The 115,071-nt window shown below is 63.5% G+C and carries 99 protein-coding genes and 2 pseudogenes (2 of these 101 only partly in view); 59 read left to right on the top strand and 42 right to left on the bottom strand.

Features of this window, described 5'->3' with window-relative positions:
- From LB524_RS02400 to LB524_RS02355, 10 genes are all read left to right on the top strand, one after another.
- Window positions 1-426 carry the 3' end of a sugar ABC transporter substrate-binding protein gene (locus LB524_RS02400; RefSeq protein WP_015317085.1) on the top strand. 600 nt of this gene lie to the left of the window's left edge, so only the last 426 of its 1,026 coding nucleotides appear in the window; its start codon lies beyond the left edge, outside the window; its stop codon occupies window positions 424-426.
- Window positions 427-516: 90 nt separating this feature from the next.
- Window positions 517-2,640 carry an ABC transporter permease gene (locus tag LB524_RS02395; protein ID WP_015317086.1) on the top strand — a complete coding sequence of 708 codons (2,124 nt, stop codon included), beginning with the start codon at window positions 517-519 and terminating at the stop codon, window positions 2,638-2,640.
- The gene (locus tag LB524_RS02390; RefSeq protein WP_224523455.1) at window positions 2,637-3,692 is read left to right on the top strand and encodes a hypothetical protein; all 1,056 of its coding nucleotides are present in this window, start codon (window positions 2,637-2,639) and stop codon (window positions 3,690-3,692) included. Before LB524_RS02395 ends, LB524_RS02390 begins: the two co-directional genes overlap by 4 nt.
- Entirely contained in the window at window positions 3,692-5,188 is a 1,497-nt protein-coding gene (locus LB524_RS02385; RefSeq protein WP_224523452.1) for a sugar ABC transporter ATP-binding protein, read from the top strand. Before LB524_RS02390 ends, LB524_RS02385 begins: the two co-directional genes overlap by 1 nt.
- A gap of 381 nt (window positions 5,189-5,569) precedes the next feature.
- Complete coding sequence (locus LB524_RS02380; RefSeq protein WP_140615468.1) at window positions 5,570-5,980, top strand: carboxymuconolactone decarboxylase family protein; 411 nt, start codon at window positions 5,570-5,572, stop codon at window positions 5,978-5,980.
- Window positions 5,981-6,118: 138 nt separating this feature from the next.
- Window positions 6,119-6,955: a metallophosphoesterase family protein gene (locus tag LB524_RS02375; RefSeq protein WP_224523450.1), complete on the top strand. Its 837-nt coding sequence runs from the start codon at window positions 6,119-6,121 to the stop codon at window positions 6,953-6,955.
- A complete protein-coding gene (locus LB524_RS02370) occupies window positions 6,952-8,109 on the top strand; it encodes an ABC transporter ATP-binding protein (RefSeq protein ID WP_224523449.1) in 1,158 nt (385 codons plus the stop codon). Before LB524_RS02375 ends, LB524_RS02370 begins: the two co-directional genes overlap by 4 nt.
- Window positions 8,102-9,025, top strand: coding sequence for a carbohydrate ABC transporter permease (locus LB524_RS02365; RefSeq protein ID WP_140714459.1), 924 nt, complete (start codon window positions 8,102-8,104; stop codon window positions 9,023-9,025). Before LB524_RS02370 ends, LB524_RS02365 begins: the two co-directional genes overlap by 8 nt.
- The gene (locus LB524_RS02360) at window positions 9,022-9,852 is read left to right on the top strand and encodes a carbohydrate ABC transporter permease (protein ID WP_140790348.1); all 831 of its coding nucleotides are present in this window, start codon (window positions 9,022-9,024) and stop codon (window positions 9,850-9,852) included. The genes LB524_RS02365 and LB524_RS02360 overlap by 4 nt, the downstream gene beginning before the upstream one ends.
- A 26-nt stretch (window positions 9,853-9,878) precedes the next feature.
- Entirely contained in the window at window positions 9,879-11,144 is a 1,266-nt protein-coding gene (locus LB524_RS02355; RefSeq protein ID WP_224523447.1) for an ABC transporter substrate-binding protein, read from the top strand.
- 50 nt (window positions 11,145-11,194) lie between these two features.
- On the opposite strand, the gene LB524_RS02350 is transcribed toward LB524_RS02355, so the two are convergent.
- From LB524_RS02350 to LB524_RS02300, 11 genes are all read right to left on the bottom strand, one after another.
- Window positions 11,195-12,082: an amidohydrolase family protein gene (locus LB524_RS02350; protein WP_224523444.1), complete on the bottom strand. Its 888-nt coding sequence runs from the start codon at window positions 12,080-12,082 to the stop codon at window positions 11,195-11,197.
- The gene (locus tag LB524_RS02345) at window positions 12,082-13,353 is read right to left on the bottom strand and encodes a vWA domain-containing protein (RefSeq protein WP_224523442.1); all 1,272 of its coding nucleotides are present in this window, start codon (window positions 13,351-13,353) and stop codon (window positions 12,082-12,084) included. The genes LB524_RS02350 and LB524_RS02345 overlap by 1 nt, the downstream gene beginning before the upstream one ends.
- Window positions 13,350-14,231 carry an AAA family ATPase gene (locus LB524_RS02340; protein ID WP_224523441.1) on the bottom strand — a complete coding sequence of 294 codons (882 nt, stop codon included), beginning with the start codon at window positions 14,229-14,231 and terminating at the stop codon, window positions 13,350-13,352. Before LB524_RS02340 ends, LB524_RS02345 begins: the two co-directional genes overlap by 4 nt.
- A gap of 8 nt (window positions 14,232-14,239) precedes the next feature.
- Window positions 14,240-15,244 (bottom strand): xanthine dehydrogenase family protein molybdopterin-binding subunit, encoded by a 1,005-nt coding sequence (locus tag LB524_RS28785; RefSeq protein WP_140714467.1) that lies wholly within the window; start codon window positions 15,242-15,244, stop codon window positions 14,240-14,242.
- Window position 15,245: 1 nt separating this feature from the next.
- Window positions 15,246-16,613, bottom strand: a complete 1,368-nt coding sequence (locus LB524_RS28780) for a xanthine dehydrogenase family protein molybdopterin-binding subunit (protein WP_140790340.1) — start codon at window positions 16,611-16,613, stop codon at window positions 15,246-15,248.
- 126 nt (window positions 16,614-16,739) lie between these two features.
- Window positions 16,740-17,222 carry a (2Fe-2S)-binding protein gene (locus tag LB524_RS02325; protein WP_140790338.1) on the bottom strand — a complete coding sequence of 161 codons (483 nt, stop codon included), beginning with the start codon at window positions 17,220-17,222 and terminating at the stop codon, window positions 16,740-16,742.
- Window positions 17,223-17,279: 57 nt separating this feature from the next.
- Complete coding sequence (locus LB524_RS02320; RefSeq protein WP_140873245.1) at window positions 17,280-18,077, bottom strand: FAD binding domain-containing protein; 798 nt, start codon at window positions 18,075-18,077, stop codon at window positions 17,280-17,282.
- A gap of 21 nt (window positions 18,078-18,098) precedes the next feature.
- Window positions 18,099-18,542, bottom strand: coding sequence for an SRPBCC family protein (locus LB524_RS02315; protein WP_140615488.1), 444 nt, complete (start codon window positions 18,540-18,542; stop codon window positions 18,099-18,101).
- A 114-nt stretch (window positions 18,543-18,656) separates the two neighbouring features.
- A complete protein-coding gene (locus LB524_RS02310; protein ID WP_224523439.1) occupies window positions 18,657-19,484 on the bottom strand; it encodes a helix-turn-helix domain-containing protein in 828 nt (275 codons plus the stop codon).
- A 178-nt stretch (window positions 19,485-19,662) separates the two neighbouring features.
- On the bottom strand, window positions 19,663-20,661 hold the full coding sequence (locus tag LB524_RS02305; protein WP_015317104.1) for an ABC transporter permease: 999 nt from the start codon (window positions 20,659-20,661) through the stop codon (window positions 19,663-19,665).
- A gap of 61 nt (window positions 20,662-20,722) precedes the next feature.
- Window positions 20,723-21,466, bottom strand: a complete 744-nt coding sequence (locus tag LB524_RS02300; protein WP_140615494.1) for an ATP-binding cassette domain-containing protein — start codon at window positions 21,464-21,466, stop codon at window positions 20,723-20,725.
- Between the two features lie 449 nt (window positions 21,467-21,915).
- Here LB524_RS02300 and LB524_RS02295 point away from each other — a divergent pair, with 449 nt between their 5' ends.
- Window positions 21,916-22,905 (top strand): sugar-binding protein, encoded by a 990-nt coding sequence (locus tag LB524_RS02295; protein ID WP_140615496.1) that lies wholly within the window; start codon window positions 21,916-21,918, stop codon window positions 22,903-22,905.
- A 187-nt stretch (window positions 22,906-23,092) separates the two neighbouring features.
- Entirely contained in the window at window positions 23,093-23,875 is a 783-nt protein-coding gene (locus tag LB524_RS02290) for a FadR/GntR family transcriptional regulator (RefSeq protein WP_224523435.1), read from the top strand.
- A gap of 21 nt (window positions 23,876-23,896) precedes the next feature.
- On the opposite strand, the gene LB524_RS02285 is transcribed toward LB524_RS02290, so the two are convergent.
- Entirely contained in the window at window positions 23,897-24,835 is a 939-nt protein-coding gene (locus LB524_RS02285; protein ID WP_140615500.1) for an NAD(P)-dependent oxidoreductase, read from the bottom strand.
- Window positions 24,836-24,955: 120 nt separating this feature from the next.
- Between LB524_RS02285 and LB524_RS02280 the strand changes: the two genes are divergently transcribed.
- The 3 genes from LB524_RS02280 to LB524_RS02270 all read left to right on the top strand — a co-directional run bounded on the left by LB524_RS02280 (window position 24,956) and on the right by LB524_RS02270 (window position 27,328).
- The gene (locus tag LB524_RS02280) at window positions 24,956-25,852 is read left to right on the top strand and encodes an NAD-dependent epimerase/dehydratase family protein (RefSeq protein WP_015317109.1); all 897 of its coding nucleotides are present in this window, start codon (window positions 24,956-24,958) and stop codon (window positions 25,850-25,852) included.
- Between the two features lie 101 nt (window positions 25,853-25,953).
- Window positions 25,954-26,730: a FadR/GntR family transcriptional regulator gene (locus tag LB524_RS02275; RefSeq protein WP_140665373.1), complete on the top strand. Its 777-nt coding sequence runs from the start codon at window positions 25,954-25,956 to the stop codon at window positions 26,728-26,730.
- Between the two features lie 154 nt (window positions 26,731-26,884).
- Window positions 26,885-27,328, top strand: coding sequence for an SRPBCC family protein (locus LB524_RS02270; RefSeq protein WP_023769571.1), 444 nt, complete (start codon window positions 26,885-26,887; stop codon window positions 27,326-27,328).
- A gap of 95 nt (window positions 27,329-27,423) precedes the next feature.
- Here LB524_RS02270 and LB524_RS02265 read toward each other — a convergent pair whose 3' ends face one another.
- Window positions 27,424-27,714, bottom strand: coding sequence for a DUF3175 domain-containing protein (locus LB524_RS02265; protein ID WP_140714481.1), 291 nt, complete (start codon window positions 27,712-27,714; stop codon window positions 27,424-27,426).
- Window positions 27,715-27,885: 171 nt separating this feature from the next.
- On the opposite strand from LB524_RS02265, the gene LB524_RS02260 reads away from it, so the two are divergent.
- The 7 genes from LB524_RS02260 to LB524_RS02230 all read left to right on the top strand — a co-directional run bounded on the left by LB524_RS02260 (window position 27,886) and on the right by LB524_RS02230 (window position 35,873).
- Window positions 27,886-29,115 (top strand): MFS transporter, encoded by a 1,230-nt coding sequence (locus tag LB524_RS02260; protein ID WP_224523432.1) that lies wholly within the window; start codon window positions 27,886-27,888, stop codon window positions 29,113-29,115.
- Between the two features lie 159 nt (window positions 29,116-29,274).
- Window positions 29,275-30,303: a LacI family DNA-binding transcriptional regulator gene (locus tag LB524_RS02255; protein WP_140665368.1), complete on the top strand. Its 1,029-nt coding sequence runs from the start codon at window positions 29,275-29,277 to the stop codon at window positions 30,301-30,303.
- Between the two features lie 307 nt (window positions 30,304-30,610).
- Window positions 30,611-31,738: a sugar ABC transporter substrate-binding protein gene (locus LB524_RS02250; RefSeq protein WP_015317115.1), complete on the top strand. Its 1,128-nt coding sequence runs from the start codon at window positions 30,611-30,613 to the stop codon at window positions 31,736-31,738.
- Window positions 31,739-31,814: 76 nt separating this feature from the next.
- On the top strand, window positions 31,815-33,362 hold the full coding sequence (locus LB524_RS02245; protein WP_224523431.1) for a sugar ABC transporter ATP-binding protein: 1,548 nt from the start codon (window positions 31,815-31,817) through the stop codon (window positions 33,360-33,362).
- Window positions 33,359-34,339, top strand: a complete 981-nt coding sequence (locus LB524_RS02240; protein WP_015317117.1) for an ABC transporter permease — start codon at window positions 33,359-33,361, stop codon at window positions 34,337-34,339. The genes LB524_RS02245 and LB524_RS02240 overlap by 4 nt, the downstream gene beginning before the upstream one ends.
- Window positions 34,336-35,322, top strand: a complete 987-nt coding sequence (locus LB524_RS02235; RefSeq protein WP_015317118.1) for an ABC transporter permease — start codon at window positions 34,336-34,338, stop codon at window positions 35,320-35,322. Before LB524_RS02240 ends, LB524_RS02235 begins: the two co-directional genes overlap by 4 nt.
- Window positions 35,323-35,324: 2 nt before the next feature.
- Window positions 35,325-35,873 (top strand): gluconokinase, encoded by a 549-nt coding sequence (locus LB524_RS02230; protein ID WP_140714487.1) that lies wholly within the window; start codon window positions 35,325-35,327, stop codon window positions 35,871-35,873.
- Here LB524_RS02230 and LB524_RS02225 read toward each other — a convergent pair.
- The 3 genes from LB524_RS02225 to LB524_RS02215 all read right to left on the bottom strand — a co-directional run bounded on the left by LB524_RS02225 (window position 35,868) and on the right by LB524_RS02215 (window position 38,714).
- Complete coding sequence (locus LB524_RS02225; RefSeq protein WP_224523429.1) at window positions 35,868-37,016, bottom strand: hypothetical protein; 1,149 nt, start codon at window positions 37,014-37,016, stop codon at window positions 35,868-35,870. The two genes, LB524_RS02230 and LB524_RS02225, sit on opposite strands and share 6 nt — an antisense overlap.
- Window positions 37,017-37,026: 10 nt before the next feature.
- On the bottom strand, window positions 37,027-37,476 hold the full coding sequence (locus LB524_RS02220; protein WP_023769580.1) for an RrF2 family transcriptional regulator: 450 nt from the start codon (window positions 37,474-37,476) through the stop codon (window positions 37,027-37,029).
- 251 nt (window positions 37,477-37,727) lie between these two features.
- Complete coding sequence (locus tag LB524_RS02215) at window positions 37,728-38,714, bottom strand: sulfate ABC transporter substrate-binding protein (protein WP_224523427.1); 987 nt, start codon at window positions 38,712-38,714, stop codon at window positions 37,728-37,730.
- Between the two features lie 245 nt (window positions 38,715-38,959).
- Between LB524_RS02215 and LB524_RS02210 the strand changes: the two genes are divergently transcribed.
- Together LB524_RS02210 and LB524_RS02205 are read left to right on the top strand one after the other, a co-directional pair.
- Complete coding sequence (locus LB524_RS02210) at window positions 38,960-39,241, top strand: DUF1778 domain-containing protein (RefSeq protein WP_140873259.1); 282 nt, start codon at window positions 38,960-38,962, stop codon at window positions 39,239-39,241.
- The gene (locus LB524_RS02205) at window positions 39,241-39,726 is read left to right on the top strand and encodes a GNAT family N-acetyltransferase (RefSeq protein ID WP_140665417.1); all 486 of its coding nucleotides are present in this window, start codon (window positions 39,241-39,243) and stop codon (window positions 39,724-39,726) included. Before LB524_RS02210 ends, LB524_RS02205 begins: the two co-directional genes overlap by 1 nt.
- Before the next feature lie 44 nt (window positions 39,727-39,770).
- Here LB524_RS02205 and LB524_RS02200 read toward each other — a convergent pair whose 3' ends face one another.
- From LB524_RS02200 to LB524_RS02170, 7 genes are all read right to left on the bottom strand, one after another.
- Complete coding sequence (locus tag LB524_RS02200; protein ID WP_140615518.1) at window positions 39,771-40,811, bottom strand: sulfate/molybdate ABC transporter ATP-binding protein; 1,041 nt, start codon at window positions 40,809-40,811, stop codon at window positions 39,771-39,773.
- Between the two features lie 12 nt (window positions 40,812-40,823).
- A complete protein-coding gene (gene cysW / locus LB524_RS02195) occupies window positions 40,824-41,708 on the bottom strand; it encodes a sulfate ABC transporter permease subunit CysW (RefSeq protein ID WP_224523421.1) in 885 nt (294 codons plus the stop codon).
- Window positions 41,701-42,552, bottom strand: a complete 852-nt coding sequence (gene cysT / locus LB524_RS02190; RefSeq protein ID WP_015317127.1) for a sulfate ABC transporter permease subunit CysT — start codon at window positions 42,550-42,552, stop codon at window positions 41,701-41,703. Before cysT ends, cysW begins: the two co-directional genes overlap by 8 nt.
- 21 nt (window positions 42,553-42,573) lie before the next feature.
- Window positions 42,574-43,602, bottom strand: coding sequence for a sulfate ABC transporter substrate-binding protein (locus tag LB524_RS02185; RefSeq protein WP_224523419.1), 1,029 nt, complete (start codon window positions 43,600-43,602; stop codon window positions 42,574-42,576).
- Window positions 43,603-43,812: 210 nt separating this feature from the next.
- On the bottom strand, window positions 43,813-44,535 hold the full coding sequence (locus LB524_RS02180; RefSeq protein ID WP_140725998.1) for a M15 family metallopeptidase: 723 nt from the start codon (window positions 44,533-44,535) through the stop codon (window positions 43,813-43,815).
- 18 nt (window positions 44,536-44,553) lie between these two features.
- Window positions 44,554-46,644: a penicillin-binding protein 1C gene (pbpC, locus tag LB524_RS02175; RefSeq protein WP_224523417.1), complete on the bottom strand. Its 2,091-nt coding sequence runs from the start codon at window positions 46,642-46,644 to the stop codon at window positions 44,554-44,556.
- Window positions 46,645-46,856: 212 nt separating this feature from the next.
- Window positions 46,857-52,337, bottom strand: coding sequence for an alpha-2-macroglobulin family protein (locus LB524_RS02170; protein ID WP_224523415.1), 5,481 nt, complete (start codon window positions 52,335-52,337; stop codon window positions 46,857-46,859).
- 280 nt (window positions 52,338-52,617) lie between these two features.
- On the opposite strand from LB524_RS02170, the gene LB524_RS02165 reads away from it, so the two are divergent.
- The 6 genes from LB524_RS02165 to LB524_RS02140 all read left to right on the top strand — a co-directional run bounded on the left by LB524_RS02165 (window position 52,618) and on the right by LB524_RS02140 (window position 67,240).
- Complete coding sequence (locus LB524_RS02165) at window positions 52,618-54,546, top strand: autotransporter assembly complex protein TamA (RefSeq protein ID WP_224523413.1); 1,929 nt, start codon at window positions 52,618-52,620, stop codon at window positions 54,544-54,546.
- 2 nt (window positions 54,547-54,548) lie between these two features.
- Window positions 54,549-60,605, top strand: a complete 6,057-nt coding sequence (locus LB524_RS02160) for a translocation/assembly module TamB domain-containing protein (protein ID WP_224523410.1) — start codon at window positions 54,549-54,551, stop codon at window positions 60,603-60,605.
- Between the two features lie 252 nt (window positions 60,606-60,857).
- Window positions 60,858-62,516, top strand: a complete 1,659-nt coding sequence (locus LB524_RS02155; RefSeq protein WP_015317134.1) for an ABC transporter substrate-binding protein — start codon at window positions 60,858-60,860, stop codon at window positions 62,514-62,516.
- Window positions 62,517-62,664: 148 nt separating this feature from the next.
- Window positions 62,665-63,699, top strand: a complete 1,035-nt coding sequence (locus tag LB524_RS02150) for an ABC transporter permease (protein ID WP_015317135.1) — start codon at window positions 62,665-62,667, stop codon at window positions 63,697-63,699.
- An 11-nt stretch (window positions 63,700-63,710) separates the two neighbouring features.
- The gene (locus LB524_RS02145) at window positions 63,711-64,868 is read left to right on the top strand and encodes an ABC transporter permease (protein WP_015317136.1); all 1,158 of its coding nucleotides are present in this window, start codon (window positions 63,711-63,713) and stop codon (window positions 64,866-64,868) included.
- 50 nt (window positions 64,869-64,918) lie between these two features.
- On the top strand, window positions 64,919-67,240 hold the full coding sequence (locus tag LB524_RS02140; protein ID WP_015317137.1) for an ABC transporter ATP-binding protein: 2,322 nt from the start codon (window positions 64,919-64,921) through the stop codon (window positions 67,238-67,240).
- Window positions 67,241-67,253: 13 nt separating this feature from the next.
- On the opposite strand, the gene LB524_RS02135 is transcribed toward LB524_RS02140, so the two are convergent.
- Window positions 67,254-67,844, bottom strand: a complete 591-nt coding sequence (locus LB524_RS02135) for a transglycosylase SLT domain-containing protein (RefSeq protein ID WP_224523407.1) — start codon at window positions 67,842-67,844, stop codon at window positions 67,254-67,256.
- A gap of 216 nt (window positions 67,845-68,060) precedes the next feature.
- Between LB524_RS02135 and LB524_RS02130 the strand changes: the two genes are divergently transcribed.
- Window positions 68,061-69,599, top strand: coding sequence for a trimethylamine methyltransferase family protein (locus tag LB524_RS02130; protein WP_224523406.1), 1,539 nt, complete (start codon window positions 68,061-68,063; stop codon window positions 69,597-69,599).
- 66 nt (window positions 69,600-69,665) lie between these two features.
- On the top strand, window positions 69,666-72,107 hold the full coding sequence (locus LB524_RS02125) for an FAD-dependent oxidoreductase (protein ID WP_224523404.1): 2,442 nt from the start codon (window positions 69,666-69,668) through the stop codon (window positions 72,105-72,107).
- 15 nt (window positions 72,108-72,122) lie between these two features.
- Here LB524_RS02125 and LB524_RS02120 read toward each other — a convergent pair whose 3' ends face one another.
- On the bottom strand, window positions 72,123-72,518 hold the full coding sequence (locus tag LB524_RS02120) for a DoxX family protein (protein WP_140665323.1): 396 nt from the start codon (window positions 72,516-72,518) through the stop codon (window positions 72,123-72,125).
- A gap of 207 nt (window positions 72,519-72,725) precedes the next feature.
- Here LB524_RS02120 and LB524_RS02115 point away from each other — a divergent pair, with 207 nt between their 5' ends.
- On the top strand, window positions 72,726-73,214 hold the full coding sequence (locus tag LB524_RS02115; RefSeq protein ID WP_140726016.1) for a hypothetical protein: 489 nt from the start codon (window positions 72,726-72,728) through the stop codon (window positions 73,212-73,214).
- A 42-nt stretch (window positions 73,215-73,256) separates the two neighbouring features.
- Here LB524_RS02115 and LB524_RS02110 read toward each other — a convergent pair whose 3' ends face one another.
- Window positions 73,257-74,033, bottom strand: a complete 777-nt coding sequence (locus tag LB524_RS02110) for a VOC family protein (RefSeq protein WP_224523402.1) — start codon at window positions 74,031-74,033, stop codon at window positions 73,257-73,259.
- Window positions 74,034-74,211: 178 nt separating this feature from the next.
- Here LB524_RS02110 and LB524_RS02105 point away from each other — a divergent pair, with 178 nt between their 5' ends.
- The 7 genes and pseudogenes from LB524_RS02105 (at window position 74,212) to LB524_RS02075 (ending at window position 80,148) form a co-directional block, all read left to right on the top strand.
- Window positions 74,212-74,937: a gamma-glutamylcyclotransferase gene (locus tag LB524_RS02105; RefSeq protein WP_224523400.1), complete on the top strand. Its 726-nt coding sequence runs from the start codon at window positions 74,212-74,214 to the stop codon at window positions 74,935-74,937.
- Window positions 74,938-75,058: 121 nt separating this feature from the next.
- On the top strand, window positions 75,059-76,414 hold the full coding sequence (locus LB524_RS02100; protein ID WP_015317145.1) for an NAD(P)-dependent oxidoreductase: 1,356 nt from the start codon (window positions 75,059-75,061) through the stop codon (window positions 76,412-76,414).
- Between the two features lie 5 nt (window positions 76,415-76,419).
- Complete coding sequence (locus tag LB524_RS02095) at window positions 76,420-77,262, top strand: class I SAM-dependent methyltransferase (RefSeq protein WP_140665315.1); 843 nt, start codon at window positions 76,420-76,422, stop codon at window positions 77,260-77,262.
- Between the two features lie 12 nt (window positions 77,263-77,274).
- Window positions 77,275-78,588 (top strand): NAD-dependent dihydropyrimidine dehydrogenase subunit PreA, encoded by a 1,314-nt coding sequence (preA, locus tag LB524_RS02090; RefSeq protein ID WP_140615544.1) that lies wholly within the window; start codon window positions 77,275-77,277, stop codon window positions 78,586-78,588.
- Window positions 78,589-78,693: 105 nt separating this feature from the next.
- Window positions 78,694-79,212: an RrF2 family transcriptional regulator gene (locus tag LB524_RS02085; protein WP_224523398.1), complete on the top strand. Its 519-nt coding sequence runs from the start codon at window positions 78,694-78,696 to the stop codon at window positions 79,210-79,212.
- A gap of 33 nt (window positions 79,213-79,245) precedes the next feature.
- Entirely contained in the window at window positions 79,246-79,704 is a 459-nt protein-coding gene (locus LB524_RS02080; RefSeq protein WP_224523396.1) for a carboxymuconolactone decarboxylase family protein, read from the top strand.
- 68 nt (window positions 79,705-79,772) lie between these two features.
- Window positions 79,773-80,148, top strand: a pseudogene (locus LB524_RS02075) (DoxX family protein).
- A gap of 12 nt (window positions 80,149-80,160) precedes the next feature.
- Here the strand turns inward: LB524_RS02075 and LB524_RS02070 are convergent.
- Together LB524_RS02070 and LB524_RS02065 are read right to left on the bottom strand one after the other, a co-directional pair.
- Window positions 80,161-80,883: an SDR family oxidoreductase gene (locus LB524_RS02070; protein WP_224523394.1), complete on the bottom strand. Its 723-nt coding sequence runs from the start codon at window positions 80,881-80,883 to the stop codon at window positions 80,161-80,163.
- On the bottom strand, window positions 80,880-81,719 hold the full coding sequence (locus tag LB524_RS02065) for an SDR family NAD(P)-dependent oxidoreductase (RefSeq protein WP_224523392.1): 840 nt from the start codon (window positions 81,717-81,719) through the stop codon (window positions 80,880-80,882). Before LB524_RS02065 ends, LB524_RS02070 begins: the two co-directional genes overlap by 4 nt.
- A 103-nt stretch (window positions 81,720-81,822) precedes the next feature.
- On the opposite strand from LB524_RS02065, the gene LB524_RS02060 reads away from it, so the two are divergent.
- Complete coding sequence (locus LB524_RS02060; protein WP_140714527.1) at window positions 81,823-82,704, top strand: helix-turn-helix transcriptional regulator; 882 nt, start codon at window positions 81,823-81,825, stop codon at window positions 82,702-82,704.
- Between the two features lie 250 nt (window positions 82,705-82,954).
- Here the strand turns inward: LB524_RS02060 and LB524_RS02055 are convergent, their stop codons facing one another.
- Window positions 82,955-83,578 carry a TetR family transcriptional regulator C-terminal domain-containing protein gene (locus LB524_RS02055; protein WP_224523390.1) on the bottom strand — a complete coding sequence of 208 codons (624 nt, stop codon included), beginning with the start codon at window positions 83,576-83,578 and terminating at the stop codon, window positions 82,955-82,957.
- 254 nt (window positions 83,579-83,832) lie between these two features.
- Here LB524_RS02055 and LB524_RS02050 point away from each other — a divergent pair, with 254 nt between their 5' ends.
- The 4 genes from LB524_RS02050 (at window position 83,833) to LB524_RS02035 (ending at window position 88,378) form a co-directional block, all read left to right on the top strand.
- The gene (locus tag LB524_RS02050; RefSeq protein ID WP_140822299.1) at window positions 83,833-85,161 is read left to right on the top strand and encodes an aspartate aminotransferase family protein; all 1,329 of its coding nucleotides are present in this window, start codon (window positions 83,833-83,835) and stop codon (window positions 85,159-85,161) included.
- 68 nt (window positions 85,162-85,229) lie between these two features.
- Window positions 85,230-86,480: a Zn-dependent hydrolase gene (locus tag LB524_RS02045; protein ID WP_224523379.1), complete on the top strand. Its 1,251-nt coding sequence runs from the start codon at window positions 85,230-85,232 to the stop codon at window positions 86,478-86,480.
- Window positions 86,481-86,547: 67 nt separating this feature from the next.
- Window positions 86,548-87,999: a dihydropyrimidinase gene (gene hydA / locus LB524_RS02040; RefSeq protein WP_224523377.1), complete on the top strand. Its 1,452-nt coding sequence runs from the start codon at window positions 86,548-86,550 to the stop codon at window positions 87,997-87,999.
- Entirely contained in the window at window positions 87,992-88,378 is a 387-nt protein-coding gene (locus LB524_RS02035; protein ID WP_015317159.1) for a hypothetical protein, read from the top strand. The genes hydA and LB524_RS02035 overlap by 8 nt, the downstream gene beginning before the upstream one ends.
- Window positions 88,379-88,620: 242 nt before the next feature.
- Here LB524_RS02035 and LB524_RS02030 read toward each other — a convergent pair whose 3' ends face one another.
- Window positions 88,621-89,025, bottom strand: coding sequence for a cupin domain-containing protein (locus tag LB524_RS02030; protein ID WP_015317160.1), 405 nt, complete (start codon window positions 89,023-89,025; stop codon window positions 88,621-88,623).
- 130 nt (window positions 89,026-89,155) lie between these two features.
- Here LB524_RS02030 and LB524_RS02025 point away from each other — a divergent pair, with 130 nt between their 5' ends.
- The 5 genes from LB524_RS02025 to LB524_RS02005 all read left to right on the top strand — a co-directional run bounded on the left by LB524_RS02025 (window position 89,156) and on the right by LB524_RS02005 (window position 93,940).
- Window positions 89,156-89,947, top strand: a complete 792-nt coding sequence (locus LB524_RS02025; RefSeq protein WP_015317161.1) for an ABC transporter ATP-binding protein — start codon at window positions 89,156-89,158, stop codon at window positions 89,945-89,947.
- A 320-nt stretch (window positions 89,948-90,267) separates the two neighbouring features.
- Window positions 90,268-91,146 (top strand): ABC transporter permease, encoded by an 879-nt coding sequence (locus LB524_RS02020; RefSeq protein WP_015317163.1) that lies wholly within the window; start codon window positions 90,268-90,270, stop codon window positions 91,144-91,146.
- Entirely contained in the window at window positions 91,143-92,297 is a 1,155-nt protein-coding gene (locus LB524_RS02015; RefSeq protein ID WP_224523375.1) for an ABC transporter permease, read from the top strand. The genes LB524_RS02020 and LB524_RS02015 overlap by 4 nt, the downstream gene beginning before the upstream one ends.
- Window positions 92,298-92,336: 39 nt before the next feature.
- Window positions 92,337-93,308 carry an ABC transporter substrate-binding protein gene (locus tag LB524_RS02010; protein ID WP_015317165.1) on the top strand — a complete coding sequence of 324 codons (972 nt, stop codon included), beginning with the start codon at window positions 92,337-92,339 and terminating at the stop codon, window positions 93,306-93,308.
- A gap of 188 nt (window positions 93,309-93,496) precedes the next feature.
- Window positions 93,497-93,940: a CHRD domain-containing protein gene (locus tag LB524_RS02005; protein WP_224523373.1), complete on the top strand. Its 444-nt coding sequence runs from the start codon at window positions 93,497-93,499 to the stop codon at window positions 93,938-93,940.
- A 63-nt stretch (window positions 93,941-94,003) separates the two neighbouring features.
- On the opposite strand, the gene LB524_RS02000 is transcribed toward LB524_RS02005, so the two are convergent.
- The 3 genes from LB524_RS02000 to LB524_RS01990 all read right to left on the bottom strand — a co-directional run bounded on the left by LB524_RS02000 (window position 94,004) and on the right by LB524_RS01990 (window position 97,857).
- Complete coding sequence (locus LB524_RS02000) at window positions 94,004-95,653, bottom strand: thiamine pyrophosphate-binding protein (protein ID WP_224523371.1); 1,650 nt, start codon at window positions 95,651-95,653, stop codon at window positions 94,004-94,006.
- Entirely contained in the window at window positions 95,650-96,825 is a 1,176-nt protein-coding gene (locus LB524_RS01995; RefSeq protein ID WP_140615574.1) for a CaiB/BaiF CoA transferase family protein, read from the bottom strand. Before LB524_RS01995 ends, LB524_RS02000 begins: the two co-directional genes overlap by 4 nt.
- 99 nt (window positions 96,826-96,924) lie before the next feature.
- Window positions 96,925-97,857 (bottom strand): alpha/beta fold hydrolase, encoded by a 933-nt coding sequence (locus tag LB524_RS01990; protein ID WP_224523369.1) that lies wholly within the window; start codon window positions 97,855-97,857, stop codon window positions 96,925-96,927.
- 180 nt (window positions 97,858-98,037) lie between these two features.
- Between LB524_RS01990 and LB524_RS01985 the strand changes: the two genes are divergently transcribed.
- Window positions 98,038-99,045 (top strand): ribonuclease T2 family protein, encoded by a 1,008-nt coding sequence (locus LB524_RS01985; RefSeq protein WP_224523367.1) that lies wholly within the window; start codon window positions 98,038-98,040, stop codon window positions 99,043-99,045.
- 169 nt (window positions 99,046-99,214) lie between these two features.
- On the opposite strand, the gene LB524_RS01980 is transcribed toward LB524_RS01985, so the two are convergent.
- Window positions 99,215-100,501 (bottom strand): sensor domain-containing diguanylate cyclase, encoded by a 1,287-nt coding sequence (locus tag LB524_RS01980; protein ID WP_224523366.1) that lies wholly within the window; start codon window positions 100,499-100,501, stop codon window positions 99,215-99,217.
- A gap of 253 nt (window positions 100,502-100,754) precedes the next feature.
- Between LB524_RS01980 and ettA the strand changes: the two genes are divergently transcribed.
- The 3 genes from ettA (at window position 100,755) to LB524_RS01965 (ending at window position 104,481) form a co-directional block, all read left to right on the top strand.
- Window positions 100,755-102,404 carry an energy-dependent translational throttle protein EttA gene (gene ettA, locus LB524_RS01975; protein WP_015317172.1) on the top strand — a complete coding sequence of 550 codons (1,650 nt, stop codon included), beginning with the start codon at window positions 100,755-100,757 and terminating at the stop codon, window positions 102,402-102,404.
- Between the two features lie 45 nt (window positions 102,405-102,449).
- Window positions 102,450-103,220 (top strand): trans-aconitate 2-methyltransferase, encoded by a 771-nt coding sequence (tam, locus tag LB524_RS01970; protein WP_224523365.1) that lies wholly within the window; start codon window positions 102,450-102,452, stop codon window positions 103,218-103,220.
- Window positions 103,221-103,359: 139 nt separating this feature from the next.
- A complete protein-coding gene (locus tag LB524_RS01965; protein ID WP_140726055.1) occupies window positions 103,360-104,481 on the top strand; it encodes a beta-ketoacyl-ACP synthase III in 1,122 nt (373 codons plus the stop codon).
- Window positions 104,482-104,493: 12 nt separating this feature from the next.
- Here the strand turns inward: LB524_RS01965 and LB524_RS01960 are convergent, their stop codons facing one another.
- Complete coding sequence (locus tag LB524_RS01960; RefSeq protein ID WP_224523364.1) at window positions 104,494-105,060, bottom strand: methyltransferase family protein; 567 nt, start codon at window positions 105,058-105,060, stop codon at window positions 104,494-104,496.
- 182 nt (window positions 105,061-105,242) lie between these two features.
- Between LB524_RS01960 and LB524_RS01955 the strand changes: the two genes are divergently transcribed.
- Window positions 105,243-105,872, top strand: a complete 630-nt coding sequence (locus tag LB524_RS01955) for an MOSC domain-containing protein (RefSeq protein ID WP_015317178.1) — start codon at window positions 105,243-105,245, stop codon at window positions 105,870-105,872.
- A gap of 39 nt (window positions 105,873-105,911) precedes the next feature.
- On the opposite strand, the gene LB524_RS01950 is transcribed toward LB524_RS01955, so the two are convergent.
- Entirely contained in the window at window positions 105,912-106,751 is an 840-nt protein-coding gene (locus LB524_RS01950; RefSeq protein ID WP_015317179.1) for an SDR family oxidoreductase, read from the bottom strand.
- Between the two features lie 155 nt (window positions 106,752-106,906).
- Window positions 106,907-107,649, bottom strand: a pseudogene (locus LB524_RS01945) (aminotransferase class IV).
- Between LB524_RS01945 and LB524_RS28775 the strand changes: the two are divergent.
- Window positions 107,539-107,841: a hypothetical protein gene (locus LB524_RS28775; RefSeq protein ID WP_263486455.1), complete on the top strand. Its 303-nt coding sequence runs from the start codon at window positions 107,539-107,541 to the stop codon at window positions 107,839-107,841. The pseudogene LB524_RS01945 and the gene LB524_RS28775 sit on opposite strands and share 111 nt — an antisense overlap.
- A gap of 776 nt (window positions 107,842-108,617) precedes the next feature.
- Here LB524_RS28775 and LB524_RS01940 read toward each other — a convergent pair.
- Both LB524_RS01940 and LB524_RS01935 read right to left on the bottom strand, forming a co-directional pair.
- Window positions 108,618-109,046 (bottom strand): hypothetical protein, encoded by a 429-nt coding sequence (locus tag LB524_RS01940; RefSeq protein ID WP_224523363.1) that lies wholly within the window; start codon window positions 109,044-109,046, stop codon window positions 108,618-108,620.
- Window positions 109,046-109,822 (bottom strand): winged helix-turn-helix domain-containing protein, encoded by a 777-nt coding sequence (locus LB524_RS01935; RefSeq protein WP_224523362.1) that lies wholly within the window; start codon window positions 109,820-109,822, stop codon window positions 109,046-109,048. Before LB524_RS01935 ends, LB524_RS01940 begins: the two co-directional genes overlap by 1 nt.
- A gap of 547 nt (window positions 109,823-110,369) precedes the next feature.
- On the opposite strand from LB524_RS01935, the gene LB524_RS01930 reads away from it, so the two are divergent.
- Window positions 110,370-110,750 (top strand): hypothetical protein, encoded by a 381-nt coding sequence (locus LB524_RS01930; RefSeq protein WP_224523360.1) that lies wholly within the window; start codon window positions 110,370-110,372, stop codon window positions 110,748-110,750.
- A gap of 286 nt (window positions 110,751-111,036) precedes the next feature.
- On the opposite strand, the gene LB524_RS01925 is transcribed toward LB524_RS01930, so the two are convergent.
- Both LB524_RS01925 and tsaA read right to left on the bottom strand, forming a co-directional pair.
- The gene (locus LB524_RS01925; RefSeq protein WP_140615592.1) at window positions 111,037-111,351 is read right to left on the bottom strand and encodes a DUF2293 domain-containing protein; all 315 of its coding nucleotides are present in this window, start codon (window positions 111,349-111,351) and stop codon (window positions 111,037-111,039) included.
- Complete coding sequence (gene tsaA, locus LB524_RS01920) at window positions 111,348-111,872, bottom strand: tRNA (N6-threonylcarbamoyladenosine(37)-N6)-methyltransferase TrmO (protein WP_140726063.1); 525 nt, start codon at window positions 111,870-111,872, stop codon at window positions 111,348-111,350. The genes LB524_RS01925 and tsaA overlap by 4 nt, the downstream gene beginning before the upstream one ends.
- A gap of 174 nt (window positions 111,873-112,046) precedes the next feature.
- Between tsaA and LB524_RS01915 the strand changes: the two genes are divergently transcribed.
- Together LB524_RS01915 and metF are read left to right on the top strand one after the other, a co-directional pair.
- Window positions 112,047-113,069, top strand: a complete 1,023-nt coding sequence (locus LB524_RS01915; protein ID WP_015317182.1) for an ArsR/SmtB family transcription factor — start codon at window positions 112,047-112,049, stop codon at window positions 113,067-113,069.
- On the top strand, window positions 113,069-113,980 hold the full coding sequence (gene metF, locus LB524_RS01910) for a methylenetetrahydrofolate reductase [NAD(P)H] (protein ID WP_224523358.1): 912 nt from the start codon (window positions 113,069-113,071) through the stop codon (window positions 113,978-113,980). Before LB524_RS01915 ends, metF begins: the two co-directional genes overlap by 1 nt.
- A gap of 433 nt (window positions 113,981-114,413) precedes the next feature.
- Here metF and LB524_RS01905 read toward each other — a convergent pair whose 3' ends face one another.
- Window positions 114,414-115,071 carry the 3' portion of a DMT family transporter gene (locus tag LB524_RS01905; protein WP_224523356.1) on the bottom strand. The gene runs 260 nt beyond the window's last position, so the window shows 658 of its 918 coding nt (coding positions 261-918); the start codon falls outside the window, past its right edge; its stop codon occupies window positions 114,414-114,416.

Raw genomic sequence — 115,071 nt, 5'->3', positions numbered from 1 at the left:
GCCAAGCCCGATTCCAACTGGGATGCGACGACCTCGCGCAACGTGACCACGACCATGCTGCAGCAGAACCCGGACATCTGCTCGATCATCGACTTCTGGGATGGCGATGCCACCGGCGCATCGGCCGCGATCCGCGACGCCAAGCTCGACGGCAAGGTGTTTTTGGTCACCACCGGCGGCGGCGAAAAGGCGGCCGATTGCGACAAGCTGAACGACGGCACCTACGGCGCCGTGGTGATGACCGACCTTGCCCGCCAATCGGGCGACATGAACGCCATCATCAAATTCCTGCTGCAGAGCGGCCAGCCGGCCGGCACCTCCCACACCTACATCTACACGCTGGAGAAGGCGACGACCAAGGCCGACCTAAAGCCCGACAGCTGCTGGGACCTGAAGGCGCTGCAGGCCGAAGCGGCGGCAAAGTAAGCTGATCGTCTGCAACCGATATCGACGAGGTGGCCGGATTGTCCGACCACCTCTTTCTCTTGTGGCCCCAGACCTGGCAGCAGTGACCCGATGAGCTTTCGCGAACGCCTCCAGTCCTGGCGCTACAATCTCGTGCCCGACCATCTCGTCGGCGAGATCCTGACCAAGCGCTGGACCGACAACGCCATTCCCTTCCTGGCGCTGGTGGTGACATTGGCGACTTTCGGCTCGATCATTCCGGGCTTCTTCAAGCTTTCTTCCCTGCAGGAATCGACCCGCCAGCTCGGCGAGTTTTCGATGGTCGTCACCGGCATGACGGTGGTGATGCTGGGCGGCGGCATCGATCTCTCGGTCGGTTCGATCTTCGCGCTGTCCTGCTTTTCCGCCGTCTATGTCTTCTTTATCCTCGAACAGTCGATCTGGCTGGCGCTGGCCGCCTCGCTCGCCACCGGGTTGGTGTTCGGCGCGATCAACGGCTACCTCGTCGGCTACCTCAGGCTGCGGGCGTTCCTCACCACGCTGGTGACCTTCATCTTCGGGCGGGCGCTGTTCGACATCCTGGTCACCACCTATGCAGCCGATGTGCAGCTTTCGACCGCTACGTCCGACGTGCTCGATTTCATCGGCGACAGCACTTTCTGGGGCCTGTCCGTCTCGGTGTGGCTGGCGATCATCCTCGCCATCGTCACCCATATCGCGCTGACGCGCTCGCGGCCGGGCTGGCACGTGCTGGCGGTCGGCGGCTCCCGGCGTTCGGCGCACAATGCCGGCATCCGGGTGCGCCGTACCGTGTTCATGACCTACGTCTTTTCCGGCTTCTGCGCCTCGATCGGCGGCTTTCTCATTGCCTGCCGCTTGAGCGGGGCGGGGCCAGGCACCGGCCTCAATCTCGAGATCATGGCGCTGACGGCGGCGGTGGTCGGCGGCGTCAGCCTCGGCGGCGGGCGCGGCTCGGTGATCAAGGGGCTGATGGGCGCCATCATCGTGCTGACCATGACCAACGGGCTGATCCGGCTGGGCTATGGCACCGGTACCAACCAGATGGTGCTCGGCATCATGCTGGCGGTGGCGGTGACCATCGACATTCGCTGGCTCAAGAACCGCCACAAGGTGCTGAACGAGGTCTATGTCGCGCCGGTCTATCTCAGGATGGGCGAAACCCAGTCCGCGGTGCCGGGCTCGGGCACGCCTTACGCGCTCGACAACCGGCTGTCGGCGGCCGACCATATCGGGCTCGGCGAACTGGAAGGGCCGGAAGACGTCATCCTCGACCGCGACGACAATCTCTATTGCGGCACGCGCCATGGCGAGATCGTTCGCTTCTTCGCGCCGGATTATGTCAGGTCGGAGGTGTTCGCCCATATTGGCGGTTTTCCGCTGGGCTTGGCCTTTGACAAAGGGGGCAATCTGATCAGCTGCGTCGGCGCGATGGGGCTCTATTCCGTCTCTCCGGATCGCGCGGTCAAAAGGCTGTCGGCCGAGACGTCGCGCTCCTGGACCTCGATCGTCGACGATGCGCGGCTGCGCGATCCCAATGATTGCGATATCGCGCCGGACGGCCGCATCTATTTTACGGACTCGACCAAGCGCTATGACGCGCATGACTGGGCGCTGGACTCGATCGAGAACCGCGCCACCGGCCGCCTCCTGGTCTACGATCCCAGGGATGGGTCGACAAGGACGCTGCTCGACGGCTACCGTTACACCAATGGTGTCTGCATGGCGCATGACGGCAAGTCGCTGTTCTTCGCCGAAAGCTGGGCCTGCCGTGTGCATCGCTACTGGCTGGAAGGGCCGAAGGCGGGCACCGCCGAATGCGTCATCCGCGACATGCCGGGCTACCCCGACAACATCAACCGCGCGTCGGACGGCAATTACTGGATGGCGTGGCTGGGCATGCGCACGCCGAGCTTCGACCTGTCGTTGCGCCACCCCGACATGCGCAAGCGCATGACGCGTCGGCTGCCGCAGGACGAATGGCTGTTCCCCAACATCAACACCGGCGGCGTGGTGAAATTCAACGAGAAGGGCGGCATCGTCGAGGCGATGGGCGACTTGACGGGCGGCGCGCACCCGATGGTCACCTCGATGCGCGAGCACAAGGGATATCTCTTCGTCGGCGGCATCCTCAACAACCGCATCGGCCGCTACAAGGTTTCCGGCGCCGACCCGAACTGGACCAGCTCCGCCTCGTATTGGGGAGCGCAGCCATGATCCTCGACCCAATCCTGGATATGTTTCGCGGCAAGGCGGTGACGATCCCGCCGCTCGACGGCGCCTTTCGCCCGAATACGCGGCTGGATGAGGCGCCGGCTTTTGTCGGATTGACCGAACCGGACAATCTGCTGGTTGCCGATGGCGGGCTGCTGGCCTCCAGCGGCAACGCCATCTATTCGCTTGCCGCCGGAACTGAGCCGAAGGTAGTCGAGACCTTTCCTTCCCCAATCACGGCGCTGGCTCTGTCGCCATCGGGCCAACTGACGGTGGGGCTCGAAAGCGGCGGGCTGCTGATATCGGGCAAGGAGGTTTCGCTGCCGGCCGGTGTCAGCTGCATCACCGCTGTTGCCTACGCGGAGGACGGCGCGCTGTGGCTGGCCAACGGGTCGGCCGAGCACACGCCGTCGCAATGGGCGGCCGACCTGATGAAGAAGGGCGCGTCCGGTTCGCTTTGGAAACGAGACGCGGCGGGTGGCGAGTTCCGCAAGGTGGCCGGCGGGATCGCCTTTCCCTATGGGCTCCACCCCATCGGCGGCGATGTGCTGGTCAGCGAAAGCTGGCGGCACCAGCTCGTCCGCTTCGACGGTGCGACCGGCAACCGTTCGGCCGTTCTGACGCATCTGCCCGGCTATCCCGCTCGGCTGTCGCCGGCCGGCGACGGCGGGGCGTGGCTGACCTTGTTCGCGCCACGCAACCGGCTGATCGAATTCGTGCTGCAGGAAACGCACTACCGCCAGGACATGATCGACCAGGTGCCGCCGGCCTACTGGATCGCGCCGGCGCTTGCCTCCAGCCGCAGCTTCCTCGAACCGCTGCAATGTGGCGGCATCAGAACCATGGGCATCCACAAGCCGTGGTCGCCGAGCCGTTCCTACGGGCTGGTGGTCAGGCTCGATCAAAACATGCAGCCGCAATTCAGCCTGCACAGCCGCGCCAACGGCACGCGCCACGGCATTTGCAGCGTGGTGGAAAAGGGCGGCCAGCTGTTCATCGCTTCCAGGGGTGGCGATTGCGTGCTGGCCGTCGACCTCGCCTCGGGAGGTTTCTGATGGAACCAATTATTCGCCTCGAAAACGTCACCAAGAATTATCGGGGCGTTCCGGCAGTCAAGAACGTCAGCTTCGAACTGCGCAAAGGCGAAATCCACGCACTGCTCGGCGAGAACGGCGCGGGTAAATCGACACTAACCAAGATCATCGCCGGTGTCGTCGACGCCACGTCCGGCAGGATGTTCCACAAGGGCCGGGAGATCGCCTACGCTTCGCCGCATGCCGCGCTAGAGGCCGGCATTGCCATGGTGTTCCAGGAGACCAGCCTGGTGCCGTCGATGACGGTGGCGCAGAACCTCTATCTCGGTACTGAAAAATTCCTCAACCGGCTGCGCGGCACGTATATTTCAGCACAGCAATTCCTGCAGTCGCTGAATTTTCCGGTCGATCCGAACGCCATGGTGGCGACGCTGGGCGCGGCCAAGCGGCAGATGGTCGAGATCGCGCGCGCCGTGCACCACAAGGCCGAGATCATCATCTTCGACGAGCCGACGGCGACCCTGACGCCGGAGGAGAAACGCCATTTCTTCGCGCTGATCCGGCGGCTGAAGGCGAACGGTGTCTCGATCGTCTTCATCAGCCACGCGCTGGAAGAGGCATTGATGATTGCCGACCGCATCACCATTCTGCGCGACGGTGAGCTGGTGATCACCGACGACACGCCGGCCTTCGACCGCGACAGAATTGTCGCCGCCATGGTCGGGCGCACTTTGTCGGGGCAGATCTACCGCCAGCGCGACGAAGCCAAGCTGCGCAAGGCGGGCCGGAAAGTGCTGTCGGTGCAGGACATTTCGATGAGCAATGTCGTGCGCAACAACTCCTTCTCGATCTTCGAGGGCCAGATCACCGGCGTGTTCGGGCTGATCGGCTCCGGCCGCACCGAGACCTTCAAGGTCGTGTCGGGCATCTATAAGCGCGATTTTTTGCGCGGCGGTACAATCGAACTCGACGACAGGCCGGTGCGCTATCGCGTGCCGAGCGAAGCGGTGGCGGACGGCATCGTCTATGTCACCGAGGACCGCAAGAGCGAAGGCATCTTCGAGACGATGAGCATCGCCGAGAACCTGTTTGGCGGCCTGCTGGCGGCCGGCCGTGAAAAGGCCTGGGTGATCAACCAGCAGGAGATGCACGCGCTATCGGCCGAGTGGACGAAGACGCTCAACATCAAGGCGATCAACGACAATGCGCGCGTGGTCGAACTCTCCGGTGGCAACCAGCAGAAGGTGGTGATCGGCAAGGGGCTGGTGCAGCAGCCGCACATCGTCATTTTCGACGAACCGACGCGCGGCGTCGATGTCGGGGCCATCGCGGAGATCCACCAGATCATCAACCGGCTGGCCGACGAGGGATTGGCCGTGGTGGTGATCTCATCCTATTTGCCGGAGGTCATGAACCTGTCGGATCGGATACTCGTATGCCGGCAAGGCCGCATCGTCGAGGAGTTTTCTCCGGCGGAGGCCACGGAGGAGAAGATCATGTACGCGGCGGTGCACTAGGGGGCGGGGAAGGCGGATGATCGCACCGTTGGATGGAACACCGGAGGTTAGCCGCCTCATCCGCCATTTCGTCATCCACGGGCGGAGCAAGGAGCGTAGCGACGCGGCGCAGACCCGAGGATCCATGCCGGGACTTCGAAGCGTAGCAGCGGTGCAGAATTCTGCTTCGCTGCACTCCACGGCTGGCGTCACGGCATGGATCCCAGGGTCTCCGCGACGGCGCTTCGCGCCTGCTTCGCCCAGGGATGACGAAGTTTAGTGCTTCGGCAAATCTGCAAACGCTTTTGCTCATCGAAAGCTGAATTAGAAGGGCCGGTTAGCCGCCTTTGCTCGAGACCTGAATCAACGACCTGATCCGCCGATCCAACGAAAGGAAATGCCATGGCCACCACAAGACTGCTGAGCGATGCCGAGGTGGAAAAAATCCCGGCGGTGAAGGCGGTGTTCGACGACATCAGGGCGACGCGCAAATCGGATTTCGTCAACAATTTCTGGCGCGGGCTGGCCAATGATCCGGCGGCGCTGAAGCGGATCTGGGAGCAGTTGAAGGTCGTGATGGTCGCCGACAGCGCCATCGATCCGCTGACCAAGGAGATGATCTACATCGCGGTTTCGACCGCCAATGGCTGCTCCTACTGCGTGCATTCGCACACGGCGGCGGCGCGCGCCAAGGGCATGACAGACGCGCAGCACGGCGAGTTGGTGTCGATCATCGGGCTCGCCGGGCAGACCAATCATCTGGTCACGGCCATGCAGATCCCGGTCGATCCGCAATTCGAGGTGAAAAGCTAGCCGTCAGCCAGCCTATCGGCATGGCGGGGAACATTTGTCCCCTGCCTGTTAAGGAAGTGACATGTAACGGCACTAAGGAGACCCACGCGAAGTCGCGCCGGTGGGTTCCCGGCAGCCGGCTCTCGCAGTGGAGCCGGCATGAAAATCGTCCAGATCACCGATACCCATTTCAGCCCGACCAAGCCGCATTTCAACGGCAATTGGGAGCCGCTGGCCGCCTGGATCGCGCAAAGCGGCGCCGATCTCGTCATCCACACCGGCGATCTCAGCGTCGACGGCGCCGACAAGGACGACGACATCGGCTTCTGCATGGAGCTGATGCGGGAAATCTCGGTCCCGATGCTGCTGGTGCCCGGCAATCACGATGTCGGCCATCTCCCCGGTTCGTTGCAGCCGGTCAATGCGGAACGCCTGGACCGCTGGCGCCGGCTGGTTGGTCCTGATTATTGGACGGAGGACGCCGGAAACTGGCGATTTATCGGTCTCGACAGCCTGCTGATGGGCTTTGATGATGCCGAGGAAGAGGCCCAGTTCGAATGGCTGCGTGCGGCGCTGGAAAGCCGTGGCGGCCGGCGTGTCGCGCTCTTCGCCCACAAGCCGCTGTTCATCGACGCGCCCGGCGAAGATGACACCGGTTACTGGAGCGTCCGCCCGGCACAGCGGCAGCGTCTCTACGATCTCATCGGTGCCCATGATGTGGCGCTTTTCGCCAGCGGTCACCTGCACCGGGCATGGCAAGGCAAATACGAAAACACCGCGCTGGTCTGGGGTCCGTCGGCCGCCTTTGTCGTCGGCGACATGGAGCGCGACATGCCGGGCGAGCGGCTGCTCGGCGCCGTCATGCATGAATTCGACGACACGGTCGCCAGCGAGATCGTCGCCATACCCGGTATGACCGTCCACTATTTGGATGACGTGGTTGCCGAGGTCTACCCGCACGAGGCGCACAAGGTCCGCAGGAAAGTCGCGTCATGAGCGCGCTCTCGCTCCGCGGCTTGAACAAGTCCTTTGGCGGCAATGCCGTCCTGAACGGCGTCAGCCTCGATGTCAAAGCGGGCGAGTTCATCGCCCTGGTCGGCCCCTCGGGCTGCGGCAAGAGCACCTTGCTGCGCATTCTTGCCGGGCTTGATCATGCCGACAGCGGCGAGATATTCGTTGCTGGCAAGGACATGTCGGCGGTCGCCGCGGCCGATCGCAACATCGCCATGGTGTTCCAGTCCTACGCGCTCTACCCGCATCTGACGGCCGGCCAGAACATCGCGGTTCCCTTGGCCATGAAGCGGCTGAGCCGGACGCAGCGCCTGCCGCTGGTCGGCTCCGCATTGCCGGGCCAGAAAGAAATCCGCGCTGGCATTTCGCGGGATGTCCGCGAGATGGCGACGGTACTCAAGATCGATCATCTGCTCGACCGCAAGCCTGGTCAGATGTCGGGCGGGCAGCGGCAGCGTGTCGCCCTGGCGCGCGCCATGGTGCGGCGCCCCTCGATCTTCCTGATGGACGAGCCGCTTTCCAACCTCGACGCCAATCTGCGGGTGCACGCCCGTGGCGAGATCGTCGAACTGCACCGCCGCGCCGGCGTGCCGACGCTCTATGTGACGCATGACCAGGCCGAGGCACTTTCGATGGCCGACCGGGTGGCGGTGATGATCGGCGGCAATCTGCTGCAACTCGCCGCGCCCGAGGCGATCTACAACGATCCGGCCCATATCGAGGTCGCCCGTTTCGTCGGCCAGCCCAGGATCAACATCATACCGGCACTTGCCGAAAATGGCCGTGTCAGCTTCGAAGGCATCCGGTTGGCCCTGATGGAGAAGGTGGCAAACGGCCCGGTCAGCCTCGGCATCCGGCCCGAATTCGTCAAACTGTCTCCCAGTGGGCGGAGCGGCCTTGCCGGGCGGATCGAGCGCCTCGAATTCCTCGGTTCGGAAGTCATTGCCCATTGCCGGCTCGATGCGACCGGCGACATCGTCATCGCCAAGCTGGCGCCGCACGAGGCGAGGGACCTGATTGCGGGAATGCCGGTGGGTATCCTCCTTCCACCCGAGCATGCCATGGTCTTCGGGCCGGAGGGAAAGCGGCTGCGCACGGCGAGCGCCGCGCCCGCACGCCAGGAGCCGGCCTATGTCTAGCGTCGCGCTGGCTGGCAATATCCTGAGCGCCGCGGCCCTCCACAGGCGCAGCGAGGACCGCACCGCCTGGCTGCTGGCGGCCCCGGCGATCGTGCTCTTGCTGCTGTTCGTGCTGCTGCCGGTGGTCGCCGTCATCTTCCTCGGCTTCACCGATTTCGAACTCGGTTATGGCAAATTCCGCCTGGTCGGCTTCGAGAATTACGCGCATCTCCTGACCGACCGCACCTTCCGCAAATCGCTGTGGAACACATCGGTCTATACGGCGATCGTCGCACCGGTCTCGATCGTGCTTGGCCTTGGCGTCGCCTTGCTGATCGAAGGCGAACCTCGGGCGCGCGGTTTCTTCCGCACCGTCTATTTCCTGCCGGTCGCATCGCTGATCGTCGCCATGGCGACAGTCTGGCAATATCTCTTCCACCCGACCATCGGGCCACTCAACGCGCTGCTTGCGCTGGTCGGCATTCCTGGCCCGAACTGGCTCGGCGCCTCCAGCACCGTGCTCTACAGCCTGTCGATCATCGGCGTCTGGCAGTCGGTCGGCTTCAACATGGTGCTGTTCCTGGCTGGCCTGACGGCGATCCCGCGCGAGCTCTACGCCGCTGCTCACGTCGATGGCGCGAAATCGGCGCTCGACCGGTTTTTCCTGGTCACCTGGCCGATGCTCGGGCCGACGACGCTGTTCGTCGTCACGATCAGCATCACCAATGCGGTGAAGGTCTTCGAAACCGTGAAGATGCTGACCGATGGCGGGCCCAACAAGGCCTCCGAAGTGCTGCTGTTCACCATCTACCAGGAAGGCTTCGTCTACCTGCGCGTCGGCTATGCCTCGGCAATGACCGTCGTCTTCCTTGCGATCCTGGTCGTGCTGATGCTTCTCCAATACCGCGTACTCGACCGGCGGGTGCATTACACATGACCAGCCTGCCTGCCGGCCGCATCATCCGTTTCGCGCTGCTTTCGCTGGGCGCGTTGATGATCCTCGCGCCTTACATCTTCATGATCTCGACCGCGGGCAAGACGCAGAGCGACATCTTTACCTCGTCGCTGTCGCTCATCCCGCAGCATTTCTATTTTGCCGAGAATTTCGCCAAGGCGCTGAGCAAGGTGCCGATGGCAACACTGCTGTGGAACGGCGTCGTCGTGTGCGGCCTGATCTTCTTCTTCCAAGTGCTGGTCGCGATTCCCTGCGCCTACGCCATGGCCAAGCTGAAATTCCGTGCCGCGCGGCTGATGATGGTGCTGGTCATGCTCGGCCTGCTGGTACCGATCCATGCCACGGCGCTGCCGCTCTATGTCGCCTTCGACAGGATGTCGCTGCTCAACAGCTACACCTCGCTGGTGGCGCCGTTCACGATATCGGTGTTCGCGATCTTCATGTTCCTGCAGTTCTTCCGCGCCATGCCCGACGATCTCATCCACGCGGCAAGGCTCGATGGCATGTCCGAGCTCGGGATCGTCGCGCGCGTCATCGTCCCCAATGCGTGGCCGGCGGTCACTGCCTTCGCGATCTTCTCGGTGGTCGCCCACTGGAACGATCTCTACTGGCCGCTGATCGTCGTCAGCAAGCAGGCCTACGCCACGCCGCCACTCGGCCTGATGTATTTCCGCGCCGCCGAGGCCGGCGACGACTACGGCGCGCTCATGGCCGCCACGCTGATCATCACCCTTCCACTCGTCGTTGCCTTCCTGTTCGCACAGAAGCGCTTCGTCGAAGGCATCACCATGACCGGTCTCAAAGGCTGACCGGGCCAACAAGGAGCAACGAGGCAATGAAGCATATCTCCAGGATTTTTGCCGCGGCGGCGGTGTCGCTGGCGACAGCCCTTCCGGCCTATGCCGACACGACGCTGACGGTCCATTATCCGATGCCCGGCTTCTTCAAGAACGTGATGGACACGATCTCGAAGAAGTTCATGGAAGAAAATCCCGACATCAAGATCCAGTTCGCCAGCCCGTCCGCCACCTATGAGGAAGGCATCCAGACCATCCTTCGCCAGGCCGGCACCGACGAAATGCCCGACATCACCTTCATCGGTCTCAACCGTCTGCGCATGCTCAACGAACGCGACGTTGCCGTCGATCTTGGCCCGCTGGTCAAGAAGGAAGGCAACATGGCTGAGCTCGGCTTCTCCGACACGATCCTGAAGCTGGCGCAGGTCAACGGCAAGCAGGTCGGCCTCGCCTTCGCCACCTCGAACCCGATCATGTATTACAACGCCGACCTGGTGAAGGCCGCCGGCGGTGATCCGGACAATCCGCCCAAGACCTGGGACGAGGTCATCGCGCTCGGCGGCAAGATCAAGGCGCTCGGCAATGGCGTCGACGGCATCGACTTCCGCTGGCAGGGCGACGACTGGATGTTTTCGGCGCTGCTGTTCGGCGCCGGCGGCAAGATGCTGAACGAGGACGAAAGCAAGGTCGCCTTCAACGGGCCGGAAGGCGAGAAGGCAGTCGAGATCCTGCAGCGGATGGTGAAGGAGGGCGGCATGCCGGTCTTCACCAAGCCGGCTGGCGAGCAGGCGTTCGCGGCCGGCAAGGTTGGCTTCGAGTTCCAGACCACCGGCGCGCTGGTCAACACCATCAAGAACGTCGGCGACAAGTTCACGCTGCGGACGGCCAAGATCCCGCTGATCGATCCGGCCAACGGCCATCTGCCGACCGGCGGCAATGCCGTGGTCATCCTGACCAAGGATGCCGCCAAGCAGGACGCCGCCTGGAAATTCGCGAAATTCGCCGCCGGCCCTTATGGCGCGTCGGTCGTCGTGCCCGGCACCGGCTATGTCCCCAACAATGAACTCGCGGCGAAATCGCCGGAATATCTCGGTGATTTCTACAAGAAGAACCCGCTGTTCCAGGCCGGGCTCAGCCAGATGCCGCTGATGGTTCCGTGGTATGCCTTTCCGGGGACCAACGGCGTGAAGGTGACACAGACCATCGTCGACAATCTGTCGCGGATCGTCGACCAGTCGGCGACGCCCAAGGAAGCGCTCACCGATGCGGCAAGCGACGTCGAAGGCATGCTGCCGACGCAGTAAGGACTTGCCAGGGCATCGCCGCGCCAATGGCGCGGCGAACTCCCTGGCGGTCAAGCCGGCCGGTAGATCCGCTCCGCCGTATTCCAGAAGATATCAGCCTCGGCCGCCGGACCGTGCTTCGCTACAGCCGCGCGGTGGGCCTTGATCAGTTCGGCGTGGCTCGTCCACAACTTCTCGATGGGGAAGTTGGAACCGAACATCAGGTGATCCGCGCCCAATATCTCGATCGCGTTGTCGACGATATAGGCGATCAGCGCCGGGTCGTTGCGGTGGACGAAAGTGCCGAGGCCAGACAGCTTGGCGTAGACGTTCGGCGCCGCCGACAGCGTGCGCAGCCCAGCCTTCCAGTCTTCGGTGGTTTCCTGATCCATGCCGGTCAGCATGCCGGCGTGGGTGAGGATGAAATTGGTCTCTGGATTTTCTCCGACCAGCGTCAACCCGTCTTTCATCTGGGCGGGAAAGAGCTGCAGGTCGAAGGACAGGTCATAATCCTTCAGCCGCGCCACATTGGCTCGTACCCTGGGATCGATCACCTGATCGGGGCCAGTGGCGAAGCGGAAGGCCGGGGTCTCGTGCCAATGCAACTGCATGCGCACGCCGCGCAGCAGCGAATATTTTTTCAAGCGGTCGATCTGGGGTCTGATGTCGTCCACCGTCATGTCGGTGTAGCCGACGATGGCCTGCGGCCAGCCGGTTTCATCTGCCGTTTTCTGCAGGAAGGCGACTTCCTTTTCGAAGTCCTCCTTCGCCCAGTTGGTCTGGACGTAGACCGCTTTCTCGACGCCGGACCCTTGCTGGTCGGCGAGAAACTCCTCGATCGGATAGTCGCGGCGGATCGGCTCGTAGGGGCCGAAGATGCGCGGCACCATCGGCCCGACCAGCCAGGGCTGGTCCTGCTGGCGCCAGATGTGGAAATGCGCGTCGATGGCTTTCTGCATCACGATACCCTTTTCCAGATTGTCGCCGCCCGTGGAGCAGGGCGGGCGAGCGACAGGATGAAATCGGTGAGGCCGGCGAGCGACGAGCCGTCGACCAGATCGTCGAGATCAGGCAGGATGGCCCGCAGCGCGGCCGTTGCCGGCTGGAAGCGCGGGTCGCCGGCCAAAGGTGTCGCCAGCGACAGCCGGAAAGCACGGGCGCTCAGCCGGCGCATCGCCGTCTCCAGTTCGGCATGGTCGCCGCGCTCCAGCGCGTCGGACAGGATGATCACTGCCGCACCACGTGCGAAGGCGGAAAAACGCGGCACGGAGAGGAAGGCACGCAGCGTTGGCCCCATGCGGGTGCCGCCGTCCCAGTCGTCGACCTGGGCTGCCGCGCGCGCCAACGCCTGGTCCCTGTCGCGGATCCGCAGCGCTGACGTGATGCGGTTTAGGCGCGTGCCGAAGGTGAAGATTTCTGCCCGGTCAGCGCCTTGCACGGCGGCATGCGCGAGCTTCAAATAATCCGACGTGTGCAGCTTCATCGAGCCGGACACGTCGATCAGGATCAGCAGTTTGCGCGGTACGGTCTGGCGGCGACGCAGCAGCGGCGAGGGGATATCGCCATCGGCGCTGACGATTTCCCTGAGCGAGCGGCGCAGGTCGAGCTTGCCGCGCGAATGGGTGCGCACCGTGCGGAAGGAGCGGCGGGCAGGCAGGGCGCCAGCGAGCTTACCGCGGAAGGCGGTCAGCCTGTCGTCGTCGCGCTGGAAGTCGCGGCTGCTCAACTGTTCGATCGCCGAGGATAGCTCGCCGCCTTCCCGTCGCTGCTCGGCTTCGATCCGCTCGTCGTTGGCGCCGCCATCATCCTTGACGCGGGTTTCCTCGTCGCTGTCGCCTTCCACCACGGCTGATGTGTTGCCGTAAAAATGGCTTTGGAAATGCGCCTCGAATTCTTCACGGCGGTCAGGTGGCGGCGCCAGGGTGGCCAGCGCTGCCTCGCGGATGTCGGCCATCGAGCGGGGGCCAAGCAAGGTTACCGCCTGCATGAAGCCGGAGACTTGTTCGGGGGCGATTATAAAGCCGTAGCGGCGCAGCAGTTGGCCGAAGCCAAGGAAGGGCGTGGCGGCGGGAGGTACGCTCTCCTCGCCCCGTTTACGGGGAGAGGATGCCGGCAGGCAGGTGAGGGGCAGCGCCGACTTCTGGCCATCGTGGCGCCGCCCCTCATCCGCCCCTTCGGGGCACCTTCTCCCCGTGAACGGGGAGAAGGGATCGTTGACGTCCCGGCTCACGCCAGCGCCTCCTCGACGATGCGGCCTAGCTCGGGCGCGACGTAGGAGAGGTCTTCCTCGTCCTTGATCAACACGCCGATGGCGCGGCGGAAGGCTTCCGGCCACGGGCTGCCGCCCTTTTCCAGGATCGTCGCGGCATTGGCCCATTCGACGGCTTCGGCGATGCCGGGCGGCTTGGCGAGCGGGCGGGCGCGGATGGTCTGCACGGCGGTCGCCACCGCGCGCGCGGTAGCCTCCGCGACATCGCCAGCACGCAGCATGATGATGGCGGCCTCGCGTTCGGCGTCGGGGTAGCCGATCCAGTGATAGACGCAGCGGCGGCGCAGCGCCTCGGCGAGTTCACGGGTGCGGTTCGAAGTCAGAATGACGATCGGCTGAGCGGCGGCACGGATGGTGCCGCGCTCGGGGATGCTGATCTGGAAGTCGGACAGGAATTCCAGCAGCAGCGCCTCGAATTCATGATCCGAGCGATCGATCTCGTCGACCAGCAAAATACGCTGCCGCGGCGCCTTCAACACCTGCAGCAGCGGCCGGGCAATCAGGAAACGGTCATCATAGATGTCGATCTCGTGCTCGCCGGCATGGCGGATGGCGAGCAGTTGGCGCTGGTAGTTCCACTCATAGAGCGCATGCGCCGCGTCGATGCCTTCATAGCATTGCAGGCGCACCAGATCGCGGCCGAGCAGCTCGGCCATCGCCTTGGCGGCTTCCGTCTTGCCGACGCCCGGCGCGCCTTCGAGCAGCAGTGGCTTGCCCAGCCGGATCGCCAGGAAGATCGCGGTGGCGAGGCTGTCGTCGGCCAGATAGCGCGAGGCGGCGAGGCGCTCGGCCACCGCCTCCGGCGAGGTCGCGACCGTTTCGGCGTTTCCCTCGGGCATGTCGGTCCTCAGTTAGCCGCTTGCGCCTTGAGCGCGCGCAAAATGCGTTCGGGCGTGATCGGCAGCATGTCGATACGCACGCCGACGGCATCGAAGACGGCGTTGGCGACCGCCGGGATTTGCGGGTTGGCGCACATTTCGCCCGGTCCCTTGGCGCCATAGGGGCCATCTGCCGAGGGCCGCTCCAGCACGATGATTTCGGTTTCGGCGAGGTCGCCGGGACCAGGCATCAGATACTGGTTGAAGTCGGTGCCGCCATGGTCGCGGTTGGGATAATAGGGTTCCGTCGTCTCGTAGAGCGCATGGCTGATGCCCATCCAGGAGCCGCCGACCAGCTGCTGCTCGACCATTTTAGGGTTCAACGCGCGGCCGATCTCGAAGACGTTCTTGACCGTCAGCACCGTGACCTCGCCGGTTTCGTCGTCGACTTCGACCTCGGCCACCGTGCAGGCATGCGCGTAACAGGTCGACGGCTTCATCGCGCCGGTCTCCTTCTCCGGATAGGAGCGCGGGATCAAAAACATGCCCCGACCTGAGATCGAGCGGCCGCGCTTGAAATGCGCCGACAGGGCGACATCGAAGATCGAGATCGATCTCTGTGGCGCGCCCTTGACCAGTATGTTACCCTGGCCGTCGGTTTCGAGGTCCGAGGCATTCACTTCCAGTTCCTCGGCCGCCACTTCAAGCATCACCTGGCGGGCTTCCCTGGCGGCCTGGATGACCGCGTTGCCGGCGCGGTGTGTGCCGCGCGAGGCGAAGGTGCCCATGCAGTGCGGGCCGGTGTCGGTGTCGGCGGTGTCGACGACGACGCGGTCGGTCGGCACGCCGATCGTCTCGGCGCAGATCTGCGCCATGATCTGCTTCATGCCCTGGCCGAGATCGACGCTGGAAAGTGTGACCATGAAATTGCCGGTCGGGGTCGAATGCACCAGCGCCTGGGTCGGGTCGCCGCCAAGGTTCATGCCGGTGGGATAGTTGATCGCGGCGACGCCGCGTCCACGCCTGATCGCCATCTCAAGCTCCGTTCTTGTACGAGGACATCGCCATGTATTTCTCCGCCACCGGCCAGTGGGCGGCGCGCGAGGCTTCCTGCATGCATTCGATGAGTGCCGCGCCCTCGGTCGGCTGGCGATGCGCCTTCATGTCGCCGTCGCGATAGGCATTGATGAAGCGGAATTCGAGTGGATCCATGCCGATCAGCCGCGCCAGCTTGTCCATCTGCACCTCCAGCGCGAAATCGCCGATGGTGACGCCGAAGCCGCGCATGGCCGACGACGGCGTGCGATTGGTGTAGACGCAGTAGGTGTCGATCCAGACGTTGGGGATGGTGTAGGGACCGGGATAGTGCCCGGCGCCCTTCTGCGCGCCATAGGGCGAGTGGCGGGAGTAGGCACCGGCATCGGTGTAGCCGGTGACCTTCCGTGCGACGATGCGGCCATCGTTCATGACGCCGTCCTTGATGACGACTTTTTCGGCCGCGCGGGGCGAGGAGATCTGCATCTCCTCCTCGCGGCTGTAGATAAAACAGACTGGTCGCCCGGTTAGTTTTGCGCCGAGGATGGCAATCGGCTCGACGATGACATCGACCTTGCCGCCGAAACCGCCGCCGACCGTGCCGCCGACAAAATGCAGCTTGCTGCCCGGCATCTGCAGGATGATCGAGGTGTTGTCGAGGGTGAAGAACATCGCCTGTGTGTTGGTGTAGCAGGTGAAGCGGTCATTGCCCTCGGGCGCCACCACGCAACCGGTGGTCTCGGTCGGCGCGTGCTCGATGGGCGAGGACTGATAGCTTTGCTCCAGCACGTGATCGGCCTCGGCAAAGCCCGCCTCGACATCGCCGAAGCGCACCTTGCGGCACGCGCCGCTGTCATAGAGGTAATAGTTCTGGCCGTGATACTCGTTGACGATCGGCGCGCCGGGCTTCAGCGCTTCCTCCATGTCGAACACGGCGGGCAGCACTTCATAATCGACCTTGACCTTGGCGGCGGCTTCCTGGGCGGCACGCTCGGTTTCGGCCAGCACCGCCACCACGGCCTCGCCCTTCCAGCGCACCTTGCCGTCGGCCAGGACCGTCTCGTCTTCCGGTCCGACCTGGATCAGGATCAGGATCGTGTAGACATTGTGCGGCACGTCCCTGGCCGTCAGCACCTTGACCACGCCCGGATGTTTTTCGGCCTCCGACGTGTCGATCGAGCGGATGCGGGCATGGTGATGAGGGCTGCGCACCATCTTCAAATGCAGCATGCCGGGAAAGTTGCGGTCGGCGAAATAGGCGGTCTTTCCGGTGACGTGGCCTGGCGAATCCGAGCGTGGCCGCGCCTGGCCGATCTCATGCAGATCGTCCTTGCGGACATCGGCGAAGTAGCTCTTGCGCAATTCCATTTCTTTGGTCCCTCAGAGCATGATGCCGAAAAGTGTGAAGCGGTTTTCGGGCGACATCATGCTCTATCTCTTTGATTTAGAGCCGGATTCGGATTTCAGGTCTGTTCGACCTGAAATCATCCGGCTCTAGGCCGCGTTCTGCGAATTGGCGCGGGCGGCGGTGAGCACCGCCTGGATGATCGGCTCGTAGCCGGTGCAGCGGCAGACGTTCCCGGACAGCGCCTCGACGACATCCTCGCGGCTGGGATTGGGCGTGTGGTCGAGCAGCACCTTGGCGGCCATGATCATGCCCGGCGTGCAAAAACCGCATTGGCTGGCGAATGTGTCGAGGAAGGCACGCTGCAGCGGGTGCAGCACGCCGCCTTCGGCGAGGCCCGATGTGGTGGTGATCGTTGCATCGTTGCAGGTCTCGGCCAGCGTCAGGCAGGAGAGCCTCAACTCGCCGTCGATGATGACGGAGCAGGCGCCGCAGGTGCCTTGGTGGCAGCCGCCCTTCGGCGAGGTGTCGCCGACCTTGTCGCGCAAGGCATTGAGCAGCGTGGTGCCGCTTTCTATGAATTCGGCTTTTTCGGAGCCGTTGAGCGTGAATTGAACCGGGACCTTTGCCATTCTTCCTCCTTGCGCGCCTGCCCGAGGACCGGACAGACGCGCGCCCTCCCACGGGTGTTATTCGGTCAGCAGCAGTCGGCCGAGATGCACCGGCAGCACTTCGGCGCGATACCAGGCGCTGGCGATCGGGTCGGTGATGGGCGATATGCCTTCAGCCGCGGCAGCCAGCGCCGGTGCGATGCCATCCGGGTCGAGCGTCCTGCCGAGCAGCGCTTTTTCCGCTGCCTTGGCACGCATCGGCCGATCGGCCATGCAGCCCAGCGCGACCCGCGCCGAGGACACGGTCCCGTCTCCAGCCTGTTCCAGAACGATGGCGATGCTCAGCACCGAGACCCCCTTGGGCTTGACCCGCGACACTTTGAGGAAGCGGAAGCTGTCGGGCTTCGGAAGCGTGAAACCGACCGACGTGACGATGGCGCGGCTGTCGTCCCGTGCGGCCAGGAAGGTCTCGATAGGGCTTTCGCCGTCATCGGCAGCGATCGTTGCGTCGAGCGCCAGCAGGGCCACGGCGAAATCGCCATAGGGCGCCGGCGAGAACAGATTGCCGCCGATGGTCGCCATGTTGCGGATCGCCGGGCCGCCGACGGCGCGCGCGGCCTTGGCGAGGGTACCGAGTTCCGGATGGCGGGCGATCTCCGCCATTGTCACCGAAGCGCCGATGCGCACCTTGCCGCCGGACAGGGCGATGCCCGACAGGGCCGGGTCGGAGGCGCGGACAAGAGTGGAGACGGAGATATCGCCTTCATTGGCGGCTCGAACCACAAGCGTGCCGCCGCCGAGATAGCGGCTGCCAGCGACCGTCAGCGCCGCATTGGCGTCCTTCACGGTCGAGAATGTCTGCAATGCCAGCGCCATGGCGCGCTCCCGTGGTTTGGCTCAGCCTTGCTCGGCGAAATGGCTCTTCAGGGCGTTGAAGCCGCCCTGGAAGACATTGGCGCCCATGCCCTCGGCCAGCTTGTCGGCTTCTTCGGGTGCTGCGTCGAAGCTGGCGGTCCATTCGGCATAGGTGCGGTCGCCGTCGGTGACGCGCCTGAGCTGCAGCGTCGCCTTGTGGTTGGTGAGGGGCTGCGGCGTTTCCAGGATGGAATAGCTGACGAGGAAATTGTCATCGGAGAAGTCGAGCAGTTTTTCGCGCAGGCGGGCACCGCTGGCCAGCTGGAAGTTGCGCACGCAGCCGATCGTGCTGGCATCCTTGCCGTCTTCGATATGGCTCTCGACCATGCGTGGATGCCAATCCGGCAACCCGTTGAAGTCGCGTATGCGCGCCCAAACCTTTTCGACCGGTGCGTCGATCACGCTGGAAATGGTGACTTTGGGCATAAGATGTTCCCTTGCGAATTTCGTTGCGGCAAGGGTAGGGCGCTAGCGCGCACAGCGCTTATCAATGCGTCTTGAGCATCTATCAACCAGTCTGAAAAACAGATGGCTGCCGGCTCAGGCCATTGCCCGCGCGGCCTCGCGGTAGAGCGTCGGCGGCACGCCGACATGGTCACGGAAGAAGCGCGAGAAATTGCCTTGCGTGGTGAAGCCGAGATTGCAGGCGACCGAGATCAGCGGCTCCCGCGACCATTGCAACTGCCGCACCGCTTCCTCCATGCGCAGCGTGTTCCAGTAGACGTTGGGCGTCAGGTTGGTCTGTTCCTTGAACAAGGCGAAGAAATGCGGCCGCGAAAGGCCAACGGCGCGGGCAACGTCGTCGAAGGAGATGCGTTCGCAGACATTGGCCTTCATCAGCTGGATCGCCTTGCGGACGCGGAAATCCTGCACGGTGTTTATGCGGCCGCGCGCTTCCTGCGGCGCCGAGGCGTCGGCGGCATCGAGCACAGAGTCGATGAATCGCTCGATCTCGTAGTTGGCGACATCGTCGACGCTCTCATTGTCGGTGAGATGGTCGAGCAGGCTGGCGGCCGCCTGGTGCAGCCAAGGCTCGAGCGCGATCGCCGCCCGCGAAAACAGCGGCGCGCTGGATGGCAGGTCGCGCCGGCGGCGGGCCCAGTCGGGATCGATGTAGAAGGCGAGAAACAGACCGGGCGTCCCGTTTTGCGACAGGACATGGCTGTGGGGCTGGAAGGAATTGATGCCGGCGGCGGTGCAAGGGCCGAGGCGGACCGTCTCGCGGCCGATGGTCATCTCGCCGGCGGTGCCTTCGAGCCAGATGATCAGATGCGCCTCGACATGGGCATGGGTGACGAAGTCGCTCGCGACATTCAGGACAGAAACATGTCCGAACCGGCCCCAGTAGAGCCTGATCGCTTCCGTCATGGCATATCCTCCCGCAAGCGACTGGCCTCCCTTCGCCTGCAGGGGGGATTGTGCGGCCGGTTTTCGGCATCCGTCAAGGCATCGGCTGTTGGCCGGTACCAATGGAGGTTGGCTTCAGCCGATTTTCAGACTGAGCGATAGGATCAGAACGAATAGCGCTTCGACGGCGAAGAGCCCCTCAATCGCTGCGCCTGAAATTGCGGATGCGGTCGAACAGAACCGCCAGCAGGATGGCGCCGCCGATGAAGGTGCCCTGCCAGAAGGCGTTGATGCCGAGCAGGCCAAGGCTGTTGCGGATCACCTCGATGAGGGCGGCACCGACGATGGCGCCAAAGGCGGTGCCGACGCCGCCGGCCAAATTGGCGCCACCGATGACGGTGGCGGCGATCACTTGCAGTTCCATGCCGTTGCCGAGATTGGTGGTGACAGCGCCGAGCCAGCCAGTTTCGATGATGCCGGCAATGCCGGCCGACAGCGCCGAGATCATGTAGACGGCGACCTTGATCTGGCGCACCGGCACGCCGGTCAGCGTCGCGGCGTGCTCGTTGCCGCCAATGGCGAAGATATGCCGGCCGAACTTCGTCCAGCGCAGGACGAAGCCGGTGATCAGGGCCAGCAGGATCGTGTAGAGCACCGGGTTGGCGATGCCGAACACCCAGGCGCCGCCGCCGAGTGCCAGAAGCTTGTCGTGGTCCGGGCCGAACTGGAAGACGACGGTGTTGTTGGAGGCGACCATGGCGAGGCTGCGGGCGATCGACAGCATGCCGAGCGTCACCACGAAGGGCGGAAAGCCCAGATAGGCGATAAAAATGCCGTTGAAGGCGCCGATGACGAGCGCGGTGGCGATCGAGGCCAGAATGCCGATCTCGATCGAATAGCCGGCATGCATGGTGACGGCCAGCACCATCGAGCACAGGCACAGCACAGAGCCGACCGACAGGTCGATGCCACCGGTGATGATGACGAAGGTCATGCCGAGCGCCACGATGGCGACGAAGGTGATGTTGCGGGTGATGTTGTAGAGGTTCTTCGAGGTGGCGAAGGCATCGGTGGCGAAGGACAGGAAGATGCAGGCCAGGATGACGGCGACCACCACCCAGAAAGTCTGGCTGGAGAACAGGCGCGACAGGAAAGTGTGCTGCTTCTGCGCGATCGTCTGGTCAAGGGTGACTGCCATTATCGACCTTTCCTGCCGGCAGCGAAACGCGCCAGCGCAATGAAACCCGGTTTTATCCCTCTCACGCCGCCTGCTCGATGGCGCCGGTGATCAGCCCGGTGACTTCCTCGGGCGAGCTCGACGCGATCGCCTTGTCGGCGACCTTCCTGCCGCGCCGCATCACGATGACGCGGTCCGCGACGTCGAAGACGTCGGGCATGCGGTGGCTGATCAGCACCACGGCGATGCCCTGGTTACGCAGGTTGCGGATGAGGTTGAGCACTTCGGCGACCTGCCGCACCGAGATCGCCGCCGTCGGCTCGTCCATCAGCACGATCTTGGCCTGCGACAGCATGGTGCGGGCGATCGCCACGGCCTGGCGCTGTCCGCCCGACATCTGCTTGACGAGATCGCGCGGGCGCGTCTCGGATTTCAGCTCGGCGAAGATATGGCCGGCGCGCTTGTACATCGCCGCATAGTCGAGGATGCGGAACGGGCCGACGCCACGGCGCAGTTCGCGGCCGAGATAGACATTGGCCGCCGCCGTCAGATTGTTGCAGAGCGCCAGGTCCTGGTGGACGATCTCGATGCCGTGCTGGCGGGCCTCGACCGGCTTGTGCAGGATGAGTTCCTTGTCGTCCATGCGCATCGTGCCATGGCTCGGGCGGAAATTGCCCGCGATCATCTTGACCAGCGTCGACTTGCCGGCGCCGTTGTCGCCCATCAGGCCCACGACCTCCCCGGGCTCGATCGACAGCGACACGTCGTTGACCGCCTGGATGGCGCCGAAATGCTTCGAGATGTTGGTGAGTTCGAGAACCGCCACCCGTCTTTGCCTCCCATGCCTGGCCCATCCGCACGCGGACAGGCGACAGCTTCCATTGGCTTTCCCCAGCTCCTCCCGGGGGCAGCGATGCGGTCATTTACGCGAATGGCATCGCGGGCGTCAATTGTCGAACGGGCAATTGTCAGACGAATAGTGCCGTGCGGAATTTGAAAAATCAGTTTTGTAGGACAAATAGCATTGACGTTGGCGGCAAGCCGTTATTAGTTGAGCGTCGGAGGAAGACATGCCGGCTTTGACGACGCCATCGGCGGCGCCAACGGCAGGAAGGTTTTGGCGATCGTGCAGCGTCGTCGCTGGGAGGGTCGTATCTGAAAATGCTTATCGGCCTGGCCGGATTGAATGGGCGCATGCGTCTCAGTCATCTCGCATCCCGGCTGGTTTGTGTGGCGGGCACGCCGTGTCCGTCTGGTTGCAAAGGGAGGACTGACATGAGGAAAACAGTATTGCTCGCCGCCGTCGCCGCCATGGCGTTGGGCGCCGGGCCGGCTTTGGCCAAGAAGCAGCTCGTCATCGTGGTGAAAGGTCTCGACAATCCATTCTTCGAAGCCATCCACCAGGGCTGCGAGAAATGGAACAAGGAAAACGCCAGCTCGGAATATGAATGCTTCTACACCGGTCCGGCATCGACTTCCGACGAGGCCGGCGAGGCGCAGATCGTGCAGGATATGCTGAGCAAGGCCGACACGGTGGCGATGGCGATCTCGCCGTCCAACGCGCCACTGATCGCACAGACGATCAAGAGCGCCAATCCGTCGATCCCGATCATGACCGTCGACGCCGACCTCGCCAAGGAAGACGCGGCACTGCGCAAGACCTATCTCGGCACCGACAACTACCTGATGGGCAAGAAAATCGGCGAGTACATCAAGAAGGCCAAGCCGAATGGTGGCACGATCTGCACCATCGAGGGCAATCCGGCGGCCGACAACATCTTGCGTCGCGCGCAAGGCATGCGCGACGCGCTGACGGGCAAGGAAGGCCTCACGGCACTTGCCGGCGAAGGCGGCTGGACGGAAGTCGCCGGCTGCCCGGTATTCACCAATGACGACGGAGCCAAGGGCGTTCAGGCGATGACCGACATCCTCGCCGCCAATCCCAAGCTCGACGCGTTCGGCATCATGGGCGGCTGGCCGCTGTTCGGCGCGCCGCAGCCCTACCGCGACCTGGTCGGACCGCTCAAGGACCGGCTGGCCAAGAACGACTTCGTCATCGGCGCCGCCGACACGATCGGCGACGAGGTGGCCATCGCCAGGGACGGCCTTGTCACCGCGCTGGTCGGCCAGCGGCCCTTCGAAATGGGCTACAAGGCACCATCGGTGATGATCGACCTGGTCGAAGGCAAGAAGGTTGACGATCCGGTCTTCACCGGTCTCGACGAATGCACCAAGGACACGGTCGACACCTGCATCCAGAAATAGGCCGCGATTTCGGGGCGCTCGCCAACGAGCGCCCCGTTTCCTCCAATTCTTCAACAGGACGCCTTGGTTGGGGCTATCGGAGCCCGGCTTTGACGCGTCAGTGGTTTGGATTTTCGGCAACGGGATCGGTGCGCCGCGCGGGTTTGGATCAATCCGGGTGACTGGCGGCCGACCTATTGGAACGTGGATGCCGGACGAGAAGGCAAAGAAAAAAGCCGGCCGGGCCAAGGCGCAAGCCAGCCACGACCCGGCAGCCATGCGCAGGGTGGATGCGGCGCACTTTCCCGGGTCCAGCGTCCATGCCTCGCTCGCCAGCGAGATTGGCCTCAGGATCGTGCGCGGCGACTATCCGCCTGGCAGCATCCTGCCCAATGAGGCCAAATGGGCCGAAACCTTCAATGTCAGCCGTTCGGCGGTGCGCGAGGCGATCAAGATGCTGATGGCCAAGAGCCTTCTGGCGTCGCGGCCAAAGATCGGGAGTTGGGTCGAGCCGAAGGAGCGCTGGAACCTGCTCGACCGCGACGTGCTGGCCTGGTACGCGACCGCGCCGGATCGCGAAGCGTTCCTTCGCACCGTGCAGGAGTTCCGCCACATCATCGAACCGGAAGCATCCGCCTTTGCCGCAATACGGCGCAGCGACGAGCAGATGGCCGAGATCAGCCTGGCCTGCCGGGAGATGGCCGAGGCGGCCAACCTGCCCGAGCGCATCCGTGCCGACACGCGCTTCCACCTCGCCATCCTGCGGGCCTCGGGCAACGACCTTCTGGTGCCGCTCGGCGTGTTGATCGAATCGGCGCTCGACCATCTCTTCATCTTCACCACACGCCAGGTCGGCGATCAACGGCGGGCACAGAAACTGCACGAGGCGATCGAGAAAAGCATCCGCCTGCAGCGGCCAGCCGCGGCGCGCAACGCCGTGCACAAGCTGCTTGCCGACACCGATGAGGGGATCGGAAGGGGCCGGCGCTAAGGCCAGCCGACCGTCCGGGTCTCAGATCGTCTGCTTCCTTCCATCCTTCGTCGGCATCAGGTCGATGCCATTGACCTTGGCGATGTGCGTGGCCAGCATCGGCACGAACTGCTCGGCCGGGCCGGTTGCGTGAGCGCCGGCGAAGGCGTTCTTGGTGGCGTTGCCGAGCGGATTGGCGATGCCCGCCGCCCCCGCCATCGATTCCAGATAGGTCAGGTCCTTGAAGGCATTGGCGATGGTGAATTTGTGGGCGTCGCGGTCGCCTTCCAGCGTCCAGCGCATGAAGGTCTGATAGAAGCCGCAATCCATGCGGCCATTGCGGATGACGCTGTCGAAACGCGGCGGCGAGATGCCGACCTTCTCCGCCAGTGCCAAGGCCTCGGAATAAAGGGCGGCGTAGCCCAGCGAGATGAAATTGTTGAGCAGCTTCATGCGGTGGCCGTCTCCGGTATCGCCGATATGCACGATGCGGCCGGCCCAGGTGTCGATCACCGGCTTGACCCTGGCAAAGACGGCATCGGGCGCGCCGACCATGGCGTCGAGCGTGCCTTCCCAGGCTTCCTTCGGCGTGCGGCTGAGCGGCGCGTCGACATAGTCGACGCCGAGCGCCTTGAGTTCCGCGGCAAGTGCCACGGTCGAGACCGGATCCGATGTCGAGCAGTCGACGACGACCGCCCCCTTCTTCAAACCCTCCTTGAGGCCATCGGGACCGCGAATGATAGCCTCCACCTCGCGCGAGCCGGTGACGCAGATGAAGACGATATCGGATGCCGCCGCCACATCGCGGGAAGTCGATGCCTCACGAGCGCCTCGGCCGAGAAGATCCTCCGCCGGTTTGCGGTTCTTGCGGCCGAGGAAGGTCAGGGAATATCCCTTGTCGACGATGTTCTTGGCGATGCCGTGCCCCATCAATCCAAGGCCGACAAAGCCGATCTTCTCACCCGTAGCGGTCGTGTTCATGCTGTCTGTCCTGTTGCGTGATTATCGATAATGTCGCCGCTGTTTTAGCCATAGACGGTTGCAGAAAGCAATATTGTCTGACAATACACGTAAATCCCAGGACTTTCGTGGAGACCAGAAATGACGAAGCGGATCATGTTCACCGGCGGCAGCGGCAAGGCTGGGCGCCACGTCGTGCAATATCTGGTGGAGCAGGGTTGCCAGGTGCTCAACATCGACACCAGGCCGCTCGACAATCCCAAGGTGCGCACGCTGATCACCGACATCACCGACAGCGGCCAGGTGTTCAACGCGCTGTCTAGCTATATGGGGCTGCACGAATTCGACCCCTCGCTACGCCCGCAGCCAGTGGACGCCGTGGTGCATTTTGCTGCCATTCCACGCATCATGATCACGCCCGACAACGAGGTGTTCCGCATCAATGCAATGGGCACCTACAACATCATCGAGGCGGCGGTGAAGCTCGGCATCCGCAAGGTGATCATCGCTTCCAGCGAGACGACCTACGGCCTGGTGTTCGCCAACGAGCCGCGCGATCCCGCGTATTTCCCGCTCGACGAGGACTATGACGTCGACCCGATGGACAGCTATGCGCTGTCAAAGATCGTCAACGAGAAGACCGCGCGCGCTTTCGCGCAGCGCAATGGCACGGATATCTATGCCTTGCGCATAGGCAACGTCATCGAGCCGCATGAGTATTCGCTGTTTCCGAAATGGTTCGCCGATCCTGGTTTTCGCAAGCGTATCGCCTGGAGCTACATCGATGCCCGGGACCTTGGCCAGATCACGCTGCGTGCCGTCGAGAAGGATGGGCTGGGCTACCAGGTGTTCAATGCCGCCAATGACGACACCTCGTCCGACCTGCCGACCGCCGAACTCCTGAAGCGGTTCTATCCCGACGTGCCGGTCAAGGGCGAACTCGGTGAATACGAGACGCTGCTGTCGAACCGCAAGGCGCGCGACATGCTCGGCTTCCGCCCGGAGCACAGCTGGCGCAAATACGTCAAGACCGCCTAAGCGAGCTCGAATCACGGCTGGGTTGTGCATAGAGGCCGGCTTTGCGGCCTCACGCCCGCACCACGCTTGACAGCCTCCCTAAACCGGCCTTTCTGGAATGCATGCGGGACGCGAAGCCGAACAGGGAAAAATCGCCGAAAAAGGCTGTAGCCGCCGATCGTCCGGCCGGTGTTCGGCGAGCCGACGCGGCACGTATTCCGGGCTCCAGCGTGCACACATCACTGGCCAGCGAGATTGGGCTCAGGATCGTGCGCGGCGATTATCCGCCCGGCACCATCCTGCCCAATGAGGCCAAATGGTCGGAGACGTTCAGCGTCAGCCGCTCGGCGGTGCGCGAGGCGATCAAGATGCTGATGGCCAAGAGCCTGCTCGCATCGCGCCCCAAGATCGGCAGCTGGGTCGAACCCAGGGAACGCTGGAACCTGCTCGACCGCGATGTGCTCGCCTGGTACGCGACGTCGCCCGACCGCGAGGTTTTCCTGAAGACGGTGCAGGAATTCCGCCACATCATCGAGCCGGAAGCGACCGCATTCGCCGCCATGCGGCGCACCGACGAGCAGATGGCCGAGATCAGCCAGGCCTGCCGGGAGATGGGAGAGGCGAAAAGCTTGCAGGAACGGACCCGTGCCGACACCCGCTTCCACCTCGCCATATTGCGTGCCTCGGGCAATGATCTGCTGGTGCCGCTCGGCGTGCTGATCGAATCCGCCTTCGATCACCTGTTTGCCTACACGACCCGGGAGCTCGACGATTTGCAGCTCGCCCAGAAGATGCACGAGGCAATCGAAAAGAACATCCGCCTCCAGCGGCCGGATGCGGCGCGCAATGCCGTGCGCAAGCTGCTGGCCAATACCGACAACGTCATCCGTTCGCGATAGATTTCCGCGACACGGCCGTTGGGCGCGGGTGTTCGCGCCTTGGAATTCGAAGCAATTCGGGGCCGGACCGCACAAAATTCAAAAGCCTGTGTCGGATCGGCTGTGCGGTACCCGTCCTTGGGGCATCGAACAGAGACCACGAAGGAGTATCGACATGCCCAGCACCGTACGTCTGCACCGCGTCCTGACCACCAGCCCGGAGAAGGTCTACCGCGCGTTCCTCGAGGCCGATGCGCTTGCCAAATGGCTTCCGCCGAACGGCTTCACCTGCACGGTTCATCACTTCGAGGGCAAGGTCGGCGGTACCTTCAAGATGTCGTTCCGCAACTTCACCACTGGCGACAGCCATTCGTTTGGCGGTGAGTACGTCGAGCTCGTCGCGGGCGAACTCCTGCGCTACACCGACAGGTTCGACGATCCCAACCTGCCCGGCGAGATCCAGGTGACCGTGACGCTGAAGAAAGTGTCCGTGGGCACCGAAGTGAACATCACACAAGCCGGCATTCCAGACGCCATTCCCGCCGAAGCCTGCTATCTCGGCTGGCAGGAGTCGCTGCGAAACCTGGCCAAGCTTGTCGAACCCGAGATCAGACAATAGGGCGCCTACCGGCTGGATAGCGGTAATAAACGGGTTCCTCACCTCGTTTTTGATGGGGTGAGGAACAAGCTTGAGGAGCCATTGGCGGCGAAAGCCTAATCCTCCTTTGGCCGCCCGAATGCCGCACGCAATTCGTCCTTGGCGTCCTCGAGGATCTTCTTGCGAGCCGCGGGCAGGTTTTTTCCGGCCCTGTTGATGTAGAAATTCAGCATCGACATGGCGGACTGGAAGGGCTCGGCCTTGCGGCGGTGGCTGTGTTCGGCCGAACGCTTGAGCGAGGCGGCGATCTTCTTGGCGTCGTCGGATTCGAACACGTGGTCCTCGAGATCCATAGCATCGCTGTGCTCGGTCACCTCGGCCGACCATTTCTGCCTGGTGGCGGTCATGGCTGGACTCCTTTGCGGGTTATCGATCGGAAACTCCAGATGCTGGCGCCGGTTCCCGCGCTCGTACCTCCCTGGAGCCACGGATTTGCCCGCCGTGGCGCTGCTGTGCGCCGAGAATGCGTCGATAGTGGCCAAAACAGCAGCGGTTGAGGCCGCCGACAGGAAACGCCTTTGTCACGAACCGACTTGAGCCGGCCCAGCCCCGGTATCGACAGTTCCTACGCCTGGATGCGTCTAGCCATCTCGATGCTGCTGGCGACGATCGGTGCGGTCGGCATGTGGGCCGTTGTCGTGGTGCTGCCGGCGGTACAGGCCGAGTTCGGCGTCGACCGCGCCGCGGCATCCATGCCTTACACCGCGACCATGGTCGGCTTTGCCGCCGGCAATGTGCTGGTCGGCCGCGCCATCGATCGCATGGGTTACTGGATTCCGGCGCTGTTTTCCTCGATCGCGCTCTCCGCCGGCCTTCTGCTCGCGGCTTTGTCGACCTCGATCCTGCAATTCACCCTTGCGCAAGGCGTGCTGATCGGTCTCGGCACATCGGTGATCTTCGGGCCGCTGATCGCCGATATATCGCACTGGTTCAATCGCCGGCGCGGCGTCGCTGTCACCGCGGCCGCGGCCGGCAACTACCTCGCCGGAGCGATCTGGCCGACCATCATGCCGACGCTGATCAAGGCGGAAGGCTGGCGCTTCACCTATGCCGCCATCGGCGTCTTCTGCCTGGTCACCATGGTGCCGCTGGTGCTTTTGCTGCGCCGCGGCGCTCCGGAAGCGGCAGCCGCCGGCCCGGCCGGAAGCCGGTCCGTGCAGCCGATGCCAATGTCTCCGGCCGCGATGCAGATGCTGCTGGTCATCGCGGGACTGGGCTGCTGCGTGGCGATGTCGATGCCGCAAGTGCACATCGTCGCCTATTGCATGGATCTTGGCTACGGCATGGCGCATGGCGCCGACATGCTGTCGATCATGATGGCCGCGGGCGTCGTCAGCCGGCTCGCCTCGGGCTTTGTCGCCGACCGCATCGGCGGTGTCAAAACCTTGCTTATCGGCTCCGTGCTGCAATGCCTGTCGCTGCTGTTCTACATCCCGTTCGACGGGCTCGCCTCGCTCTATGTCGTGTCGCTGGTCTTCGGCTTGTCGCAAGGCGGCATCGTGCCTTGCTATGCGATCATCGTGCGCGAATACCTGCCCGCCAAGGAGGCCGGCCAGCGCATCGGCATCGTGATGATGGCGACGATTTTCGGCATGGCGATCGGCGGCTGGATGTCGGGCTGGATCTACGACCTGACCGGCTCCTATGCCGCCGCTTTCCTGAACGGCATCGCCTGGAACCTGCTTAACATATTGGCGATCGGGCTGTTCATGTGGAAGGCAAGGCACAGAGCTGCCGTAGCCGCCTGAGGAAGGCCAAGCACGGCCACTTGGTGGCTCGGCTTGACAACAGGCAGTCACTGCGCGACGCCAGGGCGGATGGGTGCGGCAACAGGCCGGTGAGATGGCGACAGCTGGAAAGATCGCATTGCGGGCGCGCTTCGATGGCCATGCGCATGGGCCAACACCGTGATCAAGCCGCGTTCGCGCCGGGGCGGTGGCCGCCCAACCCTGTCGGATGTGGCACGCAAGGCCGGCGTCGGCGCCATCACCGTTTCACGCGCACTGCGCGACCCGGCACGTGTTTCCGAGGAACTGCGCCGTCAGATCCAGGCCGCCGTCGACGAACTCGGGTATGTGCCGGACCCCAATGCGCGTGCATTGGCCTCGGCGCGCGCCGAAGTGTTCGGCGTGCTGGTGCCTTCGCTAACCAACAACGTCTTCGCCGAGGTGGTGCGCGGCATCTATGACAGCCTGTCGGACAGCCCGTTCCGCATCCAGCTCGGCAACACGCACTATTCCGGACTGGAGGAAGAGCGGCTGCTGCAGCTGTTCGGTTCGCAACGCCCGGCCGCGCTCATCATTGCCGGCATCGACCAGACGCCCGCTTCGCGAAAACTCCTGGAGAATGCCGGTTGCCCGGTGGTTCAGGTGATGGAGACCGGACCCGATCCGGTGGACATGATGGTCGGCTTCTCGCATCTCGATGGCGGCCGGACGGCGACCGAGCACCTGATAGAGGCGGGGTATCGCCGGATCGGCTTCATCGGTGCACGCATGGACCCGCGCTCGCAGCGGCGCCTGGCTGGTTACCGGGTGGCGATGGAGAAGGCCGGCCTCTCGGACCCGCGCCTGATCACCACCACGCCGGTGCTGTCCAGCGTGCCGCTAGGCCGCGAACTCTTCCGCGATGCGCTTGCCAAGATGCCGACGCTCGACGGCGTGTTCTGCAACAATGACGACATCGCGCTCGGCGTGCTGTTCGAATGCCATCGTGCCTCGATCGAGGTGCCGAAGACCATCGGCATTGTCGGCTTCAACGATCTCGACATGATGCAGGTGGCGTTTCCTTCGATCACCAGCATCCGCACCCATCGCTACGAAATCGGCAGGCGCGCGGTGGCCATGGCTCTTGCGGCAATATCGGGTGACAGGCCGCGGCAGCGGGTCGTCGACCTTGGCTTCGAGCTGAAGCGCCGCGAGAGCACAGCCCGCTGAACACGCTTTCGAGAACACCCGCGAATGACGCTTTACACAACGTCATGGTAGCGCTACCATTTTCCATTGGAGAGCTTCGCCACTCAAATGCTGGGCCTGTTTATTATACATAAGCAACAGCTCATGCTTGTTTATTATGTATAATATGATAACCTTTTCCCAACCGAAGGAGACGGCAAGGGGAAGGATCGCGGAGGTCTTCGGCATCTGGCAGGCGTGACTGGGTAAGGCGGAGGTGCTAGCCGGGAGCGCGAAATCGCATAAAAACTGAACCGACAAATCGGAACTGCAATCGGGAGGATTATCGATGATCAAGTCACTTGTCGGCGGCATCGTTGCTGCCAGCGCATTCGTCATGCTCAATTCGGCGGCCATGGCTGCCGGCCCGGAGATCGTCTCCGGTCCCGCCGCCCAGGCCGACTGTTTCGCGCCCTGGGACGCGAACACCAAGTTCTTCAAATTTCCGAAGAAGGAAGGTCCGTTCCGCATCGCCTTCGCCAATGGCTATATCGCCAACACCTGGCGCATCCAGATGGTGCAGACGGCCAAGGCCTATGCGTCGCAGCCCGACGTGAAGGCAAAGATCAAGGAATTCAAGGTCGTCTCGACGGGCGAGGACGTGCCGGCGCAGATTTCGGCGATCAACAACTTCATCGATTCCGGCTATGACGCCATCGTCACCGACGCGCAGAACCCGACCGCCTTCGGCCCGGTCATCAAACGCGCCAAGGAAGCCGGCATCGTGCTGGTCGCCTTCGACAATATTCTCGACACCAAGGACGCTATCAACGTCAATGTCGACCAGAAGGGACTTGGCGAATTGTGGGCCAAGTGGCTGGTCGCCAAGATCCCGAATGGCGGCAAGATCCTGGAAGTGCGCGGCGTCGCCGGCACCTCCGTCGACACCGATCGCCACAACGGCATCCATGAGGTGTTCGACGCCTCCGGCAAGAAGTGGGATGTGACCGAAGTCGCCGGCAAATGGGATGACGGCGTGGCGCAGAAAGTGACCGCCGATGCGATCGCCACCAACGGTCCGTTCGACGGCATCACCGGCCAGGGCGGCGACACCGGCATCGTGCAGGCGATGATGGACGCCAAGCATCCGTTCGTGCCGTTCGGCGGCGAGACCGAAAACGGCTTCCGCAAGTTCTGCGCGGCGCATTCGGCCGATGGCCTGAAGTGCACCTCCGCCGGCTCGGGCCCGGCCCAGGTCGCCGTCGCCATCAAGACGGCGATCGCGGCACTCGAAGGCGAAGTGGTGCCGCAGGAGGTGAAGCTGCCTCTGGCCGTCGCCACGGATCCGGACATGAAGGAAGGCACGGATTACTTCCCGAAGGAGTCCGACAATTTCTTCGTCGGCAATTCCTTCCCGACCTGCGGCATCAATTTCAGCGCCCAGGAAATCATGGGGCAGACCAAGGAAAACCAGTAGTCGCTTTCTATCGTCTGGCGCCGCGGCTGATCCCGCGGCGCCAGCCTGCAATCCCACAATCGCCCTGGGAGGGTTGATGGACGGTGCGGCTCCACTCTTTCGCATGGAAGGCATTTCCAAGCGCTATGGCGGCGTGCGGGCGCTGGAAAAGGCCGAACTGACGGTCGAGGCCGGCAGCATCCACGCCATTCTCGGTGAAAATGGGGCTGGCAAATCGACGCTGATCAAGGTCATGGCCGGTGTCGTGGCGCCCGACGAGGGCGGCATGGTGCTGGACGGACGCGAGGTGACCTTCGCGTCGCCGGGTGCGGCGAACAAGGCCGGCATCGTCTGCATCTTCCAGGAACTGTCGCTGATCCCCGAACTCAGCGTCGCCGACAACATCGTCATTTCCGATCCGCCAAAACGCTTCGGCATGATCGACCGCAGGGCGCAGCGGCGCATCGCCGAGAATGCGCTGGCGCGCGCGGGTGCCGGCGACATCCATCCGCTGGCGCTGGTCAAGGACCTGCCGCTGTCACGACGGCAGATGGTGGAGATCGCCAAGGCGCTGGCCAGGAAACCGCGCATCCTCATCCTCGACGAAGCGACCTCGGCGCTGACGGCGGCGGATGTCGCGAAGATCTTCGGCGTCTTGAAACGACTGCGCTCGGAAGGGCTGGCGCTGCTCTACATCTCGCACCGCATGAATGAGATCGCCGAACTGGCTGACCATTGCACCGTGTTCCGCAATGGCCGCAATGTCGCCAGCTACGAGGCCGGCTCTAAGAGCGACAACGAGGTGGTCGAGCTGATGATCGGCCGTGAATATAGCCATATTTTTCCGCCCAAGCCGGCGGCGGCACCCACTGGCGCCGCCCCCCGGCTCGAGGCGCGCAGGCTGTCCTGGGCCGACCGGCTGCACGATATCTCGCTGACGGTCAGGGCAGGCGAGGTGGTCGGCCTCGGCGGGCTCGACGGCCAAGGCCAGCGCGAACTGCTGCTCGCCTTCTTCGGTGTGCTGCGCGGCCTCTCCGGCGAGGTGCTGATCGACGGCACGCCGGTGACGATCACCAGCCCGGCGGCGGCCCGCGAGGATGGCATCGGCATGGCGCTCATCCCGGAGGACCGCAAGACCGAAGGACTGATGCTGCCGATGACGGTGCGCGAGAACCTGTCCTTCGCCGCGCTTGACCGGCTGTCGAAAGGCGGCATCATCGATCGCGCCACCGAACAGCGGCTGATCGACGACATGGTCGGCCTGCTGGCGATCAAGACGGCGGGCCTCGACATTCCGGTCGGCGCGCTGTCGGGCGGCAACCAGCAGAAGGTGGTGATCGCCAAATGGCTGATGCGCCAGCCGCGCATCATCCTGCTCAACGACCCGACACGCGGCATCGATGTCGGCACCAAACAGGAGATCTATCAGCTGATGCGCAAGCTGGCGGATGCGGGCGCGGCGATCCTGTTCTATTCGACCGACTATGACGAGCTGATCGGCTGCTGCGACCGGGTCCTGGTGCTCTATGACGGCGCCGTCAAGCGCGAGCTGGTCGGCGGCGAGATCACCGAGCGGGCGCTGATCGCGAGCGCGCTCAACATCCATGGCGAGGAGAGCCCGGTGGGCCTGGGAGCAAGCGTGTGAAAGATTGGCGCTACTGGCTGGCCGAGCAGCGCGGAACGTTGCTGGCGCTCGGCATCTTCATCGTCATGTTCGTCATCTACACCTCGAACCATCCGGCGGGCTTCACCGCCAATGTCGTGCAGACGGCGGCGAACAAGGGCGTGCTGCTTGCCTTCGTCGCCATGGCGCAGACGCTGGTCGTCATCACCTCCGGCATCGACCTGTCCGTGGGCATGATCTTCCTGCTCACCAACTGCCTGGCCTCCTGGCTGGTGGTAGGCACGCCGTTGCAGACCACGCTCGGCGTCATCGCCGTGCTTGTGGCGGGCCTTCTGTGCGGCGCCGTCAACGGCGCCATCGTCATCTATGGGCGGCTGCAGCCGATCGTCGCCACCATCGCCACCGGGGCTGTCTACTACGGTATCGGACTGTTGTTGCGACCTTTCCCGGGCGGTTCGGTCAATGAGGACCTGGCCGACGCGCTGACCGGCCGCGTGTTCGGCTTTGTGCCGGCGAGCCTGGTGGTGCTGCTCGCCATCGTGCTGGTGATCTGGGTGCCGTTCAGCCGCTCGATCCTTGGCCGCGCGGCATACGCGGCGGGCTCTTCGGAAACGGCGGCCTATATGTCCGGCGTGCCGATCCGGCGCGGCAAGTTCGCCGCCTATACGCTGGCCGGGCTGCTGGCGGCGATCGGCGGGCTGTTCCTCACCTTCTTCACCTATACGGGCGAGGCTGCCTACGCGAGCGGCAACTCCTACACGTTGTTCTCGATCGCGGCGGTCGTGCTGGGTGGTGTGTCGCTGTTCGGCGGCAAGGGAAGCGCCATCGGCGCCATCTTCGGCGCCCTTGCCTTCCGCACCATCGGCGACCTGTTGTTCGTGTTCGACTTCGATCCGCTCTGGCAGCCGCTGTTCCAGGGCGTTATCCTGCTGGTCGCCGTCAGCCTCGGCGCCTTCGCCCTGTTTCGGGTCCGCAACCGGCTGGAGTGGTTCCTGTGAGCGAGACGACCTTGGGCGGCATTGCCGGCCGCATGCCGAAATTCATCCGCCGCGCCGACCCGGCGGTGCTGACCGCCTTTGCCTGCATCGTGGTGCTGCTGTTGGTCGGCAGTCTCTATTCACGCAGCTTCCTGTCGCCTGAATATCTCCTGCAGCAGCTCAAGGTGGCCTCGTTCCTCGGCGTCATCGCCACCGGCATGATGCTGGTCATCCTGCTCGGCCAGATCGACCTGTCGGTGCCGTGGTCGGTGGCGGCGGGCGCGATGATGGCCTGCGCGGCGGCCGCCTACGGTCCGGCCGGGGTGGTGCTGGCGATCCCGTTCGGCATCTTCTGCGGCGTGCTGATCGGCATCGTCAACGGCATCGGCGTGGCCTATTTGCGCATTCCCTCAATGATCATCACGCTCGCCACCAATGCCGTCGCGCAAGGGCTGATGGTGGTCTACACCGGCGGCTTCTCGCCACAGGATTCGGCGACCGGCGCCATGCGCTACCTGGCCACCGGCTTCACCATTCCGGGCGTCCCCAACGCCGTCATCATCTGGGCGCTTATAGGGATCGCGATGGTGTTCGTGCTGACGCGCACCGGCTTCGGCCGCGCGGTCTATGGCATCGGCAACCGCGAGCGTGCCGCCTATCTCTCCGGCATCGACACGAGACGCGTGGTGATGATCGCCTTCGCTGTCTCCGGAGGGCTCTCCGCCTTCGGCGGCGTGCTGCTGGCCGGCTACGCCTCCAAGGCGGCGCAGTCGATGGGCGATGCCTATCTGCTACCGTCGATCGCAGCCGTGGTGCTGGGCGGCACCTCGATCCTGGGCGGGCGCGGCTCCTATCTCGGCACCGTCGCCGGCGTGATCCTGATCACGCTGTTGCAATCCATCCTCTCGGTCATGCAGATGCCGGAGGCGGGACGGCAGATCATCTATGGCGTCGTCATCGTCGCCATGCTCCTGCTTTATGGCCGCGCACCGGCGAGCCGCTGACGGTGGACGAAAACGCAGCGCAGGCGCCGACGGGCGCTTCCGGTTTGGCGCCAGCGGCCATCGTGGTGATGGGTGTCGCCGGCTGCGGCAAGTCAGCCGTCGGCATCGCGCTGGCCACCGCGCTCGGTGCCGTCTTCATCGAGGGCGACAGGCTGCATCCGCCCGAAAACGTCGCCCGCATGGCACGCGGCGAGCCGCTCACCGATCAACTGCGCGAAGGCTGGCTCGACGCGATCGGCGAGCAGATCCAGGCATCGATCGGCAAGCGGCAAGGTGTGGTCGCCGCCTGCTCGGCGCTGAAGCGCGGTTATCGCGAGCGCCTGCGCGGTTTTTGCCCTGATATCGTCTTCCTCTATCTGGAGATCGATCCCGCCACCGCGCGGCGGCGCGTTGGCAACCGCAAGGGCCATTTCATGCCGGCAAGCCTGGTTGACAGCCAGTTCGCCATCCTCGAGCCGCCGGGGCAAGACGAGCGGGCATTGACGCTCGACGCGACACGGCCGGTCGACGAACTCGTCGCCCAGGCAATGCGCTTGATACGCCCGTCATGAGCCTTCTTCGGCGCTGATGCCGATGCCGTCCTGGGCTTCCGTCAACCGCTCATGGCGCGACCAGGACATCATCTGCTCGGGGCACTCTTTCAGCGCTTGCAGCAGGCGGTCGCGTTTGAGCAGGATGTAGCGTGCCTGCAGGGCCATGTTCTTGGCTCCGTCCCTGATTGTGTCCACTGACTGAGGCGCCGGTGCCGCCGGCACCAGCTCGGGGCTCAAGACGGCGCGATATTCCCGGAAGGGAACGACCTCGAAGGTCGACATCGCAAACAGGGCCGTCTTGCCGCGCGCGGCGAAATTCGCCGGTGCCGAGGCAAGGTGCGTCCAGCCGCTTTCGCCAAGCGCGGTTTCGGTGAAGGTCGAGCCGGCGTGGATTGTGTTGGTCATCATCACGACGCCGTTCTGCCTCAGCATCTTCTGAATGCGGATGGTGACCTGATAGGCATCGTCACGGTCGAAGACGATCCGGCTTTTCAGGAACCGGTTCTCGACACGAACCATTGGCGGATTGAGAAAGCGCTGGCCGAATGCCGTCTCGGAAACGCCATGCGTGTTGACGCTGACCTGGTGCGCTTCGATGCCGGCCTCATGCATGGCGCGCTTGCCGATCATTGTCTGGGCGGTGAACTGATCGCACCAGAGGATCGCGCCATGGCCGCGTTGCAAAGCGGCCTGCAAGTCCTCAAGCCCTTCCAGCCGGATCGCCGGCGTCCAGCGACGGGCGACCAGATGCGCGGCAAGCTGCATGCGGCGGCGATGGCGCGCCGCGAGCAATGCCTCGAACAGCTTGCGCGCATCGATGTCGCTGCCGAGCACCGCGCGGGTTGCGGCGGCATATCCGGGGAAATCCTTGCGCATATGACGCTTCAGGCGAAACCGCGACGCCCAATCGCAGATCGGCGACCACCAGCGCACCGGCAGCACCGCCGCGACCGCCAGGTAGAAGAGGGCGGCCAGGCTTTCGCGAAGATCCCTGGTGGAGAAGCGGCGGAGCTTGCCGGCGTTAAGCTGCTTGCGGCTGAAGAACCGCACGTCCTCGGCATATTCGGGGACAAAGACGTCGGCGATGATCTCGGTGCGGAAGCTGGCTGCCGATGGCTTGCGGGGGACTTTTCGGGATTTCGTGAACCTCGACAGCCTCATTCGCCCGGCTCTAGATCTGGGATGTCAACTCGACCGGAAAATCGTCGTTGTCGGCATCGCGCATGGCGGCGAGGCTGCGGTTGTCCAGCACCTCGGCGATCGCCTGGCGCACTTCCAGCATCATGTGCCGGACCTGGCAGGTCGCTTCGTCGCAATCCTCGCAGCGCTGGTACTGCGTGCGGCTGGCGCAAGGTATCGGCGCCAGCGGACCGTCCAGCACGCGCACGACATGGCCGATCTTGATCTCGGAAGCGGGGCGGGCGAGGCGATAGCCACCTTCCTTGCCCTTGCGGCTCTGGACGAAGCCGGCGTTGCGCAATTCGCCCAGTATGGCATCGAGGAATTTCTTCGGGATGTTGTTGGCGACGGCGATGTCGTTGACGAAGGCCAATTGGCCAACCGGAAGATTGGAAAGATGCACGAGGGCCTTGAGGCCGTATTTGCCTTTTTTCGTCAGCATGCCCGAGTCAACCCGTTGAAGCCCCAACCACCCCGCATCTGGCGGCTGTTTGTGTGCAAATGATGACGGCATTGCTTCCACACCCTGCCGTTTCGCGAAAACAAGCCATTGGAAAGGCATGTTTGGCACAAACGCGTTGATTGTTTGTAACGTTTTGCACGAAGGCGCCGGATTGCCCTATCGTCTGCCTAAACAAGAAAAGCCGGCCCCGGGGCCGGCTCTCCTGATCTTTCTATCGGACCGCTGAAACTTTACCGGCTGCCATAAGCTTGGTCGAGCAGGCCGCCGGCGGCGAAATGCTCTTTTTGGACCTTGTCCCAACCGCCGAAGACGTCTTCCACCGTCAGCAGGCGCACGTCCGGAAAATCGGCCTTGTATTTGGCCGCGACAGCCGCGTCGCGTGCGCGCAGGCCATTCTCGGCGGCGATGCCCTGGCCCTCGGGCGTATAGAGGAAGTCGAGATAGCTCTTGGCGAGGTCGCGCGTGCCGTGTTCGTCGGCGACCTTGTCGACGATCGCCACCGGGAATTCCGCCAGCAGGCTGACCGAAGGGGTGACCTGCTCGAACTTGTCGTCGCCATATTCCTTGCGGATGCCGCGCGTCTCGGATTCGAAGGTGATCAGCACGTCGCCGATCTCGCGCTGCACGAAGGTGGTTGTCGCGGCGCGCCCGCCGGTGTCGAAGATCGGCACGTTGTTGAACAGCTTGGTGATGAACTCCTTCACCTTGGTGTCGTCGCCCTTGAAGGCTTCCTTGGCGTAGGCGGTGGCCGCCAGATAGGTGTAGCGCGCATTGCCCGACGTCTTCGGATTGGGGAAGATTACCTGCACGTCGTCGCGCACCAGGTCGCTCCAGTCCTTGATGTGCTTTGGATTGCCCGCGCGGACGAGAAACGAAGGCAGCGAATAGAAGGGCGAGGCGTTGTCTGGAAAATCCTTCTGCCAGTCGGTCGAGACGAGGCCCTTCTTGACCAGGAAGTCGACATCGGTGACCTGGTTGAAGGTGACGACGTCGGCCCCGAGGCCTTCGGCGATGGCGCGCGCCTGCGCCGAGGTGCCGGCATGGGACTGGTCGACGCTGACGCCCGGATGCTTGGCGATAAAGGCCTTGTTGACCTGCACGAACAGTTCGCGGCCGACGTCATAGGAGGCATTGAGCAGCTTGTCGGCCGACCAGGCCTGGGAGGATGCGAGGATGAGGCCGGCTGCGGCGGCAACGCCGAGGAAAAATCGCTTCATGAAATGGCTCCGGATGTAATGTTTTATCGTTCGAGCATAGCGAGGGTACAAAGGGACGGCGAGGCATAGATTCAGGGCTTGGCACTCGTTGCTAGAAAACCGTTTCCCAGACAGGCTGATCCTAGGTTTTTCTTTTGAGCGGCATCATATTGGAGCTCGGTTCACGTCAACCTTTTCCCAATGGAAAGGACAAATAGATACACATTGTGTATGCGGCATGTTATGGTGAAGGAAAGGAGCCCTCCATGGCGAAAGCCGCAGCCGAAACTCACGCTAAGCCTGTCAATCTGCGCATTCGCGAGGATATGCGCATACTGATTGACCGCGCCGCGAAGCTACGCGGGAAAACCCGTTCCGATTTCATGATCGATGCCGCCTACCGCGCGGCCGAGGATACGCTGCTCGACCAAACACTGATCAAGGTAGATGCCCAGAGTTACCGGCACTATCTCGACATCCTCGATGAACCGCCAGGCGGGGAAGGTTTTGCGCGTCTTATGAACGTGCCCAAGCCATGGCAGGACTGATGCTGTCGGCGCCCACGCCGCTGGCCGAGAACCACGATCTCGAACTTTTCCAAAGCGGAACGGAAAGTCTCGACCAATGGCTTCGCCGCCGCGCACGGGCCAACCAGGTCAGTGGCGCATCTCGTACTTATGTGGTCGCGGAAGGCATACGCGTTGTCGGCTACTACTGCCTGTCTTCGGGCGGGCTTGACCTAGCGGAAGCGCCCGGCATTGTTCGGCGCAACATGCCGGATCCCATTCCAATGGTCGTGCTCGGGCGTCTCGCGGTGGACACAGGCTGGCAAGGGAAGGGACTGGGTGCAGCGCTTCTGCAAGATGCCGTCCTGCGCGCCGGTCAAGCCGCGACGATCCTCGGGATACGCGGAATTTTTGTTCATGCGATATCGGACGAAGCGAAAGCCTTTTATGAGCGCCATGGCTTTGCGGCTTCCCCGAAAAATCCCATGACATTGGTGCTGTCGTTGAAAGGCCTGGTGAAAGGGTAGGCGGCCGCCCTCGACCGGGATAGGGATTGACGGCGGTCCTATCGCTACGCAGCCGGAAACAGCTTCCAGCGCCCCGGCCGGAACGCCACGCGGCTCTTCTGTGCCGCTGGATGATCGACCGGCAGTTCGATCTCGACCCGCTGGCGTTCGCCGCCGATCTCAAGCTCGACGCGCCTTGTGCCGGCGACGCGGCGGCTGGCGGCCACGGTGCCGGCGATGCAGCCGCTGCAGCCGTCCAGCAGTTCGACGTCATGCGGCCGGAAGTAGAGCATCGCGTCGCCCTCGGGCGCATGCGGCGCCGACAATCCGATCGGACGGTCGGCCAGCCAGATCTCGCCATTCTCGACCTTGACGGGAAGGGAGCTGGATTCACCGATGAAGCCGTAGACGAAAGGCGAGTTCGGCGTGTCGTAGATGTCGTCGGCGGTGCCGACCTGTTCGATGCGGCCCTGGCTCATCACCACGACGCGGTCGGCAAGCTCCAAAGCCTCTTCCTGGTCGTGGGTGACGAAGACGGTGGTGTGGCCGGTGCGGTCATGGATTTCGCGCAGCCAGCGACGCAGTTCCCGGCGCACCTGCGCATCGAGCGCGCCGAACGGCTCGTCGAGCAGCAGCACCTTGGGTTCGATGGCCATGGCGCGGGCGAGCGCCACACGCTGACGCTGGCCGCCCGAAAGCTGCGCCGGATAGCGCTTCTCCAGCCCTGAAAGCTGGACAAGATCGAGAAGCTCGGAGGCGCGGCGGCGGATTTCGGCGGCCGGCGGCCGCGTCGGCCCGTGCCGCACCTTGAGGCCGAAGCCGATATTGTCGGCCACCGTCATATGGCGGAACAGCGCGTAGTGCTGGAAGACGAAGCCGACATTGCGCTCCTGGATCGATTTCTGCGAAGCGTCCTCGTCACCAAAGAAGATTTTCCCACGCGTCGGGCGCTCCAGTCCGGCGATCAGCCTGAGCAGCGTCGTCTTGCCGGAGCCGGACGGTCCGAGCAGCGCGATCAGTTCGCCCGACTTGATGTCGAGCGAGACATCGTGGAGCGCCGGAAACCGCTCGAACTCCTTGCGCACGTTGGCAACGCGAACTTCCATGCAATGAACCTTCTAATGTCCGCGCGTCGCGGCGAGTTCGGCGCCGTAGCGCATCTCGAGCAGTGTTTTCAAGACCAGCGTGACGAGCGCCAGCCCGGCAAGCAAGGAAGCGACGGCAAAGGCGCCGACGGCGTTGTACTCGTTGTAGAGGATTTCGACATGCAGCGGCATGGTGTTGGTCAAGCCGCGTATGTGGCCCGACACCACCGAAACCGCGCCGAACTCGCCCATGGCGCGCGCATTGCACAAAAGGACGCCGTAGAGCAGGCCCCATTTGACGTTAGGCAAGGTCACGTACCAGAAGGCCTGCCAGCCATTGGCGCCAAGCGACAGCGCCGCCTCCTCGTCGCCATTGCCCTGTTCCTGCATGAGCGGAATCAGTTCGCGGGCGACGAAAGGGAAGGTGACAAAGACGGTGGCCAGCACAATGCCCGGCACGGCGAACAGGATCTGGATGCCATGTGCCTTCAGCCACTCGCCGAGCAACCCTTGAGCACCGAAGAGAAGCACGTAGACCAGACCCGAAATGACCGGCGAGACCGAGAAGGGCAGGTCGATCAGCGTGGTCAGAAAGGCCTTGCCCTTGAACTCGAACTTGGCGATCGCCCAGGCGGCCGAGATGCCGAAGACGATGTTGAGCGGGACCGAGATCGCAGCCACCAGCAAGGTCAGGCGGATCGCCGAACGCGTGTCGGCATCGCTTAGCGATTGCAGGTAGGTGCCAACGCCTTTGGCGAAAGCTTCCTTGAAAACGATGATCAGCGGCAGCAGCAGGAAGACGGCGAGAAAGACGAAGACGATGGCCATCAGCACGGCGCGTGCCGGCCGGCTCTCGGTCACCGCCACCGAGCGGCTCTCATGATACGGTTCGTACGATTTGATCTCGGGATCAGCCATAGCGCTTGCGGCTCCATGTCTGCACCAGATTGACGATCAACAGCATGATGAACGACAGCGCCAGCATGATCGCGGCGATCGCGGTCGCCGCCGGGTAATTGTATTCCTCGAGCCGGATGACGATCAGAAGCGGCGCGATCTCGGATTTGTAGGGCAGGTTGCCGGCGATGAAGATGACCGAGCCGTATTCGCCGACGCCGCGCGCGAAGGCCAGCGAGAAGCCCGTGATGATGGCCGGCGCCAGGCCGGGAAAGAGCACGCGGGTGATGATCTGGAAGCGGCTGGCGCCGAGGGTGGCGGCGGCTTCCTCCACTTCCTTGTCGATCTCTTCCATGATCGGCTGCACGGTTCGCACGACGAAGGGCAGGCCGATGAAGATCAGCGCAATGACGATGCCGAGCGGCGTGTAGGCGACCTTGATGCCGAGCGGCATCAGCAATTTGCCGATCCAGCCATTCGGCGCGTAGAGCGTGGTCAGCGCGATGCCGGCCACAGCCGTCGGCAGGGCGAAGGGCAGGTCGACCATGGCGTCGACGATGCGGCGGCCCGGAAAACGGTAGCGCACCAGCACCCAGGCGACGAGCGTGCCGAAGACGACATTGACGACAGCCGCGATGAACGCCGTGCCGAAGCTGATTCGAAGGGCGTTGATCGTGCGGCGATCGGTGGCGATGGCCCAGAAATCGACCCAGCCGAGAGCGGCCGAACGCCAGATCAGCCCGGATAGGGGGATGAGGATGATGAGGGTGAGGTAGGCAAGCGAGAAGCCGAGCGTCAATCCGAAACCCGGAATGACGCTCGGCTGTCTGAACCGCCACCCCGCCCGCGCGGGTGCTGTGGTCATGTCGTCCCGATCTAGGTTAGCTCACTGGGCCGGCTTGTAGATCTGGTCGAATATACCACCGTCGCCGAAATGATAAGGCTGCGCTTTCTTCCAGCCGCCGAAAAGCGGATCGTCGATGGTGATCAGCTTGATCGGAGGCAGCTTGGCGAGATCCTCGGGCGGAACCAGTTCGGGCTTGGACGGCCTATAATGGTTCTTGGCGATGATGGTCTGGCCTTCCTTGGAATAGAGGTAGCTCAGATAGGCCTCGGCCACCTTGCGTGTGCCCTTGGCGTCGACATTGGCGTCGACCACGGCCACCGGTGGCTCGGCCAGGATGGAGGTCGGCGGATAAACGATGTCGAAATTGTCGGCGCCGAACTCGTCGAGCGCCAGATAGGCGTCGTTTTCCCAGGCGATCAGCACGTCACCCAGGCCTTTTTGCGCGAAGGTCACGGTCGAGCCGCGCGCGCCGGTGTCGAGCACGGGAGCATTGGCGTAGAGCTTGCCGACGAAGTCCTTGGTCTTGGCTTCATCGCCGCCATCATTGGCGTTGGCATAGGCCCAGGCCGCGAGATAGTTCCAGCGTGCGCCGCCCGAGGTTTTGGGGTTGGGCGTGATCACCTGGACACCGTCCTTGACGAGGTCGTTCCAGTCGTGGATGCCCTTGGGATTGCCCTTGCGGACAAGGAAGATGATCGTCGAGGTGTAGGGCGCCGAATTGTTTTCGAATTTGGTGCGCCAGTCTGGATTGATCTTCTTTGACTTCGAGACGATGGCGTTGACGTCGCCTTCGAGCGCCAGCGTCACCACATCGGCGTCGAGGCCATCGATCACCGCGCGGGCCTGGGCACCCGATCCGCCATGCGACTGCTGGATGGTCACCGTCTCGCCGGTCTCCGTCTTCCAATGCGCGGCGAAGGCCTCGTCATAGGCTTTGTAGAGTTCGCGCGTCGGATCGTAGGACACATTGAGGATGGTGGTGTCGGCAAACGCGAAACCGAGCGTGCCGAACTGGATAGATGTGGCGACCAGTGCGCCGAGCAGTTTCCTGAAATGAGGTTTGGTCATTTCTGCCTCCGTTGAACCCGCGCCAAATCTAGCGAGTTTATAGAAATAAGATGCATTGAATGTTGTCTTTTTTGTCCTCCTGAAGAAAATCTTCGGCGACCTGTCGCTGTTATGAGAAATATTTTCCTCGCGGTTGCTCCGCGCCGGAGTCGGCCCACCATCCGGCCTATCTAGGGATGCGCGGTTGCCGGGCAAGGCTGGTTGGGCAGGTTACTCGGCGGTCACCGGGAAATCGAAGCGCTGCTTTTGAAATGGCTCGCGGGCCAGCGCAAAATGCCACCATTCGCGCGCGTAGTTCTTGAACCCGCCAGCACGCATGGCATCGACGAGCAGCTTTCGGTTTGCCGCAGCTTTGGCGCCGAGCGGGCGACGCGCGGTCTCGCTCATCGGGTCGAAACAATCGAAGCCGGTGCCGAAATCGAGGGTGTCGGCATCGATCGCGCCGCAGGCCGGTTTCGGCACGGGCGTACTGTCGACAGGCGCGATGGCAACATCGACGGTCGAGCCGCGCGAATGATTGGACAGTTCGCCGACATAGCCCTTGGCGATGAGATCGCCACGCTTGACCTTCGGATACCATTGCGGGTCCGGCGGTCCACCCGCGGCCGTCCATTCACCCATGTCGGCAACGGCGCGGGCAGGGCGATAGCAGTCGAAGACGACCAGCGTCAGGCCTCTGGTGGCGATCGCCCGCTGGACTCTGGAAAGTGCCTCGGCGGCCTCCCGGGTCAAAATGCAGACCGGCGCGTCATAGCCATTCACCTTGCGGTGCAGAAAATTGTCGGCGTTGGCGTAGCGAATGTCCTGGCGGATCGATGGGGCGACATCGGCGAGGCGAACGAAACCCGCGGGGAGGGGATCGGCAGGCGCCGGCAGGGCCGAGCCGGCAATCATCAGCGCACAAAAGCCAATGCGCTGAATCGCCTGGCGCATTCTATTCAAGGATCGCTTTCACTGGACGAAGACCTTCACACTGGCAGCCCGTCCTGCGGCGTCGATGACGGTGAGCGTCGAATAGCCCGCGCCGTCGGGCAGCCAGGTCGCGGTGCGGCGGCGGTCGAGGCCGATGAGGGGCTTGCCATTGGCCAGCCAGCGGAACGGGGCGCGGCCGCCTTGCAATTTCAGCACCAGCGGCGAGGCGTCGGCCGAGTTGGTGGAGAGATCGACGCGGGCGCCGTCCGGCGGGAAGATGATGCTCGGCGCCGGTTCGGTCGGCGTCGCCTGCACCAGGCCATCCGCGCCGGCGCCGAAGCGGGCGAGCGTCACAGGCAGGTCCTCGCGCTTGGGTGTGAAGGCACCGGGCGGTTTGCCTGGCAGCGGTACGGTGGCGAGGCCCGAGCGGACAAAGCCTTCGAACAGGATCGGGGCGGCCGAGACATAGCCGGAGAGGCCCGGCACCGCGCCGGCATCGGGCCTGCCGACCCAGACGCCCAGCACATAGCGGCCATCGAAGCCCACCGACCAGGCGTCGCGGTAGCCGTAGGAGGTTCCGGTCTTGTAGGCAATGCCGCGCTGCAAGGCACCTTCCGGCGGTTTTACTCCGGAGAGGATGTCGATGATCTGCCAATTGGCCTGGTCGCTGAGGATGGTGGTGGTCGAACTCACGGCATTGGCCGGTTCGGTGCCGTCGCGCAGCGAGTGCGTCTTGCCGCCATTGGCGAGCCCGGTATAGAGCTGGACGATGTCGCGCAGCGTGACGCCGACGCCACCAAGCCCGATGGCCAGCCCCGGCGCCTCATTGACCGGCAGGATCGGGTTGACGCCCGCCTGGCGGAAGCGCGCCGTCAGCCGCGCCGGACCGACCGCGTCGAGCACCCGGATGGCCGGCACGTTGAGCGACAATTGCAGCGCCTGGCGGATCGAGACATCGCCCTGATAGCCCATGTCGAAATTCTTGGGCCTGTAGCCGCTGAAATCGACCGGGCTGTCCTCGATCAGTGTCTCCTGCGCCACCAGTCCCTGTTCGAAGGCGAGGCCATAGATGAACGGCTTCAGCGTCGAGCCGGGCGAGCGCACGACCTTGGTCATGTCGATCCAGCCGGAACGGCTGGAATCGAAGAAATTGGCCGAGCCGACTTCGCCCAGAATGTCGCCGGTGCGGGCATCGGCCAGCACCATGGCGACCGACAGACGCGGCCCGAGCCTGGTGGCGGCGTCGCGGGCCACCTCTTCCAGTCCCTGCTGGACGCTTTTGCGGATCGTCAGCTTACGCGGCTGGCCGGGGACGGCCTTGGGCAGCATGGCGTAAGAGGCATGCGCGGCGAGCGCCGGCAAGCGGCGGCGCAGGCTCAACACATCGTCAAGCGCCGCGCGTGCGGCCTCGCGTTCGCCGATCAGGCCTGATGAGACCATGCGGGTGAGCACACGGTCGCGAGCTGCGTGGGCGATCTGCAGGTTGCGGTCAGGACGGCGCTTTTCCGGCAATTGCGGGAGGGCCACCAGAAGCGCGGCTTCGGAAACGGTGAGCCGCTTTGGCTCCTTGCCGAAATAGGCGAGCGAAGCGGCACGCACGCCCTCCAGATTGCCGCCATACGGCGCCACTGTGAGATAGCGTTCGAGGATCTCGCGCTTCGACAACCGCCGCTCGATCTGGATGGCCCGCAGCATCTGCTTGAGCTTGGAGCCGAGGCTGCGGCTCTCGCGCGGCTCGATCAGGCGGGCGAGCTGCATCGACAGGGTCGAGCCGCCGGAGACGATGTGGCCGCTGGTCGCGAACTGGCCGGCGGCGCGCGCCAGCGCCAGCACGTCGACCCCCTCATGGTCCCAGAAGCGCTTGTCCTCATAGGTGACCAGCATGTCGACGAACTGCTTGTCGACCTGGTCGAGCCGGGTTTCCAGCCGCCAGTAGCCGTCCGGTGTGGCAAAGGCGCGCAACAGCTGGCCGTCGCGGTCCTGGACTTCCGTGGAGACGGTGAGCCTTTCAGGAAGCGGGGGCGGGAAGGCGCGGTCGAGTTGCCAGAGGGCGGCGGCGGCAATCGTGAAGAAGGCGGCAAGGGAGGCAACTGCGATGGCAGCGCGACGGAGGAGTTTCTTGGAAAGCATGGCGCCGCCCCTCATCCGGCTGCCGCCACCTTCTCCCCGTTTAGTGACGGGGAGAAGGGAGCTGTGGCATGCATTGGCGCCTTTCCTGCGACGTTTAAAGCTGGCGAAAGCTTTGGTGCAGGCTTCTTTCTCCCCGTCTCTATACGGGGAGAAATGCCCGGCAGGGCAATGAGGGGCGGCGCGAACCTCACGTTCATTTCCGCCAAGGCACCTTACGGTGCCTTGATCTCCATCATGCCGGTAGCTGTACGGGCCGAATATTGCGGACGGTACATGTCCTCCACCGTTGCCGCCGGATGGGCATAGGTGCCCGGCGTCACGGCGCGCACAACATAGGCAAGCGTCAGATTGTGGTCGTGGTCGCCATCGGCCGGGTTGAATGCCGCGACGAAGCGATCGTCGCGGAATTCCAGATGCGCGGCGTCGGTCTGTGCCAGCCAGGAGAAGTTCGTCAACTGGGCGCTGGAGACCAGGCCTGGATTGTCGATCTCGAAGCCGGCCGGCAACAGGTCGGTGACCAGCAGGCGCGACGGCCAGCTGTTCTGCTCGGTGACCTTGAGCACGACGACATAGCGTTCGTTCTGGGTTGCCTCGGTCACATTGGCTTCAGTGCCGTCGAGCTTGTAGTAGGTGCGGCTGATGGTGAAGCCGTCACCGCCGGCCGGCAAGGGCTGGATCGGCGACGCCACGGTGGTGACGACGGCCTGCAGCGGGGTCTTGCCGGTGTTGGCGATTTCGAGCGGGCTGTCGATAAGCTCGGAGCCGTTGACCTGGTTGGAATAGCCGCCGGAATGCGGCGCGCCATTGACGGTGAGCGCGATGGAGACGTTGCCCTCCTTCAGCGCGCGCGCCGCCAGCAGCATCCAGGAATCGTCCTGGGTGCTGGTCCAGCGGGCTTCGGCGCGTTCCCTGGTCACCAGTTTGATCAGCTCGGGCACGATGGTCGATACCGGCTTCGATTCCGCCGCCAGCGACAGCATCGCCGCGCCGTCACGCAACGCCGAACCGTAGTCGGAGCGGTACCAGTCGTACTCCGTGCTCGACTTGGCGAGCTGCAGCGCGGTCTTGAACGTCGCCTCTGAACGCTGCGTGTCGCCGTAGAGCGCCAGGCTCGCCGCCAATTGGGCAACGGCCATCGGGCTCGAGAAGGCTTCGAGCTGGGTGTCGGCGTAATAGCGCAGATCGCCGATCGAGGCCTTCTTGTTGCGGGCGAGCACATAGAGGGCGTAGGCGATCTCGCTGCCGCGGTCCTGTACGCTCTGGTCGTAGCCGAGCGAGTTCTGCAGGTTGTTGAGGGCCTGGTTCATCGCCAGAGCCGGCACGTCGTATTTCTGCTCCCGCGCCCTGGTCAGGAATTCGCTGACATAGGCGTCGAGCCACGGGTCGCCGGAGCCCGGGCCCCACAGGCCGAAGCTGCCGCTCGAGGACTGGTAGCTCAGGACCTTGTAGATTGCGTCCTGGACGCGGCCGTGCAGGTCAGGGTCGCTTTCCATGCCGACGCCGGATGCCATCTCGTTGACGTAGAGAAGCGGTATGGCGCGGCTGGTGGTCTGCTCGGCGCAGCCATAGGGGTAGCGATCAAGTGTCATCAGCAGCGAGGGCACGTCGAAGGCTGCCGCCTGCGAAACGCCGACACTGACCGAAGCGCCGTCGAGCAGGCTGGCCGCCAAGAGTTCCTTGTCGACGCGCAGCGCGCCGCCATTGCCCTTGAGGTCGACCACAAGGCGCGTGGTGACAGGCAATTGCGCCGGGCGCACCGGCACATAGAGCGTCTGCTCGACCTTGGTGCCGTCGGCGTGCGCCAGCTTGATGGTGAGCGAGGCATTGCCCGCTGTCCTGGCGATCAGCGGCACGGTCAGCGTCTGGCGCTTGCCCTGGGCGAGCGTCAGCTTCTGGGGCAGGGGCTTGTCGCCCGTCGACAGGTCGCCCGTCGTATCGATCGACAGCGCGTAGTCGCCGGCCGGGCCGTCGGTGTCGGCCACGTCGAGGCGCATGACGGCGTTGTCGCCAGGCGCCAGGAAGCGCGGCAGGCCGGCGGTAATCACTATGGGATCGCGCACGATCACGTCCGCCTGGGCATGGCCGACCGCTTCCTTGGTCCAGGCGACGGCCATGACGCGCACGGTGCCGTTGAACTGCGGGATATCGAAGTCGATCCGCGCCTTGCCGTCGGCATCGAGCTGGACAATGCCGGAGAAGAAGGCAACCAGCTTTTCGGTGGGCGGGCTGCCCTGCGCCTGCATATTGGCGCCGTCGCCGCCGGTCCGGAGCTTGCCGGTGGTGCCCAGCGAGCCATCGATCAGGCGGCCGTAGATGTCGCGGATCTCCATGCCGAGCATGCGCTGGCCGAAGAACCAGTTCTCCGGATCCGGCGCCTTGTAGTTGGTCAAATTGAGGATGCCGACATCGACGGCGGCAACCATGACATAGGCGTTCGTGCCCGGCTGCACGCCGGCCACGGAAACCGGGATCGACAGCTGCTGGCGCGGCACGGTCTTGTCGGGCGGCGTCAGCGTGATGGCGAGCTTCTTGGCGCCCGGATCGACCGTCAGCCACTTCACGCCGATGGCGCGGGCCGGCATGCGCGTTTCCTGCGCATCGCCCGGCCGGAACAGGGTTGCCGTGACATAGGCGCCGGCACCCCAATCGTCACCGACGGGGATATCGACGGTGCTGCCGCCTGCCGGTACGGTCGCCGTTATGGTCTTCAACAGCTTGTCGGAACCGATGTTGATCAGAAGTTCGCCGGCAAAATGCGGCGAGATTTTCAGCTTCGCCACTTCGCCCGCGGCGTAATTGTCCTTGTCGAGCGCGATCTCCAGGCCATCAGGCGTTTCGGTGGTCGTCGAGGCGACATACCAGCCGGCGTCGAACTCGTAGCTGGTCGCCGGCCCCTCAGGATCGGATGTCTCGACCTCGAGCCGGTACTGGCCCCAATCGACCGGCACGGAGACGGTGGCGTCGCCGTCGGCGCCGAGGTCGACCTGGCCGTTGGAAATCGACTTGGTGAAGGAGACCGGCTCGTAGTTCCAGGAGTTGTTGGAGCGGTACCACTGGTAATTGCGTTCGACCTTGACCAGTGTCCATTGCGCGCCTTTCAGCGCCTCGCGCTTGCCGTTGGGATCGACGGCGATCAGGCTGAACTTGGCGGTGCCGCCCTGCGGCACTTCGCCATCGGCGAAGTCCGGTCGGATGCCGATCATATGGCCTTGCGGGCGGATGCCGATGTTGAGCGAGCGCTCGATGGCGCGGCCGCCGGTTTCGCGCATGCGCACCGTCACCTTGCCGTCGACCAACTTGGTGGTCGAGGGCAACTGGTCGACGGTAACAGGGAAGGTCGCCTTGCCGTCATCGCCGACCACCGGCAGGTCGGTGAGCGGCGTGACCGTCGGCTCCGCCGACTGCTCGTCGGCGAGGCCGAAGGAAAAGTTGGGAAAGCGGTCCCAGTCACGAGAGGTCGACAGCGTCAACTCCCCTTCCAGCGCAAGGCCCGCCGCCGGCGCGCCATAGAGGAAGCGGCCGTCAATGTCGATGTTGGCGGTTTCGCCCCGCGCAATCTCCTGCTTGTCGGCTTTCATGTCGAATTCGATGCGATCCGGCACGAAGTCCTCGACCAGGAACATCTGGCTGGCCACCGCCGGCTGCTTGGGATCGGTGTGGATCGACACCGACCATGTGCCGCGCATGGCGTTGGGTTCGAGCGGCAGGTCGACGGCATGGCCGCCGGCCGAGGCGCCGTCACTGACGATGCGGCGGTCCTCGACGCCATCGGGGCGCGAGAAGATGAAGGTCAGCGGCAGGTTCTCGACCGCCTTGCTCGCACCATCGCGGGCAAGGGCGGCGACATGGACGTCCTCGCCGGCGCGGTAGATGCCGCGCTCGGTCCAGGCATAGACGTCGAGCGCGCCTGGTGCCGCGCGTCCGGTGACGCCACGGTCGGACAGGTCGAAGCCGGCCTTGGCCATGTCGAGGAAGACGAAATCATTATCGCCCTGCTTGGCCATCAGCACGGCCGGCACCATGCCGCCGTCACCGCGCGTCAGGCCGGGGTTGAAGACGGCGTGGCCGTCGGCATCCGACGTCGCGGTGCCGAGAACCTCGTTGTTCCTGGCGACCAGCGTCAGTTCGGCGCCGGCAATCGGCTTGGCGCTGCCCAGCGAACGGGCAAAGACATTGAGCCCGTCCTGGCCGGTATAGGTCGACAGGCCGATGTCGGAGACGACGAACCACTGCGTGGCCAGCGAACCGTAGTCGTCGCTCTTGTCGTTGACGGGCTGGGCGGTCAGCACATAGACGCCGGGCTTACGCTGCGGCAGCGCTTCGTCGACCGGGAAGGAGGTGGTGACTTCCTTGTTGAGGTCATTGCCGATGTCGAGCTGGCCCTGCCAGACCGGTGCGCCCATCTGCTCGGAAATGTTGGAGATGTCATAGCCGTCGAGCTGGTGCAGGAACTGGTAGCCCGACAGAAGCTGCGCCAGCGAACGGTCGCCGATGCGGTAGAGCTTCATTTCGGCGGCGTTCATGTTGACGGTGACGACCGGGATGCCGCGACGCGCGCCGGCCGGCAGCACGAAGCTGTCGCCGGTGAAGCGGGCGGACGGCGCGCGGTCCTGCACGTAGATCGACAGCACCACGGGGGCGGCGGTCACTTCGCCGATCGCCGCCGGCAGGCCGGCGCGGAAGGTGACGTCGTAGTGCTGGCCATGCTCCAGGCCCTCCACGCAGATCTGCTTGTCCTTGGCCTCGACGCCCTTGGGCGGCGCGTTGTCGACGGTGACGAACTGCGCGTAGTCGACGCCGGTCTTGATCAGGTCCTCGGAGAATTGCGCGCAGATGCGTGGCGCGCTGGTGTCGGCATCGATGCTGTGATCGACAACGCGGAACCCTTTGCGGGCCTTCAGATCGGCATAGTCGGCCTGGACCGCGGGCGAGCTTTCCAGCGCAAGGCTGGCCTCATAGGCCTGCAGCGCCGGCCGGTAGAGATCGCGCTTGTCGAGGCCGTTGCCGAGCAGCGCCAGCACTTCGGCGCGCGTCTTGGTGGTGCGCAGCAGCTTATAGCCGTTGAAGGCGGCCGACGTGCCGTTTGCCGGCAAGGTCGAGGCTTCGGAGGTGTTGGCGGCAGGCTGCACGGCCAGCGTTTCGCGCGCCAGCTTGAGCCAGAGCTGGCCATCGTCAGGCATGACCGAGACCGCGGCCTCGTATTTCTGCATGGCGGAGCGATGGTCGCCGGTCAACACGGCCTGTTCGGCGGCATTGGTCAGCGCCGCCATGCCCTCTGTCGGCTTGTCGAAGGCCGGGCCGAGCAGCTTGTTGCGGTATTGCTGGGCCTGGTCGGCCATCCAGTTGGGAAAGAAGGCGAGTTCCGGCGGCGCGCCGATGTCGGGATCGCCGTCCATGTTGACGACCTTGCCGGCGACCGCGCCGGTGAAGGATTTCAACTGGTTATAGTCGGATTTGAGAAAGCACCATTTTGCCTTGGTGTTGTAGGTGAAGGCGCGGCAGGCCGGATCGCCGAGGCATGTCGTCTTGCACTGGTCGAGCGTGACGTTCTGGTCGGACCGGAGATCGAAGCCGAAATAATCGGAATTGTCCGTCGTCGCGATCCGCCGGGCCTCGGCCGCTTGCGCGACGCTACCCCAGGCAAGGAAAAAAAGGACGAGAATCGACAGACCACGAGCCGCGCGCATTGCCATTACACCCTCCAGACAATTGCAGACGTCCGGGCATGATCAAGCTTCAGTCGGGCTTGTCAACGCGCGAACGCGGCAGGTGCCGCCTGCCAACGGTTTATTTTCCGGCCAAGGACCGGTATGCGGACAGTAACCTCCATGGGAAAGGGGATCACGCTTTCTTGCGGAAACGCAGAAGGTGTGAATTCCAAGCCCGTCCTATTTCAGACAATTGGATTGTGGCCCCTTTACGAGCGCTTCAGAACTTCATTCCAATTTTAGTTTTACGAACTAGGTTGTCTTAATGCCGGCGTATGAAGAGCGGATGTCAGGAGGGATCGCGCCAGGGCGCGTGCTTCCGCGCGCCCTGCTTTTGGCCATGATGTGCTCGATGGCGCTGCTTTGCGAATCGAGGCCGGCGGCGGCGTTCGAGCTTTTCGGCATCAAGCTGTGGGGATCGTCCAGCGACGAGGACGCCGACATTGTCGATCCCCTGCGCTATACGGTGACCATCTCCGCGCCGGACGCCGACAAGGACCTGGTCAAGAAGCTCGAAAACGCCTCGGCGCTGAAAGGCGACGAGGACCGGCCGGTTTCGGGCTCGCTCGGGCTGATGGCCAAGGCACGCAGCGACCGTGAACAGCTGGTCGCCGCCCTTTATGCCGATGCCCGTTATGAAGGCGTCGTCACCGTCACCATCGACGGCAAGCCGCTCGACGAATTGCCGCCGGACGCCGAATTCAAGGGGCCGCAGCCCATTCCGGTGGCGATCACCATCTCGGCCGGCCCCAAATTCACGCTCGGCAACATCAGGCTGGAAGGCGACGCGGCGGGGCTGATGAGCGCCGATTATGGGCTGATAGCAGGCGGCGACGCCGGATCGGGCGCTGTGCTCAAGGCCGAGGCGCTGATCGTGCGGACGCTGAAGGAGCAGGGCAGGCCGCTGGCCAAGGTGACCGACCGGCAGATCGTCGCCGACCATGCCACTTCGACGCTCGACGTGACGCTGACGGTCGCGGCCGGGCCGGTAGCCGGCTATGGCGCGACCACCGTGGAAGGCACCGAGAAGGTCGACCGCGACTTCACCGAATACATGACTGGGCTGAAGCGCGGCAAGCAGTACTCGCCGCAGGAAATCAGCGACGCGCGCGACAGGCTGCTGGCGCTCGAGGTGTTCAACAGTGTCACCTTCAAGGAAGCCGACAAGCTCGATGCCGACGGCAACATCCCGATCGGCGTTCAGGTCAGCGAGCGCAAGCCGCGTTATTTCGGGCTGGGCGGCACATTCTCGAACACCGAGGGGCTTGGCCTGGAGGGCTACTGGGGCCATCGCAACCTGTTTGGCCGTGCCGAAAAGCTGCGCATCGACGGTGCCATCAGCGGCATCGGCAGCAACAATCTGTCCGAACTGAACTACAACGCCGGCATCATGTTCGAGAAACCCGGCGTCATTGGGCCGGCGTCGAAGTTTTTCGCCAGCGTCAAGACGGTGCTGGAACATCCCGACGCCTACGACCATTTCTCGGTCAAGGGCAGCACCGGCCTGTCTTATGAACTCGACAAGAAGCAGACCGTGTCGGCCGAGGTCGCGCTCGATTATTCGCGCATTCACGACGCCTTCGGCAAGCACAAATACCTGATCGCCAGCATTCCGCTGCAGTATGTCTATGACAACAGAGACAACCGGCTCAATCCGACCACCGGCTTCCGTTTGCTGGCCTATGCCGAGCCGAGCTACGACATTTTGAGCGGTGCGGCCTTCCTCAAGCTGAAGGGCGAAGGGTCGGCCTATCAATCGCTGGACACGGCCTCGAAGTTCGTGCTGGCCGAACGTGTCGCGGTAGGCTCGATCGTCGGTACCGGGCTGCAGAACGTCCCGGCCGACCGGCGTTTTTATTCCGGCGGCGGCGGTTCGGTGCGCGGCTATGCCTATCAGGGCATCGGCCCGAAGGACTTCACCGGCCAGCCGATCGGCGGCCTGTCCTTCTTCGAGACTTCGGTCGAGATGCGCATCGCCGTCACCGACACGATCGGCATCGTGCCGTTCGTCGATGCCGGCACCGTGTCGACCAAGTCGGTTCCCAACTTCTCCGACGTCAAGGTCGGCGCCGGTGTCGGCCTGCGCTACGTCACGCCGTTCGGGCCGCTGCGCATCGACGCGGCCGTGCCGCTCAACCGCGATCCAGGTGATCCGCATTTCGGCATCTATGCCGGCATCGGACAGGCGTTCTGACGATGAAGACGGTCTGGCGCATCCTTCGCATTGTCCTTTACACGCTGCTGATCGTGGTCGCGGGTGCGATCGGCGCGCTGGTCGTGCTGACCAAGACCGAGCGCGGGCGCGACAACCTCGCCGGCATCATTTCGCGGCTGGCTTCAAGCGACGACCGCAAGGTCACCGTCAGCGGCATCAACGGCATCTGGTCGGGTAATCTCAGCGTCGACCATGTCGTGCTTGAGGACCGTGAGGGCGCCTGGCTGGTGGCGCGCAAGGTGGCCGTCGACTGGTCGCCGACGGCACTTCTGTCCAAAAGCTTCAGCGCCGATCGCATCGCCGCCGATCGCGTCGAACTGGCACGCCTGCCGGTGGCCGGTACGCAGCCGCCCGCGCAGAGCGGCACTACGACGCTGCCGGTCTCCATCGACATCAAGCAGATCGAGCTGCCGGAAATCGCGCTTGGCCAGCAACTGGCCGGCAGCGGCATCGCCGAGCTCGCGGCCAAGGGAATGCTCAAGGCCGATGCCGCGCCACTGGCGGTCCAGACGGTGCTCAATGTCACCCGTCACGACGGCAAACAGGGCAATGTCGACGCCAAGATCCATTTCGCACCCGCCGATAACAAGCTGGACCTCGACCTCAAGGCATCGGAGCCGGCCGGCGGCATCATTGCCAACCTGCTCAAGCTGCCGGATGCGCCACCAGTCGATATCGTGGTTTCGGGCAGTGGGCCGCTTGCCAACTGGAGCGGTGTCGGCACCTTCCTCGTCGACCATCGGATCGTCACCCAACTCACCGGCCGTCACCAGCTCACCGACAAGGGCAATCATGTCGAAGCAAAGGGTGACGGCGATTTTGCGCGCTTCCTGCCGGAAAACCTGAAGCCCCTGTTTGCCGGCAAGACCAGCTTCGATGTCGCGGGCACCGCCACGTCGGTCGGCGGTATCAGCATCGACCGGGCCAGCATCGAGAGCGATGCGGTACACGGCACCGCGTCCGGCATTGCCGATCCTGCCGGCGCCAGCGACCTGTCGGTCGAACTCGCCGCCAAGGGCCCGCCCGTGGTGATCAGCGTCGGCAGCAAGGCGCAGCCGATCACGCTGGCGATCAAGAACGCCACCGCGCGCGCCTTCGGCGACGGCAGGGCGCCGATCGTCGACATCGGCGCCTCCTTCGTTTCGATCGTCGCCGGCGGCACGCGGCTGGACGATCTGGCGGCGCAAATCCATTCCGATGGTTTCGATATCCAGAACCGCGCCGGCCCGGTTGCCGTCAAGCTGGAGGCGGGCGGCCTGAAAACCGACGTCGCGACGTTGGCGCCGCTGATCACCGGCAAGGTCAATGTCGATCTGGCCGGTTCGATCAGCAAGGACGCCGTTATTGCCATCGATCAGGGTACGCTGCGCTCCGATGCGGTCAATGCCTCGCTGACGGCGACGGTGGCGCTCGCCGACATGTCGATGCAGCTCAAAATGAATGCCGATGCCGTGGCGACCGCGTTTCCCCAGCAGATCGCCTCGGTGCTCGGCGGGCGGGTGAAATTCTCGGCCACGGCATCGCGCGATCCGCAGGGCTCTTTCGCCGCAAACTCGATCGAACTCACTTCAGGATCGCTCAGCGCCAGCGGTACGGCCAGCATGCAAGGCACTGACATCCAGGCCGACATCAAGGGCAAATTGGGCGATGTCTCGGTGTTGTCGCCGACGGTCGGCGTGCCGGTTGCCGGCGGGGTCGATTTCGCGCTGTCGGCAAGCGGCGCGATGACCGCGCCGGATTTCACCGTTAGCGCCAACAGCGAGAGCCTGACCGCTTCGGGCCGCACGGTGAAGGCCATCAAGCTGAGCGCGAGCGGCAAGGCCGACATAACGAACCCTTCCGCCAACGTCTCGCTGACCGGCGCCGTCAACGACCAGCCGCTCGACATCAAGGCGGCCCTGGTGACCAGCGAGGGCAAGCGTTCGATCAATGGCTTCCTGGTGTCGCTGGGCGACAACAAGGTCTCGGGCGACCTGGCGCTCGACGAAAAGTTCATGCCCCTGGGCACGCTGACGCTCGCCGCACCTGCCATCGACCAGTTGGCCGCGCTCGCCGGCCAGGCGGTGACCGGCGACATCAACGGCACCATCCTGTTCGCCAAGGACGGCGATGCACCGTCCATTGCCATCGATGCCAAGAGCACCTCGGTCGCGCGTGGCGAGGTGACGGCCAAAGCGATCGCCATCAATGCGCTGGTCGCCAATTATCTCAAGGCGCCGGCGATCTCGGGCACCATCAAGGCCGATGCGGTCACTTCGGGAAGCACGGAAATCAGCGGCATCGGCGTCGACCTCAAGCGCGACGGCGACTGGACCGATTTCACTGGTGGCGCGACCATAGCGGGCATTCCTGCAACCGCTGCCGGCCGGGTGAAGATCGCCGAGGGCACGACCAGCGTCGAGATCGCCTCGGGCGAGGCCACCGTTCGCGGCATCAAGGCGGCGGTCGCCGAACCGTCGGCTCTGACCATCGCCGACGGTGCGGCCAAGATCGAGAAGCTGGCGCTCGATATTGGCGGCGGCAAGGTGGCGCTGTCGGGCAGCGCCGGCGAGACGCTCGATCTGGCGGCGCAGGTCTCCGCCTTGCCGGCAGCGCTTGCCAATGCGTTTTCGCCTGGCCTGGATGCCACGGGAATGCTTGACGGTATCGCTGAAGTGAGCGGAGCGCCGGCAATTCCCGATATCCGGTTCAACGCGAAACTGGCCGGTGCCGAGACCAGCCAGACCCGCCAGGCAGGGCTCGGACCGCTCGCCGTCGATGCGGCCGGCAGCTACACGATCGCCGGCGGCGTCGCCCTCGACCATGCAACCCTGTCCGGCGACAAGGTCTCCGGGCAGGCGACAGGCACCATCAATCCGAACGGGGCGAGCGATTTTGCCATCGATCTGACCTCGTCGGGCCCCAGCCTGCCGCTGACCGTCGGCAGCGCCGAGAGCCCCGTCAAGATCGAGGTCCGATCAGTATCGGCTAAAATCGCGGGCGAAAGCACGCATGCCCGACTGGACCTTTCCGTGATCCTGCCCTCGGTCGTTACCAGCCCGGCGAAGGTGGACGGACTGACCCTCGCACTGCACTCGGACGCATTCGATCTCCGGAATCGCGCCGGGCCGGTTTCCGGAACGGTATCGGTGGACAAGGTTGGGCTCGACAATCCAACGATCGCGCCGCTTATCGCCGGCAAGGTCACGGCCGCGCTCAGCGCCCGGCTGAGCGCCGACACTGTGGCTATCGACAGCGGCTCGCTGAAAAGCGATGCGCTGAGCAGCCAGGTGGCCGGTCAGGTATCGCTGCGTGACGGTGCCATCGATCTCAATCTGAAGGCGGATGCGCCATCGTCGGCCTTGCCGGCGGCGACGCGCGGCATGCTTGGCGACCGCGCCCAGATAAGCGCCACGCTGAAGCGCGAACCCAACGGCAATCTCCACATCGGTGGATTGAAGCTGGCTTCCGGCGCGCTAAGCGCCGACGGACAGGCAAGCCTTGCCGACAACAAGATAACCGCCGATATCAGGGGGACGCTGAGCGACATCTCGCCATTGTCGAAGGATGCCACGGGCGCCATCGCCTTCGCGTTGAGCGCGCAAGGGCCGGCCATGGCGCCCGACCTGTCGCTTACCGTCAACAGCGACAGGCTCTCGGTGGCATCGCGCGAGATCACCGGATTGAAGCTCACGGCCACCGGCAAGGCCGATGCCGCCAATCCGGCGGCCAATGTCCAACTCACCGGCAATGTCGCCGGGCAGGCGCTGCAGGGGAGTGCCGTGCTGGCAACGGCGAACGGCAAGAGCGCCATCAACGGCCTGCTGCTGTCGCTGGGCAAGAACCGGATCTCGGGCGATCTGGCGCTGGACGACAAGTTCGTGCCTGAAGGCACCATTTCGCTCGACCTCCCCGACATCGGGCCGCTTGCCGCACTGGCACTGGAAAAGGCCGAAGGCGACGTTCGCGGCACGATCGCCTTCTCCAGGAATGGCGCGGCGCCGCAGGTCGCCATCAAGGCGACGACCGACTCGATCATACGCGGCGACCTGCAGGCGAAGGCCGTCTCGGTCGATGCGCTGATCGCCAATTATCTCGCCGCTCCCGTGATTTCAGGCAAGATCCGCGCCGACACCGTCACCTCGGGCGGTACGGTGATCAGCGGCATCAATGTCGATTTGAAGCGCGATGGCGACTGGACCGGCTTTTCCGGTGGAGCGACGGTCAAGGGCATTCCGGCGCAGGCGGCAGGCCGGGTGAAGGTAGCCAACGGGACGACCACCATCGAGCTTGCTTCAGGCCAGGCGACCGTCCAGGGCATCAAGGCGGCCATCGCCCAGGCCTCGACCGTCAGCATCGCCAATGGCACGACGACGTTGGACAGGCTGGTGCTCAACCTTGGCGGCGGCACCGCGACGGTGACCGGCAAGGTCGGGCAGGCGCTCGACATCAATGCGGTGCTGGCACGCGTGCCGATGTCGCTCGCCAACAGTTTTTCGCCCGGGCTCGATGCCGCGGGTTCCATTTCCGGCACGGTGAAGGTGACGGGCGCACCGGCGAGCCCCGCGGTTGCCTTCAACATAGACGCGGCCGGCGTGCAGACATCGCAGACCCGTGGCGCGGGCGTCGGCGCGGTGAGCGTTTCTTCGTCCGGCACCTTTGCCGGCAACAAGCTGGCCTTCAACGCCAATATCAGCGACGGGGCCGGCCTTGGGCTCAAGGGCGGCGGCACGGTGACGACGGTGGGCACTCCGGCGCTGGCGCTCGACTTCAACGGTGCGGTGCCATTCGGCCTTCTCAGCGAGAAACTTGCCGCGCAGGGCTTGTCGCTGACCGGCAACGCCAACGTCAATGTCCAGGTGCGTGGTCCGGCGACATCTCCGGTGATCGGCGGCAGCGTCAAAACCTCCGGCGCGCGGCTGGTCGATGCACGCTCGGGCCTTGCCATCAACGATATCGCGGCCGATGTCTCGATCGGCAATGGCGTTGCCAGGGTCAATCGGTTGACCGGAACCCTGTCGACGCGCGGCAGCCTGTCGGCCAGTGGCACGGTCGGCATCAATCCGGCGCAAGGATTCCCGGCCGACCTGTCGATCAAGCTCACGGACGGTCGTTATACGGACGGTCGCGTGGTGACCGCCAACCTTGGCGGCGACCTGACGATCAAGGGGCCGCTGACTTCGGCACCGGCGATTGCCGGCACCGTCAACCTGGCCAAGACCGTCATCACGGTCCCGGACAAATTGCCGGGCTCACTCTCGGCGCTCGACGTCAAGCACAAGAATGCGCCGGGTCCGGTCAGGGCGCAGGACAAGGCGCTGCGCCCGGCCACGACCAGCGGCAAGAGCGGTGGCAGCGGCCTTGCACTCGACGTCACGGTCAACGCGCCGAACCAGATCTTCATCCAGGGCCGGGGTGTCGACGCCGAATTCGGTGGCTCGCTCAAGCTAACCGGCCCGGCCTCGTCGCCGCAAGCCGTCGGCACCTTCACCTTGCAGCGCGGCCGGCTGTCGATCCTTGGCAAGCGGCTGACCTTCACCGAAGGCACGGTCGGGTTCTCGGGTTCGCTGGTGCCTTACCTCAATCTGACGGCGACGACGACGACGACCGGCGCGACCGTCACCATCGTGGTGTCGGGCGAGGCGACCAATCCCAAATTCACCTTCAGTTCGGTGCCTGCGCTGCCGGAGGACGAGGTGCTGGCGCAGTTGATCTTCGGGCGGTCGATGTCGAACCTGTCGCCGCTGCAGATCGCGCAGCTGGCCGAGGCCGCCGGACAATTGGCCGGCGTCGGCGGTTCGACGTCGCTTCTGGAAAACCTGCGCAGCGCCATCGGCGTCGACGACCTCGACGTGACCACCGATGATAAGGGCGGCACGGCGGTCTCGGCCGGCAAGTACCTGAACGACCGCACCTATGTGACCATCCAGAAAGGCGACAAGCCGGGTTCCGGCAAGGCGACCATCGATCTCAATGTCGGGCGCGGCGTCAAATTGCGCGGCGAGGCGACGGACGCCGGCGAAGCCAAGGGCGGCATCTTCTACGAGAAGGAATATTGAGGGCCTGGCCTTCATCCTGGCCGCAACTGGCGCTGTCGTAACCAGTGCGAATGTCTCAATTTAATTGCCCGAAGAGATTTTGGCGAAATCTGGGCGCACTAGCAATTTTGCGCCAAGACTGTCGCTATCACGCGAACTGCCCCCCTTCCAAAGTTGCACATTCGCTAACATGTTCCCAATCCATGCCGTCTTTGACATCATGGCCCGGATGCGGAATGTTAATCGGCGGAAAGCCAACAATGGGAGTTAGTCATGACAATCTATAAGAGCAACGGCGACAGCGTTCCGGATCACATCCTGGCGATGGCCGAAGAAGCCAAGTCGGGCAAAGTCGATCGCCGCGAATTCCTCGCGCTCGCCAGCGTCTTCGGTGCCTCGACCGCTATGGCCTACGGCCTGCTCGGCCTTGCCGCTCCGACTCCGGCCAAGGCCGAGGACGTCCAGGGCAAGAAGGGCGGCGTGCTGAAAGTGGCGATGTCGGTCAAGGATCCCAAGGATCCGCGTACCGCCGACTGGTCCGAGATTTCCAACGCCGAGCGCCAGGCGCTCGAGCCGCTGGTGAAATACACCAAGGAGTACACATTCGCTCCATATCTGCTGGCAAGCTGGGACATCAACGACGACGCCACCGAGTACACGCTGCATGTGCGGCCTGGCGTCGAATGGAACAATGGCGACAAGTTCACCGCCGATGACGTGATCTACAATTTCACCCGCTGGGCCGACAAATCAGCCGAAGGCAACTCGATGCCTGGACGTCTCGGCAGCCTCGTCGACGAAAAGACCAAGAAGTTGCGCGAAGGGTCGATCGTTAAGGTCGACGACATGACCGTCAAACTGAAGCTGTCGAAGCCCGACATCGCCATCATCCCGAACCTGTGCGACTATCCCGGCCTCGTCGTCCACAAGAGCTTCGACGAGAAGGGCGCCAACTTCAAGAACTGCCCGATCGGCACTGGTCCGTTCGAGCTCGTCTCCTATGATGTCGGCCAGAAGGTGGTCTACAAGCGCCGCACGACCGGCAAGTGGTGGCAGGGCGAAGCCTTCCTCGACGGCGTCGAGTTCATCGACTACGGCACCGATCCGGCCGCGACCGTTTCGGCCTTCGAATCGGGCGAAGTGCAGACCAACCACGAAACGACCGCCGACTACGTCAAGATCATCGCGGACGTCGGTGCGCCGCCTTCGGAAGTGGTGACCGCGGCTACCGTGGTGTCGCGCTTCAACGTCAACGCCAAGCCTTATGGCGACCAGAAGGTGCGTCAGGCGATGTGCCTGGCCGTCGACAATTCGGTGGTCCTGCAGCTCGGCTACGGCAATGCCGGCACGCCGGCCGAAAACCACCATGTCGCGCCGATCCATCCGGAATATGTCGAACTGCCGAAGATCAAGCGCGACGTCGCCAAGGCCAAGCAGATGCTGACGGAAGCCGGCGTGATCGATTTCGAACACGAGCTGATCAGCAACGACGAGGACTACCACAAGAACACCACGGACGCGATCGCGGCCCAGCTGCGCGAGGCCGGCATCAAGGTGAAGCGCACCGTGCTGCCGAGCTCGACCTTCTGGAACGACTGGACGAAGTATCCATTCTCGGAGACCAACTGGAACATGCGTCCGCTTGGCATCCAGGTCATCGCCATCGCCTACCGCTCGGGCGAAGCCTGGAACGAGACGGCCTATGCCAATCCGGACTTCGACAAGAAGGTCAACGAGGCGCTCGGCATCGCCGATGCGGAGAAGCGCAAGGTGGTGATGAAGGACATCGAGCAGATGCTGCAGGATTCCGGCATCATCATCCAGCCTTACTGGCGCAAGCTCTACATCAACATCAAGCCCGAGGTGAAGAACCACTCGATGCACCCCACCTACGAGCACGATTTCGGCAAGGTCTGGCTCGATCAGGCGTGACCGCTGCTTGATGAATATGAGGGGCGCCTGCCCCTCATATTCGCAGGATCGTCGCCGTTGCATTGGATGCAGCGGCGGCGGGACGCTACAAGGTTTTCGTCACAGGGTTGACCATATCTGACCCCAACCCGGCCGGCAGGGGGGCACAATGTTCTCATTCATCATCAGACGCATCGGCACGATACTGCTCACGATGCTGTGCCTGACGCTGGTCGTCTTCTTCCTCGTCAATCTCGAACCCAATCTGAAAAAGCTGGCGATCAGCCAGACCGAAATGCACACATCGGCGGAGCAACTTGAAAGCTGGCTGGTCAATCACGGCTATCGCCAGAATTTCTTCGTTCGCTATGGCCAGTGGCTCGGCGTCGTGCCCAAGCAGCCGATCACGGATCCGGCGACCGGAAAGACCACGCAGCGCTTCTCCTTCTGCAATGACCCGGCCGTGCCGACATTCTCCGGCGTGATCGAGGGTGATTTCGGCTGCTCGACCAAGTTCAAGACCACGGTCGCGGCCAAGCTGTTCCCTGCGCTGGGCGCTACCGGCATTCTGATGCTCTGCGTGCTGGGCGTAATGGTGCCGGTGTCGCTGCTGGTTGGCATCCTTGCCGGCATGCGGGAGGGGTCGCGCACCGATCGCGTGCTGTCGATCGCCTCGATCGCCTCGACGGCGACGCCTGAATATGTGTCGGGTGTCATCTTCACCGTCATCTTCGCCTCCTGGCTCGGCTGGCTGAACGGGTCGGCCGCCTCAGCAAGCCAGGGCATCACGTTCTACAATTTCACCCTGCCGGTGATCACGCTGGCGATCTACGGCATCGGCTATATCGCACGCATGACACGCGCCTCGATGGTCGAGGTGATGACGCAGCAATATATCCGCACGGCACGCCTGAAGGGGCTTTCCTTCAAAAGCGTCGTGGTCAAGCACGCGCTGCGCAACGCGTTGATCGCACCGTTCACCGTCATCATGCTGCAGTTCCCCTGGCTGCTCACCGGCGTCGTCATCGTCGAGGTGATGTTCCGCTACCAGGGCTTCGGCTACACGCTGGTCGAGGCCGCCGGCAACAACGACATCGATCTTCTGCTCGGCTGTTCGCTGGTCTCGGTGTTCATCGTGCTGATCACCCAGCTCATTTCCGACGTCGGCTACGCATTCCTCAATCCGCGCATCCGCGTTCAGTAGGGAGAAGGCGCATGCAAGCTCAATATATCGGCGCCTCCACCATCATCCTCGAAGTGCTCTGGCGCTTCTGGCCGGTCTGGGCCGCGCTCGCCATCGTCATGGGTGCGAGCTTTCTCTACAAGAAGAAGCTGGCGCTCTACGGCCAGTTGTTCGACAGCGGCGTCGGCATAGCGGGCGTGTTCATCTGCCTGTTCTGGCTGTTCACGGCGATTTTCGCCTCGACCATCTCGCCTTTCGATCCGCTCGGCCAGATCCCGATCATGAAGGACACGCTGCCGGGCGCCATCGAACCGCAATCGGGGCTCGTCTACCTCTTCGGCGGCGACAAGCTCGCCCGCGACGTGTTCTCGCGCATGGTCTATGGCAGCCAGATCGTGCTGATCATCGCACCCGCCGCGACCGGTTTCGCGCTCATGGTCGGCATCACGCTTGGCCTGCCGGCCGGCTACTACGGCGGCAAGATCGATTCCATCCTGTCGTTCCTGGCCAACCTCGTGCTGGCCTTCCCGGTGATCCTCCTGTTCTACCTGCTGGTGACGCCGGGCATCATGGACACGCCGATCCCCTATGCGCTGGCCGGCGTCTTCTTCCTGTTTCCGATCATTTTCTTCAGCGTGCTGTTCTGGACACGCTACAAGAACCGGCCCGACCGGATTTACATCCTGCTCGGCCTGACACTGATCATAGGCGGCTGGATCTATCTCGGCCTCGTCTTCGACAGGGACCCGCTGCACATCGTCCACATCGATCCCAACCAGCTCAATATCTTCGTGGCGGTGGTGTTCGCCTCCAGCCCTGGCGTGTTCCGCATCGTGCGCGGCCTGGTGATGGACATCAAGACGCGCGACTATGTGGCGGCGGCGCAGACGCGCGGTGAATCGCCTTGGTACATCATGCTGTGGGAGATCCTGCCCAATGCGCGCGGGCCGCTGATTGTCGATGCCTGCCTGCGCATCGGCTACACCACCATACTGCTCGGCACGCTGGGTTACTTCGGCCTGGGCCTCGCGCCCGAGAGCCCGGACTGGGGTACGGCGATCAAGGATGCCAGCCGATTGCTGCGGTCCTTTATTCACCCGGCGCTGCCGCCGACGATCGCGTTGATGTCGTTCGTGCTGGGTCTCAACCTGCTCGCCGACTCACTGCGTGAGCAATCGATGAAGGATTGACGGCGGGGTCTCAGATCCCACTTGGCCAAGAATAAGGATTGGAGCGACCCATGAACGAGGCAGTTCGAAATCCGGCACAGCCGATCATCGAGATCGAGAACCTTTCGATCTCCTTCTTCACCCGCAAGGGCGAGATACCGGCCGTCATGGACTTTTCCTGCACGGTCATGCCGGGCGAGGCGATGGGCATCGTCGGCGAATCCGGTTGCGGCAAGTCGACCGTGTCGCTCGGCATCATGCGCGACCTCTCCAACATCGGAAAGATCGTTGGCGGCAAGATCAAGTTCCAGGGCAAGGACATGGGCGAGCTCTCCGACGAGGAGCTGCGCGCCATCCGCGGCAACAAGATCGCCATGATCTACCAGGAGCCGATGGCCAGCCTCAATCCGGCGATGAAGATCGGCCAGCAGCTGATGGAAGTGCCGTTGATCCACGACAAGGTGTCGACGAAAGAGGCCTACTCCAGGGCGCTCGAAATGGTGCGCTCGGTCAAGCTTCCCGATCCCGAGCGCATGATGCGCTCCTATCCGCACCAGCTTTCCGGCGGCCAGCAGCAGCGCATCGTTATCGCCATGGCGCTGCTGTCGAAGCCGGCGCTGCTTCTGCTCGACGAGCCGACGACGGCGCTCGACGTAACCGTGGAAGCGGGCATTGTCGATCTGGTCAAGGGGTTGGGCGAGAAGTTCGGCACCTCGATGATCTTCGTGTCGCACAATCTCGGCCTCATCCTGGAAACCTGCGACCGCATCACGGTGATGTATTCGGGCGAGGCAGTCGAGACCGGCAAGATCAAGGACGTCTTCGACCGGATGCGCCACCCCTATACGCAGGGGCTGTTCCGTTCGATCCCGCTGCCTGGCGCCGACAAGAACTCGCGGCCGCTGATCTCGATCCCGGGGCAATTGCCACTGCCGCACGAACGGCCCAAAGGCTGCAATTTCGGCCCGCGCTGCCACCATTTCGTCGAGGGCGTCTGCAACGCCGCCGAAATCCCGATGATCGAAGTCGCCGGACACGAGGGCCATTTCTCGCGCTGCGTGCGCTTCAACGAGATCGATTGGGAGGCATTGCCGCCCGGCGCCAAGAAGGTGAATGAGCGCGTCGTGCCCGGCGCGCCGGTACTCAAGATCGAGGACCTGCGGAAATACTACAAGGTCGGCGGCAGCGAGGTGTTCGGCTCGAGCGAAGGCCGCGTCGTCAAGGCCAACGAGACGATATCGTTCATGGCACGCGAATCCGAGACCGTGGCCATCGTCGGCGAATCCGGCTGCGGTAAGTCGACGCTTGCCAAGGTACTGCTCGGACTGGAAACCGCCAGCTCCGGCAGCGTCACGCTCGGCAACAAGGAAATCCAGTCGACCGGCATCGAGAAGCGCAGCGTCGACACCGTGTCGTCGATCCAGATGGTGTTCCAGAACCCGTTCGACACGCTGAACCCCAGCCATTCGGTCGGGTCGCAGATCATCCGGACGCTGGAAAAATTCAACGTCGGCAAGACCGTTGCCGACCGGCGCAAGCGCATGCTGGAACTGCTCGACCTGGTGAAACTGCCGCGGGCGTTCGAAACCCGCAAGCCGCGCCAGCTTTCCGGCGGCCAGAAGCAGCGTATCGGCGTGGCGCGAGCCTTCGCCGGCGACGCCAAGGTGGTGGTGGCCGACGAGCCGGTTTCGGCGCTCGATGTCTCGGTGCAGGCGGCGGTGACGGAACTGCTGATGGACATCCAGCGCAAGAACAAGACGACGATGCTGTTCATCAGCCACGATCTCTCGGTCGTGCGCTACATCGCTGACCGCGTCGTCGTCATGTATCTCGGCTATATCGTCGAGCAAGGCACGACAGACCAGATCTTCGCGCCGCCCTATCACCCCTATACCGAGGCGCTGCTCTCGGCGATCCCGATTGCAGACACCAGCGTGGTCAAGAAGCACATCGTGCTGGAAGGTGACATCCCCTCGGCGATGAACCCGCCGTCCGGCTGTCCGTTCCAGACACGTTGTGGCTACAAGAAGCTGGTGCCTGACAATCTGTGCGAGACCAAGGTGCCGCCGGTCAAGAATCTCGGCGATGGCCATATGAGCCTGTGCTGGCTCTCCGACGACGTGCTCAAGACCATGGAGCCGGTGATCAAGTTCGACAGGGAACATGCTGCCCATGAAGGCGTGCCTGACGACGCGCCGCATGGCGAAGGTCCGGGCTTTGCCGGCGAACCGCCGAAGCGGCCACATGGCAAGGTAGCGGGTGCTGAGGCCGACGCGATCGGGGAGGCCGCCGAGGAGGCGGACGCCGTTTCGCGGGCCCGTCGCCACGAAGTCCGCGACGAGGTGTCGGAAACCGGTGATTCAAAACCGAAGGACACGACAAAGCCGCATTAGCGCGGACAGGACATCAGCTCCCGCATTGCTGCAGCTGAACAGCATAGTCGCGGGCCATCTTGTCGGTGGCCCGTGCGTAGCCCTGGACGCCGGCATCGCCACGATTGCCGCGGCCATAGGCGGTCCAGCCTAGGTAATAGGCGAGGTAGAGGTTGTAGGTGTCGTTGCGCGCGACGCCGTATGTGTCGGCTGTCTTGGAATGATACCAGCCGACGAAGTCGACGGCGTCGGCGAATCTCGTGCGCCGCGCCGCCCAGTTGCCGGTTTCGCGCTGATATTGCGACCAGGTGCCGTCCAGCGCCTGCGAGAAGCCGGTGGCCGAGGAGACATGTTTCCACGGAATGAAGCCGAGCAGTTTGGTGCGCGGCGGCCGGGCGTTGCTCTTGAAGCCGGATTCCTTGCGCACCGTTGCCATCAGCACCGGCACCGGCACGCCGTATTTCTGTGAAGCGCGCTCGGCACCCGACTGCCAATTGTCGAACCAGCCATCGTTCTGGTCGAAGACGGCGCAGACATTGTTGATGTGACTGGGTGCCGTCGCGCAGGCCGAAAGTGCCAGCAGCACGCCAACCGCTACAATTTTACTAAAACTCGACCTATGCATTGGATGAGCAATAGGCCGAAATCATAAAGGGAATCTTGCTGCCGCTGTTAACGCCTCGTCGGCACGGTCAGGTGAGAAAATGCCATAGCTGTATTCCGACGCCAATTGTCGCCTTTTATAAAGTCGTGCTGAGCATATGCCGCCTTGGCTAAAATCACGCCCGTAAACGGCGCATTTCTGACAGCTTGCGCGGTTTACCGAAGCTTTGATGCCGGCATGACCGAACCAAGACGCAAGCGCGGCGCCGAGCGTACCAGCAACCGGGGGCCAGCGCCCATCGCACAGCTGCGGCCCAGGCGGGTGATCAATCCCTATCCGCCGATGGCCTTGCTGTCACCAGACCAGATCGAGGCGATCCATCAGGCGTCGATGCACATATTGGAGAATTTCGGCATCGAGGTGATGAGCCCGCGTGCGCTGTCGCTGTTCGAGAAGGCCGGCGCCAAGGTCGATCACGCCTCGGCCAATGTGCGCGTCGATCGCGGCATGATCGACGCGGCGCTGAAGACAACGCGGTCCGGCTATACGCTGACCCCACGCAATCCAGCCAACACAATCCATCTCGGCGGCAACACCATCAATTTCACGCTGGTTGCGGGTCCTCCCAATGTGCATGACATGGAGCGGGGCCGCCGTGCCGGCAATCTGCGCGACTATGCTGATCTGACCAGGCTGGCGCAGCATTTCAACTGCGTCCACATGCTTGGCAACCAGGTCTGCGCACCGGTCGAACTGCCGGCCAACTCACGCCATCTCGATACGTACTTCACCAATCTGACGCTGACCGACAAGAGTTTTCATGTCTCGGCGATCGGCCGGGGCAGGGCGCTGGACGGCATCGAGATGATGGCGATCGCGCGTGGGATGACGCTGGATCAGATGGCTGATGATCCCGGCATTGCCACCATCATCTCTGTCAACTCGCCGCGTCGCTTCGACGAGATGATGGCCGAGGGGCTGATGACCATGGCCGAGTACGGGCAGTCGGTGGCGGTGACACCGTTCACGTTGATGGGGGCGATGAGCCCGGTGACGCTGGCCGGGGCGCTGGCGCAGCAGAATGCCGAGGCGCTGTTCGGCGTGGTGCTGACGCAGCTGGTGCGGCCAGGCGCGCCCGTGATGTACGGCGCCTTCACCTCCAATGTCGACATGAAGTCGGGCGCGCCGGCCTTCGGCACGCCTGAAAACACCAAGGCCAACATTGCTTCGGGTCAATTGGCGCGCCGCTATGGCCTGCCATACCGGACGACGCCCGGTTCGGCTTCCAACGTCGCCGACGCGCAAGGCGCCTATGAGACCCTGATGGCGTTGTGGGGCGCGGTGCTTGGCCATGGCAATCTCGTCTACCACGCCGCCGGCTGGCAGGAGGGCGGGCTGACGGCTTCGTTCGAGAAATTCATCATCGACGTCGAGGTGATCCAGCACATGATGGAGTTTTTGCGCCCGATCGTGGTCGATGAGGCCGAACTTGCCGTCGAGGCGCTGGGCGCGGTGCCGACCGGCGGCCATTTCTTCGGCGAGCCGCACACGCTGGAGCGCTACGCCACCGCCTTCTACCAGCCGATGCTCTCCAACTGGCAGAATTACGAGGCCTGGCAGGAGGCCGGCGGCCTCGACGCGACCGCGCGCGCGACGCGGCTGTGGAAGAAGGCGCTGGAGGATTATGTCGAGCCGGTGATGGACATCGCCGTGCGCGAAGCGCTCGAGGCCTATGTGGCCAAGCGCAAGGAAGCGATCGGACAGGGCGAGCCGTGATGCGCCACGAACGTCCCGTTTTGAATCATCCCACCCATCCAACTAACTGACATCAGAGAAGAAACCATGAAATCGCATGCAAAGGTCGTGGTCATCGGCGGTGGCGTCGTCGGATGTTCGGTGCTGTTCCATCTCGCCCGTCATGGGTGGACCGACGTCGTGCTGCTGGAGCGCGACGAGCTGACTTCAGGCTCGACCTGGCACGCGGCTGGCGGCATGCACACGATCAATGGCGATCCCAACGTCGCCAAGCTGCAGAAATACACCATCAACCTCTACAAGGAGATCGAGGAGCTGTCGGGCCAGGCAACCGGCGTCCACCTGACCGGCGGCGTGCTTCTTGCGGCCACCGAGGCGCGGCTCGACTGGCTGCGCGGGATGGTCGCCAAGGGCCGTTATCTCGGCATCGAGCTGGAGGAAATCTCCCCGAAAGAGGCGGCCGAACTGATGCCGCTGCTCGATCCCAAGCAGTTCGTCGGCGCCGTCCGCAACAAGGAGGACGGCCACCTCGATCCCTCCGGTGTCACCCACGCCTATGCCAAGGCGGCACGAAAACTCGGCGCCGAGGTGGAGCGCTTCACCAAGGTCGAGGATATCGTGCGCCGTCCCGACGGGCTGTGGCGCGTCATCACCAACAAGGGCGAGGTGGTGGCCGAGCATGTCGTCAATGCCGGCGGCCTGTGGGCGCGCGAGGTCGGCCGCATGGTTGGGCTCGAACTGCCAGTACTGGCGATGGAGCACATGTACCTGATCACCGAGGACATGCCGGAGGTTGCCGCCTGGAACCAGAAAACCGGCACCGAAATCATCCATGCGGTCGATTTCGACGGCGAACTCTATCTGCGCCAGGAACGCGGCGGCATGCTGATGGGCACCTATGAGAAAGCCAACAAACCATGGTCAGAATACCAGACGCCGTGGAATTTCGGCCATGAATTGCTGGCGCCGGATATCGACCGCATCGCGCCGTCGCTCGAGGTCGGTTTCCGGCATTTCCCGGCTTTCCAGAACACCGGCATCAAGCAGATCATCAATGGGCCCTTCACTTTCGCGCCCGACGGCAACCCGCTGGTCGGGCCGGTGCGCGGCCTGCCGGGCTTCTGGGTCGCCTGCGGCGTCATGGCCGGCTTCAGCCAGGGCGGTGGCGTTGGTCTGGCGCTATCCAACTGGATGATCGAGGGCGATCCCGGCGCCGACATCTGGGCGATGGATGTTGCGCGCTACGGCGACTGGGCGACGATGGCCTACACCAACGCCAAGGTGCGCGAAAACTATTCCCGGCGTTTTTCGATCCGCTTCCCCAACGAGGAACTGCCGGCCGGGCGGCCGCTAAAGACGACGCCCGTCTATGACTTGTTGTCGGCCAAGGGTGCGCAGTGGGGCGTCGCCTACGGGCTGGAAGTGCCGCTCTGGTACGCGCCGGAAGGCGTCAAGGACGAGTTCTCATGGCGGCGCTCGAGCGACTTCAGCCATGTCGCGGCCGAAGTCGCGACGGTTCGCGCAGGCGTCGGCCTGTCGGAGATATCGAGCTTCGCCAAATACAAGGTGACGGGCGAGGGGGCCGCGGCCTGGCTCGACCGGATGCTCGCCTGCAAGCTGCCGAAGCCCGGCCGGATGGCGCTCGCCCCGATGCTGAAGGATGACGGCAGGCTGATCGGCGATTTCACGCTGGCCAATCTCAGCCCCCAAGGTCGGGAAGAAGGGGGCTGGTTCCTGGCCGGCTCCGGCATTGCCGAGCAATATCACATGCGCTGGTTCGAGCAGCATCTGCCCGATGATGGCTCGGTCCATATCGAAGCGCTGGGACAAAAGCTTACCGGCCTGTCGATTGCCGGCCCAAAGGCCAGGGACGTGCTGGCGAAAGCCACGCGCTACGACATCTCGAACGTGGCATTTCCCTTCATGGCCGTCGGCAAGATGGATGTCGGCATGGCGCCGTGCCTGGTCGGCCGCGTCAGCTACACCGGCGATCTCGGCTACGAGATCTGGGTGGCGCCGGAATATCAGCGTGCCGCCTATCAGGCGCTGATGGCGGCGGGGGCGGAATTCGGCATCGGTCTGTTCGGCTCGCGCGCGCTCAACGCGCTGCGGCTGGAGAAGAACTACGGCTCATGGGGGCGCGAATACCGGCCGATCTATGGGCCGCTGGAAGCCGGCATCGATCGTTTCGTCGCCTACGGCAAGGACGCAGATTTCATCGGCAAGGCGGCGGCTCTGGCCGAGCGCAAACAGGGCGGCAAGTTGCGGCTGCGCGCCTTCATCGTCGATGCCGACGATGCCGATGTCATCGGCGACGAACCGATCTGGTTCGGTGGCGCGGTGCGCGGCTGGGTGACGTCGGGCGGCTATGCCCATCATTCGAAGAAGTCGGTCGCTGTCGGCTATGTGCCGAAGGAGATCGCAGAGGAGAGCGACGGCTTCGAAATCGAATTGCTGGGCAAACGGCATGCGGCGCGCATTCAGGCGGCGCCGCTGTTCGATGCGAATTTCGAACGGATGCGGGGGTGACCCCCCCGCATGGGATCATGCGCCGCGGCGGTTGTCGAGCGCGAAGGCGCCGGCGCCGGCAAAGACCAGATAGAGGAAGATGAAGCAGAACGAGATCGCCGAATCGCCGCTGTTGTTGACGGGGAAGAAGTCGCGCGGCATGTGAGCCATGAAATAGGCAATCGCCATTTCGCCGGCCAGAAGGAATGCGACCGGGCGGGTGAAAAGGCCCAGCGCCAGCAGAATGCCACCGGCGAATTCGAGGATGCCCGCTGCTAGCGGCAGTCCGCTCAACGCGGTGGCTGCGTGGTCGCTGGCGGGGAAATTGAACAGTTTCTGCGTGCCGTGCTCGATGAACTGCAGCGCGGTCATGATGCGCAGAACGCCAAGCGCCTGCGGCTGGTATCTGGCAAGGCCATCGAAAAGCTTCATCCAAAACTCCGTTTGGCTTCTCGGACCGGCCATAGGTTATTGCCCGGCAGTGGATCATTCACATCTCATGGCCAGCCATCAACAATTGGTGATTGGAAATGTTCCCCGCCTTTCATATGGTTCTCGTAAAGGTTGCATTTTTGTGTGTTTGGTTGTATTGGTTGTAGGCGTCGATTTGGATGCTCTTCACATGTGGGTCCCCTTGTCATGAAAAAAGTCGCCATCAGCCTGTTCGCAATCCTTGTGAGTACCAGTTTAGCCATGGCCGAGGACGCCGGCTGCGAGGCCTTCAGATGGCCGGTGACGCGCGAACAGGCGCTGTTTGCAACGGCACCCTCAACGCCGTCCGGAGCGACACTGGCAGTAGGGGCGGCCGCGGATCTGGCGCTGGTGCCGGCCGAGAAGGCCGGCTTTGCGGTGCCGCCCGAACGCGCACCTGCGGAAGGCACGTTCGGTGCCGTCGCCAGTGTGGCGGTGCCGCCGGAGGGGACCATCCAGATCAGCCTGTCGGGCGAGGCCTGGGTCGATGTCATCCAGGACGGCAAAGCCGTGAAATCGTCCGGCTATAGCGGCGTCAAGACCTGCCCTGGCATCCGCAAAAGCGTGCGCTTCAAACTCGCGGCCGGCCAGGCCACCGTCCAGTTCAGCGGTGCCAGGAAAGAGACCCTCAAGGTCGCGGTGCTGGCACCGGAATAAGTCGACGCCAGCAAGCGTGATATCAGCGGTTGACGCGGGCGCTTATCGCACCGGCGCCATCAAAGCGAAGTGCGCGCCTTGCGGATCCTGGCATTGCACGACCCAGCTGCCTCCGGGGACCTCCATCGGTCCCATCAGGATCTTGCCGCCATTGTCGGTGACGCGTTTTGCGGCCGCGTCGATGCCGGTCACGTTAAAATAGAACTGCCAGACCGGCACCGGAATCTGCTCGGGCTTGTTCATGATGCCACCGCCGGATTCGGGGCCGGCGGTAAAGGTCTGGTAAGTGCCCATCGGCCCCATGTCGAATTCGCCGGCATTGGCCCAGCCGAACTGGCTGGAATAGAAGTCAAACGCGGCCTTCCAGTCGCTCGTATAAAGCTCATGCCAGCCGATATGGCCCGGCGTGCTGGCCGGCACGACGGGCTGGTCGGGGCCGTTCGGCTGCAGGAGCATGAAGGTCGCGCCTTGCGGATCGGCCACGACGGCAAAGCGGCCGACGCCTGGAATGTCGTCGGGCTGGCGGTGAACGGCGCCCCCCGCCTTTTCCAGCGACGCTGTTGCCGCGTCGACATCCCTGGTGTGGATGTAGCCCAGCCAGGCGGGCGGCATGCCCATCTTGGCGGCATCCTGAGGCATCGTCATCAGGCCGCCGACGCCACGCTCGCCGGCATTCATGACGACATAGCGCGGCATGCCTGGAGCCTTATCGAAGGGCTCGGCCTTCCAGCCCACCACGGCGGGGTAGAAAGCCTCGGCGGCGTCGAGGTCTGATGTCATCAGTTCGTACCAGAAGAAGGGCATCGGGGATTGTGGCATGGTCGGTCTCCTCACCTTTGTGCGCCGATCGTCGTTCGATCCATCCTAGGGCGATCTTGACGACGGAAATCCGACATCTGGGCTGGAAATCGGGAACGGCAAGGCGCACCCTCTTGGCAATCTTGCGTGTCTTGCGATTTTCGCCTTTGCTTGGCCTCGAGGAGGAGGTCGTCGTTCCATGCGGCAGATGTCACTTACAGCCGAGCTTGTCGCACTGTGCCATCGCGACGAGGCCGATCCCGGGCCCAGCGGCGGCTGGACGCAACTGAGCGACGAGGATTTCCGGGTCCTTTCCGCGCGGCTCGCCGATGAAGCAGATGCGGGGCCGCTATGGGTGTTCGCCTATGGCTCGCTGATCTGGAAGCCGGCTTTCGAGTCCGTCGAACGCCAGCGTGCCACCGCCCATGGCTGGCACCGCTCGTTCTGCATCGACATGGTTCGCTGGCGCGGCAGCGTCGCGCAGCCTGGGCTGATGATGGCCCTCGAACGCGGCGGGCGGTGCGATGGTGTGATCTACCGTTTGCCGGAAGGGGAGAAGACTGCTCAGATCGAAAGGCTGTTGCGGCGCGAGATCGACGATCATGAGAGCGTCGCTTCGGTCAGGTGGGTCCCGGTGCGTACGGCGCAAGGGCATCTGCGGGCGCTGGGTTTCTGGGTCGGGGTGACGGGCAGGGGCACTTCGCTCGGGCAGCCGCTGGAGACAGTGGCACGGGTGCTGGCGCGCGCCTGCGGCCATGTCGGCTCCGGGGCGGAATATCTTTACAACACGGTCAGCCACCTCGAGGAATTCGGCATTCGCGACCGCAATCTTTGGACGTTGCAGCAATTGGTCGCCGACGAGATCAGGTCTATCCACGGCAACGGCAGGGGTGGCGGCCTTATCCCAGTGTCACCGTCATCATAACATGAATACAGTTATCATATTTTCTTCCAGTCTTTTCAACGATTTGCGCCAAAAATTGACCAATTGATAAAAAAATAAAACGTGCTAGCCTTCCCCAAAACGAAAACATGGGGAACTGAGAATGCCAGAAGGCCAGTTCAAAGAGGGTATTGTCGGCGGCCGACTTCTGCCCGACCAATACGCGGATAATTTTTCCGACCTGCATCCCCCGCTCGATCATCACGAGGCGCTGGTCGAATCCGATCGCTGCTATTTCTGCTACGACGCGCCGTGCATGAACGCATGCCCGACCTCGATCGACATTCCGCTGTTCATCCGCCAGATCTCGACCGGCAACCCGATCGGCTCGGCCAAGACCATCTTCGACCAGAACATTTTGGGCGGCATGTGCGCCCGCGTCTGCCCCACCGAGACGCTGTGCGAGGAGGTTTGCGTGCGCGAGGTTGCGGAAGGCAAGCCGGTCCAGATCGGCCGTCTGCAGCGCTACGCCACCGATGTCGCGATGAGCGAGAGCAGGCAGTTTTATCCGCGTGCCGAGCCGACAGGAAAGACCGTAGCCGTCGTCGGCGCCGGCCCGGCCGGTCTTGCCGCGGCGCACCGGCTCGCCCGCCATGGCCATGACGTGACCATCCTGGAGGCGCGCCCGAAGGCGGGCGGCCTCAACGAATATGGCATCGCCGCCTACAAGAGCGTCGACAACTTTGCCCAGGCCGAGGTCGACTATGTCACCGCGATCGGCGGCATCGACATCCAGAATGGCAAGGCGCTCGGCCGCGATTACCAGCTCTCCGACCTGATCCGCAATTACGACGCCGTTTTCCTTGGCATGGGGCTTGGCGGTGTCAACGCGCTGCGCGCCGATGGCGAGGATGCCGCCGGCGTCACCAACGCGGTCGAATTCATTGCCGAACTGCGCCAGGCCAGCGACCTCTCCGGATTGCCGGTCGGCCGCCGCGTCGTCGTCATCGGCGGCGGCATGACGGCGATCGACGCCGCCGTGCAGTCGAAGCTGCTTGGCGCCGAGGAGGTGACGATCTGCTACCGGCGCGGCCAGGAGCATATGAACGCCTCCGAATTCGAACAGGACCTGGCCGCCGCCAATGGCGTCACCATCCGTCACTGGCTGCAGCCGAAGCGGGTGATTGCCGAAGGCGGCAAGGTCAGTGCCATCGAACTCGAATACACGGCACTCGACGGCGACCGGCTTGCCGGCACCGGCGAGACGCTGACGCTGGTTGCCGACCAGGTGTTCAAGGCCATCGGCCAGAGTTTCGTGCCGGCTGCACTCAACGGCAGCGGGGCGTCGATCGATCTCGAAGCCGGCCGTATCAAGGTCGACGCGGAAGGGCGCACATCGCTGGCCAAGGTCTGGGCCGGCGGCGACTGCATTTTTGGTGGCGACGACCTGACCGTTTCGGCTGTGGCGCAAGGCCGCGACGCGGCGGAAAGCATCCACAGGAGCCTGACCCAGGGATAAGGACCATGGCCACGGTGGAACCGGGCATTGCCCGTCACTACGAGATTTCAGGCCTGGAGGAGCGGATTCTTGCCGCGCTTGCCGACACCGGCGTGGAAATTGACCATCTGAGCGCTGACGATCTCGCAGCGGTCGACGAATTCCACATTGGCGGCGTGGCCGCCACCAGGGAACTCATCGACCAGATGGGGCTGAAGCCTGGAGCCCGGCTTCTCGACATCGGTTCAGGCATCGGCGGCCCGGCCCGTTTTGCCGCGAACAATGCCGGCGCCGATGTCACCGGCATCGACCTGACCCAAAGCTATGTCGATATCGCGACCAGCCTGTCGAAACGGGTGGGAATGGCCGGCAAGACGCGCTTCGTGCAAGGCAGCGCGCTGGACATGCCGTTCGCCAAGGCCAGCTTCGATGCGGCAATGATCCTGCATGTCGGCATGAACCTTCCCGACAAGGCCAAGCTGATGAGCGAGGCCGCCCGCGTGCTGAAGCCCGGCGGTGTCTTTGCCGTCTATGACGTGATGCGGCTCAAGGATGGAGCACTGACCTATCCGCTGCCATGGGCCTCCGACGCGACCATGTCGTTCGTCGCCACGCCTGCTGATTATCGAGCCGCCGCCACCGTCTGCGGCTTTTCAGTAATCGCCGAGCGCCCGCGCGGCGCTTTCGCCATCGAATTCTTCGCCACCATGCGTGCCCGCATGGCCGCCGCGCAGGCCGAGGGCAAAAAGCCGCCGCCCGGCGTCGGCCTGATCATGGGCGAGGATGCCCGCACCAAGATCGCTAATCTCACCGCCGCGCTTGAAGGCGGCAGTCTTGCACCCGTGGAAATGCTCCTTCGTCTCCGTTGAAAGGGACCTGTCATGGCTGACATCAGAAACAATTTCGTCGGCATCAAATCGCCCAATCCGTTCTGGCTGGCCTCGGCACCGCCGACCGACAAGGCCTACAACGTCATCCGCGCTTTCAAGGCAGGTTGGGGCGGTGTGGTCTGGAAGACATTGGGCGAAGAGGGGCCGCCGGTGGTCAACGTCAACGGCCCGCGCTATGGTGCGATCTGGGGTGCCGACCGGCGCCTGCTCGGCCTCAACAACATCGAACTGATCACCGACCGCGATTTGCAGACCAATCTGCGCGAGATGAAGCAGGTCAAGATGGATTGGCCCGACCGTGCGCTGATCGCCTCGATCATGGTGCCCTGCGTCGAGGAGAGCTGGAAATCGATCCTGCCGCTGGTCGAGGAGACCGGCGCCGACGGCATCGAGCTCAATTTCGGTTGTCCGCACGGCATGTCGGAACGCGGCATGGGCGCGGCCGTCGGCCAGGTGCCGGAATATATCGAAATGGTGGTGCGCTGGTGCAAGCAATATACGCGCATGCCCGTCATCACCAAGCTGACGCCCAACATCGCCGATATCCGCAAGCCGGCGCGGGCAGCGCATGCCGGCGGCACCGACGCGGTGTCGCTGATCAACACCATCAATTCGATCACCGGCGTCGACCTCGACAGTTTCGCGCCGATGCCGACCATCGATGGCAAGGGTTCGCATGGCGGCTATTGCGGCCCGGCGGTGAAGCCGATCGCCATGAACATGGTGGCCGAGATCGCCCGCGATCCCGAAACCCGCGGCCTGCCGATCTCCGGCATTGGCGGCATCACCACGTGGCGGGACGCCGCCGAATTCATGGCGCTAGGCGCCGGCAATGTGCAGGTCTGCACGGCGGCGATGACCTACGGCTTCAAGATCGTGCAGGAGATGATCGCCGGCCTCGAAAACTGGATGGACGAGAAGGGCCACCGCTCGCTCGACGACATTATCGGCCGCGCCACGCCCAACGTCACCGACTGGCAGTATCTCAACCTCAACTATGTCGCCAAGGCGCATATCGACCAGGATGCCTGCATCAAATGCGGCCGCTGCCACATCGCCTGCGAGGACACCTCGCACCAGGCGATCACCAGCATGGTCAACGGCGTCAGGCATTTCGAGGTGATCGAGGCCGAATGCGTCGGCTGCAATCTGTGCGTCAATGTCTGCCCGGTGGACAATTGCATCACCATGGAGCCGCTTGCGGCCGGCGCGTTGGACCAGCGCACCGGCAGACCTGTGTCGCCGGTCTATGCCAACTGGACCACGCACCCGAACAACCCGATGGCCAAGGTGGCGGCGGAGTAGGGGCAACCTTCAAAAGCGGCGTCTGCGGACGTCGCTTTTTCATTTTCCTATTGCAGATAAATATTATCCAGGATATTCTGTGTCTATGAATTGGAGACTAGCATTATGAAGCTGGGCGAGGGTGTTGAGGCGGCCATCCACTGCGCGGCGACACTGGCGAGCGTCGACGGCAACAGTACCATGCCGGGCGCGGCGCTGGCGGAATCCTTTGGCCTGTCGCCGAGCTATTTGCTGAAGCACCTCAACATGCTGACGGCGTCCGGCATTCTGGAATCGGTGCCGGGCCCGGCCGGCGGCTACCGGCTGGCGCGGGCTGCCGAACGCATCACGCTGCTCAACATCGTGCTGGCCATCGAAGGGCGCGAGCCGGCTTTTCGCTGCGGCGAGATCCGCCGCAACGGTCCGGTCAAGCTCGATGCCTCTGCTTATGTCAAACCTTGCGGCATCAATGCCGCGATGCTGAAGGCGGAGCGCGCCTACCGGGCAGCGCTCGCCGAGGTGAAGTTGTCCGATATCGTGGCGGATTACGCCGCGGAAGGCGATCCCAGATCGTTTGCCGCGAGCTGCGCCTTTGTCGAGCGCCATCAACGGCGGCAGAAACCCAGTTCAACCAACCAAGCCTAAATTAACCTCCCCAAGGATGCGAAAGGAAAGACGATGAAACAGAGGCTGCAGTTCTTCGCCAAGGCGCCCGAGATCATGAAGGCTGTGTCGGCACTCAACAAGGCGGTCGACGAATGTGGACTGGAGGTGAGCCTGCTGCACCTGGTCAAGCTCAGGGCCTCGCAGATCAATGGCTGTTCCTTCTGCGTCGAGATGCACAGCCGCGAAGCCAGGCGCGACGGCGAGACCGAGCAGCGGCTCTATCTCGTCGCCGCCTGGAAGGAATCGCCGCTGTTCTCCGAGCGCGAACGCGCCGGACTGGCCTGGACCGAGGCGGTGACGCTGGTCGCCAACGATGGCGTGCCGGACGAACTCTATGCGCGCACGCTGGAGCATTTCTCGGAAGAGGAACTGGTCAAGCTCTCCGTCGCGATCGGCATGATCAACACATGGAACCGACTTTGCATTCCGTTCCACGCCATCCATCCGATGCCGGCCGCCAAGGCGGCCTGACAGTCCGGACATCTGTTGGGGCGCCGCCGGGGAAAGGCGGCCCCCTACTGTTTCAAAGGGGGAGTTCAATGCCTGTCGATTTGCCTTCGACCTTGCTGTTTCTCGGTCGCCTGCTGCTCGGCGGTGCCTTTGTCTTCGCCGGCCTGCGCAACATCCAGAACGCGGATTTCCTAACCGGATTGATGGCCGCGCGTGGCGTGCCCCAGGCCCGGCTGGCGTTGTGGGCGGGCATTGTCGCGCAGATCATCGCGGGAGTGCTGGTGATGGTCGGCCTCTGGACCGCGATTGCCTGCGTGGTGCTGGTGCTGTTCCTGATCGTGGCGACGCCGATGTTCCACAATTTCTGGGATCATCAGGTCCGGAGCGTGCATCCCGCATCAATGGCTTCGTCGGCAATGTCGCACTGAGCGGAGGTTTTTGTCGCTGATCGCGCAGTCGCTTTAACTCTCCAACGTTTTACGCCGCGAACCGTAGGCCGCCGTCGCAGGTCAGCACCTGGCCGGTCATGAAGCCGTTGGAGACGAGGAAGGCTATCGCCGAGGCGACGTCCTCGGCGCGGCCGATGCGGCCGACCGGCGTTTTCCCCGCATAGTCGGCAAAGACCGCCTGCCGCTGCTCTGCGGGCAAAAAGTCCCACCATGGCGTGTCGATGACACCCGGCGCCACGACGTTGACGCGCAGCGGCTTCAGCTCGATGGCCAGGATCGGCGCCACGGTCAGGAGCATGCCATTGATGGCGCCGATGCCGGCGACGCCCGGCGTGGCGAGCTGGGCCGATACCGCCGAGATGAAGGTGACCGACCCCGATTTGTTCAGCGTCGGCAAGGCGGCCTGCAGGCAGGAGAGTTGCGGCCGCACCTTCTCGTCGACGCCCCCGGCGATATCGGTGAGGTCGAGGGTTTCGAACGGACCGAGGCCCTTGCCGCCGCTCGCCGCCAGAACGAGGTGGTCGAACGAGCCGAGGCGCTCGAAAAATTGGCGGACTTCATCCGGTTTCGAAGCGTCGAAGGCCGCCTTGTCGGCCGCTCCGCCAAGGCTTTTCCAGGCGCTGATGAGCTTGTCCTGGTTGCGCCCGGTGATCGTGACCTTCATGCCCGGGCCGAGCAGTTTGCGCGCCGTCGCCAGGCCGATGCCGGATGAGCCGCCGATGATCACCGTGTGTTCGGTTCTGTTGGTCATGAATGCTGTTCCTTCGTTTTAGGGAAAGCCAGCCCGACGAGGTCGAGGCTCAGGCTTCGCAATTGTTGTCTTGCCTTGGCATCGTAAGCCTGGGCGTCGGCGCGGGATTCGCGCAGGCCGTCGAAATAGAGGCCGCTGCGCCCTTCCAGCGCGGGCGAGGTGGCGAGATTCAAGATAGCCTCGGCGCCGGTCTCGACCGAACTCCATGGCGTGACGCCCGCCTGGCGGACCATGGTGGTGTTCATGTAGCTCGCCGGATGCAGCGCGTTGACGGTGACGCCGCTGCCTTCCAACTGCCCGGCCAGATCGACGGTGAACAGAATCTGCGCCAGCTTGCTCTGGCAATAGGCGCGCACGCCGCTGTAGCCGCGGGTCAGCATGACGTCGTCGAAATCGATCGCCTGCTGGCCGGCGGACGCGACGTTGACGATGCGTGCCGGCGCGCTCGCCTTCAGCAGCGGCAGAAGCTCCGAAGTCAGCAGGAAGCCGGCGAGATAATTGACGGCAAAGCGCAACTCGTGGCCATCGGCGCTTGTCTGTCGTTTGTCGCCAGCGGTGCCGACGCCGGCGTTGTTGATGAGGATGTCGAGGCGGCTCGTGCTGGCGCGAACGGCTTCGGCGAGGCGTCGTACCTCCGCCAGCGAAGCGAGATCGGCCGCGAAAAATTCGGCCTTGCCGCCGGCCGCTTCGATGGCGGCGATAGTGGCGTCGCCGCGTGTGGAATCGCGGCCATGCACCAGCACCCGTGCGCCGGCGGCACCCAGCCTTTGCGCCAGCACGCGGCCGACGCCGTCGGTCGAGCCGGTGATGAGGATGGTCTTGTCTTTCAATTCCATGTTCAGAGCCTCCTGTTGTTGCTCTGAACGCAAGATGGGGCGCTTCGCCCATGTCAAACAGTTCAAACTTTATCCTGGTATCAATACTGCTATAATAGCCGGTATGAACGCTCCCGTTGCCTCCACCCGATCAGCCGACGAGAGCCGCCGGCGCGAACTCGGCGCCTTCCTGCGGTCGCGCCGGGAAAGGCTGGCGCCATCGGCCACCGGCATCGCGACAGGTCCGCGACGGCGCACGCCGGGTCTGCGGCGGGAGGAAGTGGCGATGATCGCCGGTGTCGGCACCACCTGGTACACCTGGCTTGAGCAGGGCAGGGACGTGCGGCCCTCGGTGGAAGTGCTGGCGGCGCTCTGCGAGGCTTTGCGCCTCGACGCCGTCGAGAAGCGGCATCTGTTCATCCTGGCCGGCCGCCAGCAGCCGGAGCGTCGTGTGGCGGCGCCTGAAAAGGTCGACGCTACGCTGTTGCACATGCTGCAAAGCCTGGTGCTGCAGCCCGCCTATGTCGTCGGCCGCCGCTGGGACGTTCTTGCCTGGAACGACGCGGCCGTGGCGGTGTTCGGCGACTATGGCTTGCTCGAGGGCGATAGCAGAAACATCGTCCACATGGTGTTCACCAACCCGCACCATCGCCGCCTGCTGGTCGACTGGGAAGAACTTGCCCGCGTGGTGCTTGCTTCGTTTCGTGCCGAAAGCGCCAAATATGTCGGCGATCCGGATTTCGAACGGCTGATCGCGCTGATGATGAGTTCAAGTCCCGAGTTCAGTGACTGGTGGCCCCGGCGCGACGTGGCGCGCAGGCTGACTGGCGTGAAGCATGTCCGGCATCCCACAGTGGGCCTGATGGCCTTCGAGCATATGAGCCTGTCGATCGACGACGGCTCGGACATGCGGCTGATCGTCTACACGCCGCTCGCCGAGCAGAACTCGATCTCCAAACTTCAAAGATTGCTGGAGGCGATGCCGGCCGAACGGCGCAGCGCGTGAAGTTATCTGCCGGCGCGCTCTCAACTTCGTCATCCACGGGCGGAGCGGAAGCGAAGCGGACGCGCAGACCCGAGGATCCATGCCGTTACCTTGACAGTATAGGGCAGCGGAGCAGAATTCTGGACCGTAGCGGTGCTCATGTGTCGCGGCATGGATTCTAGGGTCTGCGCCGCGTCGCTTCGCTCCTTGCTTCGCCCTAGAATGACGAAGCCAATGTGCGCTTCGGCCAATCTAGACATGATTTCGCCTGTTACCCTTTTGGCCTCAGCCCATCGAGGAACAATTGCTCCAGGAAGCGGGCAGCGTCCTCGAAGCGGCCGTCGCCGCCACGGTTCGGCCCCAGCACGGCGCGGACCTGGACATCGAAATCGGCGTAATGCTGCGTCGTCGCCCAGATCGAGAAGATCAGGTGCCAGGGATCGGTCCGGGCGATCTTGCCGGCGCGCATCCAGCCCTTGATGACGGCGGCTTTCTCGTCGACCAGCGTCTTCAACTCGCCCGCCAGCAGCGGCATGATGCGCGGCGCGCCTTGCAGGATCTCGTTGGCGAACAGGCGGCTCTCGCGCGGAAAGTCGCGCGCCATTTCCAGCTTGCGCCTGATGTAACTCCTGAGTTCAGTCATCGGATCGCCGATGTCGTCGAGTTCCCGCAGCGGCGCCAGCCAGGTTTCGAGCAGCCGTTCCATCAATGTCTCGTGAATGTCTTCCTTGCGGCGGAAATAGTAGAGCAGGTTCGGCTTCGACATGCCGGCGGCTTCGGCGATCTGGTCGATGGTCGAACCGCGGAAGCCGTTGGTGGAAAACACTTCGAGCGCGGCCTCCAGGATCAGTTCGCGCTTTTCCTGCTGGATGCGGGTGCGGCGAGGGGCTTGCATGCTCGCGGTCACCGTTGCGGACCCTCGTATTGCCAAATCTCGCATTCAAGGTCATCTGGACCAATTCTCTGGACCAGTTTTTCCCTAAGCTGTGGAACGCACTTCAGGAGCCGCATTTCCGCTAGTAATCCATTGACCGCCGACATGGCGGTGCTAAACGTTTGTCCAATCGGTCAAAATTTGCGTAGCATGAAAGCGCGGCAAAGACCAAGCGTTGGACGCAGCGAAACAGGTTACAAGGGGAAGTCTTGGTCATGTCCAACCGGCTGAAAGTCACGCCGAACGATCTCAGCGCATTCTGGATGCCGTTCACGGCAAACCGGCAGTTCAAGCAGGCGCCGCGCATGTTCGTGTCCGCCAAGGACATGCATTACACGACCAGCGATGGCCGCAAGGTATTGGACGGCACCGCCGGCCTGTGGTGCGTCAACGCCGGCCATTGCCGCCCCAAGATCACCGAGGCGATCCAGCACCAGGCCGCCGAGCTGGATTATGCACCCGCCTTCCAGATGGGCCATCCGATCGTGTTCGAGCTCGCGAACCGCCTGGTCGACCTCGCGCCCAAGGGCATGGACCATGTCTTCTTCACCAATTCCGGTTCGGAATCGGTGGAAACGGCGCTGAAGATGGCGATCGCCTATCATCGCGTGAAGGGCGAGGGGTCGCGCACCCGCCTCATCGGCCGCGAGCGCGGTTATCACGGCGTCAATTTCGGCGGCATCTCGGTCGGCGGCATCGTCACCAACCGCAAGATGTTCGGCACGTTGCTGGGCGGCGTCGACCACATGCCGCACACGCATCTGCCGGAGAAGAACGCCTTCTCCAAAGGCGTGCCGGAGTATGGCGCGGAGCTCGCCAACGAGCTTGAGCGTATCGTCGCCCTGCATGACGCCTCGACCATCGCCGCCGTCATCGTCGAGCCGGTCGCGGGTTCCACGGGCGTCATTCTGCCGCCGAAGGGCTATCTCGAGAAGCTGCGCGAAATCTGCACCAAGCACGGCATCCTGTTGATCTTCGACGAGGTCATCACCGGTTTCGGCCGTCTCGGTGCGCCGTTCGCGGCCGACTATTTCGGCGTCACGCCCGACATCATGACCACCGCCAAGGGCGTCTCCAACGGCGTCATCCCGATGGGCGCGGTGTTCGTGAAGAAGGAAATCCACGACGCCTTCATGACCGGCCCCGAGCACATGATCGAGTTCTTCCACGGCTACACCTATTCGGGCAACCCGATCGCCTGTGCGGCTGCACTCGGCACGCTCGACACCTACAAGGAAGAGGGCCTGCTGACGCGCGGCGAGGAACTGGCGCCTTACTGGGAAGATGCACTGCATTCGCTGAAGGGCGAACCGCATGTCATCGACATCAGGAACATCGGCCTGATCGGTGCGATCGAACTGGCGCCGATCGCCGGCAGTCCGACCAAGCGGGCCTTCTCGGCCTTCGTCAAGGCGTTCGAGCGCGGCGCGCTGATCCGCACCACCGGCGACATCATCGCACTGTCGCCGCCGCTGATCATCACCAAGGGCCAGATCAACGAACTGATCGATCATGTGCGTGAAGTGCTTAGGATGATCGATTGAAGAACTGGGCGCCGATATCCCTCCCCCTCGAGGGGGAGGGGGACGCCCCGCAATTGATGAGGTTTTGAATGGCCGCACCCGGCGAGAATCTGCGAATCAACTCAGACCGTTTGTGGGATTCGCTGATGGAGATGGCGAAGATCGGCCCCGGCATCGCCGGCGGCAACAATCGCCAGACCGTGACCGACGAGGATGGCGAGGGCCGGCATCTGTTCAAGCGCTGGTGCGATGCCGCGGGGCTCGAAATGGGCGTCGACGAGATGGGCACCATGTTTGCCCGCCGCGAAGGCACCGACCCCAGCCTGCCTCCGGTCTATGTCGGCAGCCATCTCGATACGCAACCGACCGGCGGCAAATATGACGGCGTTCTCGGCGTTCTGGGCGGCCTGGAGATCGTGCGCTCGCTCAATGATCTCGACATCAAGACCAAACATCCGATCGTCGTCACCAACTGGACCAACGAGGAGGGCGCGCGCTTCGCGCCGGCCATGATGGCGTCCGGTGTGTTCGCCGGCGTGCTCGACCAGGCCGACGTCTACGAGCACACGGACAAAAACGGCAAGAAATTCGGCGAGGAACTGGAGCGCATCGGCTGGAAGGGCACCGAGAAGGTCGGTGATCGCAAGATCCACGCCTTCTTCGAACTGCATATCGAACAGGGCCCGATCCTCGAGGACGAGGACATCGACATCGGTGTCGTCACCCATGGCCAGGGCCTGAAATGGCTGCAGGTGACGCTGACCGGCAAGGAGGCGCATACCGGGTCGACGCCGATGCCCAAGCGCCGCAATGCCGGGCTCGGCATGGCACGGGTGATCGAATTGGTCCACGAGGTCGCCATGGACTACCAGCCCGACGCCGTCGGCGCGGTCGGCCACATGGAGGTCTACCCTAACTCGCGCAACATCATCGCCGGGCGCACCGTCTTCACCATCGACATACGCTCGCCGGAAAAGGAAGTGCTCGACGCCATGGATGGCCGCATCCGCGAAGGCATCGGCACGATCTGCGACGCGCTCGACATCCAGTACAAGATCGAGCAGGTCGGCGCTTTCGATCCGGTCACCTTCGACAAGGGCTGCGTCAAGGCGATCCGCGACGCGGCCGAGCGGCTTGGCTATACGCATCGCAACATCGTCTCGGGTGCCGGCCACGACGCCTGCTGGATCAACCGCGTCGCGCCTACCGCCATGGTGATGTGCCCTTGCGTGGATGGGTTGAGCCACAATGAGGCGGAAGAGATCACCAAGGAATGGGCAGCGGCCGGCGCCGACGTTCTGTTCCATGCGGTGGTGGAGACGGCCGTTATAGTGGAGTGAACTTAGAGATTTACCTTCAAACGCCGCTCACCAAGAAGCGGGAAGAGAAGAACAAGGGAACAGCAAAATGACCAAAGTCATCAAGAACGGCACCGTCGTCACCGCCGACCGAACCTGGAAGGCCGACGTGCTGATGCAGCACGGCAGGATCGTCGCCATCGGCTCGGACCTGCATGGCGACCATGAGTACGACGCCACCGGCTGCTATGTGATGCCGGGCGGCATCGACCCGCACACCCATCTCGAAATGCCGTTCATGGGCACCTATTCGGCCGATGATTTCGAGTCCGGCACGCGTGCGGCCTTAGCCGGCGGCACGACGATGGTGGTCGATTTCTGCCTGCCGGCGCCGCAGCAATCGCTGCTCGAAGCCTTGCAGATGTGGGACAACAAGACCTCGAGGGCGTCCTGCGATTATTCGTTCCACATGGCGATCACCTGGTGGGGCAAGCAGGTGTTCGACGAGATGGCCACCGTGGTCGACAAGGGCATCACCTCGTTCAAGCACTTCATGGCGTACAAGGGCGCGCTGATGGTCGACGACGACGAGATGTACGCGTCGTTCCAGCGCTGCGCCGACCTCGGCGCGCTGCCGCTGGTGCATGCCGAGAATGGCGACGTGGTCGCGGCCCTGTCGCAGAAGTTGCTTGCCGCCGGCAATAACGGCCCCGAGGGACATGCCTATTCGCGCCCGCCGGAAGTGGAGGGCGAGGCGACCAACCGCGCCATCATGATCGCCGACATGGCGGGCGTGCCGCTCTATGTCGTGCATGTCTCGTGCGAACAGAGCCACGAGGCGATCCGCCGGGCACGCCAGAAAGGCATGCGGGTGTTCGGCGAGCCGCTGATCCAGCACCTGACGCTGGACGAGAGCGAGTATTTCGACAAGGACTGGGACCATGCGGCGCGCCGCGTGATGAGCCCACCCTTCCGCAACAAACTGCACCAGGATTCGCTATGGGCCGGCCTGCAGGCCGGTTCGCTGCAGGTGGTGGCGACCGACCATTGCGCCTTCACCACCGACCAGAAGCGCTTCGGCGTCGGCAATTTCACCAAGATCCCCAACGGCACGGGTGGCCTCGAGGACCGGTTGCCGGTGCTGTGGACCAGGGGCGTCAATACCGGCCGGCTGACGATGAACGAGTTTGTCGCCGTGACCTCGACCAACATCGCCAAGATCCTCAACATGTATCCGAAGAAGGGCGCGATCGTCGAAGGCGCGGATGCCGACATCATCGTCTGGGATCCCCAGCGCAAGAAGAAGATTTCCGCTGAGAAGCAGCAGTCCGTCATCGACTACAACGTCTTCGAAGGCGTCGAGGTGACTGGACTGCCGCGCTTCGTGTTCTCGCGCGGCGAGCTGTCGGTCGAGGAGGGCGAGGTCAAGGCCAAGCCTGGCCATGGTGAGTTCGTCGGCCGCGAACCGAACGCGGCCGTCAACCGGGCGCTGTCGACCTGGAAGGAGATCACCGCGCCGCGCAAGGTCGAGCGGACAGGCATTCCGGCGACGGGTGTTTGAGGTGAGGTGCGCGGGGCTCTATCTCACCGCCGTTGTTGTTCTGGCAGCCGGCTCCGCCTCGGCGGCCGGCATCGACCTGTCCAAGCCCTATGGCAATAAGTCCGGCTGCATCAACAAGAACGGCCAGAAGGTCTATGCCGAAGACATGCTGCTGCTGACCGACACCGATTTTATCACCGCGACCAGTGCCTGCGCCTTCACCGGCAAACACGGTGAGGCCGATGGTTCGCTGACGGTCAAGGCAGAGTGCGAAGCCGAAGGCGAGGAGGGAAAGTCGCCCGCCACCTTCACGATCAAGCACAGCGCCAAGAATGCCAAGAAGTTGGTGATCGCCGACGAGGACGGCAGCGTATACGGGGAAGTGTCTCGGTGCAGATAATTGCCGAGGTCGGCGCCGCCCCTCATCTGCCTGCCGGCATCTTCTCCCCGTATAGAGACGGGGAGAAGATGGCTGAGCGCAACCTCGGCGCTCTTTTTGCCAACGCTGGCGATTGGCGGAATCCTTCGCGATGGCGTCCTTCTCCCTGTCTCTATACGGGGAGAAGTGCCCGGCAGGGCGATGAGGGGCAGCGCGGACCTGGAGCTATTGAGCCTCGGCCGGCCAACCCGCCAATACCGCCCTCAGGCGACGAGCGCGTCCAACTCCGGCAGCAGGACGACGCTTTCCTGTTCGTTGGGATCGGTGCGGGCGATGACGGCCGAGGACGGCGCATTGCTCAGATTGGCCGGCAAATGCGGCACGCCTGCGGGAATGTAGAAGAGGTCGCCGGCCTTGACGACGATGTGATGCTCCAGCCGGTCGCCATACCAGGTATGGACCTCGCCGGAGAGCACGTAGATCGCCGTTTCATGGTTCTCGTGCAGATGCGCCTTGGCGCGGGCACCGGGCGGCATGGTGAGGACGTGCATGCAAATGCCGGAGGAGCCGACCGACTCGGTGGCTATGCCGGCGAAATAGGTCAGGCCCTGCTTGCCTTCATAAGTGCTTTCAGGGCGGATAAGATGACAAGTCGGTTTAGGCGACATCGGGGAAACTCCGGGCGTCGACCGAGCGGGACAAACTCAGCAGGACTGGGGCCAATGGGACGGGTCGAGTGGAAAACAACATCACGATAAAAGCAATCGGTTTCGTGCGGCGGAAGGCAGGCAGCAACCGATGACGGGACCTTCGCCAGCCGTCGTTTCGGCAAGCAAACTGGGCCTCACCTTCCAGACCAATGACGGGCCGGTACAGGCGCTGTCCAATGTCGACCTGACCATCGGCAAGGGTGAGTTCGTCTCCTTCATCGGGCCTTCGGGTTGCGGCAAGACTACTTTGCTGCGCGTCATCGCCGATCTGGAAAAGCCCACTTCGGGGACGATCTCGGTCAATGGCATGACGCCGGAACAGGCGCGCGAGAGACGTGCCTACGGCTATGTCTTCCAGGCCGCCGCCCTGTTTCCCTGGCGCACCATCGAGCGCAATGTCGGGCTGCCGCTGGAAATCATGGGCCTGTCCAAGACCGAGCAGGCGGAGCGGATCAAGCGCACGCTCGACCTCGTCAACCTCAGTGGCTTCGAGAAGAAATACCCCTGGCAGCTTTCCGGCGGCATGCAGCAGCGCGCCTCGATCGCGCGTGCGCTGGCCTTCGATGCCGACCTGTTGCTGATGGACGAGCCGTTCGGCGCGCTGGATGAGATCGTGCGCGACCACCTCAACGAGCAATTGCTGCAACTATGGGGACGGACGAACAAGACCATCTGCTTCGTCACCCACTCCATTCCGGAAGCCGTCTACCTGTCGACGCGCATCGTCGTCATGTCGCCGCGCCCGGGCCGGGTCAGCGACATCATCGAATCGACGCTGCCGAAAGAGCGGCCGCTCGACATCCGCGAGACGCCGGAGTTTCTGGCGATCGCGGCGCGGGTGCGCGATGGGTTGAGGGCAGGGCATAGTTATGATGATTGAGGGGAGCGACAAGCGCGCGGTCCATCGCGACTTCGTCATCCTAGGGCGGAGCAAGGAGCGAAGCGACGCGGCGCAGACCCTAGGATCCATGCCGTTATCTCAACGTTCCGCAGCGGTGCAGACCGATGCACCTTACGCTGTGCGTTCGAAGGCGAACACTCTCGACCGCTTATACCCCCCGGCCAACGTCACGGAATGGATCCTAGGGTCTGCGCGACGCTTCGCGTTGCTCCGCCCTAGGATGACGAAGGCGAAGGTGGTCGGCCTTCGCTTCGCTCCGGCCATCCTCTCCCCGTGGGGGAGAGGAGGAGGCCCCGCCCATGGATAGCTTCCGCTCCAAGATCATCCCCGTAACCTCCATCCTTCTGGGCGTGGTCGTGCTCTGGTACATCTTCGCCGTCATCCTCAACGCGCCCTTCCAGCGCGATCTCGACCGGCGTGCCAACGAAACCTCCACGTTCGGCGAACTCATCGGCAAGACGCTGTCGCAGCCCAAGCCAACGCTGCCGGCGCCGCATCAGGTGGCGGTGAATTTCTTCGAGAACACTTTTCTGCGGCCCATCACCTCAAACCGCAGTCTCGTCTACAACGCCTGGGTTACGCTGTCCTCGACGCTGCTCGGCTTCGCCTTCGGCACCGCACTCGGCATCGTCATCGCCGTCGGCATCGTCCATGTCGCGACGCTCGACCGCAGCCTGATGCCGTGGATCATCGCCTCGCAGACCATTCCGATCCTGGCGGTGGCGCCGATGATCATCGTCGTTCTGGCGGCAATCGGCATTACCGGACTGATCCCGAAGGCGATGATCTCGACCTATCTGTCGTTCTTCCCGGTAACCGTAGGCATGGTGAAGGGCCTGCGCTCGCCCGAGATCATGCATCTCGACCTGATGCACACCTACAATGCCAGCCGCGCGCAGACCTTCTGGAAACTGCGTGTGCCAGCCTCGGTGCCATTCCTGTTCACCTCGATGAAGGTCGCGGTGGCGGCAAGCCTGGTGGGCGCAATCGTCGGCGAACTGCCGACCGGCGCGGTCGCCGGTATCGGCGCCAAGCTGTTGGCCGGCGCCTATTACAGCCAGTCGATCGACATCTGGTCGGCGCTGGTCGCGGGCTCCATCGTGGCGGCACTGCTGGTGATGGTGGTTGGCATCGCCGGCCGCGTCGTCGACCGCGCCATGGGCGGGAGGCCGGCATGAACTGGCTGAAACCTTCCTGGCAGGCCGTGCTGGCGATCGTGCTGTGCCTGATCGCGATTGCGCTCGGCGCCATGTCGAAGCCGGAAGCGGCAGCGCTTGCCGATCCGACGGCCAGTATCGGCTACCCCTATCTCGGAATGAAGGGCTTGATGCTTGGCGTGGCCGTGCTGGCGGCGCTGATCTCAATGGTCAGGATTCCGCCCCTGGCGGAGGCCGTGGTGCTCTTCATAGGGGCCCATCTCGTCGCCTGGCTGCTGATATCGGGCATCGCAGGTTTCGAAGGGACGGCGCTGGCGCCGTATTTTCTTCTGCTCGCGGCTGCCTGGCTGCTTGGCTGGCGTTGTGTGGCGGTGCTTTCGGGATTGCGGCCGAAGGCAGGATGGGTCCGGACCGCACTGCGTCTGGTCATCCCCGCTATCTTCGGCGCCTGGATCCTGATCATCTGGGAAGCCGTCACACGCGGCGCCGGCATTCCTTTCATCCTGCTGCCGCCGCCGAGCGCCATCGGCGCGCGCATCGTCAGCTCGCTGCCGGTGCTCGGCGCCGATGTCCGGCAAACCATCTTCAAGGCGGTGCTCTTCGGTTATGTGGTGGGCAGCGGCGCTGGCTTCATCACCGCTGTTCTCGCCGACCGCGTACCGTTTCTGCGGCGTGGACTTCTGCCGATCGGCAATATGGTCTCGGCGCTGCCGATCATCGGCGTGGCGCCGATCATGGTCATGTGGTTCGGCTTCGACTGGCAATCCAAGGCGGCGGTGGTCATCATCATGACCTTCTTCCCGATGCTGGTGAATACGGTCGCCGGGCTCGCCGCGTCCGGCCATATGGAGCGCGACCTGATGCGCACCTATGCGTCGGGCTACTGGCCGACGCTCGTCAAGCTCAGGCTGCCGGCCGCCGCTCCCTTCATCTTCAACGCGCTGAAGATCAATTCGACGCTGGCGCTGATTGGCGCCATCGTCGCCGAGTTCTTCGGCACGCCCGTCGTCGGCATGGGCTTCCGCATTTCGACTGAGGTCGGGCGGATGAACATCGACATGGTCTGGGCCGAAATCGCAGTTGCAGCACTTGCGGGTTCGGTCTTTTATGGCGTGGTCGCCCTTGTCGAAAGGGCCGTCACGTTTTGGCATCCCTCTGTCCGTGGTGGATAGGGGCGGTGGGTTTGGGCACTAACTTCAGAGGGTAAAAAAATGAAAAGACTTATCATTCCAGTTCTGGCCGGCGCGATGTCGCTGGCCGCGTTCCAGGCGATGGCCGCCGACAAGGTGACGTTGCAGCTGAAATGGGTCACGCAGGCGCAGTTTGCCGGCTACTATGTCGCCAAGGCCAAGGGTTTCTATGAGGCTGAAGGCCTCGACGTCGACATCAAGCCAGGCGGTCCCGACATCGCCCCCGAGCAAGTGATCGCGGGCGGCGGTGCCGACGTTATCGTCGACTGGATGGGCGGCGCGCTCGCCGCGCGCGAGAAGGGCGTGCCGCTGGTCAACATCGCCCAGCCGTTCAAGAAGGCCGGCATGGAGCTGGTCTGCCCGAAGGACGGCCCGATCAAGACCGAAGCCGACTTCAAGGGTCATACGCTCGGCGTCTGGTTCTTCGGCAACGAATATCCGTTCTACGCGTGGATGAACAAGCTTGGCCTCAAGACGGAGGGTGGCCCCGATGGCGTCACCGTGCTGAAGCAGAGCTTTGACGTGCAGCCGCTGATCCAGAAGCAGGCCGATTGCATCTCGGTCATGACCTACAATGAGTACTGGCAGCTGATCGACGCCGGCTATAAGCCCGAACAGCTGACCGTGTTCAACTACTCGGCCATGGGCAACGACCTGCTTGAGGACGGCCTCTATGCCTCGGAAGACAAGCTCAAGGATCCGGCCTTCGAGGACAAGATGGTGCGGTTCGTGCGCGCCTCGATGAAGGGCTGGAAATACGCGGTCGACAACAATGACGAAGCCGCAAGCATCGTCATGGACGGCGGCGGCCAGGACGAGAACCACCAGAAGCGGATGATGAGCGAAGTTGCCAAGCTGATCGACAATGCCGACGGCAAGCTCGACCCGGCGACCTACGAACGCACCGCCAAGGCGCTGCTCGACCAGAAGATCATCACCAAGGAGCCGAAAGGCGCCTATACCACCGCCATCACCGACAAGGCGGTCAAGTAGGCCTCGCAGGCGCGATCAACAGCGCCTGAGACCGGGTCTGACGATCAAAGGGGCGGGCGACCGCCCCTTTTCCATGCGCTCCAATCACAAAACCGTGTGCGGGGATACATTGCGCCGTCCAGCCGTTGCATTGAAGCATGCGCGCGTCGGGGAGCCGCGACGCACGCTTTGTCAATCGGAGGTCCTTCATGCGCGCTCACTCCTTTCTGCCGGCGCTATCGGCGCTCGCCATTTCCACCGCTTTCCTGTTCGCATCACCGGCCATGGCCGAGATGGTAAAATACAAGGCGACCCTCGATGGCGGCCAGCAGAGGCCAGCCGTCACCACGAAGGGCAAGGGGACGGCCACTCTCACCTTCGACACCACCAAGAAGAAGCTCAGCTGGAACGTGAAGTATTCCGGCCTCAGCGGCCCGGCGACAGCGGCGCACATTCACGGCCCGGCGGCGGCGGGCGAGAATGCGCCTCCGGTGATCCCGTTCAAAGGCAAGCTCAAGAGCCCGATCAAGGGGTCGGCGACGCTGACCGATGCGCAGGCCGCTGACCTCGAGGCCGGCAAGTATTACGTCAATGTGCACACGGCGGCCAACAAGGACGGCGAGATTCGCGGCCAGATCGAAAAGGCGATGTAGAGCCGGAAGCGCGGCTAACGCTTGAAGGCCGGCGGGACAGCCCGCCCTCTGTGCTGCCGGCCCTTAAGCCCTGTCGCGTATCTGCGTCATCGTCCGGGTCGGGGTGATCGCTTCGGGATCGAGCCTGATCTCGACGATCGCCGGTTTGCCGCTGGTTCGCGCGCGCTCGAAGGCAGGCGCGAAATCAGCTGTCTTCTCCACCGTCTCGCCATGGCCGCCATAGGCGCGGGCAAGTGCTGCAAAATCAGGGTTCTTCAGATCGGTGCCGACGACGCGGCCGGGATATTCGCGTTCCTGGTGCATGCGGATGGTGCCGTAAATACCGTTATTGACGAGAATGACGACGATCGGCAGGTCGTACTGCACGGCGGTGGCGAATTCCTGGCCGTTCATCAGGAAGCAGCCGTCGCCGGCGAAGGCGACCACTGTGCGCTCCGGATACAGCGCCTTGGCGGCGACCGCTGCCGGCGTGCCGTAGCCCATCGAGCCCGACGTCGGCGCTCCTTGCGTGGCGAAGCGGCGGAAGCGATGGAAGCGGTGTACCCAGGTTGCGTAATTTCCGGCGCCATTGGTGAGGATGGCATCGTCCGGCAGCACTTTTTCCAGGTAGTTCATGATCGGTCCCATCTGGACCGGGCCGGGACCGTTTTCAGGCGGAGTCGACCAGTCGAGATAGGCGGCATGCAGCTTGGCTGTTTCGGCCGCCCATGATGGCGTTCCGGCCGGCATGCGCTTGGTGAAAGCCTCGACGAAAGCCGCTGGCGAAGCATTGATCGCCAGGGTCGGACGGTAGACGCGGCCGAGTTCGCCGGCATCGGCATGGACATGCACCAGGGCCTGGTCGGGATAGGGGCTCTTCAGCAGCGTGTAGTCGGAAGAGGGCATCTCGCCCATGCGCCCGCCGATCAAGAGAACGACGTCGGCCTGCTTGATAGCGGTTGCCAGCTTCGGATTGATGCCGATGCCGACATCGCCGGCATAGTTTGGATGAAGATGGTCGAACAGCATCTGGCGGCGGAAGGAACAGCCGACAGGAAGCGACCAGGCCTCGGCGATCTCATGCATCCGCGCCACCGCGTCCGCGTTCCAGCGCGTGCCGCCAAGGATGACGAAGGGTCGCTTCGCACCGGCAAGCAGCATTTCCAGTGCGTCGAGTTCGGCCTCGCCGGGATAGGTTTCGACCGGCGTGTGCGGAAGTGCTTCCGGCGCGTCGACGACGCTGGTCAGCATATCCTCAGGCAGCGATATGACGACCGGGCCGGGGCGGCCCGACGTCGCCACGGCAAAGGCGCGCGTGACGAATTCGGGGATGCGCGAGGCGTCGTCGATCTCGACCACCCATTTGGCGATGTCGCCGAAGAACCTGACATAGTCCACTTCCTGGAACGCCTCGCGCTCCTTGGCGTGGCTGGCGACCTGGCCGATGAACAGGATGAGGGGAACCGAATCCTGCATGGCGATGTGGATGCCGGCCGAAGCGTTGGTGGCGCCGGGTCCGCGGGTGACGAAGCAGATGCCGGGCTTGCCGGTCAGCCGGCCCTGGCAGTCGGCCATCATGGCAGCACCGCCTTCCTGGCGGCAGACGATGGTGCGGATCGAGGAATCATGCAGCGCGTCAAGCACCGCAAGGTAGGATTCGCCCGGCACGCAGAACATACGGTCGGTGCCATTGGCTTCGAGGGCGTCGACGATCAGTTGTCCACCGGTCTTCATTTCCCAGACTTCTCCAGTTCGGCAAGGATTTCGTCAGTGTGCTCGCCAAGGCGCGGCGAGGGGCGTTCATAAGTAAGCGGTGTGCCCGACATCACCATCGGCGCGCGCACCGATGGCAGGCGGTTGCCATGGCCGTCGTCGAGGTCGAGCCGCATGCCGCGGGCAATGGTCTGCGGGTCGTCGAACATCTGGCCGATCGTGTTGATCGGGCTTGCCGGCACGCTGGCGGCTTCGAGCTTCGCCAGCAGCGGATCGCGATCAAAAATCTTCAGCGCCTCGATGATGCGTGCGCGAAGTTCCACGCGATTGGCGACGCGGGCCGGATTGGTGGTGAAATCGGGATTGGCCGGCAAATCGCCCAGCCCGACCGCGGCGCAGAATTTGGCGAACTGGCCGTCATTGCCGACAGCCAGGATGATGTGGCCGTCCCTGACCGGAAGCACTTCGTAGGGGGCAATGTTCATATGGGCATTGCCCATCTGCACCGGCGACTTGCCGGAAACGAGATAATTGAGGTTCTGGTTGCCGAGCGCCGAGATCTGGGTGTCGAACAGCGCCATGTCGATGTGCTGGCCTTCGCCGGTCTGTTCGGCATGGCGAAGTGCTGCCTGGATGGCGATGACCGAATAGAGGCCGGTGAAGATATCCGAGATGGCGACGCCGGCTTTCTGCGGCTCGCGGCCGGGCTCGCCGGTAATCGACATCATGCCGGCCATGGCCTGGATAATGAAATCGTAGCCCGCGCGAGGCGCATAAGGCCCATCCTGACCGAAACCGGTGATCGAGCAGTAGACGAGGCGAGGGTTGATTTCCTTCAGGCTGCCATGGTCGAGCCCGTATTTCTTCAGGCCGCCGAGCTTGAAGTTCTCGATCAGCACATCCGCCGTCGCGACCAGCCGGCGCACCGTCTCGGCGCCTTTGGGCGTCGAGAAGTCGATGGCGATGGAGCGCTTGCCGCGATTGCAGGAATGGTAATAGGCGGCCGACAGGTTCTCGCCGTCGTGGCTCATGACGAAGGGCGGACCCCATTTGCGGGTGTCGTCGCCGCCGTCCGGGCTCTCGACCTTGATGACATCGGCGCCGAGATCGGCAAGCAACTGCCCGGCCCAGGGCCCGGCAAGAATGCGGGCGAGTTCGACGACGCGGACGCCTTTCAGCGGGGGTTCGGCCATAAATCACCGTGGTTGCTGCAATCATCCTGATCGCTGCGAAAGCAGAGCCTCTATCAAGCCCGGCGGCGGCTGTCACGGTTCTTGCGATGGGCCAAACCGTCAGGCTTTCAGGACAGCGTCCGCCCAGTTGGCGAAATCGTCCATGACGATGTCCCGGTTCACCTCGTTCAGGCTCTCGTGGCGGGTGTCGGCGTAAACCTTCGAAACCAGATTAGAAAAGCCCATCTTGTGCATGCGGTTCGCGAGATGGGTGATGCCCTTGCCGTAGTCCGAGGCAGGGTCTTTCTCGCCGCCAACGATGGCGACGGGAAGGTCGCGCCGGATGCCGGCAAAGCCTGCATCCTTGCCACCGTTCAGCGCCATCGCGACCACATCGCGCCACATCGATATGGAGGCATCCCAGCCGCAGAGCGGATCGGCGATGTATTTCGCGACCTCCGCCTCGTCGCGCGAAAGCCAGTCGAACAAGGTGCGATGGTCGGGGACCGCCTTGCCCCAGGCCTGGAAGGTGAGTTTCGGCAGCAGGCGCGACGGGACATCGGAGCCCAGCCGCATCCGTTCCCAGGCCAGGATGCCGAGCGCCACCTGGCCGAGCAGGCCCTGCGAGAAATTGCCGTTCCAGATGGCTGCGGCATGGATCCGATTCGAGTGCCGTAACAAGTAGTTCAGCGCCACGGACGCGCCCATCGAGTGGCCGAAAAGGATCACCGGCAGGTCAGGCTGCTCGCGGGCGATAAGATCGCGGATGGCGTCGACATCGGCGATCACCTTGGCCGGGCCGTCCTTGTCGGCGAATCTGCCGAGCGGCGCGTCGGGCGCCCTGGTCGTCCCATGGCCACGGTGATCATGGACATAGACATGGAAACCCCGGGCGGCCAGGAAACCGGCGAAGCGGTCGTAGCGCCCGGCATGCTCGGCCAGGCCATGATTGATCTGGACCACCGCACGCGGAGAGCTGTCGGCCTGCCGGACGAACAGATTGAGGTCGGCGCCGGTCGGCGAGCGGACCACGCGCTGCTGGCTGAATGGCATGCCGGCTGGCCTCCCCCTGGTTCCGCCCTTGTCCAACGTGTGCGCCGGCGCCAGATTTGCGTCAATCGGGCCTGCCGGCTTTTCCGCGACGATCTTTCTTGCCACGGGCCCGCAAAATATCGCAATTCTGACATGGAGACAGCTTCAGTCTGTCGCCCACTTTCCAGCAGGGGATTCTCCATGCGCATTGCTGTTGTTTTCGGATTGGCCTTGCTGGCGGGATCGCTGGCAGGCGCGGCGCATGCCGACGTCAAGATGAGCGGCACCTTCGTGGCCGACGCTGCCTGTCCCGCGACGCAGGCGATCAAGAACGGCAAGAACCCCGGCAATGTCTCGACCGATGCGGGCAAGACCTATCAATTGCTGGCCGGCAACAAGGACGCTCCGACCCATTACCTCATCCAGGTGCCGGGCGCCGATCCCGAGCGCCGTTGGGTGAAGGTCAGCTGCGGCCATCTCTCGGGCAGCAGTGCGGTGACCGCGCCGACGGCACCGAGCGGCCAAGGCAAGCCGGCGGCCTCGGGAAAACCCGAATATGTCTTCGCGTTGAGTTGGCAGCCGGCCTTCTGCGAGACCAAGTCGAACAAGACCGAATGCAAGGCGCAAAGCCCTGGCGAATTCGATGCAACCAATTTCACGCTACACGGCCTGTGGCCGCAGCCGAACGGCAATTTCTATTGCCAGGCTTCGGCAGGCGACAAGGCCAATGACAATCCGGCTCACTGGCAGGACCTGCCACCGGTCAACCTCGATGCCGAGACCCGCGCCGAGCTCGACAAGGTGATGCCGGGCACCGCCTCGAAGCTGGAACGGCATGAATGGATCAAGCACGGCACCTGCTATGGCAAAAGCCAGCAGGAGTATTTTTCCGACGCCCTTCATTTGATGCGTGAGGTCAACAGCTCGCCCGTGCGCGACCTCTTCGCCAAAAATATCGGCGGCAAGCTGACCGCGGACCAGATCCGCAGCGCCTTTGACCAGGCCTTCGGCGCGGGAGCAGGGGACCGGGTGCGTGTGTCCTGCCTTATCGATCCGTCGAGCGGCCGGCGGCTGATCGGCGAACTGACGCTTGGCCTTGCCGGCCCGATCGGTCCGAACAGCTCGCTCAAGGATCTGCTGCTGGCCTCCGTGCCGACCAACAAGGCCGGTTGCCCGACCGGCACGGTCGACGCGATCGGGTTCCAGTAACGCACGGGCACGGATTTAGGCAGCCAGCCGGGCTTTTGCTTGCGGTGCCTGCTGTTATGTTGGCATGGCGGTGTTCATTCAGCGGGGGTTGCATGAGTGGCATGACGAGCAGCGCGCCGGCACGGCAGGGGAAATCGTAGCGACAAGGTTGGGTCTGGACTGACTTTGGCTAGATCTGCGCGGACCTGGTCCAGGCGATGTCGGCGTCGGCCTCATGCCCGCCGGGCTCGCCGACGACGCGGTCGCGTCCGGTCGATTTCGCCTTGTAAAGGCGCTGGTCGGCGAGCGCGAACAGGTCGGCCAGGCACTGCGTCGTTTCGCTGACGGTGGAAACGCCGGCGCTGACGGTCAATTCGAACCGGCTGGTGGCGGCCGATGCCTTGAGCGCGGTGCGGACGCTTTCGCCAAAGAGCCTGGCGACGGAGTGTGGACGCGAACTCAGGATCGCGAATTCCTCGCCGCCGATCCGGAACACCTGGTCCTCGGCGCCTGCCGCCTCGCAAAGTACGGTTGCGACCGCCTTCAGCACCTTGTCGCCTTCGGCATGGCCGAAACGATCGTTGATCGACTTGAAGTGGTCGACGTCGACGATGAGCAGGCTGAGCGGCCTCGCCGTGCGCAGGCTGGACTGGACGGCGGCCTCGCCATCGGCATCGAAGCGTCCCCTGTGCAGCAGTCCGGTCAGGCCATCACGGCCGACATGTTCGACCAGCGCCTCGTAGCGTTCGCGATAGGTCAAGGTCTCGAAGATGTCGGTCAGCCCACGCGGCATCTGGACATCCCGGACCTCGAACCATTTGAGATAGGCGACCAGCATGGCGCTGAAGGTCAGTGCCGCCGCCATCTTGGCGAACCAGCCGCCGAAGAAGACCGCGATCGGCGCGCCGGCAACGAAATGCAGCGCGGTGAAGAACCCCGCCTGATCGAAAGTCAGCACGCAGGCGACGCAGATCAGGATGCGTGCGAACCGCGCCTTGCGCAGGACGCGTCCAAGTTTCTCATAGAGCAGGATGATCAGGATGGCATCGACGAACAGCAGCGTCGTGCCCCAAACCATCAGCCAGCCCATCTCGTCGATAAAGCCTATGTCGGGGAGCCGGCCATCTGGAAGCGGAGCGATGGCGTGCAGGCGCAGGAGCAGAACCAGACCGATCATCAGCGCATTGCCGAGCAGCAGGCCATAGATCGGCTGGCGCACGGTGGCGGCATCCTCCTTCATGTAGAGCAGAAGGAGCATGACTAGCTTGCCGGAAAACAGCACCGCCGAGCCCGGCGAGACCATGCCGAACGGGAGCGCGACGTAGAAGGTGCTGGCGAGATAGGTTTCCAGGAAATGCATGACGCCGAGTGCGCAGATGAAGACGCCCAGGCCGATGCGCTTGCGGAAGCGGAAAAGCGTCACCATGACGCTGAAGTAGACGATCGCTTCGGCAAGGAGCAGGAAACTGTTCAGCAATGCCGTCGATCCGCTCTCTTTTCGAAATCGCGGCCAGCCAGCGATTCCACTCCGGTCCTGTTTTGACGTGGAAGGGTTAACCGGAGATTTCCGCGCGCCATCGACCGGTTGAAAACCTGGCTGTCGGTGCACACTTGTCCGTGTGGTTGGCCTGATATGGCAAAAGCGATTGCCGTTCGGCGCCGCATCGCCTACATAGCGGCCAACCTCCATTCAATTCGACAAATCCAGTCATTTTTCAGGGAAAGCGCGCGTGGCACGCCAGTTCATCTATCACATGGCCGGCCTCAACAAGGCCTATGGCACCAAGAAGGTGCTCGAGAACGTTCATCTGTCCTTCTACCCGGACGCCAAGATCGGCATCCTGGGCCCAAACGGCGCCGGCAAGTCGACGATCCTTAAGATCATGGCCGGCATCGACAAGGACTGGAGCGGTGAGGCGTGGCTCGCCGAAGGCGCCACTGTCGGCTACCTGGCGCAGGAGCCGGCGCTCGATCCGGACAAGACCGTGTTCGAAAACATCATGGAAGGTGTCGCGGCCAAGACCGCCATCATCGAGCGTTACAACGAATTGATGATGAACTATTCCGACGAGACGGCCGACGAATCGGCCAAGCTCCAGGACGAGATGGACCGGCTGAACCTGTGGGATCTCGAACAGCAGGTCGAGATGGCAATGGAAGCGCTGGGCTGCCCGCCAAAGGATGCCAACGTCACCAAGCTATCGGGTGGCGAGCGCCGCCGCGTCGCGCTCTGCCAGCTGCTGCTGCGCCAGCCTGATCTTCTGCTGCTCGACGAGCCGACCAACCATCTCGATGCTGAGACGACGGCATGGCTGGAAAAGCATCTGCGCGCCTATCCGGGCGCCGTGATGATCATCACCCACGACCGCTACTTCCTCGACAATGTCACCGGCTGGATTCTCGAACTCGATCGCGGACGCGGCATTCCTTATGAGGGCAACTACACCAAGTACCTCGAAGCCAAGGCCAAGCGCCTCAAGCAGGAAGGCCGCGAGGACGACGCCCGCCAGCGCGCCATCGGCCGCGAGCGCGAGTGGATCCAGTCGAGCCCGAAGGCTCGCCAGACCAAGTCCAAGGCGCGTATCCAGGCGTTCCAGGATCTGCTCGATGCAGCCGACAAGCGGCGGCCGACGGATACACAGATCGTCATCCCGCATGGCGAGCGGCTCGGCAACGTGGTCATCGAGGTCGAGGGCCTGTCGAAAGGCTTCGGCGACACGCTGTTGATCGAAGGCCTCGAATTCAAGCTGCCGCCGGGTGGCATTGTCGGCGTCATCGGCCCGAACGGCGCCGGCAAGACGACATTGTTCCGCATGATCACCGGCCAGGAAAAGCCGGATGCGGGTTCTGTCCGCGTCGGCGAGACGGTCAAGCTCGGCTATGTCGACCAAAGCCGCGACGCGCTCGATCCGTCGAAGACCGTGTGGGAAGAAATCTCGGGCGGCGCCGAAGTGGTCAAGCTCGGCAAGTTCGAGGCCAACACCCGCGCTTATTGCGCGTCCTTCAACTTCCGCGGCGGCGACCAGCAGCAGAAGGTCGGCAACCTCTCCGGCGGTCAGCGCAACCGCGTGCACCTGGCCAAGATGCTGAAGACCGGCGGCAATGTTCTGCTGCTCGACGAACCGACCAACGATCTCGATACGGAAACGCTGGCGGCACTCGAAGACGCGCTGGAAAATTTCGGCGGCTGTGCGGTCATCATCTCGCACGATCGCATGTTCCTCGACCGTCTGGCGACGCACATCCTCGCCTTCGAGGGCGACAGCCACGTCGAATGGTTCGAGGGCAATTTCGAGGATTACGAGCAGGACAAGATCCGCCGGCTCGGACCCGAAGCCGTCAACCCGCACCGCATGACCTACAAGAGGCTGACGCGGTAAGGGGCACCGGGGCGGCGAATTCTCAAGCTGACATGAGGAGCCGGGATGGCTGATTGGTCCGCCGCCCAATATCTGAAATTCGAGGACGAGCGCACGCGGCCCGCGCGCGACTTGGCGGCACAGGTTCCGGTCGACTTCCCGCGCCGGGTTGTCGATATCGGCTGCGGGCCGGGCAATTCGACCGAACTGCTGGTCGAGCGCTGGCCGGATGCGCAAGTGAGCGGCTTCGACACGTCTCCCGACATGATCGAGAAGGCGAGGGCGCGGCTGCCCAATGTCAGCTTCGACCTCGCCGATGCGTCGACATGGCAGCCGGCCGAGCCGGTCAACGTGATCTTCGCCAACGCCGTCTTCCAGTGGCTGCCGGAGCATCCGGCGGTGTTCCAGCGCCTGATGGGTTTTCTGGCCCCCGGCGGCGCGCTAGCCGTCCAGATGCCCGACAATATGGCCGAGGATTCGCATCGCCTGATGCGGGAGACCGCCGCCGAAACGCCTTTCGCGGCAAAGATCAGGGACGCGGCCCGTGCGCCGCTGCCGCCGGTGTCGTTCTACTACGACCTGCTGTCGCCGCTCTCGGCTCGGCTCGACATCTGGCATACCATCTACAACCATCCGCTGGCCGATGCCGAGGCGATCGTCGAGTGGGTGAAGTCGACAGGGCTGAAGCCCTTCCTCGATCCGCTGGACGCGGATGAGCGCAAGCTGTTCCTCGACAGCTACACGGCCAAGATCGCCAAGGCCTATCCGAAGACCGCCGATGGCAAGGTGCTGCTGCGTTTCCCCCGCATTTTCATCGTCGCCAAGGGGGCGGGATAGGCTGGCGAAAAACCTTGGTTTAAGCCGGCCTAAACCTTGGTTTAAGCCGGCGTAAACCGGCCGAGTGAGAAAAATGTTGCGCCGGAACGTTTCGGCGCCCACATCAAGCCGCAACGCCCGCGGATGGACGGACTTAAACATGCATCGCGTCATCATCAGCGGCATCGGCGCTGAAATTCCCAAGCCTGTCATCACGAATGAGGAACTGGTCGCCAGCTTCAATGCCTGGGTCGACACGGAGAACGCGCGGCGCCAGGATACCGGCGAGACGCTGCTGCAGAAATCGGATGCCGACTTCATCGTTCATGCTTCAGGTGTGAAGTCCCGCCACGTGGTCGAGCGTGAAGGCATTCTCGACCCCACCCGCATGGCGCCGCGCATTCCGGCGCGTCCGGACGACGCGCTCTCGCTGCAGGCGGAATTCGGCATCGCTTCGGCTCGGAAGGCGATCGAGCACGCTGAGGTCGATGCGTCGGATGTCGATCTGGTGATCTGCTCGTCCTCGCATCAGCAGAGGCCATATCCGGCGATCGCCATCGAAATGCAGGAGGCGCTGGGCACGAGGGGCGCGGGCTTCGACATGGGGCTTGGCTGTTCGTCGGCCGCGGCTGCGCTGCACATGGCGGTCAATCTGGTGCGCTCGGGCGCGCACAAGCGCATCCTGGTGACGACGCCGGAAATCATCACCGGCCATCTCAATTTCCGCGACCGGCAGACGCATTTCATCTTCGGGGACGCTTCGGTGTCGATGGTGGTGGAGGGGCTGGCCCAGGGTGAGAGGCGGCCGGGCCGCTTCGAGGTGCTGGACACGCGCATATGGACGCAGATGTCGAACAACATCCGCACCAATCTCGGCTATCATACCCGCACCGCCCAGGACGATCCCTACAGGATCGACCTGGAAGGCAACCTCATCAAGCAGGTCGGCAACAAGGTGTTCAAGGAAGTCACCGTCGCCGGGCACAAATTCATCGTCGAATTCCTCGCCGAACACGGGCTGACGCCGCAAGCGGTGCGGCGCTTCTGGCTGCACCAGGCCAATGCGCGCATGAATGCGATGATCCTGAAACTGGCGTTCGGCCACGATGTCGGCCATGACCGCGCGCCGATGGTGCTGGAACGACTGGGCAACACCGCCGGCGCGGGAGCCATCATCGCGCTGTCGGAGAACCATGCCGACATGAAACCGGGCGATCACGGCCTGATCTGCGCCTTCGGTGCGGGATATTCGATCGGTGGCGCGCTGCTGAGAATGCTCTGAGGTGATGCCGCGCTAGGCCGGCGTGAAGGGAACCAGCATCGGCACCCGCCTGGCGTAATCGTCATAGGCGGGTCCGAGTTCGTCGCGCAGGAAACGCTCCTCCAGCCTCGCCCTGATGACGACGCCGATGATGAGCAGGGCCGTACCTGCAATGCCCCAGACCGTGCCCTTTGCCGCCATGGTGGCAACCACAGCCAGCAGCAGCCCGGTGTAGATCGGATGCCGGACCAGGCGATAGGGGCCGGTGTCGACCACGCGATGATCCGCCTTGGCTGTGACCGTGGCGGACCACAACCGCCCGAGATGGATGCGTGCCCACCATGCGAAGCCGATGCCGACCGCGATCAGGGCAACGCAGACCCAGGCTTCGGCAAGGGTCGGCGTCCACAATCTCAGCCTGCCTTCATAGCCGTGCGCTGGAACGAACAGCAGGACGGTGCCGGCCAGCCAGAAGACGCGATAGCGGGCCTCCGCCCCGATGGTGGCGCGCTTTTGGGCTGGATCGGCCCAGGATGCAGCGACGATCCAGGATACCACCCAGAACAGCCAGAGCGCTGCGATGGCCTGTCCAACCTGCATGCGAACCTCCTCCTCCCGACTGGCGCCGAATATATATATAGGCGGCGCGGCGGCAATGGGACGCGCTCGCTGCAACATGACGGCATTTCCGGTAATAACGTCGTGATCGGCATCAAACGCAGTGATCGGATCATCAGCGCTTTAGACTGGACCGTATTGTCCGAGGCCTCTAGACCAGCAGCATGCAGGAAACAAACCTAGAACTTTTTCCAACTGCCGAGCCCACGATCGACATCGTCCCGGGCCGCAAGCTGACGGCAAAGGCAGTGGCGCTCTATGCCGCTCCGTCCGATCATTTCGAGACGAAAGCCGTCGAGGAATTGCATCTTGGCTTCGACGGAATCGCGAATGACTTCCATTCCGGAATGACGCGGCGTTCCGGTGGGCGCGAGCCTTGGTATCCGCGCGGCACGGAGATGCGCAACGAGCGGCAATTGTCGCTGGTCGCCGCCGACGAGCTTTCGATCGTCGCCGAGCGCATGGGCCTGGAGGAGATCAAGCCGGAATGGATCGGCGCCAATATGCTGATCGGGGGCGTGCCACGTCTGTCGATGCTGCCGGCCGGCTCACTGATGTTCTTCCAAGGGGGCGTGACGATCAAAATCGACGCGCAGAACAAGCCGTGCCGGGTCGCCGGGCAATCCATCGCCACGCATGTCCATGCATCGGATCGTGATGCAGCCGCGCTGCTCTTCCCGCAGACGGCGAAGCGGCTGCGTGGCCTTGTCGCGTGGGTTGAAAAACCCGGCGTGGTCAGGGTCGGCGAAGAGATTTCGGTGCGTGTGCCGGAGCAATGGATTTACAAGGCATAGCTACGCCGCCCACTAGCGGCGTAACTATTATTTTGGGTGTCAGCCCTTGCGGTTCTTGTTGACGCCTTGCGCCATGACGGAGACGTGGTCCCACTTGTCCCAGGTGGCGAGGCGGTTGGCGTATTCCTGGCGTATCATCGGCAGGCCGCCATCGCCGAAGAACACCCTCAGCGGCGGCTCTGCCGCATCGACGATGGCCAGCATCGCCGGCCCGGTCGCCTCGGGATCGCCAGCAACCGAGTTGGCGCGGCGCTCGGCCATCTTGGCGCGGGCGGGCGCATAGGCCTCGATCGGCTTGGAGACCTTGGCCGATGCTCCCGACCAGTCGGTGGAGAAGCCGCCCGGCTCGACCAGCGTGACATGGATGCCGAATTCCGCGACCTCGATGCTGAGCGACTGGCTGAAGGCTTCCAGCGCCCATTTCGAGGCATGGTAGAGGCCGAGCGAGGCAAAGGCATTGACGCCGCCGATCGACGAGATCTGGATGATGTGGCCGGAGCGCTGCGCCCGCATGATCGGCAGGACAGCCTGGGTAACCCACAGCGCGCCGAACACATTGGTCTCGATCTGGTCGCGGGCTTCCTGTTCGCTGACTTCCTCGATGGCGCCGAAATGGCCGTAGCCGGCATTGTTGATGACGACGTCGAGCCGGCCAAAGCGCTTGTGCGCCTCGGCGACAGCGGCATCGACGGCTTTCTTGTCGGTGACGTCGAGCTTTATGGCGGCGATGTTGTCGCCGTATCTATCGACGAGATCGGCGAGCGTGCCGGTGTCGCGGGCGGTCGCTGCAACGCGGTCGCCACGCGCCAGTGCGGCCTCGGCCCAGACGCGGCCAAAGCCCTTCGACGATCCGGTGATGAACCAAACCTTTGATGTCATGATGTGGAATCCTTGCCCCTGCGGGGCGCAATTTCTGGATGGAAGCGGAGGCTTCTCCGCTTTCGGGCATATACGGCCTGTCCCGTGATTTTCCAGAGGCGAGGGGGAATCTTTTTGAACAAGACACTTCCCCGTGGAATAAGAAAACGTGTTGATCAGGGGTAGTTCACCGGGCTCGACCAGGCCGGGTCGTCGTGCTTTTGCCAATAGAGCGCCATCAGCCGGCTGGTGATCGGCCCGATCTTGCCGTCGGCGATCGCACCGCCGTCAACCTCCGTCACCGGCATGATGCCGCCGGCGGTCGAGGTGATGAAGACTTCGTCGGCTCCACGCAGCGCGGCGACGCTGAGATCGGCGGCCGTCGCGGCAAGACCTGCCTCGGCACTGAGATCAAAGACCGTGCGGCGGGTGATGCCCGGCAGCACGCCGATGGCTGGCGTCGACAGCCTGCCGTCCTTGACGCAGAAGACGTTGAAGCCCGGGCCCTCGGCGACATTGCCGTTGAAGTCGAGAATGAGGGCCGTCTCGGCGCCACGGTCGTAGGCATCATAAAGGCCGCCCACCAGGTCGAGCCAGTGGTAGTTCTTGATCCCGGGTCGATCGAGGCCGGCGGAATGCGCACCTTGTCGCTGATGGCGACACGCAGGCCGCGCCGCAACTGCTCGGCATTGGCGACCGAGCCGAACGGCACGGCGAACGCCATGAAGCGATTGATCGCCTGGCGCGGGTCGCGGCTGAAGGTCGGCGAGGCGCCGCGCGTGCACAGCATCTCGACATAGGCGGCGCGATGACCCGACAGCGCGACGCAATTGTGCAGGACCTCGGCCATGCCATCGCGATCGAACGGGATCGTCATGCGCAGCTTTTGCAAGCCGCCGAAGAAACGGTCGAGATGCAGATCGAGGCGGAAGAAACGGCCGTTCCAGACATGCACCGTGTCGTAGGTGGCGTCCGAGTGCAGAAATCCCCAATCCAGCACCGAAACCTTGGCTTGCGACATCGGCAAATACTGGCCGTCGAGGAAGGCAATGCCTTCGGGATAGGAATGCGGGTCGACATGGCGGTCGCTCACTGCAGGCAGCGGCTTTGAAGTCTGTGTTGCCGTCGTCTGGTCCATCGAAGTCTCCTCTCACATACCACAGTAACCTATCGGCCCGGTGCGAAGGGTATAGGGCCACCCGTTCGACCCATTTCGTCCTCCAGAACGAACTGGCCAATACCCAAGTCTAGGAGTGCTCAAACGCATGTGAGGTCCTACAATGCGGGGTGGACGACTTAGCGCCGCGCTTGCCGCCCCCAGGGCAACTCAGCGCACCACTAAGAAGAGAGACGCCGTTGACCCTCTGCGAGAGGAGCAACGCCAGCGCTACTTCCAATCAGACAGGGCTTAGGCCCTGTTTTCGCGAGCAGGCCACTCCAGCGCTTTCGCATTCGAAGGGTCTAGCCTCTTCGTCATAAAGGCCTATTAGGAGCGTTTGGCGGTCTCTCAGGGACACGGGCCAATCGTCTTGGCGACCTGCCCCTGCTAACACGTGTACACGCTAATTATCCCGCTAATTTCGCCATGATTTCCGGTTATTAGTTCCGGCTTGCGATTGCGGTGGTCGTACACGCTATCGTAACTGAGTTGTCGCTATTAATGTCCCTACGCGTGTCCCTGCTTGCAATTAGGAACAAACCGACATACATATTCGTTTGTAAATAAGGTGGTCTCCGCAAGCGTTAGGACTCTTCGCTCGTCGGCTCGTGAGCGATGATAAAGTCTCAAAGCGGTGATAGTTCCGACACTGTCGGATGTGGGTTCGCTCTCATCAGACCGCCCTATTTCTCCTAATCACATATCCGCTAATTTGCGCGCTAAGGACGTTACCTCGTCCAAACGGCTACAATGTCGCGCTTGTGACGCTTGGGAATTGCGGTCGTGCAGCTCCAAAAGCCTTCCGGGTCCCACTCTACCACTAGGTGCAGCCAATCGTGCTTGCACTCGCTAAGCAAGAGCAAGCGGCCATTGGCCTGAGTGCTGACGATGGTGAAGTTTGCTGCGATGTAGGCGACGAACTCAAGAGCGGAATTGAAGCCCAGACCGTCGAGCTGGCGACCACGCGGGCCGTTTGCTTCGATATGGGTCAGTCCAAAGCCTTTACCGTTAGGCGCCTGAAGCCCCTCCAACACGCGTATCGGGCCACTCTTGCACCCAGCAAGAGCAGCCATTTCCTCGGTGATAAAGCCGAGATCGCGCACGTCGTTCAGGGAAACGACGTGGCGGTGGGTCGGGATGGGCGGCTTGGCATTCATCAGTTGGCTGTGCTTTCGCTGTCCTTATAGACGAGCTGGAAGCTCGACTTCAGGATGTTCAGCCACAGCTCACGTTCATTCGAGGGCCAAATGGAGCCCGACGGCGGCAGGCGGGCAATCAGGCCGCGGATGATTGGGTCTACATCGGGCGGCAGCGCGACCATCTCGCCGAGAGGCTTGACCGGCACAAGGTCGCCGACGACAACCTCAGCCCCCTTGTAGTTCGCGACCGCGGGGATGACGAGTCGGTTACGACCGTTGGCGAAGAACCCTGCCTCCTCCGCCGACCGCTCCAGCGCCTGACGGGCTCGGGCGGTCTGTTTCGCCGCCACGCCCCAGCTCTTGATATCGCGCTCGACAGCGGCCGGGGGCGGAACGACACCGCCTTTATAATTGTCATATACAAGGCGGTAGAGCGGCACAGACAGGAAGGCTTCAACCTTCGCCTTCGCGGAACGGGTCGGGTCCACCGCAGCGCGGCCGAGCGGCGATAACGTAAACTGACCGGGGCTCGGTGACTCTAGCAGACCGAACATCTTGGTGGTCGCGGTGCGGACGCGGAAGCCGCTGCTACGCGGGCTCAGGTTCATCCAAGCGGCAAGCTGATCTTCGCTGCATTCGCCGACACCGACGTTTTCATGCAGGGCCTTCGCCATCTCCATGGCGTCGGCAAGATTCATATAGGGGAAGCCGATGGTCGAGCGCTCGCGCTCCCCGGCGCCGCCGTTCTCGTCCACCATTGCGGTGGCAGCATCTGTTTCGGCTTCATCACTCATTGGATGCTCCATGGGATGGTCCACCAGAACCGCAGAAAAGGTCGATGACCAAGCGTCACCTCTGCGCCTATATAGGCGTCGGCCGTATAATGTGCAAACACAAATCCTCCGCTAACCACAGAAATGCATTATGGTGCCTGTCAGCGCCCCTGTCAGGCATCCTGCATATTCTGGATAGCTGGCGAAATTTCACGCGGATGGAGTCAGATAGCCCGTAGCGTTTTTGGCAGATTAGCTCGGTAACCTGGGTATCGCCGTTCTATACAGCAGCTGTAGTTAGCGCGTCTAACACCAATTTGCCGAGATTATCGACATCCCCTCGCGGAGTGTCACTCTCTAGGAGAAGGGCCCTAGTTTTTTAGCGTGGCTAACGGCAGGAGTCTCTACACATTTTATCGTGACGCTAACCCGCCCCACAAAACGTATGTCGCATAATAGGAGGCTACCCTGTGCAGCACGTGCTTTCCATGCAGCGTATTTTTTGGGGTAGTATGCGCATCGGATCAGAGTTGCCTTATGATCCGACAGCTCGGAGCGGGAGGGGGATATGGGCACGCTTGGGACCGTCATCGCAGCCATGATGATCTTCGCCACCGCCGGCGAAGCCAGCGCGCAAAGCACGAAGGAAGGCGAAGAACTTCGCCAGAAAGGCCAGACCTACCGCTGCGAGAAGACCGGCAGTGAATTGACGCCGATCTTCCAGAACGTGCCTTGCGCGGTGAATGCGCCGGCACCGTCTCTGACTGGCACCTGGGTTGGCAGCGGCCATCAGAGCCCGGCGGGTGACGCGGGCGCCGACTGGTCGATCACGATGACGATCAGGGATGACGGCGCGTCGATCGATTATCCCTCACTTGGCTGCGGCGGGTCGTTGTCGCCGACGTCGAGGGACGAGACGTCGGCCGAATTCCACGAGACCATCACCTAAGGCCAGGACAAGTGCAGCGATGGGTGGCGATATCACCGTCCGGTTCTTCAAGGGAAATCTGTCGTGGACCTGGGTCGGCCAGGCCGACGGCCAGCCCTATAATGCCGTCGCTGTACTAACGCGGCAGTGAGACTATTTGGAAATTCTACTCCGGCGGCCATCTGATGGCGTTTTCTGCGCATCCGGTGCTCACGGACCCAAATGTCCGCTGCGCTCCGGTTCTCGAAAGCACCACCAGCTGACTCACCGGAGCGAATTTCGAAACAGTCTCAAGGCGATAGCTGCCTCATTCCTCCTCGTCGTCGGCGTCGAGCAGGCGCGTGGCGCGCCAGCGCGTGAGCATGGTGTTGGTTTGGTCGATGACGAAGAAACGGGCGGAGTCGCGGTCATAGCCCTCGGCCAGCAGCTTTTCGTAATCGGTGTGCATGTGGCGGATGTGGGCGATCGTCGCCAGCCATACCGCGATCGTCGGCGGCAAGGTTTTCATATGGACCGAGCCGGCGTCGGTGCGGATCTTCTCCATGTCGGCATAAGGCGCCAGCGGCAGAAGTGCTGTCAAAGCCTTGGCGATGGCGCGGCGGCGGCCGGTGGGCGCGGTCATTGCTCCCCGCGCCCCTCAACGGTCGCCTCGGCAAAGGCATCGGTCGAGGTGAAATACGGTTTGATGTCGATGACCGGCGTGCCGTCGAGCACGTCGATGGCGTCGAGGTCGACGCGCCCGGTGCCGATGTCCAATCCGACGAGCTTGGCTATATGCAGGCCGATTGGGTTCGGCCGGGCAGGGGAGCGCAGGCCGAAGACGCCTTTCGCTTCAGCCGCATGGCGGGGTTTCTGCACAATCAAATTCCGCGGCGCGTGGTGCAGCCAGGACAGGATGACGACGTGGCTGGCCCGCTCCAGCCCGCGCAGGCCCGCACGATAGGGCGCATTGATGGCCAGCACCGCGGGCTGTCCCGCCTCGCGCGCCGCGCGCATGTTCTTCGGGCAGCTATCCCGGGTGATCCACGGCGAGGCAATACGGCCGATGAAGACGATGCCGGCGTCCGGCGGCATCAAGGCCGGATCCTGGTCCAGTCTCTGCTCGCCTTCGCGAGCCTCGAACATCTCACGCGGTTCGGTCATTGCCTGTCTCTGTGCTGGTGCATGCCATTGTCTCAAAACCGCTAGACGTTTCGGGCTGATCCGGCCGGGAAATCACGCATGCGGCATTTTCTGGTCCGGAAGCGACATAGCGCTTGCAAGGTCGCCGAATTCGACATAAACATATGTTTATATCTTTTCAAAGAGAATACGCTGATGCATGTCTCGCTCGACACCATGGTGGATACGCTGAAGGCGGCGGCCGAATCCAGCCGCCTGCGCATATTGGCATTGTTGTCGCGTGGCGACCTCACCGTTTCCGACCTTACCGAAATTCTCGGCCAGTCGCAGCCGCGTGTCTCGCGCCACCTGAAGCTGCTGCTCGAGGCGGGGCTGATCGGCCGCTACCAGGAAGGGTCGTGGGCGTTCTTCCGCCTGTCGGACGCCGATTCGGCGCGAGACTTCGTGATGAGGCTGGTTGCCGGCATTCGCGGCGCCGATCCGCAGGTCGAGCGCGATCTGGAGCGACTGACCTCGGTCAAGCGCAAGCGCCAGGACCGCGCCACCGCGTACTTTTCGCAGAACGCCGCAAGCTGGGATCATATCCGCTCGCTGCATGTGCCCGACCGTGCGGTGGAGGCCGCGATGCTGAAGCTGGTCGGCAAGCGGCCGTTCCAGTCCATGCTCGACCTTGGCACCGGCACCGGGCGGCTGCTCGAAATCTTCTCGCCGCTCTACCGGCGGGGGATCGGCATCGACATGTCGCGAGAGATGCTGACCGTGGCGCGCGCCAATCTCGACAAGGCCGGCGTTTCTAATGCGCAGGTCCGGCAGGGCGATATCTTTTCGCCGCCGGTCGAGCGCGATGCCTTCGATCTCGTCACCATCCACCAGGTGCTGCACTATCTCGACGACCCGGCCCGCGCCATCCATGAGGCGGCGCGGCTGCTTCGGCCGGCCGGCCGTCTCGTCATCGTCGATTTCGCGCCGCACACACTGGAATTCCTGCGCGACGAGCATGCGCATATGCGGCTGGGCTTTTCCGACCGGCAGATCGGAGAGTGGTTCTCCGAAGCCGGCCTCGATCTCGAGGATGCCCAGGAGTTCGAACCGCGCGGCGGCAACGAGGCCAGGCTCACCGTCAAGCTTTGGCTTGGCCGCGACCGGCGCCTGCTGATCGCCGATCCTGCCAATGCCAGCCAGCAGACCAGAGTGAGCTCGATAGGGGAAATCGCCTGATGAACCAGTTTCGTTTTTCCCGCCGGCCCGATATCGGCGACAAGGTCAGGGTTTCGTTCGAGTTCTTCCCGCCAAAGAACGACGAGATGGAGGCAAGGCTGTGGGATACGGTCACAAGGCTCGAGCCGCTGCAGCCGAAATTCGTCTCGGTGACCTATGGCGCCGGCGGTTCGACGCGTGGGCGCACGGCGCGCACCATCGGCCGTATCCTGAAGGAGACCAGCCTGACGCCGGCCGCGCACATGACTTGCGTCGACGCCGCTCGCCATCAGGTCGACGCCGTGATCCAGGAATTCACCGACATGGGGGTGAAACGCTTCGTCGCCTTGCGCGGCGATCCTGCGGAAGGCGTCGGCGCTGCCTACCGGCCGCATCCGGACGGCTACGCCAACGGCGCCGAACTGGTCGGGGCGCTGAAGGACGCCGGCGATTTCGACATCTCGGTTTCGGCCTATCCGGAAAAGCATCCGGAAAGCCCTGACTTCGCCACCGACATCGACATGCTGAAGCGCAAGGTCGACAATGGCGCGACGCGGGCGATCACCCAGTTCTTCTTCGACAACGATCTCTACGAACGTTACGTCGAGCGCGCGCGCCGCGCCGGCATCTACATCCCGATCGTTCCCGGCATCTTGCCGGTGCACAATTTCACCCAGGTCGCCAATTTCTCGGCGCGCTGCGGCGCGCTGGTGCCGGCATGGCTGGCCGAGCGTTTCGACGGCCTGCAGAACGACCCACAGACGCATGCGTTGGTGGCATCCGCCGTCGCCGCCGAGCAGGTTCTGGACCTGGTCGAGCGCGGCGTGGGCGATTTCCACTTCTACACAATGAACCGGGCCGACCTCGTCTTCGCGGTCTGCCATATGATCGGCATCCGCTCGCATGAGGTGGCGGGCTCCGCTGCTGCCTGAGGGTCAGTCAGGTAAGCAAAAGGCCGGGTAAAAACCCGGCCTTTCGAATCGGTTGGACTATTTGCTGCTGGTCTTCCCCGTCTTGGCGGGTCAGGGAAGGACGCCCATAATGAGGGCGCCGATGAAAGCAAACGCAGCACAAATCATCAATGCGTTGATTGGCCTCGTAAGTCCCATGACATAGCCTCCTCTTAAAGAGCTATGCCCTGGAGTCTAGGTTCATTTGTGCCACAGGCAAGCGGAAAATGTGCTGCATTGCGACGTGATTGTGGATTTTGCGACTTCGGTTTCGCCGTTAGCCGTTGAAACTCCTTGGCAAAAACCCGCTTCATGCCTGTGAATAAATTATGGCGGTGGCGTGTCGATGCTGTGTCGTGGCAGCGCTACCCTCGCAAAAGTCGCCTTCGACTTTCGCGATTGCACATGCCGAGCTCTAACGCCGTCCGAACACTCGCCCGTCGATTGTCAGAAGACCAAGTCCGATCAGCACCACACCGCCGATCTCAAACGATTCCAGCCGCTCGCCAAGGAAAAGAAAGCCGAGCAGCATGGCACTGGCCGGCACGATCAGCGTGACCAGCGAGGCGTTGGTTGCCCCGGCCGAGGCGACGAGGTTGAAGTAGAGGATGTAGGCGAAGGCCGTCGAAAGAAGCGCCAGCGCCAGCACCGCCGCCCACACCGGCGCCGAGGCGGAGAACAGGCCGGCCGGGCCATGGGCGAAGAGCACCACCGGGATCATGATGATGGTCGAAGCCGTCAATTGCCCGGTGGCGACGACTGGCGAGGGCACGCCCTTGAAACGGCGGGCGACCATCAGCGCGATACCGTAGGACAGCGAGGCGCCGATCAGCGCGAATTTGGCCCAGACAGGGCCGCCGAGCCCCGCCAGCAGGCCGGGACCGATCATCACAGCGGTGCCGGCGACACCGAGCCCAATGCCGGCGAGCTTGTTCCAGGACAGCTTTTCATCTGATGTCAACGCGTTGGCCAGGAGCAGCGTCCAGAACGGCGTCGTGGCATTGAGGACGGAAGCGACGCCGGCCCCCAATTGGGTTTGACCGGCAAAGATCAGCGAGAAGGGGATGACATTG

This window comes from Mesorhizobium sp. ESP6-5 (genome assembly GCF_020164695.1).
Taxonomy (GTDB): Bacteria; Pseudomonadota; Alphaproteobacteria; order Rhizobiales; family Rhizobiaceae; genus Mesorhizobium; species Mesorhizobium australicum.
Note: the sequence above shows the minus strand (reverse complement) of the source record. Positions and strands in the feature narration are given on the sequence as shown.

Excerpts from the sequence above, each read along its gene's own strand:
- LB524_RS02395 (WP_015317086.1), top strand. The coding sequence starts at position 517 with ATGAGCTTTCGCGAACGCCTCCAGTCCTGGCGCTACAATCTCGTGCCC.
- LB524_RS02390 (WP_224523455.1), top strand. The coding sequence starts at position 2,637 with ATGATCCTCGACCCAATCCTGGATATGTTTCGCGGCAAGGCGGTGACG.
- LB524_RS02385 (WP_224523452.1), top strand. The coding sequence starts at position 3,692 with ATGGAACCAATTATTCGCCTCGAAAACGTCACCAAGAATTATCGGGGC.
- LB524_RS02380 (WP_140615468.1), top strand. The coding sequence starts at position 5,570 with ATGGCCACCACAAGACTGCTGAGCGATGCCGAGGTGGAAAAAATCCCG.
- LB524_RS02375 (WP_224523450.1), top strand. The coding sequence starts at position 6,119 with ATGAAAATCGTCCAGATCACCGATACCCATTTCAGCCCGACCAAGCCG.
- LB524_RS02370 (WP_224523449.1), top strand. The coding sequence starts at position 6,952 with ATGAGCGCGCTCTCGCTCCGCGGCTTGAACAAGTCCTTTGGCGGCAAT.
- LB524_RS02365 (WP_140714459.1), top strand. The coding sequence starts at position 8,102 with ATGTCTAGCGTCGCGCTGGCTGGCAATATCCTGAGCGCCGCGGCCCTC.
- LB524_RS02360 (WP_140790348.1), top strand. The coding sequence starts at position 9,022 with ATGACCAGCCTGCCTGCCGGCCGCATCATCCGTTTCGCGCTGCTTTCG.
- LB524_RS02355 (WP_224523447.1), top strand. The coding sequence starts at position 9,879 with ATGAAGCATATCTCCAGGATTTTTGCCGCGGCGGCGGTGTCGCTGGCG.
- LB524_RS02350 (WP_224523444.1), bottom strand. The coding sequence starts at position 12,082 with ATGCAGAAAGCCATCGACGCGCATTTCCACATCTGGCGCCAGCAGGAC.
- LB524_RS02340 (WP_224523441.1), bottom strand. The coding sequence starts at position 14,231 with ATGCCCGAGGGAAACGCCGAAACGGTCGCGACCTCGCCGGAGGCGGTG.
- LB524_RS28785 (WP_140714467.1), bottom strand. The coding sequence starts at position 15,244 with ATGGCGATCAGGCGTGGACGCGGCGTCGCCGCGATCAACTATCCCACC.
- LB524_RS28780 (WP_140790340.1), bottom strand. The coding sequence starts at position 16,613 with ATGGAATTGCGCAAGAGCTACTTCGCCGATGTCCGCAAGGACGATCTG.
- LB524_RS02325 (WP_140790338.1), bottom strand. The coding sequence starts at position 17,222 with ATGGCAAAGGTCCCGGTTCAATTCACGCTCAACGGCTCCGAAAAAGCC.
- LB524_RS02320 (WP_140873245.1), bottom strand. The coding sequence starts at position 18,077 with ATGGCGCTGGCATTGCAGACATTCTCGACCGTGAAGGACGCCAATGCG.
- LB524_RS02315 (WP_140615488.1), bottom strand. The coding sequence starts at position 18,542 with ATGCCCAAAGTCACCATTTCCAGCGTGATCGACGCACCGGTCGAAAAG.
- LB524_RS02310 (WP_224523439.1), bottom strand. The coding sequence starts at position 19,484 with ATGACGGAAGCGATCAGGCTCTACTGGGGCCGGTTCGGACATGTTTCT.
- LB524_RS02305 (WP_015317104.1), bottom strand. The coding sequence starts at position 20,661 with ATGGCAGTCACCCTTGACCAGACGATCGCGCAGAAGCAGCACACTTTC.
- LB524_RS02295 (WP_140615496.1), top strand. The coding sequence starts at position 21,916 with ATGAGGAAAACAGTATTGCTCGCCGCCGTCGCCGCCATGGCGTTGGGC.
- LB524_RS02290 (WP_224523435.1), top strand. The coding sequence starts at position 23,093 with ATGCCGGACGAGAAGGCAAAGAAAAAAGCCGGCCGGGCCAAGGCGCAA.
- LB524_RS02285 (WP_140615500.1), bottom strand. The coding sequence starts at position 24,835 with ATGAACACGACCGCTACGGGTGAGAAGATCGGCTTTGTCGGCCTTGGA.
- LB524_RS02280 (WP_015317109.1), top strand. The coding sequence starts at position 24,956 with ATGACGAAGCGGATCATGTTCACCGGCGGCAGCGGCAAGGCTGGGCGC.
- LB524_RS02275 (WP_140665373.1), top strand. The coding sequence starts at position 25,954 with ATGCGGGACGCGAAGCCGAACAGGGAAAAATCGCCGAAAAAGGCTGTA.
- LB524_RS02270 (WP_023769571.1), top strand. The coding sequence starts at position 26,885 with ATGCCCAGCACCGTACGTCTGCACCGCGTCCTGACCACCAGCCCGGAG.
- LB524_RS02265 (WP_140714481.1), bottom strand. The coding sequence starts at position 27,714 with ATGACCGCCACCAGGCAGAAATGGTCGGCCGAGGTGACCGAGCACAGC.
- LB524_RS02250 (WP_015317115.1), top strand. The coding sequence starts at position 30,611 with ATGATCAAGTCACTTGTCGGCGGCATCGTTGCTGCCAGCGCATTCGTC.
- LB524_RS02245 (WP_224523431.1), top strand. The coding sequence starts at position 31,815 with ATGGACGGTGCGGCTCCACTCTTTCGCATGGAAGGCATTTCCAAGCGC.
- LB524_RS02225 (WP_224523429.1), bottom strand. The coding sequence starts at position 37,016 with ATGAGGCTGTCGAGGTTCACGAAATCCCGAAAAGTCCCCCGCAAGCCA.
- LB524_RS02220 (WP_023769580.1), bottom strand. The coding sequence starts at position 37,476 with ATGCTGACGAAAAAAGGCAAATACGGCCTCAAGGCCCTCGTGCATCTT.
- LB524_RS02215 (WP_224523427.1), bottom strand. The coding sequence starts at position 38,714 with ATGAAGCGATTTTTCCTCGGCGTTGCCGCCGCAGCCGGCCTCATCCTC.
- LB524_RS02210 (WP_140873259.1), top strand. The coding sequence starts at position 38,960 with ATGGCGAAAGCCGCAGCCGAAACTCACGCTAAGCCTGTCAATCTGCGC.
- LB524_RS02205 (WP_140665417.1), top strand. The coding sequence starts at position 39,241 with ATGCTGTCGGCGCCCACGCCGCTGGCCGAGAACCACGATCTCGAACTT.
- LB524_RS02200 (WP_140615518.1), bottom strand. The coding sequence starts at position 40,811 with ATGGAAGTTCGCGTTGCCAACGTGCGCAAGGAGTTCGAGCGGTTTCCG.
- cysW (WP_224523421.1), bottom strand. The coding sequence starts at position 41,708 with ATGGCTGATCCCGAGATCAAATCGTACGAACCGTATCATGAGAGCCGC.
- cysT (WP_015317127.1), bottom strand. The coding sequence starts at position 42,552 with ATGACCACAGCACCCGCGCGGGCGGGGTGGCGGTTCAGACAGCCGAGC.
- LB524_RS02185 (WP_224523419.1), bottom strand. The coding sequence starts at position 43,602 with ATGACCAAACCTCATTTCAGGAAACTGCTCGGCGCACTGGTCGCCACA.
- LB524_RS02180 (WP_140725998.1), bottom strand. The coding sequence starts at position 44,535 with ATGCGCCAGGCGATTCAGCGCATTGGCTTTTGTGCGCTGATGATTGCC.
- pbpC (WP_224523417.1), bottom strand. The coding sequence starts at position 46,644 with ATGCTTTCCAAGAAACTCCTCCGTCGCGCTGCCATCGCAGTTGCCTCC.
- LB524_RS02170 (WP_224523415.1), bottom strand. The coding sequence starts at position 52,337 with ATGGCAATGCGCGCGGCTCGTGGTCTGTCGATTCTCGTCCTTTTTTTC.
- LB524_RS02165 (WP_224523413.1), top strand. The coding sequence starts at position 52,618 with ATGCCGGCGTATGAAGAGCGGATGTCAGGAGGGATCGCGCCAGGGCGC.
- LB524_RS02160 (WP_224523410.1), top strand. The coding sequence starts at position 54,549 with ATGAAGACGGTCTGGCGCATCCTTCGCATTGTCCTTTACACGCTGCTG.
- LB524_RS02155 (WP_015317134.1), top strand. The coding sequence starts at position 60,858 with ATGACAATCTATAAGAGCAACGGCGACAGCGTTCCGGATCACATCCTG.
- LB524_RS02150 (WP_015317135.1), top strand. The coding sequence starts at position 62,665 with ATGTTCTCATTCATCATCAGACGCATCGGCACGATACTGCTCACGATG.
- LB524_RS02145 (WP_015317136.1), top strand. The coding sequence starts at position 63,711 with ATGCAAGCTCAATATATCGGCGCCTCCACCATCATCCTCGAAGTGCTC.
- LB524_RS02140 (WP_015317137.1), top strand. The coding sequence starts at position 64,919 with ATGAACGAGGCAGTTCGAAATCCGGCACAGCCGATCATCGAGATCGAG.
- LB524_RS02135 (WP_224523407.1), bottom strand. The coding sequence starts at position 67,844 with ATGCATAGGTCGAGTTTTAGTAAAATTGTAGCGGTTGGCGTGCTGCTG.
- LB524_RS02130 (WP_224523406.1), top strand. The coding sequence starts at position 68,061 with ATGACCGAACCAAGACGCAAGCGCGGCGCCGAGCGTACCAGCAACCGG.
- LB524_RS02125 (WP_224523404.1), top strand. The coding sequence starts at position 69,666 with ATGAAATCGCATGCAAAGGTCGTGGTCATCGGCGGTGGCGTCGTCGGA.
- LB524_RS02120 (WP_140665323.1), bottom strand. The coding sequence starts at position 72,518 with ATGAAGCTTTTCGATGGCCTTGCCAGATACCAGCCGCAGGCGCTTGGC.
- LB524_RS02115 (WP_140726016.1), top strand. The coding sequence starts at position 72,726 with ATGAAAAAAGTCGCCATCAGCCTGTTCGCAATCCTTGTGAGTACCAGT.
- LB524_RS02110 (WP_224523402.1), bottom strand. The coding sequence starts at position 74,033 with ATGCCACAATCCCCGATGCCCTTCTTCTGGTACGAACTGATGACATCA.
- LB524_RS02105 (WP_224523400.1), top strand. The coding sequence starts at position 74,212 with ATGCGGCAGATGTCACTTACAGCCGAGCTTGTCGCACTGTGCCATCGC.
- LB524_RS02100 (WP_015317145.1), top strand. The coding sequence starts at position 75,059 with ATGCCAGAAGGCCAGTTCAAAGAGGGTATTGTCGGCGGCCGACTTCTG.
- LB524_RS02095 (WP_140665315.1), top strand. The coding sequence starts at position 76,420 with ATGGCCACGGTGGAACCGGGCATTGCCCGTCACTACGAGATTTCAGGC.
- preA (WP_140615544.1), top strand. The coding sequence starts at position 77,275 with ATGGCTGACATCAGAAACAATTTCGTCGGCATCAAATCGCCCAATCCG.
- LB524_RS02085 (WP_224523398.1), top strand. The coding sequence starts at position 78,694 with ATGAAGCTGGGCGAGGGTGTTGAGGCGGCCATCCACTGCGCGGCGACA.
- LB524_RS02080 (WP_224523396.1), top strand. The coding sequence starts at position 79,246 with ATGAAACAGAGGCTGCAGTTCTTCGCCAAGGCGCCCGAGATCATGAAG.
- LB524_RS02070 (WP_224523394.1), bottom strand. The coding sequence starts at position 80,883 with ATGACCAACAGAACCGAACACACGGTGATCATCGGCGGCTCATCCGGC.
- LB524_RS02065 (WP_224523392.1), bottom strand. The coding sequence starts at position 81,719 with ATGGAATTGAAAGACAAGACCATCCTCATCACCGGCTCGACCGACGGC.
- LB524_RS02060 (WP_140714527.1), top strand. The coding sequence starts at position 81,823 with ATGAACGCTCCCGTTGCCTCCACCCGATCAGCCGACGAGAGCCGCCGG.
- LB524_RS02055 (WP_224523390.1), bottom strand. The coding sequence starts at position 83,578 with ATGCAAGCCCCTCGCCGCACCCGCATCCAGCAGGAAAAGCGCGAACTG.
- LB524_RS02050 (WP_140822299.1), top strand. The coding sequence starts at position 83,833 with ATGTCCAACCGGCTGAAAGTCACGCCGAACGATCTCAGCGCATTCTGG.
- LB524_RS02045 (WP_224523379.1), top strand. The coding sequence starts at position 85,230 with ATGGCCGCACCCGGCGAGAATCTGCGAATCAACTCAGACCGTTTGTGG.
- hydA (WP_224523377.1), top strand. The coding sequence starts at position 86,548 with ATGACCAAAGTCATCAAGAACGGCACCGTCGTCACCGCCGACCGAACC.
- LB524_RS02030 (WP_015317160.1), bottom strand. The coding sequence starts at position 89,025 with ATGTCGCCTAAACCGACTTGTCATCTTATCCGCCCTGAAAGCACTTAT.
- LB524_RS02025 (WP_015317161.1), top strand. The coding sequence starts at position 89,156 with ATGACGGGACCTTCGCCAGCCGTCGTTTCGGCAAGCAAACTGGGCCTC.
- LB524_RS02020 (WP_015317163.1), top strand. The coding sequence starts at position 90,268 with ATGGATAGCTTCCGCTCCAAGATCATCCCCGTAACCTCCATCCTTCTG.
- LB524_RS02015 (WP_224523375.1), top strand. The coding sequence starts at position 91,143 with ATGAACTGGCTGAAACCTTCCTGGCAGGCCGTGCTGGCGATCGTGCTG.
- LB524_RS02010 (WP_015317165.1), top strand. The coding sequence starts at position 92,337 with ATGAAAAGACTTATCATTCCAGTTCTGGCCGGCGCGATGTCGCTGGCC.
- LB524_RS02005 (WP_224523373.1), top strand. The coding sequence starts at position 93,497 with ATGCGCGCTCACTCCTTTCTGCCGGCGCTATCGGCGCTCGCCATTTCC.
- LB524_RS02000 (WP_224523371.1), bottom strand. The coding sequence starts at position 95,653 with ATGAAGACCGGTGGACAACTGATCGTCGACGCCCTCGAAGCCAATGGC.
- LB524_RS01995 (WP_140615574.1), bottom strand. The coding sequence starts at position 96,825 with ATGGCCGAACCCCCGCTGAAAGGCGTCCGCGTCGTCGAACTCGCCCGC.
- LB524_RS01990 (WP_224523369.1), bottom strand. The coding sequence starts at position 97,857 with ATGCCATTCAGCCAGCAGCGCGTGGTCCGCTCGCCGACCGGCGCCGAC.
- LB524_RS01985 (WP_224523367.1), top strand. The coding sequence starts at position 98,038 with ATGCGCATTGCTGTTGTTTTCGGATTGGCCTTGCTGGCGGGATCGCTG.
- tam (WP_224523365.1), top strand. The coding sequence starts at position 102,450 with ATGGCTGATTGGTCCGCCGCCCAATATCTGAAATTCGAGGACGAGCGC.
- LB524_RS01965 (WP_140726055.1), top strand. The coding sequence starts at position 103,360 with ATGCATCGCGTCATCATCAGCGGCATCGGCGCTGAAATTCCCAAGCCT.
- LB524_RS01960 (WP_224523364.1), bottom strand. The coding sequence starts at position 105,060 with ATGCAGGTTGGACAGGCCATCGCAGCGCTCTGGCTGTTCTGGGTGGTA.
- LB524_RS01955 (WP_015317178.1), top strand. The coding sequence starts at position 105,243 with ATGCAGGAAACAAACCTAGAACTTTTTCCAACTGCCGAGCCCACGATC.
- LB524_RS01950 (WP_015317179.1), bottom strand. The coding sequence starts at position 106,751 with ATGACATCAAAGGTTTGGTTCATCACCGGATCGTCGAAGGGCTTTGGC.
- LB524_RS28775 (WP_263486455.1), top strand. The coding sequence starts at position 107,539 with ATGACCCGACAGCGCGACGCAATTGTGCAGGACCTCGGCCATGCCATC.
- LB524_RS01940 (WP_224523363.1), bottom strand. The coding sequence starts at position 109,046 with ATGAATGCCAAGCCGCCCATCCCGACCCACCGCCACGTCGTTTCCCTG.
- LB524_RS01935 (WP_224523362.1), bottom strand. The coding sequence starts at position 109,822 with ATGAGTGATGAAGCCGAAACAGATGCTGCCACCGCAATGGTGGACGAG.
- LB524_RS01930 (WP_224523360.1), top strand. The coding sequence starts at position 110,370 with ATGGGCACGCTTGGGACCGTCATCGCAGCCATGATGATCTTCGCCACC.
- LB524_RS01925 (WP_140615592.1), bottom strand. The coding sequence starts at position 111,351 with ATGACCGCGCCCACCGGCCGCCGCCGCGCCATCGCCAAGGCTTTGACA.
- tsaA (WP_140726063.1), bottom strand. The coding sequence starts at position 111,872 with ATGACCGAACCGCGTGAGATGTTCGAGGCTCGCGAAGGCGAGCAGAGA.
- LB524_RS01915 (WP_015317182.1), top strand. The coding sequence starts at position 112,047 with ATGCATGTCTCGCTCGACACCATGGTGGATACGCTGAAGGCGGCGGCC.
- metF (WP_224523358.1), top strand. The coding sequence starts at position 113,069 with ATGAACCAGTTTCGTTTTTCCCGCCGGCCCGATATCGGCGACAAGGTC.